Here is a 113224-nt window from a genome sequence, read left to right as displayed (position 1 = left end):
GGTCTGGACACTGGCTCCGAGCGCACCGCCAAGAATGCGCCGAAGCGAGGCACTGCGCGCCGCGCCGCCCGTCAACCGGATGCGGCCCGGAAGCGGCCCCATCTCGGCGTAGCAATCGCGGGCGGCCATGGCGAGCCCGTCGAACACCGCCTTCACCATGTCGCCGAAGCCGTGGGTAATCGAAAGCCCGACGAAGGAGGCGCGCGCTGAGGCGTCGACGAAAGGTCCTCGCTCGCCCGCGTCCGAGATATAGGGCTGGAACAGCAGCGAGGTTTCCTTGGCCTCGGCCAGCCAACCGTCGACATGCGACAAGAGCTCGCCCTTGGTCTTCTCGACGCCCATGCCCTTCAGGAGGCCGCCGGCAACCGACAGGATCCAGTCGATGTTGAGCGTTGCCGCCATGTTCGACTGCATCTGCGCGTAGGTGTCCGTGATCGGCATGCACATGGTGTAGCCGGTGAGATCACGATTGAGCCGCACGTCGTCGGCGCTGGTCGCAAGGCGCATATGCATGCCGGTCGAGCCGATGATCGAGCAGCCGGTGTCCGTGCCCGGATCGTAGAGCCCGGCGCCAAGGGCCGTGCAGACCACGTCGACATAACCGAGCACGACCGGCGTGCCGGTGGGAAGACCGGTTGCTGCGGCAGCGTCGGCCGAAAGCTGGTGATGCGATGTCGCCCCGTCGACGATTTCCGGCAGGAAATGCTTGAGCTTTTGCAGGCCGAGAAAGCGGATGACGTCATCGTTATAGCTGCGGGTGCGGAAGTCACCGAAGGTGAAGTTGGCTTCGGAGGGGTCCGTCGCACGCATCTGCGTCAGCTTGAAATAGAGCCAGTCCTTGCAGTGAAATGTGGTTGCGACGCCCGACAGCATTTCCGGCGCGTTATCGCTCATCCAGCGAAGCTGCGGCCCCTGCTGGCAGGCGGCCAGTCCAGAGCCGGTGCTTTCGAAGCGCGCGACGTCGCCGCTGTCGCCGCGCAGGCGCTCGACCGTCTCGCCGGCGCGCGCATCAAGCCAGAGCCAGCCCTTGCCGATGGGATCGCCCGCCCTGTCGATCATCCAGGTGCCATCGCCCTGACCGGTCACCGCGATCGCGGCAACACGGCGAGAGAGGTTCTCGATCCTGTCCGAAAGCTCGGTCAGGGTAGCAACCGTATCGGCCCAGGTGCGGTTGAGATCCTGCACGCTGCCGGTCCTGCCGACGGCTTCATAGGAGTTCGGCACCGCGGCAATCGCGAGCTGTCGCCCGCCAAGGTCGAAGGCCACCGACTTGATGACCGACGTTCCCGCATCGATACCGATGAGGATGTCCCGCATCAGGCAAGCTCCTCGCCGTGGCTGATCGCCTTGCCGCTGTCGCCGTCGAACACGTGCAGGCTCGACGGGTCGAGGCGGATGCCGATCGGTTGGCCGACGGCAAGTTCCGTTCGGTCGTGCTCGACGAGCACCATGGTGCCGCCGGCGAAATCCGCAGCGATATGCGTCTGGTCGCCGAGCCACTGGTTGACGGCCACCCGGCCGGCCACCCCGTCGGTGCTGCGGCGCACGGAGTAAGGCCGGATGCCGAGCACCACCTTCTGCCGCTTCATCAGCGCATCGCGCACGGCGTGGGAGAAGTCCGACGCCGGATATTCCAGCCGCACGCCGTCTTTGAGGCCAAACGAGACCTTGGCGTCCGAACCGGTGACACTCGCCTCGAACACGTTCATCGGCGGCTCGCCGACAAAGGTGCCGGTGAAGAGGTTCGCCGGACGCTCCTTGATCTTCTGCGGCGTATCGAACTGCTGCAGCACGCCGCCTTCCATGACCGCGATGCGGTCGGCGAGCGCGTTGGCTTCCGTCTGGTCGTGGGTCACGAGGATCGCCGTCAGCCCGCGTTCCTTGATGTAGTGCTTGATGCGGCCGCGCAACACAGCGCGCAGCTGCGGCTCGAGCTGCCCCATCGGCTCGTCGAGCAGGTGCAGGTTGGCGTCGCGGATCAGCGCCCGCCCCAGCGAGGCGCGCTGCTGCTGGCCGCCGGAGATCGAGCTTGGGTAACGGCCGAGAATGTCCTCGATTTCGAGCAGCTTGGCGATACCAGCCACCTTGTCGTCGACGACGCTCTGCGACAGCTTGGAGGCCTTGAGCGCAAAGGCAATGTTTTCGCGCACGGTCAGCGGCGGATAGAGCGAATAGCCCTCGAAGGCCATGGCGACGTTGCGGCGCACCGGAGCAAAGGTCTGCACCTCACGTCCGCTAAGCGAGATCGTGCCGCGCGATACCGCCTCGAAACCGGCGATCATGCGCAGGGTCGAGGTCTTGCCGCAACCGGACGAGCCCAACAGTGCGATGATCTCGCCCTTCTTGACGTCCATGTTGAGCTTCTTGACGGCGTGAACGCCGTAGTCGATCGGACCGTAGAACTTGTCGACGTCCTTGATCAAAAGAGCGGTGTCGTTCATGCCGCTTCTCCATTGCGCTTGGATGCGATGTCGGCGCGCGGCAAAAGCCGGCCGCTCGCCTTGTCGAAGAGAAAGGCCTGGGCACCATTGACGGCGATATGCGCGGGTCCCGCCACCGGCCCCGGCGTTCCGGCCGGGCGCGACACGAGAATTTCGCGGCCGCGCGCGGTCATCGCCAGCGTCACGGTCTTCTCGTTGAGCGGCGTTTCCGCCTCGACTGTGACGGGAATAGCCCCCGGCGACGATGCGTCGGTGAAGACGATGGTTTCCGGGCGAAGGCCGAGAACACAAGGCTTGCCCGAGACATCGCCGTCATAGTCGGCGAGCCGAACCCGGACGTTGGAGAGCTCGACGAAGACGCCCTCGCCGCCACGCTGCGGCACGACATCGAGCAGGTTGATCGTCGGATCGCCGAAGAGCCGCGCGATCTCGATATCGGCAGGCGCGTTGTAGATCTCCTGCGGCGTGCCGATCTGGCGGATACGCCCCTGCGACATCACGGCGATCCGGTCGCCGAGCGCCATCGCCTCCTTGTAGTCCTGGGTGACGTAGACGACCGTCGCGCCTTCGGCCGCCAAGAGGCGCGGCAGTTCCAGCCGCATCTCGAAGCGGAGCTTGGCGTCGACATTGCGCAAGGGATCGTCGAGCAGCAGCAGCGGCGGCGAGCCGACGAGCGCGCGCGCCAGTGCCGTGCGCTGCTTCTGGCCGTTGGAAAGCGCCTTGGGGTGGTGGCTCAGCACATGGTCGATCTTCAGCAGCTTCGCGACCTTCTGCACGCCGTCGGCAATCGCGTCCTTCGACGACCTCGTCGCCGTCAGCGGGCTGGCGATATTGTCGAAGGCGCTCATGTGCGGAAAGAGCGCGAAGTTCTGGAAGGCCATGCCGACGCCGCGGTGTTCGGCATCGACGTCCGTCATGTCCTCTCCGCCGATCAGCACCCTGCCCTCGTCCGGCTCGATGACGCCGGCGACCAGGCGCAGAAGCACTGTCTTGCCGGCGCCGGACGGGCCGAAGAGCACCAGGCGTTCGCCATTGGCGACGTCGAGCGAGAGGTCGTCGAGAACCGTCTGGCTCTTGTAGCGCTTGACGATGTTTTTTAAGTGAAGCGTCGTCATGTCTTACCCTTTCACCGCGCCAAGCGACAGGCCTTCGACCAGATAGCGCTGAGCGTAGAGTGCGAGCGCCAGCGTCGGCGTGACCGAGAGAACGATGGCCGAGGCAATCTGCCCGTATTGGATGCCTGAGGAGGTGACGAAGGCAAGCGCGCCCACGGTCACCGGCTGCTTGTCGGCTGACGCCAGCACCAGCGCGAAGACGAAATTGTTCCAGGCGAAGATGAAGGCAAGCAGGCCGGCAGCGGCAATGCCCGGTCCGGCCAGCGGCAGGGCGATCTTGCGGAAGGTCGCAAACCAGGAATGGCCAGCGATGCGGTAGGCATATTCGACGTCAGCCGAGATATCCTCGAAGTAGCCGCGCACGATCCACAGGATGAGCGGCAGGCAGATGAGCTGGTAGACCCAGATCAGGCCGAAATAGGTGTTGGAAAGGCCGAGCCACTGGAAATACTGGGTCAGCGGCAGCAGCACCAGGAGCGGCGGCGCAAAGCGGAAGGAGAGCAGCGTGAACGCGATGTCTTCCGAGCCCTTGAATTTGTGACGGGCAAAGGCATAGGCCGCGGGAACCCCGAGCACCAGCGCCACGGCAACGGACGCGACCGACAGGAAGATCGAGTTGCCGAGGTTGCGCATGAAGGCGATGTCGAGCGTGCCGGCCGCCGTCTGGAGTTTGCCGGTGATCAGCGCCGCATAGTTCGACAGCGTCGGCGAAAACACGATCGAGGGCGGTATGGCCAGGATGGTCTCGTTCGTCTGGAACGACATCAGAAAGATCCAGAAGATCGGGAACATGAAGAAGACAACGACGAGCGTCAGGGCGACAGCGCGCAGGACCCGTTCGACAGGAGACATGGTTTCCATTTCAACCTCCTTACGCTTCGCCGCGGGCGCGTTCACGCAGGCGCAGCCAGTTTTTGATGAAGACGTTGGAGAGCGTGTAGGTGATCGCCCACAGGATGATCAGCAGCGCTGCCGAACGGCCGACATTGGTCGACTGGAAGAAGTTGAGATAGGCCTCGACCTGGAAGACGGTGAGCGTATTGCCCGGCCCACCTTGGGTCATGGCATAGATGATGTCGAACTGCTGGATGCTGTCCAGCAACCGGAACAGGGTCGCCGTCAGGATATAGGGCGTCAGCATCGGCAACGTGATGCGAAAGAAGACGAAGCTTCTCGGCACGCCGTCAAGGGCTGCCGCCTCGAACGGCTGGGTCGGCAGCGACCGGAGGCCGGCCAGAAGCAGGATCATGATGAAGGGCGTATAGACCCAGATATCGACCAGAACCACGGTCAGAAGTGCGGTATCCGGCGACGAGGCCCAGCGGAAATCATGCAGGCCGATGAGGCTTGCGAGATAGCTGAGGATACCGAAGCTCGGATTGGTCATCAGCTTCCACATTAGCGCGGCCAGCGCCGGCGCGATCATCAGCGGCAGAAGCAGCATGATCGAGATGAAGTTGTTGATGGTGGAGCGGCGCTGCAAAAGCAGCGCGATGCCGAGGCCGAGCAGCAGTTCCAGCGTCACGGTGATGCCGGCATAGAGCAGCGACACCTTCAGCGTGTTCCAGAAGGCCGGATCGGTGACGAAGTTCAGGTAGTTTTCGCCCCAGTTGAACTGGCGCGCCCAGGGCTGGCTCAGCCGGTAACGCTGGAACGAATAGATCACCGCCGTGAAGAAGGGGATGAGAATGCCGATGCACACCAGCAGCGCCGGCAGGCTCAGCACATAGGGAAGCATCTTCCTGCTGATCCTGAAACCTGACGCCGGTTTGCGGAGGGTTGCTGTTGAAGCCATATCGAGCTCCGTTCTCTAACTCTTGAAGAAAGCACGCGGCACGCGAGGCGTTTTCGCGCCCGCGCCGGTCCATCGGCATCTCAGGTTGGTTTGGGCGGCCACCGGCCGGTCGCGGGACGCCCGACGCTCAAGTGCCGTTATGCGTTCATTTGAAAGCGCGGCTCTCAAGTCGCCGGGCATCGCTTGGGAGGCGTATCAGCCGAGACCAGCTTCCTTCAGCTGGCGATCGATGCTTTCGACGAGCTGGTCGAGACCTTCATCGACCGGCACCTGCTTGGCGACCATCTTCTGCAGCGTCGCCGCCCACTCGGTGGTGACGTCGAAGAACAACGGCTGCGCGGTGAAGTGGATCTTCGCGCCCGGTGCCGAAATGTCGTGCATCTCCACATAGCCCGGATAGCTCTTGTTCAGTCGCTCGCGGAATATCTCGTCCTTCCAGACCGATGCGCGAACCGGGTTGACGAAGTCCATCGTGGTCGCGCCGAAGATGGCATGCTCAAGACCGGTGGCCCATTGCAGGAAGTACCAGGTCGCGTCCTTGTCCTTGGCGAAATTGGACATGGCAAGCGACCAGATCCAGATGTTCGGCGTCGGCGCAGAGGCGGCGGGATTGGCGGCGAACGGCGCGTATGCCAGCTTGCCCGCCATCTTGTTGTCGCCGCCATTCATGAAATAGCCGAGAATGTCGGCATCGTAGATCATGGCGGAGGCGCCAGCGCCGAGATCGGTCCCGACCTGGTACCAGGTATAGGTCGACCAATCCTTCGGACCACTTTCCTGGATCATCTGCACCCATTTGGTGTGGAAGGCCTTGGATTCGGCTGTATTCATCGCAGCGGTAAGCTTGCCATCGGCCGAAACATTCAGGTCCTTCTGGCCGAAGTTGGCGTAGCCCGACAGGAAGCCCGGATGGATCGTCGCCCAGGAGCGCGAGCCGCGCACGCCGATGCCGTAGACACCGCCACCGACATCCTTGGTGAGCTTCGCCGCGGTGGTCGCGAGTTCGTCGAGGTTTTTCGGGACGCTGACGCCCACTTTGTCGAGCATTTCCTGGTTGAACGAGAGATTGTTCTGTTCGTAGCCCCACGGAATGCACCATTGCTTGGCGTCTTCCGAACCGAGCGCGCCGCCCGGCTGGCCGTTCCAGGCGCAGGAGTTCTTGACGCCCGGCAGGAAGTCGTCCCAGGCATATTGCGGGTTGGTCTTGGTCGGATCCTTGATCCATTCGTTGAGGTCGGCGATCCAGCCGGCCGGACCATAGGTCCAGGTCATGTAGGCGCCGGTCATGAAGGCGTCGTATTCGGTCGAGCCCGAGGAAAGCGCTGCCGTCACCTTGTCGAAATAGACGTCTTCCGGGAATACGTCATAGGTGACTTCGATACCGGTCAGATCCTTGAAGGCCTGAAGGTTGGCAATCATCGCGTCGGCATAGGGATGCTTGTTCAACAGCAGCTTCAGCGACTTTCCCGAATGCGCCTTCCAGTCGAAGTCGGCGGCGAGCGCCTGGGTCGACATCATGTTGAAGAGCGTGCCGGCCGTGCCGGCCGCAATCCCGGCGGCGCCGAGACCCTTGAGCATGCCGCGACGATCTACCTCTCCGCGCAGAAACGCGCTGATGAGGTCTTTCTCCTTCTCGTACATAAGTCTTCTCCTCCGTTGCGGGTATGATTGCTTCATGCGATCACCGGCTACCCGACCGGTATTCCTCCCCTTGAGACCTTAGAGCGACACCTCCTCGCCCTCGCCTCTCGACTTTGTCAGACACTCCTCATTTGCCGTCGGCGGCGAGCGCCCGGGCCGTCTTCTCGTCGGTGATGAGACCGCTCAACAGACCACTTGCGAGCACAGCGCGAATGGCGGGCGTCTTGATCTTGCCACCGGCGACGGCAACCGTGCGACGGTCCTTCAGATCGTCGCGGCTGAGCGTGAAGGTGCGGTTCGACAGCGTCGTCTCGATCGGGCGACCGTCCTCGTCGAAAAAGTGGCCGAGCAACTCGCCCTTGCCCCCGCCCTTCTGGATCTCCTCGATCTCGCTCATCTCGATCATGCCTGTCGAAACCAGCGACGCCTCGCGCTCTGCGGTGCCGATGCCGACCATCAGCAGGTCGGCGGTCTTGGCGAGATCGAAGACCTCGCGCACGCCGCGCTGGCTGAAGAGCACGTCGCGGTCCTCGACGGTGTTGGCGAAGAACGGCACGGGCATGACATAGGCCTCCGCGCCGGTGCGCTCGGCCAGCCGGTGGATCACATCATGCGGGTTTGCCGAGAACTTGCGGGTGAGCCCGCCGAGCAGCGAGACGAAGCGAGTGTTATTGCTGGTGGTGCGCGGCAGATACTCGACGCAGGCGGCGAGCGTTCGGCCGTGACCGACGCCGACCAATGCGGTTTCGCCGCGCTCGATCTCGCGTTTCAGGAACTGCGCGCCAGAAATGCCGAGCGCCTTCAGCGGCAGGTCGTCGGCATCGAAATCGGGAACGACCTCGCAATAATCGAGGCCGTAGCGCGCCGAGAGCTTCTGCTCCAGCTCGACGCATTCCGACACTTCGCCATCGATGTAGACCTTCACCAGGCCTTCCTGGTTGGCCTTCATGATCAGCCGGTGGGCTTTGAGCGACGTCAGCCCCAGCCGCTTGGCAACCTCGGCCTGCGTCAGGCCGCCGGCATAGTGCAGCCACGCGGCACGCGTGGCCATGCTGGTTTCATCGTCGCGAAGGTTTGCGCCACCGATGATTGTCATCGTCTCCACCCTGATCCGTTATGCTGCAATGCGTGATATTTTTCGCATTGCATGATATTTTTATCTCGTTGATGAAAGAAATTTCATGTCGTGAAAAAAATGTCAAGCGAGAACATGAGAGACTCGATCACGGTTTGTGGATCGCCGCGCATGACGAGGAGTAAGGACGGGCCTGATGCGAGTGCCATTGGCCGAAAACCGTTGCCGAGCGCAGGCGGTGATCGGCAAAAACCGTACCGGTCAGAGTACTGATAACGACGGCTTGAACTTGGCGTTTCTCTCGGAAAGCCGAGGATGCCCCAAACCCTCCTCATTCCTGTGCCTGTCACAGGAATCCAGTCACCCCAAGTCCTTGGGCTGGAAGGTCTTTTGACCCGACAGACGTCGGGTCGCTGGATCCCCGCCACAAGGGCGAGGGTGACGGAGAATGGGATGTGCCTCTCGTCAAACAGGCATTCTCAGGGGTTTGTCAGCAGTCTTATCCGCCGAAAGGCCGGCATGCCGTAGTGACCTTACTGGCCGAGATTGCGCAGATAGAGGGAAAGAAGCTGCGTCTGCGAGGAGATGCCGAGCTTGCGGTAGACGTTGCGGCGATGAACCTTGACCGTGCCGGTCGAGATTCCGAGCTTCAGGCCGATCGATTCCGAGGAATGCCCCTGCAGCACCAGTTCAATGATCGAGGCTTCGCGTTCGGTGAGATTGAGATGCTGCCAGACGCCATCCGCCGGTGGATGCACCGATTTCCTGCGGCTGCGCCCGGTCTTTGCCAGCGCTGCATCGAAGCGGCGCCCGAGATCGGCCCAATGGTGGCGTACCAGTGCCGAGACCAGCGGCTCGACCTTCTTCAACAGCGCGAATTCCGCAGCGCTGAAGGACCCTGTCGCCTCGCGCCGCATCAGCGACAGGACGACGGTGATCTGCTCGCTGATCGGCACGAAGAAGCCGACCTCCTCTGCGAGCCCCGTCTGCACATAATAGGTCCGGTAGTATTCGCTGGAGAAGAACCGGTCCGGCGCCCGCTCGCGCATGCGCCAGACGCCCGGCTTGCCCTCGCAGGCCGCATGGTAGAACGGGTCGAGCAGATAGGGGCCGGCCTGGTAAAGGCTGACGAACAGCACGTGGTCCTTGGCATTGAAGGTGCTGTAGAGGTCGATCGGCCGTTCCTTGCCGCGATAGGCGAAAACCACCACGTAATCGAACGTCATCAGCGTCGACATCAATTGCCGATAAGCCGAGCCCACGGCCTCGTCGTCCATCGCCGCCCCGTCGACCATGGGCGCCAAGACCTGAAATAATCCCTCGAGATCGATGCCCAAACCGCTCTCCCGCCGATCCGGCCCTGTTCCGGGGTATACTCCTCCCACAAGCCAATTCACGTTGAAATACCTCTCTCGGGGTATATACCGGCACCGGGCGCTTTGACTAGGCTGCCTGTCAATGACGGTGGAGCGTCAGGGCATCAGAGCCTTGGCGGTATCCGACAACAACCGCAGGGAACAGACGTGACATCCGCTTCGACGAACGACATCGAGTTCCGTTCGGTGGTCAAACGCTATGGCAGCGTGACCGCCGTTTCGGACATCAACTTCGCGGTGCCGAAGGGCGCCTTCATGGCGCTGCTCGGCCCTTCCGGCTGCGGCAAGACCACCTGCCTGCGCATGATCGGCGGCTTCGAGCAGCCGAGCGAAGGCACTGTTTATATCAGCGGCGAACCGATGAACGGCGTTGCCGCCTATCGCCGCCCGGTCAACATGGTGTTCCAGCAGTATGCGCTGTTTCCCCATCTCGACGTCGAGCAGAACGTTTCCTACGGGCTCCGGCAGATGCGGCCGCGCATCTCAGGCGCCGAGATTTCGCGCCGCGCCCAGGAGGCGCTGGAGATGGTCCGGCTCGGCGGCTTCGGCAAGCGCCGGATCCATGAAATGTCCGGTGGCCAGCAGCAGCGCGTGGCGCTTGCCCGCGCCATCGTCAACAAGCCGAAGGTGCTTCTGCTCGACGAGCCGTTGGCTGCCCTCGACAAGAAGCTGCGCACCGCCATGCAGATCGAGCTGCAGACGCTGCAGCGCGAACTCGGCATCACCTTCGTGCTCGTGACCCACGACCAGGAAGAAGCGCTGTCGATGAGCGACTTCGTCTGCGTCATGAATGCCGGTCGCATCGTCCAGGTCGGGCCGCCGCAGGACATCTATGATCGTCCGGCAAGCTTGTTCGTCGCCGATTTCGTGGGGAAGACCAACCGGATCACCGCAACCGTCGACACCGGCGGCGCCTCGATCCTTTTTGCCAACGGTGCGCGGTTTGCAGCGCCTGCCGCCGCTACGCCGAGCGCCGGCGCTGCCATGGTTGCGCTGCGGCCCGAGGCGATCAGCCTGAAGCGCAACGGCGCGGCCGGCACCGCCGCTCTCTCCGGCACCGTCACGCACCGCATCTTCCTCGGCTCATCAGTCGAGTATTCCGTCGACGTCGATGGCCTCGGCGACTTCCTCGTCACCGCCGACCGACGGGCGCTTGACGACAGCGATCTCGTCGAGCCCGGCGACAAGGTCGGCCTCGCCTTCGATCCGAATGCGCTCCACATCTTTCCGGCCTGAAATGTCTTTCCGGCCGATCTGGCCGGCCCCTGCTGCCTTGCATGAACGTCAACGATAAAGGGAACAGCGTCATGACCAAATGGTACAGAGAAAATGCCCCGATCACCGCCGAGCAGCTGGCCGACGAGCTGATGCGCCTGAAGCGCGGCTCGGTCACCCGCCGCCACTTCCTCGGCGTCACCGGCCTCGGACTTGCGACGGCGGTGCTGGCGCGCCAGCCCGGCCTGTTCAATTCGCCGGCCTTTGCCGGCGATCGCGGCACTCAGATGTCGATCGCAACCTGGCCGAACAACCATGATCCCGCCACTTTCGAGGCGTTCCAGGCCGCAACCGGCGTTGCCGTCGAGGTCAACGTCTTCGGCTCGAACGAGGAAATGCTGGCCAAACTCCAGGCCGGCGGCACCGGCTGGGACCTGTTCGTGCCAACCAACTACACGATCTCCACCTATGTGAAGCTCGGCCTCATCGACGAACTCGATCTCTCCAAGCTGCCGAACTACGACGCCTCGACCGAGACCGCGCGCTTCACCAATGAAGGCGTCGTCGACGGCAAGACCTATGCCGTGCCGAAGAACTGGGGCACCACCGGCATCGCGCTTAACTCCACCAAGATCAAGACCCCGGTCACCAGCTGGAAGGACTTCTTCGAGGTCGCCATGACCGAGGCCGACGGCCGCGCCATGGTCCACGACTACCAGCTGACCACTATCGGCAACGCGCTGGTCTCGCTCGGCTACTCCTTCAATTCGACCAAGCCGGACGAGCTCGCCAAGGCCGAGGAGCTGCTGATCAAGGTGAAGCCGCATCTCTACGCCATCAACAGCGACTACCAGCCGTCGATGCGCGCGACCGATGCCTGGATGACCATGTGCTGGACCAATGACGGCGCGCAGCTCAACCGCGACATGCCGGAAATCCAGTTCGTGCTCGGCAAGGACGGCGGCGAAATCTGGTCGGATTTCTACGCGATCCCCAAGAGTGCGGCCAACAAGGCGGCCGGCTACGCCCTGCTCAACTACCTGATGGCGCCTGAAAACGCCGTCAAGGAGCATATCGCCAACGGTGCACCGACCACCGACAGCCGCGTCATGAAGCTGCTGCCGGCCGATGTTACCGGCAACAAGATCGTCTATCCCGACGAGGCCTCGCTGACGCCGCTCGAATTCGGCGCCGCCGTGACGCTGACGGATCCGGGCCGCGCCGAGCTGATGGCGCGATTCAAGTCGGCTTGAGCAGGACTGTTATGTGAATGCCCCTCATCCCGCTGCCGCGACCTTCTCCCCGTTCTTACGGGGAGAAGGGACAGGCGGCAAGCTCCCCGCTCCCCATCGCACCAGTTGGTCAGGGGAACAGAACGGGCGCCGCGAGTCCCCTTCGCCCCGCAAGCGGGGAGAAGGTGGCCGGCAGGCCGGATGAGGGGCGGAAATTCGAAATCGACTTTAACGGATTCATCCTTATGCCCGCGGCAACGAACACGAAGAGAAACCTGGTGACGGCAGCGCTGGTGGCGCCGGCGGCGGCATGGCTGATGATCTTTCTCGTGCTGCCGTTCATCGCCATGCTGGTCTTCGCCTTCGGCGAGCGGGCGCCGGAAGGCGGCTATCAGGCGGCCTTCACCTTCGCCCAGTTCGCGAGGCTGCCGACGCGGGCGGCCGCCTTCTGGAATACGATGGTGCTAGCGCCGGTCGGTGCGCTCCTCTGCCTGCTGGTCGCCTATCCCGTCGCCTACTACCTCGCCGTCAAGGCCGATCCACGCTACCGCCTGATCCTCGTGTCGCTGGTCGTGGTGCCCTTCTGGACGAGCCTGCTCGTGCGCACCTATGCCTGGATGTATATCCTCGGCTCGCGCGGCATCCCGAACCTGTTGTCGATGATCGGTTTTGAGGATGTGCGCCTCTTGAATACGCCGGGCGCCGTGCTGCTCGGCATCGTCTATGGCTACCTGCCGCTGATGATCATGCCGATCTATGTCAGCCTCGAAAAGCTCGATCGGCGCTTGCTCGAAGCCTCGGCCGACCTCGGCGCCAGGCCGGTCTCGACCTTCTTCGGCGTCACACTGCCGCTGTCGCTGCCGGGCGTGATGACCGGCGTGGCGCTCGTCACCATCCTGCTGCTTGGCGAATACCTGATCCCGCAGCTGCTTGGCGGCGGCAAGGTGTTCTTCATCGGCAACGCGCTGGTCGATCTCTTCCTGCAATCTCGAAACTGGCCCTTCGGCTCGGCGATCGCCGTGACGCTGGTGGCCGTGGTCGTGGTTATCCTGATGGTGGCGATGCGCATCGCCTTTAGGGTCGCCGGCACAAGACAGGTGGATCTCGTCTGATGCGCGCCTTCATCTCCTCGGTCTATCTCTTCCTCTACGCGCCGATCGCGCTCGTCGTATTGTTCTCGTTCAACGCGGGGCGCAGCGCCAGCGAGTTCACCGGCTTTTCGACCGCCTGGTACGGCAAGGCGCTCGGCAATACCTTCCTGGTCTCGGCGCTGCAGAACAGCCTGATGATCGCCTTTACCAGCGCCACCCTTGCCGCGGTCTTCGGCACCATGGCAGCACTCGGCATGGAGCGGCTCGCCCCGCGCAACCGGGCGATCTTCGACGCGCTCTTTGCCGCGGCGATCGTCGTTCCCGGCGTCGTCATCGGCATCGCCACGCTTGTTGCGCTTGTTGCCGTCTTCTCCTTCGTCAATCCGGCGCTATCGGCGATCTGGCCGGGCGACCAGCCGCCGCAGCTCGGGCTCGGCTACGGTTCGATCATCGCCGCCCACGGCCTGTTCTCGATGGCGCTCGTCACCATGATCGTGAAAGCCCGCATCGCCAGCCTCGGGCGCGATATCGTCGAGGCATCGAGCGATCTCTATGCGACGCCGCTCACCACCTTCCGGCTGATCGTCCTGCCGCAGATCCTGCCGTCTATCCTTGCGGGCTTCCTGCTGGCCTTCACCTTCTCCTTCGACGATTTCATCATCGCCTTCTTCGTCGCCGGCTCGAAGACGACGTTGCCGATCTACGTCTTCGCCTCGATCCGCCGCGGCGTGACGCCGGAGATCAACGCGATCGCGACGCTGGTGCTCGTCGCCTCGCTGCTTCTGATCCTGACTGCCCGCATCCTGATGCGGGAAAAGAAAACAAAATCCGGGGAGTGAACAGATGATCCTGAAAGACCGGGTCGCGATCGTGACCGGAGCGGGCTCCGGGATCGGTCAGGCGGGCGCAGCCATCATGGCGCGCGAGGGCGCCCATGTCGTCATCGTCGACCGCAGCCCCGAAGCGGGCAGCCTGACCGTCGACACCATTCGCGCCACGGGCGGCAAGGCCGAAGCCGTCGCCTTCGACGTCACCGACGACGCAGCGCTTGCAGACGGCATCGCCGATATCCTCTATCGCCACGGCCGCATCGATATCCTGCACAACCACGCCGGCGCACAAGTTGCCGGCGATCTCGAAGGGGTCGAAGTCTCCGGCTTCGACCGTTCGTGGAACCTCAACGTGCGCGCCCATTTCATGGCCGCCCGCCTGGTCATGCCGTCGATGAGGGCAGCCCGCCGCGGCGTCATCGTCAATACCTCCTCATCTTCCGGCGTGCTCTACGACCGCGAGATGATCGCCTATACGACGACGAAACATGCGGTCATTGCCATGACCAAGCAGATGGCCGGCGACTACGCCCAGCATGGCATCCGCGTCAACGCGCTGTGCCCCGGCTGGGTCGATACGCCCTTCAACGAGCCCTTCATCGCCCAGATGGGCGGCCGCGGCGCGATCGAGGCCTATATCCGCGAAAAGGTGCCGCTCGGCCGCTGGGCAAGCGTCGACGAAATCGCCGAGTCGATCCTGTTCCTCGTCTCGGATCGCTCGTCCTACATGACCGGCCAGATCCTGGTGGTCGATGGCGGCGAGACGGTGGTGTGACCGTCAGACATTTAGGTCGCAGTGGACCCTGCCTCCCCACGACTGGAGGTACGGCAACGGCTCACTCCCCTCATTTCTGTGCTTGTCACAGAAATCCAGCCACGGCGCGTCCGCGCCGTGAATAACTCTGACCGAGCCGGGCAAGAGAGCGAGTCCCTGGCGCCGCCGACGCGGCGCCTCTGGATCCCTGTGACAAGCACAGGGATGAGGTCGGCGTGCGCAAAGACCTTACGCTCTCACGCCAAGCCTCTCACACCTTCACATGCCCAATGCCCTTGGCGGCGATCTCCTCGAAGCTCTCGTCGTAGCCGGCATCGGCATAACGGATGACGCCGAGGGACGTGTCGTTGGTGAGCGCATGGTCGAGCCGTTCGTCGGCATCAGGCGTGCCGTCGGCAACCACGGTGACGCCGCAGCTCGTCATGTAGCCGGCATAGCCGCCGCCGCCCGAATGCACGACGACGAGGTCGGCCATCGACGAGCAGAGCAGCATGGCATCGAGCAGCGGCCAGTCGGCGATGGCGTCGGATCCGTCCTTCATCCGCTCGGTCATGATGTTGGGATGCGCCATGGCGCCGGCATCGAGATGGTCGCGCGAAAAGGCGACCGGTCCCCTGAGCTCGCCTGAAGCGACCAGCTGGTTGACGCGCCGAGCGAGCGCCGTCCGCTCACCGTGCCCCAGCCAGGCAATGCGCGCCGGCAGGCCCTCGAACGGGATGTGCTCACGCGCAAGCCTGATCCAGTTGGTGACGATCCGGTTGTCCGGGAACATGTCGAGCAGCAGATCGTCGATACGGGCGATATCGCTCTCCTCGCCGGAAAGCGCCATCCAGCGGAAGGGGCCGATGGCCCGGGCAAAGAGCGGGCGCAGATAGGCCTCGGTGAAGATCGGAATGTCGAAGGCGTTGGCCACGCCGCCCTCACGCGCCTGGGTGCGAATGAGGTTGCCGTTGTCGAAGACTTCCGCGCCTTGTCTCTGGAAGTCGAGCATTGCCGTCACATGTTCGACGATCGACGCGCGGCTTGCCGCCATCAACTGTCCCTGGCCGTCGTCGCGCAGCGATTTTACTTGGTCGATACTCATGCCTTTCGGCACATAGCCGTAGACGAGGTCGTGCGCCGAGGTCTGGTCGGTCACCACATCGGGCACGATGCCGCGCCGGGCGATCTCAGGATAGATCTCGGCCGCATTGCCGACGAGACCGACGGAAAGCGCGCGCTTGTCTTTGACCGCCGCATCGATCATCGCAAGCGCCGCGTCGAGATCGGGCGCGATCTCCTGGAGATAGCCGACCTGCTTGCGCGTCTTCGCCCGTTCGGGATCGATGTCAATGCAGAGGATCGCGGCCCCCGCCATCCGGCCGGCGAGCGGCTGCGCGCCGCCCATGCCGCCGAGCCCGGCGGTCAGCACGAAGCGGCCGGAGAGGTCGCCGCCGAACCGCCGCTCGGCAATGCGCATGAAGATCTCGTAAGTGCCCTGGATCACCCCCTGGCTGCCGATATATTGCCAGGCGCCGGCCGTCAGCCCGCCCCAGCAGATCAGCCCCTTGCGCTGCAGCTCGTAGAAGACTTCGGCCTTCGCCCATTGGCCGACGATGTTGCAATTGGCCATGATCACCAGCGGCGCCTTGGCATGGGTCTTCAAGAGCCCGACCGGCTTGCCCGACTGGATGATCAGCGTCTGGTCCTCGTCCATCTCGATCAGCGCCTTGACGATGGCGCGGTGCGCCGGCCAGTTGCGCGCCGCCTTGCCAAGCGCCGCATAGACGATGAGATTGTCCGGGTCCTCGCCGACGGAAAGCACGTTTTCCAACAGCCGCAGCAAGGCTTCCTGCCGCCAGCCCTTGGCGCGCAGCTCCGGTCCGCCGGGGATGGGGAAGTCAGGATGACGGGGGTTGGCCTTGGGCATTGTCTCGTTCCTTGTGCTTGTATCGGCGGTAGCTAACTGCCCCTCTCCTCGGGTTAAACTCGAGGAGAGGGGCAAAGCCACTTCGCTCATTCACTTCGGCGGCAACGTTTCGACGAAGGCGATCGCCGCATCGATGAGCCGCTTGCGCAAGGCATCGTCGCCATAGGCGTCCGCCCCGGCCCGCACCCAGCCATGCATCGCACGCCCGTTCATCACCATCAGCTCGATGCTGGGCAGTGCCAGCGCCCAGCCGTCATTGCCCTTGCCAAGCCGCACCAGCATCGACCCTTCGCGCGCACCGCAGAGCAGATTGCCGTTGAGCAGAAACGCCCAGCCGCCGAACATCGCCTTTTCCGACAGCCCCGACCGGCCGGCGATCTCGTCCTTGATCAGTTCCTCAAGTCCCGCACCGCCCCCCATGGCTCTCCCCCCGCCGTTACTTCCCCGACAACGCGTATCGGGCGAGCTCGATACCCATCGCCTTCTCCACCGAGGGGTAAACGGTAGGGTCGAGCACGCTGGAGGCAAGCGGGATCACCGTTTTCGGCACATGCAATACGAAGATCTTCATGCCCATCTGCAATTGGCCGACGCTCAAAGGTTCGCCCTCCGGCGACAGCGTGGTGATGACGTCGGGGAAGGTGGCAAGCCTCCGGCCTTCCGCAGAGTCAACCGCCATGTATTCGTTCATCACGTGCAATACCTTGGAGTCAGCGCCCTTCCCCAGCGTCACGGTGCCGATATCGAAGGCCTCCTTGGTGTAGACCACCGACTTGTCGGTGATCACGCCTTCGGCCAACAGAGCGCCGCTCGTCGTCTTGACGATCGCATCGATGATGGCGCTGCCGCCCTTGGCTTCGGCAGCGATGATCGCCTCGCCGAGCGCGAGCGCCAGCGAGATGCCGCCGAGCGCCGCATTGGCCTTGACATAGGATGCACGCACCGGATTGCGGCACGAGGCGATGAAGCCACCGGACATGTCGGAGGCGGTGCGCAGGATCGGCGACACCTTGGCGGTCGCTCCGCGGACCACCAGCTCGATATAGCGGTTTTCATCGCGATTGCCGCCGACAGCGGTCTGGATCATCTGCTCGGGCGAGCCGGCAAGGCCGATCGAGCCCATGTCGCCGGTCGGGTGCGCCCGGATGTCGCCGACCGCATCGACCACCTTGGTGCCGAGGATCGCCGATGGCAGCCAGCCATTGAGCGTCGAGGACTTGCCGTTTTGGCCGATGATCAGGCCCGAGAGCTTCTCGCCGAGCGCCTCCTGCAACAGCTGCACCGCCTTGACGTAGTCGACGCCGCGCATCTCCCACGGTGTGGTCGAGGCCGGTGCGCCGATGGCGGCAGCCGTCGCCACCCAGTCGTTAGCATCAAGCTCATCGACCGACACCAGCTCGGGCTTGCCGATCGAGACCGCGGCATAGCCGAGCATACGGCCGTGATCGGCCCAGCCGCCGCCGCCGGCGGCATAGACGGAGCCGCCCTTGACCGCTGCCTCGACATCCTTTTCCGTCAGTATCCGGCCCATCTCACACCTTCTCCTGCAATCGTTTATCGAGCCTCTTCACCGCATCGAAGAGAACGGCCGCGCCAAGCGCGATATCATCGTTTTCCGCCCATTCTTCCGGTGCATGCGAGCGTCCGCCGAGGCACGGGATGAAGATCATCGCCGAGCGGGTGATACGGCCCATCCAGGCGGTGTCGTGGCCGGCGCCGGAGGCCATGCGCCGATGTTTCGCGCCGATCTCGGCGCAGCTTTCTTCGAGCGTCGAAAGCAACAGCGCGTCGCCCGGAGTCGGATGGTTGTCGGAAAGCACATTGGCAGGCGCGATCGTCACGCCCGCTTCGCCGGCGACGCGCTCGGCAAGCGCACCCAGCTCGACGATGAACCGCTCCATCTGCGGCCGCAGCTCGGCACGGGCATCGATCAGCAACCGCGCCCGCGACGGCACGACATTGGCCGCGTTCGGTTCGATCGAGAACTCGCCGACCGTTGCCGTGAAATGCCCCTCGCCTTTGGAAAATTCCGTCGCCAGCGTCTCGATCGCCAGCACCAGCCGCGAGGCGGCGACCAGCGCATCGCGCCGATGGCCCATCGGTGTTGTGCCGGCATGGTCCGCCTGGCCTTCGACGATGATCTCGATGCGGGTGATGCCGGAGATGGCCGTGACGACGCCGATATCCAGCCGCCCGGTCTCCAGCACCGGCCCCTGCTCGATATGTAATTCCAGAAACGCCTTGATGTCGGAGCGCTTGAGCACTGACAGCCGCGAGGGATCGCCGCCAACCTCGACGATACCCTGCCGCAGGCTGAGATCGCCCTGCACCCGGCTCAGCCAGCCATCCGGCAGGATGCCGGCCATGCCGCGGCTGCCGACGCAGGACACGCCGAAGATCGACACTTCCTCGGCCAGGAAGTCGACGATCTCCAGGTCGTGATCGAGTTCGATGCCGGCGTCGGAAAGCGCGCGCGCCACCTCAAGTGCGGCGGCGACGCCGGCAATGCCGTCGAAGCGGCCGCCCTCCGGCACCGTGTCGGAATGCGAACCCAGCATCAGCGTGCCCAGCGCCGATTTCCGCCCCTTGCGACGGCCGATGAGATTGCCGGCCGCATCGATCCGGGTTTCCAGCCCCGCCGCCCGGAAGCGGCGATCGAGGAACGCCCGGCCTTCCAGGAACAGCGGCGTGAAGGCGCGCCTGGTATACGGCCGGTCCGGCTCGGTGATGCCTGCAAGCCCGTTGACGATGCCGGCAATCCGGCTCGCATCCACGGGCAGATTGGTCTTGACGCTCGTGCTCATCGGGCCTCCTGCAACGGCAAGGTCTGAAGTGGGCGAACAAAGGCACCGGTGCCAGGCCTTGCCACGACAGCGCGCCCGTCAAAGGCAAGCGCTCCGCGCAGATAGGTGGCAGACACCCGCCAGGGCAGCCTGATGCCGTTATAGGGCGACCATCCCACGACATTGTTGCCGCTTTCGGCCGCGTCATAGATGTAGGGCTCGGGCGTCATGACGATAATGTCGGCGTCCTTGCCGGCCTCCAGCGCGCCCTTTTGATGGTCGAGCCGGAAATGCCGCGCCGGGTTCAGCGTCATCAGCTCGGCCGCCCGTGTCAGGGACACGCCGCGCTCGAGCGCGCCTTTGACGAACAGCGGCACCATGACTTCGAGGCCCGGCACACCAGAAGCATTGGCCAGCATATCAGGGTTGGTCTTGCGATCCTCCGACCAGCTGACGTGATCGGTGGAAACCATCGTTACCGTGCCGTCGGCCACATGCCGCCAGAGCTTTTCCACCTCGGCGCGCGGCCGGATCGGCGGATTGATCTTGGCCTTGCCGCCAAGCCGGCGAACGTCGCTCTCCTCGTCGAGCGTCAGGTAGTGGATGCAGCACTCGATCGTCGCCGCATGGCCCTGGGCGCGATAGGCGGCGGCGATCTCGTAGCCGCGCCCGAGCGAGCAATGCACCACATGCGCTGGGCATCCCGTCGCCGCACCCGTCTCGTAGATCTGATTGGTCGCCAAAAGCTCCGTCAGCGGCGGACGGGAAAGGCCATGGGCACGATAGTCGGTGATCCCGGCGGCCTTGACCCTTTCAATCGCGCCGCGCACCGCCTCGTCGTCCTCGTTGTGGACCCCGGCGCTAAGCCCCGTCGGCGCAATCGCGCGAAAGCAATCCTCGAGCAACGCTGCGGGAATGCGCGGAAAGCGCTTGGGGTCGGTGCCGAACGTGGAGAACTTGAAGGCAGCGACCCCGGCCTCGACCATTTCGAGGATGCGGGCCGGTCCCTCCTCGGGATCGACCGTGCCGTAGAGCGCGAAGTCGACGCGCGCCTGCGGGCTCGCATGGGCGACCTTGCGTCCGACTGCCTCGGCCGAGCAGACGAGATTGCCCTCGTCATAGGGCATGTCGACGATGGTGGTGACGCCGCCGGCCGCGGCCGAGCGGGTCGACCAGACGAAATCCTCCTGGTTCTTCTGCGACAGCGAATGCACCTGGGCGTCAATGGCGCCGGGAAGGATCATTGCGTTTCCGAGATCGTGGCGTTCACGGGCGGATGGTGCTGTCCCCTGGCCGACATGCACGACCTTGCCGTCGCGCACGGCCACATGCCCGCCCTCGACGATCCTGTGCGGGAGAACAACGGTGCCTTTCAGGACAAGATCGAAATCGGACATCGTGTTCTCCCCCCGGATCAGTGTTGTTGGATCAGTCTTGGATCACTTGCTCAGCGCAAAGAAGTCGTCGAACTCCGGCATCGGCGCCATGGTGACGAAAGTGCGCAGCAGCTCATGGCAGGTAAACGCGTCCTGCAGCGCCTCGATCTCCTTCGAAAGCGGCCGGTCCTTGACATACATCGGGCTGATCGAACGGGTACGCTCATGCGCAAGCTTGACGATCCCCTGCGGCGCGTCGCCGACGAGATCGATCGCCTGCGACGACAGGATCGCCTCGATCGCCGCCAGTTGCCTGAGATCGCGCACCTGCGTTTCCATGCGCTCGACGATCAAGGGCAGGAAGGTCGCCTCTTCCTCCAGCCCGCCGGCAACGACGATCGACTGGGCCGAAAGCGGCACCGCCATCGACTGCACGCGCATGTAAAGCTCGACCGCAAGCTTCATCAGCGGGCCGAGGCCGGTGGCGATTTCGCCCGGCGCTACCAGATTGACCGGCAGGTTGCGACGTCCGCCGTTCGACAGAAGGATACAGCGATTGAGCACGTTGCGCGCCACATGGGAAAAGGCGATCTGCGCCGTCTCGACATAGAGCGTCGTCGTCAAGGGCAGCGACGCGCCCGACGCATGCACCTGGCCGCCGAGCACCACCGGATTATCATCCGAAAGATAGGTCGCCTCGACCAGCCGGCCGGCGGCCACCAGCAACGTATCGACAACGGCGCCGAACACCTGGGCGGTCATGCGCAGGCTCAAGGGGTCGTGGATCGCCGTCGGCAAGGGCCAGTCGGCAACGCCGGACTGGCCGTAGAGCCAAGAGCCGACCAGCGCTTCGCCGCGCGTCGACAGCGTCGCCGCCACCCGCCACGGGTCGGCCGACGCGCCAAGCGCCTGCGACGACATCACGCCGGTGACGAGCAGCACGCGGATTGCCGCCGCCGCCTCGCGCAGCACATCGGCGGCCGCCGAATAGGCAATCGCATTGACGCTGAGCGCGGCAAGTGCGTCGCGCGGCTGCATCTTCAACGGTTTCAGCCCGGCATCGGCGAGCGCCGTTTCAGCCGGCACCAGCCGGCCGCGATGATAGGCTTCGCCGACCCCGGTCAGGACAGCCGCGATCTGTCCCATCAGGCCGATATCGGCGCAGCCCATCGAGCCATGGCGGCGCACCGCCGGAATGATGTCGTGCTCGACCAGCGCCAGGAAGGCAGTGATCAGCTCGGGGCTGCAGCCGGTGTGCCCGCGCATCGCGGTGTTGCAGCGGATGGCGATCGCCTTGCGCACGATCGGCACCGTGAAGAATTCGCCGGTGCCGAAATGATGGGCGCGCACCAGCGAGGTGTTGAACTCGGCCAGATCATCCGCGGTCCAGAGCCGGTCCTTCATCGAACCGACACCGGTGTTGGAGCCGTAGACCGGCAGGCCGAGCGCGATGCGATCGGCGATCACCTTGTGCGCTGCGGCGACCCGCTCCATGCCGCCCTCGTCCGCGACCGGCCGCGCCGCGCCCGAGCCGATTTCCTCGAGCGTCGCGAAGTCGAGCGGTTTCCCGCAGAGAACGATAGACTTGATCTGTTGCAGCATGCCGAAAATACCTTACCACGCGACGCGCCTCGATGCCGAAACGATGCGTGGATGCAAAGACTTGATGCGCTCCCACCTCTTCGGATGAAGGGTCGTCTGCCCGCATGCTATGCGTTTTGTTCACTGTCGTGATATATCCCAAATCCGGAACGGCCGATGCCTAAAGCCGAACATGGTTCCGGCGATGGTGCCGGCGGAGAATTTGCGGAATGGATATCGCCACGATCCTGCTCGTCGAGGCCGTCATGCGCGAAGGCGGCATCAGGCGCGCCGCCACCTCAAGCGGGCGCGCGCCGTCGAGCGTCAGCGCCGCCGTTCGCCGCTTCGAGCAGGCCGTTTCCATTCCCCTCTTCCGCCGCGACGGCGGCCTCATGGTCCTGACCCTGGAGGCGCGCGCGCGACAGGCCGATGTGACCGAAGCAAGCGCCACGATCCGGGCGCTGCTCGCCACCGCCTATGCGGAGCCACCGAGCGCGATCCCGCCCGTCGGCCTCGCCGCGGTCCCACCCGTCGGCCTCGCCGCGGTCCCACCCGTCGGCCTCGTCGCGCTCGATCGTTTCGTGCGGATCGCCCGGGCCGGCAGCATCCGGGCCGCCGCCCGCACGCTGGGCCTCGGTCAGCCGCAACTGACGCGGCAGATCGCCGATCTCGAACGTCATCTCCAATGCCGATTGCTTGAGCGCTCCCACGGTGGCATCGCCTGCACGCCGGCCGGCCTCGACATCATCCCTGAAGTCGAACGCCTGCTCGACATCTGGATGCGGCTGACGCGCGCCTCGGCCGACCGGTTCCGTCGCGACGTCACCACCTGGCGCCTCGGCGCCGTCATGCCGCTTGGGCCGGAAAGCGAGATCGCCCGCATGCTGGCGGCGCTGACGGCCACCTGGCACCGCTCCCGTCCGCGACAATCGCTCTTTATTTCCAGCACCACTGCCGATGAGCTTCTGGCCGGTCTCAAGAGCCGGCGCTTCGACGCCGCCCTGCTCGATGTCGCCGGTATTCCGCCTGACTTCGACGGCCGTCTCGTGTCCGAAACGCCGCTGGTGCTGGCCGGTCCGGCGCCAGCATTGTCCGAAATGGGCGGCGATCTCCCACGGCTGCTCGCCACCTGCCCGATCGCCGTGCCGAGCGCGCGCAGCGGCCTGCGCCGTGAGGTCGCCCGCTTTCTCGAAGACACGCTCAGTGAGGCGGAACGTCGCCGCGTGACGCTGGTCGAGGTCGATTCCATTCCCGTCATCATCAACCTGGTCAGCCATCACGGCTACCTCTCGGTGCTGCCGGAAACCTCGCTGTCACGCGTCCAGCGACCACCCGCCATGATCCGGCTGGGGCCGCTCTACCGCCAGTCGCTGACGCTCGTCTGGCCGCGCGGCGCCTTTTCCAGCGAGGTCGGCGACCTGATGATCGGCATGATGAAAGCAGGCCCGCAGGCAACGACAACCTTGCCGGGATGATCGCGACCAGCGGAATCGCTTCCTCATCATTCGCCGCCAAAGGCCTGAAACGACTCGGCAATATCGTGTCGTTGAATCAACCCGTGAGGTTGTTGAATCAGTGCCTCCAAACCTGCGTTTCCCAGCGCGCAAATTAGGTATGTCCAGTCGACTCGGCCTTGCCGATGGCATTTTCCGAGCCGCGGCTGCGCTCCTCGGCACCATGGCCGAGCTTCAGCCGCCGCCGTGTCTCGCTCGGGCTCTCGCGGTAGTGCGCGCGGTAGCTGCGTGAAAACGACGACGACGAATTGAAGCCGGAGATCGCGGCGATGTCGGCGAATTCCATGCGCGTCTCGATCACCTTGCGCCGCGCCGCGTTGAGGCGCAGCGCCAGGTAATGTTCGTGCGGCCCGACCCCCATCGTATCGCGAAACAGGTCCTGCAGGTGCCGAACGCTGACGCCGATGCGGCGGGCGAGACGCGCAAGCGTCAGCGGTGCCTCGACGGTTTCCTCCATCAGCTTGACCGCAGCACCCACACGGGGGTCAAGGATGCGCATATTGCCGATCGCCGGCATCTGCAAGAGGTCGCCGCGGGTGCGCTCCTGCTCGTAGATGAACAGCCGCGATACTTCGAGCGCCAGCGAATAGCCGTGCGCCCGGCGGATCAGCTCCAGCATCAGGTCGAGAGTCGGCAGCGAACCGCCGGTGGTGATGCGCTTGCCGTCGATGACGAACCGCTCGCGCACCATCGTCACCTGCGGATAGGTGGTGGTGAAGTCCTCGAAATCCTCCCAGTGGGTCGTTGCCTTGGAATTGTCGAGCAGGCTCGTTTCAGCAAGCAGCCAGGAGCCGGACTCGATACCCGCCATCAGCTCGCGATGCCGGGCCGTCTGCGACAGCATCATCTTCAGCTGCGAGGTCGCGCTCCTCTGCCAGTTGTAGCTCGACAGGATGAAGAGCGGCGCCGTCTCGCGCTGCGGCCGGAAGGCGCCGGAGACCGGGATGGGAATGCCGCTCTTGGTTTCGATCGGCGCGCCGTCCGGGCTGTAGAGCGTCCAGCTGTAGAGCGGCCGGCCGGCGATGCGGTTGGCGGCGCGCATCGGCTCGATCACCGAGGCAACGAGGATCAGATTGGTCTCCGGCAACACCAGGATGTCGGCGTGCTGCACCTGCGAAACGTTTTGATCCATGTGCAAACTTCTCCGCCTCGTTGCCGATAATGTAAAGGACAGAACCGATTATGAAAAGCAGCGCCGTCGTTCTTGGCTCGTAATGGCCTCAATAAAAAGGGAGACAGCAATGCCGCTCAGCATGAACCGCGAGGTATTCATCACCTGTGCCGTTACCGGCGCCGGCGACACCGTTTCAAAGTCCAGCCACGTCCCGATCACGCCGAAGCAGATTGCCGACGCCGCCATCGAAGCCGCCAAGGCGGGTGCTGCCGTGGCCCACTGCCACGTCCGCGATCCGGAGACCGGCGCGCCGGCCCGCAGGCTCGACCTCTACCGCGAAGTCACCGACCGCATTCGCTCCGCCGATGTCGACGTCGTGCTCAATCTGACGGCTGGCATGGGCGGGGACCTCGTTTTCGGCAACGTCGAAAGCCCCTTCCCGGTCAATGAAAAAGGCACCGACATGGCGGGCGCCACCGAGCGCGTCGCCCATGTCGCCGACTGTCTGCCGGAGATCTGCACGCTCGACTGCGGCACGATGAACTTCTCGCTCGGCGACTATGTCATGACCAACACGCCGTCGATGCTGCGTGAAATGGCCCGCCAGATGACGGCGCTCGGCGTGCGCCCCGAGATCGAGGCCTTCGACACCGGCCATCTCTGGTTCGCCAAGCAGCTCGCCGAGGAAGGCCTGATCGAGGATCCGGTGCTGATCCAGCTCTGCATGGGCATTCCGTGGGGCGCGCCGGACGATCTCAACACCTTCATGGCCATGGTCAACAACGTGCCTGATAACTGGACCTTCTCGGCCTTCTCCATCGGCCGCAACGCGCTCGCCTACCCGGCAGCGGCCATCCTTGCCGGCGGCAACGTCCGCGTCGGCCTCGAAGACAACCTCTATATCGGCAAGGGCCAGCTCGCGACCAACGGCCAGCTCGTCGAAAAGGCAGTCGGCGTCATCGAAGGCATGGGCGCCAAGATCATCGGACCCAAAGAGGTCCGCGAGAAACTGAAGCTGACGAAGCGCTGAGCCCGTCGCGCCGCGGCCCCTCATCCGCGCGGTGAGGGAAGCGCCCCTCATCCGCCTGCCGGCGCCTTCTCCCCGCAAGACGGGGAGAAGGCAGCAAGCCTGGGGCATTCAGTCCCCTCTCCCCGCATGCGGGGAGAGGGTTAGTCCTCGGGTTAAACCCGAGGAGAGGGGCAGTTTGCAATTCAAGAAGTCGAGGTGAGGAATGACCGAAATCAAGAATGCAGCCTGTGTCGGCGGCGGCGTCATCGGCGGCGCCTGGGTCGCACGCTTCGCGCTCGCCGGCATCGATGTGAAGATCTTCGATCCGCATCCGGAAGCCGAGCGCATCATCGGCGAAGTCATGGCCAATGCCGAGCGCGCCTATGCCATGCTGACCATGGCGCCGCTGCCGCCGAAGGGAAAACTCACCTTCTGCAAAAGCATCGAGGAAACGGTCAAGGACGCTGATTGGATTCAGGAAAGCGTGCCGGAACGGCTGGAGCTGAAGCGCGGCGTCATCACTGAGATCGACGCAGCCGCAAGGCCCGATGCCCTGATCGGCTCGTCAACCTCAGGCCTGCTGCCATCCGACCTGCAGGCCGAGATGCGCCATCCCGAGCGCATGTTCGTGGCGCATCCCTATAATCCGGTCTACCTCTTGCCACTCGTCGAACTGGTCGGCGGCAAGGAGACGACGAAGCAAACGATCGAACGCGCCATGCAGGGCGTCGAGCAGATCGGCATGAAGGGCGTCGTCATCGCCAAGGAAATCGAGGCCTTCGTCGGCGACCGCCTGCTGGAAGCGCTCTGGCGCGAGGCGCTCTGGCTGATCCAGGACGACATCTGCGATACCGAGACGCTCGACAACGTCATGCGTTACTCCTTCGGCATGCGCTGGGCGCAGATGGGCCTGTTCGAGACCTACCGCATCGCCGGCGGCGAAGCCGGCATGCGCCACTTCCTCGCCCAGTTCGGCCCCTGCCTCAAATGGCCCTGGACGAAGTTCACCGACGTCGTCGATCTCGACGATGCGCTGGTCGAAAAGATCGGCGCCCAGTCGGACGCGCAGGCCGCCGGCCGCTCGATCCGCGAGCTCGAGCGCATCCGCGACGAAAACCTCGTCGGCATCATGCACGCGCTGAAATCAGGCAATGGCGGCGAAGGCTGGGGTGCCGGCAAGCTGCTTGCCGACTTCGAGGCGAAACTCTGGGCCAATGCCAAGAAGCCGGAAGCCGATCTCGGCGAAGTCAAACCGCTGCACATTCTCGACACCAAGGTCAGCGGCGCCTGGGTCGACTATAACGGCCACATGACCGAGCACCGCTACCTCCAGGTATTCGGCGACACCTCCGACGGCCTGCTGCGCCTCATCGGCGTCGACCTAGACTATGTCCGCGACGGCCACAGCTACTATACGGTCGAGACCCATATCCGCAATCTCGGCGAGGCCAAGCTCGGCGATGCGCTCTATTCGACCTGCCAGCTTCTGTCCTCGGACGAAAAGCGCCTGCACCTCTTCTCGACGATCTACAATGCCGAGACGAAGGAAGCGGTCGCCACCGCCGAGCAGATGATGCTGCATGTCGACAGCAAGGCCGGCAAGTCCGTGCCTGCGCCGAAACACGTGCTGAGCAAACTGAGCGCCATCGCCGAAGAGCATGCGAAGCTACCGGCACCGGAAGGTGTCGGGCGCTTCGTCGGCCAGAAGCGCTGAGGACCGCTTCTTCGGCTTGCGAAGGAACGCGGGCAATGTCGGGCGAACGCCCCTCATCCCGCTGCCGCGACCTTCTCCCCGTGCACGGGGAGAAGGGAAATGCCGCAGCCGCTCGCCGCTGACTTAGGCCGTGGGGGAGCAAGCCGTAAAAGCGTCCCCTCTCCCCGTCTGCGGGGAGAGGGCTAGTCCTCGGGTTAAACCCGAGGAGAGGGGCAGGCAACCACACATGCCAGCGGGCCGATGGGGAGATCGGCCACCGGCAGGCAGATAGAATTGCGAGGGAGAACACATGAATTTCGCACTGACCGAAGAACAGCAGATGATCGTCGACACGGTCCGCAGCTTCGTCGAGACCGAAATCTATCCGCATGAGGACGAGGTCGAGCGCACCGGCATCGTGCCGCGCGAACTCGGCCAGGAGATCGCCCGCAAATGCAAGGAGATCGGTTTCTTCGGCTGCAATTTCCCCGAGGAAGTCGGCGGCGCTGGCCTTGATCACACCTCCTTCACGCTGGTCGAGCGCGAACTCGGCCGCGGCTCGATGGGCCTTACCGTCTTCTTCGGCCGGCCCTCGGGCATCCTGATGGCCTGCAACGACGAGCAGCGTGAAAGATACCTGTTGCCGGCGGTCAGGGGCGACAAGTTCGACGCGCTGGCCATGACCGAGCCGGATGCCGGCTCGGACGTGCGCGGCATGAAGTGCCTTGCCCGCAAGGACGGCGACGACTGGATCGTCAACGGCACCAAACATTTCATCAGCCATGCCGACATCGCCGATTTCGTCATCGTCTTCATCGCCACCGGTGAGGAAGAGACACCGCGCGGACCGAAGAAGAAGATCACCTGCTTCCTTGTCGACCGCGGCACCCCCGGCTTCGAGATCCGCAAGGGATACAGCTCCGTCTCCCATCGCGGCTACAACAACTGCATCCTGACCTTCGACGATTGCCGCCTGCCCTCCGCCCAGATCCTCGGCGAAGTGCACAAGGGCTTCGACGTCGCCAACGACTGGCTGTTCGCCACGCGGCTGACGGTGGCGGCGACCTCGGTCGGCCGGGCGCGGCGCGCCTTCGATTATGCGCTCAACTATGCCGCCGAGCGCAAGCAGTTCGGCAAGCCGATCGGCGCCAACCAGGGCGTTTCCTTCAAGCTCGCCGACATGATCACCGAGATCGACGCTGCCGATCTCCTGACGCTGTCGGCCGCCTGGCGCCTCGACCAGGGGCTGCCCTCCAACCGCGAGATCGCCTCGGCCAAGGTCTTCGCCACCGAAATGCTCGCCCGCGTCACCGACGAGGCGATCCAGATCTTCGGCGGCATGGGGCTGATGGACGACCTGCCGCTCGCCCGCTTCTGGCGCGACGCCCGCGTCGAGCGCATCTGGGACGGCACCTCCGAAATCCAGCGCCATATCATCAGCCGCGATCTGCTGCGACCGCTGGGAGCGTGAGGGAATGATTGAGCACACCTCCTCTCCCTCCTTCATTCCCGTGCTCGTCACGGGAATCCAGCAGCGGCACGTCCGTGCCGCGCTTGACCCTTCGAGCACCGCATCTGAGACAGAGAACCGCTTCACCGGCTTGCAGACGCAAGCCGGCTGGATTCCTGTGACGAGCACAGGAATGAGGGGGTCAGAAGCAGCATGACCATCCGCTCGCTCGACCGCTTGATCCGACCAAAATCCATTGCCGTCTTCGGCGGCAAGGAGGCGCGGCGGGTCATCGAACAATGCGACAAGATGGGCTTTGCCGGCGATATCTGGCCGGTGCACCCGCGGGAGGTTCAGATCCTCGGCCGCAAGTGCTACCGCTCGGTCGCCGACCTTCCGGGGGCACCGGACGCCTCCTTCGTCGGCGTCAACCGCCAGCTGACCATCGACATCATTGCGGCACTTTCGGCACGCGGTGCCGGCGGCGCCGTCTGCTATGCCTCCGGCTTTCGCGAGGCGGCAAGCGAACTCGATGACGGCAACGACATGCAGGAGGCGTTGGTTGCCGCTGCCGGCGACATGCCGATCGTCGGCCCCAATTGCTACGGCTTCATCAACATGCTCGACGGCGCCCTGCTCTGGCCCGACCAGCACGGCATGCAGCGCGTCGAAAAAGGCGTCGCCGTCCTGACGCAATCCTCCAACATCGCCTGCAACATCTCGATGCAGACGCGCGGCCTGCCGCTCGCCTATCTCATGACCGCCGGCAACCAGGCGCAAACCGGCCTGTCCGACATTGCCTGCGCTGTGCTCGAAGATCCGCGCGTCACCGCCGTCGGCCTGCATATCGAGGGCTTCGACAGCATCGCCGCACTCGAGCGGCTGGCAACCCGCGCCCGCGAACTCGGCAAGCCGGTGGTGACGCTGAAGGTCGGCAAGTCGGAGGCAGCGCAGCTTGCCACGGTCTCGCACACGGCCTCGCTTGCCGGAAACGACCGGGTTTCCTCGGCGCTGCTCGCCCGTCTCGGCATCGGCCGCGTCGATACGCTGCCGGCGCTGCTCGAAACGCTGAAGCTGCTACATGTCGCCGGCCCGCTCGAAAGCAACGAGATCTCCTCGATGAGCTGCTCCGGCGGCGAGGCCTCGCTGATGGCTGATGCTGGCGTGCGCTATCGCGTCAACTTCCGGGCACTCAGAGAGGAACAGCGGCGGCCCCTGAAGGAAAGTCTTGGCGAGATGGTGACCATCGCCAACCCGCTCGACTACCACACCTTCGTCTGGGGCCATCGCGAGAAACAGACGACCGCCTTCAGCGCCATGATGAAGGGCGATTATGCGCTCAACCTCATCGTGCTCGACTTTCCTCGCCAGGACCGCTGCGACGCCGCGGACTGGGTGACGACCTGCGATGCGGTGATCGACGCGGCGAAAGCGACCGGCGCACGCGCCGGCATCGTCGCCAGCCTCGGCGAAAACATGCCGGAACAGACGGCGCTGTCGCTGATGGCGGCCGGTGTCATCCCCTTCTTCGGCATCGACGAGGCCTTAGCGGCCGTGGAGACCGCGGCCGGCATCGGTGCAGCCTGGGCAAGGCCCGCCCCACCAAAGCTCTTGAACGGCGGCGTTTCCGGCGGCGGCAATGCCATCACGCTCAGCGAGCATGAAGCAAAGACCGAGCTTTCCGCCTCCGGCCTCAGGATCCCAAAGGGCAAGCCCGCATCGACACCGCAGGAGGCCGCCAGCGCTGCCGAAAGCCTCGGCTTCCCCGTCGTCCTCAAGGGCCTGGGCGTCGCCCACAAGACCGAGGCGGGTGCCGTCAAGCTGAACCTGACAAGCAGCGCGGAGGTGCTTGATGCGGCGGAAGCCATGGCTTCGGTCGCCTCCGGTTATCTGGTCGAGAAGATGGTGGCAAAGCCCGTCGCCGAATTGATCATCGGCGCGATGCGTGATCCGGTCGCCGGTCCGGTGCTGACCATCGGCGCCGGCGGTATCCTCGTGGAACTCTTGGATGATTCCGCAATCCTGACGCTGCCGACGACGCCGGATCTGATCCGCGAGGCGATCGACGGCCTGAAGATCCGCAAGCTGCTCGACGGCTATCGCGGCGGACCGAAGGGCGATTTCGCAGCCCTTGCCGACGCTGTCGCCGCTGCGGCATCCTATGTCGTTTCAAACGCTTCAAAGCTCGAAGAACTCGATATCAATCCTTTAATGGTGTTACCGGAAGGCCATGGAGCCATCGCCGCCGACGCCCTGATCCGCCGGAGGAACTGACGCCATGACCGGACCGATCCTTACCCGCCGCGAAGGCAGCATTCTCGAAGTCACGATTGACCGGCCGAAGGCGAATGCCATCGACCTGAAAACCAGCCGGGTGATGGGCGAGATCTTCCGCGACTTTCGCGACGACGACACGCTGCGCGTCGCCATCATCACCGGAGCTGGCGAAAAATTCTTCTGTCCTGGGTGGGACCTGAAGGCAGCCGCTGACGGCGACGCGGTCGACGGCGACTACGGCATCGGCGGTTTCGGCGGCATGCAGGAACTGCGCGACCTCAACAAGCCTGTGATATCAGCCGTCAACGGCATCTGCTGTGGCGGCGGTCTCGAAATCGCGCTCTCGACCGACCTCATTCTCGCCGCCGAACACGCGACCTTTGCATTGCCGGAAATCCGCTCGGGCACCGTGGCTGACGCCGCCTCGATCAAGCTGCCGAAGCGCATCCCCTATCACATCGCCATGGACATGCTCCTGACCGGCCGTTGGCTCGACGTCGTCGAAGCCAACCGCTGGGGCTTCGTCAACGAGATCCTGCCTGCCGACAAGCTGATGGCGCGCGCCTGGGAGCTGGCTCGACTGCTCGAAAGCGGACCGCCGCTCGTCTATGCCGCCATCAAGGAAGTGGTGCGCTCAGCCGAGGGCGAGACCTTCCAGACGACGATGAACAAGATCACCCGCCGGCAGTTCAAGACCGTCGACATTCTCTATTCGAGCGAGGACCAGCTGGAAGGCGCCAAGGCGTTTGCCGAGAAGCGCGACCCGGTCTGGAAGGGCCGCTGACAGACGCTGCCACGGGCGGCGCAGGACTGACAACGGGCCGGTGAACCGGCGCAACGACGTCATGGAACGCGCGGGGGTTCCCGCGCGCCGCCGGAGGCTTATTCATAAATGCAGCTTATGGAAATGAATTATAATTTAGGACGTTACAAGGTTCATCCAAGCGATTAGGCTTATTGATCTGAACCCGCAGCGTCCGCCCGAGAAAGGAGCAACGAGGCAATCGAAGACAAACAATGGCCCAAACGGCCGATCCGAAAGCCATCCACAAGGTGGCGGTACGCAGCAATCTCTACCAACCACAACGAACGGCGAATGCCGACACAGAAGGGAACAGGGGAATGAGCGATTACAAGGATTACCTCACACGACAGGTCATGCTCGGCAAGATGAACCGGCGTGAATTTCTCGGACGCGCGGCTGCAGCCGGCATCCTCGCATCGACCGCCGGCACGCTGTTTGCCACCAGCGCCGCGGCCCAGGAGCCGAAGCGCGGCGGCCATCTGAAACTCGGCCTCGAAGGCGCTGCCGCGACCGACTCGAAGGACCCGGCCAAGGCACTGTCGCAGTTCATGTTCGTCGTCGGCAGAAACTGGGGCGACATGCTGGTCGAAAGCCATCCGACCACCGGCGCACCCGTGCCGGCACTCGCCGAATCCTGGGAGCCATCGGCCGACGCCTCGACCTGGACCTTCGCCATCCGCAAGGGCGTGAAGTTCCATGACGGCAAGGAACTGACAGTCGACGACGTGATCAAGACCCTGCTGCGTCACACCGATGACAAGTCGGAATCGGGCGCACTCGGCGTGATGAAGTCGATCAAGGAAATCAAGGCCGACGGCGACAAGCTGGTGCTGGCACTGACGGAAGGCAACGCCGACCTGCCACTGCTGCTTTCCGACTACCACCTCATCATTCAGCCGAACGGCGGCTTGGACAATCCCGACGCCATGATCGGCACCGGGCCTTACAAGGTGGCCAGCTTCGAACCGGGCGTGCGCGCCACCTTCGAAAAGAATGCCGATGACTGGCGCACGGACCGCGGCTACGTGGATACGATCGAAATCATCGCCATAAACGATGCGACGGCGCGTATCGCCGCGCTTTCCTCCGGCCAGGTGCACTTCATCAACCGTGTTGATCCGAAGACGGTCAACCTGTTGAAGAAGGCGCCCACTGTCGAGATCCTGAACACGTCAGGCCGCGGCCACTACGTATTCATCATGCATTGCAACACCGCACCGTTCGACAACAACGACCTGCGCCTGGCGCTGAAATACGCAATGGATCGCGAGACCATGGTCGAACGCATCCTCGGCGGCTACGGCAAGGTCGGCAACGACTTCCCGATCAACGACACCTATGCCCTCTTCCCCGAGGGCATCGAACAGCGCGCCTACGACCCGGACAAGGCGGCCTTCCACTACAAGAAGTCGGGCCACAGCGGCTCGGTGCTGCTGCGCACCTCCGACGTCGCCTTCCCGGGCGCGGTGGACGCGGCGGTTCTCTACCAGGAAAGCGCCAAGAAGGCCGGCATCGAGATCGAGGTCAAGCGCGAACCGGGCGACGGCTACTGGACCAACGTCTGGAACGTCCAGCCCTTCTCGACCTCCTACTGGGGCGGGCGGCCGACCCAGGACCAGATGTACTCGACCGCCTACCACTCTGGTGCCGACTGGAACGACACGCGCTTCCAGCGCGAGGATTTCGACAAGATCCTGCTCGAAGCCCGCTCCGAGCTGGACGAGGCCAAGCGCAAGGACATGTATCGTACCATGGCGATGATGGTGCGCGACGAAGGCGGCCTGATCCTGCCGATGTTCAACGACTTCGTGAACGCCTCCACCAAGCAGGTGAAGGGCTACGTCCACGACATCGGCAACGACATGTCGAACGGCTACGTCGCAACCCGCGTCTGGCTCGACGCCTGATGATGGAAAGCGGACCGATGACTGGTCCGGTTCCGACGGATGGGACCGCGGATGGAGCACATCCGCGGTCTGCCGATCTTTCCGGTGTACCAGCAAAACCCAACCCCGCCGACGCCCAGGGCGAACTCGGCGGCACCTTCTGGCGGCGCTTCATCTTTCGCCGCCCTCTCGCGGCGCTGATCCTTCAGCGCCTCGGCTTAAGCGTCGGCCTGCTCTTTGCCGTGTCGCTGATGATCTTCGGCGGCATCGAAGCGCTGCCCGGCGACTTCGCCACCACCTATCTCGGCCAGTCGGCAACGCCGCAGGCCGTGGAGAACATCCGCAAGGATCTCGGCCTCGACCGCCCCTGGAGCGAGCGTTATCTTTCCTGGCTCGGCGGCGCCGTGCAAGGCGACTTCGGCACCTCCTGGGCCAGCAAGAACTCGGTCGGCGAACAGATCGCCAAGCGTCTCGGCAATTCGCTGTTCCTGGCGTTCTTCGCCGCGATCGTCTCGGTGCCGCTCGCCGTCGGCCTCGGCATGCTGGCGGTGCAGTTCCGCAACCGCCTGCCGGACAAGATCATCAACGTCGTCTCGCTCGCGGCCATCTCCCTGCCCGAGTTTTTCGTCGGCTATCTCCTGATCATGTTCTTCGCGGTCAAATTCGGCGTCGCGACCTTCCCCGCGACCGTCTATGACAGCATGAGCTTCACCGAGCGGCTTTCGGCGATCGCACTTCCGGTCGCAACCCTCGTGCTCGTCGTTCTCGCCCACATGATGCGCATGACCAGGGCGGCGATCCTCAACGTCATGTCGTCGGCCTATGTCGAGACTGCCGAGCTCAAGGGCCTCGGCATGTTCCGCATCATCGCCCGCCACGCCGCGCCCAATGCCGTGGCACCCGTCATCAACGTCATCGCGCTCAACCTTGCCTATCTCGTCGTCGGCGTCGTCGTGGTCGAGGTGGTCTTCGTCTATCCCGGCATGGGGCAATACATGGTGGATGCCGTGACCGTGCGCGACATGCCGGTCGTGCAGGCCTGCGGCCTGATCTTCGCGGCCTTCTACATCTTCCTCAACATGGCGGCCGACATTCTCGCCATTCTCGCCAACCCGAGACTGAGGCACCCGCGATGAACTTGAGAGCCATTCCCTTCAGCGCCTGGATCGGCATCGCCGGCATCGCCATCGCGATCTTCTGCGCCCTGTTCGCACCTGTGATCGCCCCCTTCGGCGAACGTGATGTCGTTGGCGACATTTGGCTGCCCGCCGGCGGCGATTTCCTGCTCGGCACCGACAACCTCGGGCGCGACCTGCTTTCGCGCTTGATCTATGGCGCCCGCACCACGATCTTCGTGGCGCTGGCGGCAACCGTGCTGTCCTTCTCGCTCGGCATGATCCTCTCGTTCACCGCTGCGGTCATGGGCGGGTTCGTCGACCAGTTCTTCTCTCGCTTCAACGATCTGATGATGGCGATCCCGACACTGATCTTCGCCCTCGTCGTGCTGGCGGTGCTGCCGCAGCATCTGTGGATCCTGATCCTGGTCATGGCGGTGCTCGATTCCACCCGCGTCTTCCGCATCGGCCGTGCCGTGGCGCTCGACGTCGCGGTCATGGAATTCGTCGAGGCGGCACGGCTGCGCGGCGAAGGCAGCACCTGGATCATCTTCCGCGAGATCCTGCCGAACACGCTGTCGCCGCTCTTGGCCGAATTCGGCCTGCGCTTTGCCTTTTCCATCCTGTTTCTCTCCACCCTCTCCTTCCTCGGTCTCGGCATCCAGCCGCCGGCCGCCGACTGGGGCGGCATGGTCAAGGACAACAAGGACGGGATCATCTTCGGCATTTCCGCAGCGCTGATCCCGGGGGCTGCGATCGCGACGTTGGCGATCTGCGTCAACCTCGTGGTCGACTGGCTGATGAAACGAACCTCCAGCCTGAAAGGAGGGCGTGGCGATGCCTGAGTCTTCATCTGCAAAGAACGCGCTTCTTTCCGTCAAGAACCTGAAAATCGAGGCGACCAGCTATCCCCCTGGCGAACCGCCGAAAACCGTGACCCTGGTCGAAGGCGTGTCCTTCGACCTCCAAAAGGGCAAGGTGCTTGGGCTGATCGGCGAATCCGGCGCCGGCAAGTCGACCATCGGCCTGTCGGCGCTCGCCTATGGCCGCGGCGGCGTGCGCATCACAGGGGGCCAAGTGCTGCTCGACGGCAAGGACATCCTGACGCTTGACAAGAACGGCATCCGCTCGATCCGCGGCGCACGCGTCTGCTACGTCGCTCAATCGGCGGCCGCCGCCTTCAACCCGGCGCACCGGCTCGGCGATCAGGTGATCGAGGCCTCCCTTCGCCACGGCATCATGAGCCGTGAGGAGGCGAAGAAACGCGCGCTTTATCTCTTCCAGGTGCTCGGCCTACCGAACCCGGAAAGCTTCGGCGAACGTTATCCCCACCAGGTTTCGGGCGGCCAGCTGCAGCGGGCGATGACCGCGATGGCGCTCTGCCCCAACCCGGAGCTGATCGTTTTTGACGAACCGACGACGGCGCTCGACGTCACCACGCAGATCGACGTGCTTGCGGCGATCAAGCACGCGATCGAGGAAACTCATACCGCAGCGCTCTACATCACCCATGATCTGGCCGTCGTCGCCCAGATCTCCGACGACATCATGGTGCTGCGCCACGGCAAGACGGTGGAATACGGCACGACCAAGCAAGTGATCGAGGCGCCGCGGGAGGACTACACCCGGGCACTCGTCAGCGTGCGCCAGACCAAACGCGACGAGGCGCCGGACCAGACCGGCACGCAATTGAAGATCGAGCATGTCAGCGCCGGCTATGGCAATGGCTTCAAGGTTCTGCACGATGTTTCCATGCATCTGCCCAAGGGCCAAACGCTGGCGATCGTCGGCGAAAGCGGCTCAGGCAAGTCGACGCTGGCGCGCGTCATAACCGGCCTGCTGCCGCCGACCGAAGGGCGCATCACCTTCGAAGGCAAGGAACTGCCGCGCGCCTTGAAGGGCCGCAGCACTGACGAGCTGCGCCGTATCCAGATGATCTACCAGATGGCCGATACGGCGATGAACCCGCGCCAGACGGTGCGCGACATCGTCGGTCGCCCGCTGTCCTTCTACTTCGGCATGCACGGCGCCAAGAAGACGGCGCGGGTCAAGGAACTGCTCGACCAGATCGAGATGGGAACGCGTTTCCTCGATCGTTATCCGGCCGAGCTTTCCGGCGGGCAGAAGCAGCGTGTCGCCATCGCCCGGGCGCTTGCCGCAGAGCCGGAGCTGATCCTCTGCGACGAACCGACCTCGGCCCTCGATCCGCTGGTCGCCGAAGGCATCCTGAATCTGCTTCTGAAGCTTCAGGAGGAAACCGCTGTTTCCTATGTCTTTATCACCCACGACATCGCCATCGTGCGGGCGATCGCCGACAGCGTCGCGGTCATGCATCGCGGCCGACTGGTGCGCTTCGGGCCGAAGTCCAAGGTGCTGGCGCCACCCTTCGACGACTATACCGATCTGCTGTTGAAGTCGGTTCCCGAGATGGAGATCGGCTGGCTGGAACGGGTGCTGGCCACCCGGCGCATGGAAAGCGCCGGCAACTGACGACAATACGGCCGCCACATGGCGGCCGTATTACTCGCCGGGCTCCAGACCCTAGAGCGCTTCATCTTTAAACAGAAGCATTCTGCCGGAAGGAATTTCGGCCAGGACCAAGGCGGCTGGCGAAGAGCGCAGCAGAAGCTGCGGTCGAGACGGCCGTCGCCGGTAATGGCCGAAATTCATCCGGCCCTTCGGGTTGGCTGAAAACGGCCGCCCACTGTGTCGGATGGCTTGCCCGATGGATCCGCATCGCCCTGCGCCATCCTTCGTGTGGAACGGCCGTTTTGAGCCAACAGAATCGCTTCCGTTTAAAGATGAAGCGCTCTAGCGCTGCCAGAAGGGCTTGCGCGTTTCCCTGTCGACCTGTGCTCTCGTCAGCCCGACATCATCGAGCAATTCTGGATTGTTCTTGGCCATCAGCTCGAGCTGCTGGCGAAAGCGAATGCGCTCCTCCCAGACGGCGAGCAGACGGAAAGGATCATAGCGGCCAGCGCCGTCGCCCGAGTGTTTCGCCGGCTGGCGGGTATCGAGCCAGACGGCGTTGTAGAATTCGGACATGCCTGTCAGGAGATTGCTCATCGCCGGTTCCCTCATCTGCCGTGCCCCTCGGGGCGTTGAAGCGATACCGGAACTCTAGGCTCGTCCCCCGAAAGCGACATCGCGCAGCTGCTGTGTTTCCTCTCCTGCATTTGTAGTATTTTGCTCCAGCCTTGGTTGAATCCAACCGGCGCGGATGGCAGGGAGCAGGCATGAACCGCATCCCAAGTTCTGAGTTCGCCCCTGAGGCATTGTCCGACCGAGAACGGGCGGTGGCCGAGCGTTTCGCCGCCGGCCTTACCTATCGCGAGATCGGCCAAGCGCTGTTCATCGCGCCCTCGACCGTGCGCACCCATCTCGCCACGATCTATGGCAAGCTTGGCGTGCGCAACAAGATCGAGCTGGCAAGCCACGTCACCGGCTCCGCCGGCGCGCGGTCGGCCGCTGCTCCAGACGTCCAGCAGGCACCGCCGGTTCTCGCCGTCTTCCCGATCGAAAGCCTCAACGCGGAAGAGCGCTGGCACCGTTTCGCCGATGGGCTTTCCTCGGATATCTGCGTCGATCTCGCCCGCTACGCGGACCTGCCTGTTATCGCCTTCCACACGATGAAGCTGCTCGGCAACCGCCCCGAAAGCTTCAACGACCATGTCCAGGCGATCGGCGCCACCTATGCCGTCACCGGGCAACTGCGCGCCGACGACCACCGCGTTCGCCTGACGATCCAGCTTTTGGAACCCCGTTCGGGCCAATTGCTCTGGAGCGAGCGCTACGATCGGCCGATGGAGGATATCCTGACACTGCAGGACAGTCTGACCGAGAGCGTCATCAACGTTCTGGCAGGATGCTACGGCACGCTCGCCACCCTCGGCCGCAAGGCGAGCCGGCACAAGGCGCCGGGAAACCTGCAATCCTATGATTGCTATCTGCTCGCCGTCGAGCAGCACAACCGATTCAGCCAGGAGGGCAATGTCGAGGCGATCAAGTTATTCAAGCGCTCGCTGGAGCTTGAGCCCACCCGCGCAAGAGCCTGGAGCGAGCTTGCCTATGCCTATGCCGTTCAAGCCTGCAGCGGCTTTGACAGCGATCTCGATACGGCCCTCGACAATTGGGGCGCAGCATTGGAGCAGGCTCTGCGGCTCGATCCGACCGATCCCGCGGCCTACACCTGCCTGGGCGATCTCCGGGCCTGCCGCGGCGACATGCCGGGTGCCGTCGAGGCGCATGCCCGCGCCTACCAATACGGCCGGAACCACGCCGATACGCTGGCGCTTCTCGCCGGCGCCAAGGCGCTGATCACAGGCGATCCCGAAGAGGCGGTCTCGCTCATCGACCGTGCACTTTATCTCAACCCGCTGGGGCCGCCCTGGTATTTCGGCATGCGCGCCCGCATCCTCTATGTCGTCGGCCGCGACCGCGAATGCCTCTCCGCCCTCGACAGAAGCTCGCAGGAATCGCCGAGCACCCTGATCTTCAAGGCCATGGCTCACGCCCGGCTCGGGGAAGCCATGCAGGCGGCCGACAGCGCACGTCGGCTCAAGGCGGAGTTTCCCTTGTCATCGGCCGAGCGCTTCATCAAGGGATATCCGGTCACCAATCCGCGGGCTCTCGCCGCTATGCGCGACGGCGCACGGCTGGCGATGATCGATTAGCACCAAAAAGGCTCACTTCTGCCGGCAGGCCACATCGCCCAGTCGCTGCGCTGCCTCGCCTTCGAAGGTCACCGACGATTCCGCCTTGGCTGTGCAGTCTCCCGTAGCTCCACTGCCGGAGCGGAAATGCACCACCGGCTGTCCCTCGATCATGATGCTCGGCACCACCTCGTAAAGTTCCGGCGGGCAGTTCGCGACGTCGGAAAGCCGGAGCGCAGGCTGGCCGCCGATCATGACGCTGGTGGAGCCGGAAAGCGCGCAAGCCGGGATTGGCGGGCGCGCGTCTTCGGCCGCAGACGGCATCGCCGAGACACCGAGCAGAAACCCTGACACGGCGACAACAGCAGATTTCATCGACTTCCCCTTCAACGATGCGGTCGCTAGCACAAGGCGCAATCTAGGGCGGCAACGCTAAGGCCGCCACCTCAATAATCGGTCGGCACCGTCAAAATGTTGGCCTCGGGCGTCTCGAAAAAGGCCCTGACCGTCGACGGCATCTGCCGCGAGCCTGTGGCCAGCACGCCGCAGCGCGACAGCATCTGCCGGATATCCGGCTCCTGGCCGAGAGTGCGCCAGATCATCCGCGAGGCATAAGGCAGGTTTTCCTTGCGCCAGGAAACGCCCATGGTGGTGCCGCGCAGATAGACGCGCTGATGCACCTCGAACGGCATCAGGATCGTCTGCGACAGCATCGGCTGGCGCCCGACGCTGCGCTCGGCGATGAAGATGCGGTTACGCCAGAAGGTGACGAGGCCGACATATTTCGAAAACTGCTGGATCTCGTTGGCGGCGTCCCGGATGCGCTCGATCGATTTCACACGGATCGAGCCGCTCTCCTCATGGATCCTGGCGCAGGAGCAGACGACGCGGCCGGGCCACGACGGCGAGAGGTGATAGGTCTGGTAGTAGCCGATATGGCGGCGAAGCCCGGCAAGATCGCCGGGAAACCCTTCGAGCAGCAACCCGGCTTCCGACCGGTCGCGATCGGGCCGGGTCATTCGGGCTTCGAACAGCTTCGGCGACAACGAAAAGTCCTGCGCCTGCAGCCCGAAGAAGCTGGCGATGCGGGCGACATTATGCGCCGACGGCCGCGCTTCGCCGCTGATGTAGCGGTTGAATTGCTGGCGGTTGATGCCGATCTCGCGGCAGATCTGCGAGATCGAGCGCCTTGTGGCGCAGGCGAAACGAAGATTGGCGGCGAATAGGTCGGCGTCGTGCAACACTGCTCTCCCGAAGCATGAACCTAGATAGCGTAAAGTCGCGTAAATCCGCGTCAAGTCGCGAAATTGTGCGACCTGTGGCAGCCGCTAGGTTTTCCCTAGCAACAAAACATCAGAGGGAACCTGCATATGAGCGAATTCACCAAGCGTCCCGACGGCCTGATCGTGCCGGCCGGCATCAACCGCCGCGGCTTTCTGGCGGGCACGGCGGCCCTGGGTCTGGCCGCAGGCTTTGGCGGCACGATGGTGGCGGGCGATGCGCGCGCCGACGAGCCCAAGCGCGGCGGTCACCTGAAACTGGGCCTCAAGGGCGGCGCCACCACCGATACGCTCGACCCCGCCGGCTATAGCGGCTCGGTCTTGTTCGTCATCGGTCATCTCTGGGGCGATACGCTGGTCGAATCCGACCCGAAGACCGGCGCGCCGCTGCCGGCGCTGGCCGAATCCTGGGAGCCCTCGGCGGACGCGTCGCAATGGACTTTCAAGATCCGCAACGACGTCAGCTTCCATGACGGTAGCAAGATGACCATCGCCGACGTCATCGCCACGCTGAAGCGCCACTCGGACGAAGGTTCTAAGTCGGGCGCGCTCGGACTGATGCGCTCGATCAAGACGATCGAGGAAAAGGCCGGCGCGCTGGTCCTGACGCTGACCGAAGGCAATGCCGATCTGCCACTGCTTCTGACCGACTACCACCTGATCATCCAGCCGCGCGGCGGCGTCGACAATCCCGCCTCGCCCATCGGCACCGGCCCTTACAAGCTTGCGAGCTATGAAGCGGGCCTGCGCTCGACCTTCGAGAAGAACACCAATGACTGGCGCCAGGATCGCGGCTTCGTCGACAGCGTCGAAATCATCGTGATGAACGATACGACGGCGCGTATCGCCGCACTCTCCTCCGGCCAGGTGCATTTCATCAACAACATCGACCCGAAGACCGTGCCGCTTCTGAAGCGTGCGCCGCGCGTCGAGATTCTCCGGACCGCCGGCAAGGGCTTCTACAGCTTCCTGATGCATTGCGACACGGCGCCCTTCGACAACGGCGACCTGAGGCTGGCGCTGAAATACGCGATCGACCGGCAGGCGATCCTCGACCGGGTCGTCGGCGGCTTCGGCACGCTCGGCAATGATTACCCGGTCAACGAGAACTATGCGCTGGCGCCTGATGGTATCGAGCAGCGCGCCTACGATCCTGACAAGGCCGCCTTCCACTTCAAGAAATCCGGCCACGACCGGCCGATCCTGCTGCGCACCTCGGATGCCGCCTTCCCCGGCGCAATCGACGCTGCGGTTCTGTTCCAGGAAAGCGCCAAGAAGGCCGGCATCGAACTTGAGGTTCGTCGCGAGCCGGAGGATGGCTACTGGACCAATGTCTGGAACGTCCAGCCCTTCTGCGCTTCCTATTGGGGCGGCCGGCCGACCCAGGATTCGCGCTACTCCACCTCCTATCTCTCCAGCGCCGAATGGAACGACACCCGCTTCAAGCGCGAAGACTTCGACAAGCTCCTGCTCCAGGCCCGTTCGGAACTTGACGAGACCAAGCGCAAGGAAATGTACCGCACGATGGCGATGACGGTGCGCGACGAAGGCGGCCTGATTCTTCCCGTTTTCAACGACTATGTGAACGCGGCTTCCGCATCGCTGAAGGGCTTCGTTCACGACATCGGCAACGACCTTTCGAACGGCTACGTCGCCAGCCGCGTCTGGTTCGATAGTTAGGAACACGGTTTCGCGTCCGGAATGGCGTAAAAACAATGAGATAGAGCGTTTCCAGCAAAAGTGTGTAGCGGTTTTGCGTCAGGAAATGCGCAAAAACAAAGAGAGTGAGCGGAACAACCGATATGTCAGACCGTGAATTCACCCTGATCGAGAACGAATGGATCCGATTGAAGGACGGCACCCAGCTTGCCGCCCGCATTTGGATGCCCGCCGGCACGGATGCCGAGCCGGTGCCGGCCGTGCTCGAATACCTGCCCTACCGCAAGCGCGGCGGCACCAGCCTGCGCGATGAATCGACCTATCCGGTCTTTGCCGCCGCCGGCATTGCCGGCGTGCGTGTCGACATTCGCGGTTCAGGCGAAAGCGATGGCGTCATCGACGGCGAATATACGCCGCGCGAACTTGCCGACGGCTGCGAGATCATCGAATGGATCGCCGCGCAGCCCTGGTCGAACGGCAAGGTCGGCATGATGGGCATCTCCTGGGGCGGCTTCAACTGCCTGCAGGTCGCAGCGCTGAAACCGCCGGCACTGAAAGCGGTGATCTCCATCGCCTCGACCGTCGACCGCTACAACGACGACATCCATTACAAGAACGGTTGCCACCTCTCCGCGCAGCTTTCCTGGGCCGCGACCATGCTCGCCTACCAGTCCCGCTCGCCCGACCCGGCGATTGTCGGCGATCGCTGGAAGGAGATGTGGCTGGAGCGCCTGGAGAACGAGCCTTACTTCATGGAGGAGTGGCTCGAACATCAGCGTCGCGATGCCTTCTGGCAGCACGGCTCGATCTGCGAGGATTTCGATGGCTTCGACGTTCCCGCGCTCGTCATCGCCGGCTGGGCCGACGGCTACCGCAACACGCCGTTGAAAGCCGTCGAAGGCCTCGGCGCAAAAGCCAAGGCGCTGATCGGCCCCTGGGTGCACAAATATCCGCATTTCGCCTGGCCGAAGCCGCGCGCCGATTTCCATGGCGAGGCGATCCGCTGGTGGAACCGCTGGCTGCGCGACGAAAAGAACGGCGCCGAGGGCGGGCCGCAGGTGCGCGCCTATATCCTCGACGGCCCACGCCCGGCCGTCCGGCGCGACAACGATCCCGGCCGCTGGGTCGCCAAGGACGTCTGGCAGAAACCCGAGATGCAGCTTCTCGGCGTCACGCTCGACGGCAGGCTTGCCGTCGACGCGAGAGCCAAGGGCATCGGCGAGGTCTACCTGAAATCGCCGCTCGATAGCGGCACGGCCTCCGGCGAATACTTCACCCTGAAGCCTGACGCCGAGATGGCCGGCGACCAGCGGATCGACGATGCCGGCGCGCTGACCTTCGAAACCCAGCCGCTGCTGGAGGCTGTAGATTATCTCGGCCAGCCCAGCCTCTCTGTTGACGTCACCTGTGCCGCCGACACGGCCAATCTGGTCGCGCGCATCGTCGACGTGCACACGGATGGCACCGCCACGCGCATCGCCTTCGGCGTGCTCAACCTGGCGCATCGCGACGGCAATGCCGAACCGAGGGCGATGGAAAAGGGCCGCCGGACCCGGATCACGCTGGTGCTCGACGCGTGCGGCTACCGCGTCCGTGCCGGCCACCGCATCCGCCTGTCTTTGTCGACCTCCTACTGGCCGATGATCCTGCCGCCGCCAAGCGATCCGGGTCTCACCATCGACACATCGAGCCTGGCGCTCGCCCTTCCCCTGCTCGGCCAGCACAGCGAGGTCGTCGTACCGGAGCCGGAAAATCCCGATCCGCTGCCGAAATACATCGAGCACACGGCGGGCAGCACCAGCCGCACCGTCGAGCGCGACATGACCCACGGCATGACCCATTATCGGATTTATGAGGACACCGGCCTCAGCGAGCATCCCGACACAGGGCTTGCGACGCAGGACATTCGCGACGAAACCTGGTCCATCTCGCCTGACGACCCGCAATCGATGATCGGCACGTCGACATGGACCTGCATCGCCAAGCGTGACGGCTGGTCGGTGCGCACGGTCTCGACGTCGACGCTTTCCTGCACCGACAGCGAATGGATCACAGAGGCCGAGATCATCGCCTATGAAAACGACGCTGCGATCTTCGAGAAGAGCTTTGCCAAGCGGGTTGCACGCGACCTGATGTGACGCCGCCTTGACTCCATAAGCGCAGGATTGTACCAATCGGTAAACAATTTACTGATCGGTACAGTCATGCGCCATTTCTTCTTTCGTCACCAGCCTCCCATTCATATCAGCCGTGGCCTGGTTGCCGGCATCGGCGGCGTTGTCGCCATTGCCACCGTCGGGGCGCTTACCAACATCGTTGGCGAACCGCTGCTGATGGCGCCCTTCGGCGCCAGTTGCGTGCTGATCTTCTCGGTCGCCGGCAGCCCGCTTTCCCAGCCTGCAAATGTCGTCGGCGGGCATTTCATCGCGACGCTGGTCGGCCTCATCATGCGCGCAATCTTCCCCAATGAGTGGTGGGCGGTCGGCCTCGCCGTCGGCGCTGCCATCGCGCTGATGGCGGCGCTGCGCATCACCCATCCGCCGGCCGGCGCCAATCCGCTGGTGGTCTTTGCCAGCGATCCCGGCTTCGAATTCCTGCTCTTCCCCGTTTTCACCGGCTCGCTGGTGCTGGTTGGGGTGGGAACGCTGTTCCATCGGTTCGGTAAGGTTGAATATCCGCTGCTAAGGAAACCCGCATGAGCCGCGTCGTCGCCGAACGCCAGGATGTCATCGCCATGCTTGCCGAGGTCTTTCGCGAGCACGGCTATGACGGTGCGAGCCTCAGCCTGATCACCGAGAAGACCGGGCTCGGCAAGGGCAGCCTCTATCACTTCTTTCCCGGCGGGAAGGAGGAGATGGCCGAGGCGGTGCTGGGCGACATCGCCTCATGGTTCCAGACCAACATCTTTAACCGGCTGCGCAACAGCGAGCCGCCGGCGGCGGCGATCGACGACATGCTTGCTTCCGTCGACAGCTACTTTCGCCAGGGCCGCCGCCTGTGCCTGATGGGCGTCATTGCCACCAGCGGTGCCCATGATCGCTTTGCAGCCGAGCTCAACCGCTATTTCGCCGATTGGCGGACCGCTCTGGCCGAGGCGTTCGGCCGCCAAGGCATCGCGGAGGACGAACGAAAGGCGCTGGCCGAAGAGGTGATCGGCGGCATCCAGGGCGCCCTCATCCTTGCCCGCAGCCTCGATGATCCCCAGGCTTTCGGCCGGGTGCTCGCCCGCCTCAAGGCACGCTGCGTCCCGTCGTAAAACTGACAAAAATCAGATCCCGCAGTAGCTCCTCCTTGACAATTCCCTGTGCGCCCGGTTATTAACCGATAAGTTAAATAACTTTCGAGTTAAAGAACGGCCACGCCTGACGACTGCGCTGGCCGCGGGAGGAGTCGTTATGGCAATGACCAGTGAAAACGCATCGCTCGAACACAGACTGAGCCTCGAGATCACCAGGGTCTTCGACGCGCCGCGCAGCTTGGTGTTCAGGGTATGGTCGACGCCCGAGCACGCCTTACGCTGGTGGGGCCCACGCGATTTCACCCCACATTCGATGAAGATGGATTTCCGCCCCGGCGGCGCCTGGCGCGGTTGCATCCGTTCGCCGGAAGGGCGCGACTATTGGATGGGCGGGGTCTATCGCGAGGTGATCGAGCCGGAGAAACTCATCTTCACTTTCGCCTGGGACGAGGAAGGCGAGCCGGGGGCCGACACGCTGGTCACGGTTTCCTTCGTCGATGTCGGCGGCAAGACGCGCCTGACCTTCCACCAGACCCCGTTCGACAGCGTCGACGAGCGCGACTCGCACCAGGAAGGCTGGGGCGAGTGCCTCGAAAGGCTGCAGGAGTATCTTTCCCATGTCTGAGACAATCGACACAGAAAGCAACGCCCCCGGCCCAAAGGCGACGCGGCGGGAATGGATTGGCCTTGCCGTCCTTGCCCTGCCCTGCATGCTCTACTCGATGGACCTGACGGTCCTCAACTTGGCGGTGCCGCAACTGACCGAGCAGCTGAAGCCCACGGCCTCGCAGCTTCTGTGGATCGTCGACATCTACGGCTTCATGGTGGCGGGTTCGTTGATCACCATGGGCACGCTCGGCGACCGCATCGGCCGGCGCCGGTTGTTGATGATCGGCTCCATCGCCTTCGGCATCGCCTCGGTGCTGGCCGCCTTCGCCTGGAGTGCGGAAACACTGATCCTCGCCCGCGCCATCCTCGGCGTCGCCGCAGCGACTTTGGCGCCCTCGACGCTATCGCTGATCCGCAACATGTTCCTCGATGACAGGCAGCGCACGCTCGCCATCGGTATCTGGATCGCCAGTTTCTCCGCCGGCGGCGCGATCGGCCCCGTCGTCGGCGGGCTGATGCTGTCGCAGTTCTGGTGGGGCTCGGTCTTCCTGCTGGCCGTCCCCGTGATGATCCTGCTGCTGATCCTCGGCCCCATGCTGCTGCCGGAGTTCCGCGACCCCAATGCCGGCCGGCTCGATCTCATCAGCGCCGGACAGTCGCTCGTCGCCGTACTGTCGATGATCTATGGCATGAAGCGCATCGCCGAGGACGGTCTCGACGTCACCGCCGTGTTCTTCATCCTGCTCGGGCTGACGGTCGCCATTCTGTTTGCCCGGCGCCAGAGCCGGCTGGCCGATCCGCTGATCGACCTCGCGCTGTTCAGGACCCCGGCTTTCAGCGCAGCGCTCGGCGTCAACATCCTTGGCCTGTTCGTCGGCTTCGGCGCCTTCCTGTTCGTGGCGCAGTATCTGCAGCTCGTGCTCGGCCTTTCGCCCTTCGTCGCCGGCCTGTGGTCGGTGCCGACGGGGGTTGCCATGGTGCTTGGATCGATCCTCGTGCCGTCACTTGCCGCCCGTTATGCCGCCTCCAACCTGATCGCCGCCGGCTTCGTGCTGACCGCCATCGGCTTTGCCATCTGCACCCAGGTCGAAACGACGAGCAGCCCGCTGCTCGTCACCATCGGCCTCGTCGTGCTCTGCCTCGGCTTTGCGCCGGTCGGCACGCTGACGACGGACCTGATCGTCGGTTCCGCCCCGCCGGAGCGCGCCGGTGCGGCATCGGCGATCTCGGAAACCAGCTTCGAATTCGGCGGCGCCCTCGGCATCGCCGTGCTCGGCAGCATGCTGACGGCTGCCTATCGCAGCCGCATGGACGCGGTGATCGTGACCGGCCTTCCCACAGAGACCGTCGAGGCCGCACGCCAGACGCTGGGCGGCGCCGTCGCCATTGCCGAGCAGCTTCCGGGCGACCAGTCCGAACGGCTGCTGTTTGCCGCCCACGACGTATTCACCAACTCGTTTGCCTTCACGGCATCGATCTGCGTGGCCCTGTCGCTGCTGACTGCGCTGATTGCTTTCCTGCTGTTGCGCAAGGCAACCGGCGACGGCGCCGACACCGATCCGGCAATCGCAGACGAGGCGGAAGCCTCCGTCAAAGCCGGCTAGTGACTGGCGTCCGCGCGACGGACGCCAGTCCACCTACGCAGCAACGTTCGCCTCGGCAGCGTCATTTCCCCGGTCGAAAGACCGGGGACAGGCGACGTCTGGCCAAAGACAGGAGCCCGTCCGATGAAAAAGCTCTATCACGGCAGCTGCCATTGCGGCGCTGTGCAGTTCGAGTGCCAGCTTGATCTGGCCGAAGGCATTCGCCGCTGCAACTGCAGCTTCTGCGCCAAGACGCGCATGCAGAAATCCTTCGCGCTTCGCGACGAGTTCGCAATCACCAAGGGCAAGGAGGCGTTGAGGAGTTACCGGGCAGAGCCGTCGAACTGGCGGGAGGGCGACGTCGACCACTACTTCTGCAGCCGCTGCGGCGTCCGGCCGTTTTCACGCGGTTACCTCGAGGACTTCCTCGGCCATTTCTACGCCGTCAACGTCGCCTGCCTCGATGGCGTCAGCGACGAAGAACTGGGCACAGCGCCGATTGTCTACGAGAACGGCCGCGACGACGACTATGAAAACCCGCCGCGCGACACCCGCTTCATGTGATTTTCGTCGGAACCAGAGCATTTCCAGGAAAAGTGTGAAGCGGTTTTCCGTCAGGAAATGCGACTGCATAATTCCTTAAATCGGAATCGATTTAGGGACAAAATTATGCAGCAGATCAAAGGGATACAGCGACCTTTGCGCGCCTGAACGGGCGCGCGGCGCTGTAAGCGGGAATGCGTCAGGCGGGGCTCAGCGCCCGCAACGCCTTAAGCGCGCGTTCGGCATCCGCCTCCGGCACGAAGATATGGTCGTGATAATAGGCGGCCACGACATTGGCGCTGATGCCCTCCCGAGTCAGCACTGTTGCCACCGCCGCCGTCAGTCCGACGGCTTCAAGCGCCGAATATACGTTGAGTGTGATGCGCCGAAGTAGCGGGCCATAGGAAAGGTTGGCGGCATCAGCGGCGCTCCGCTCCAGGATCAGCGTCAGCCCTTCGTCCTCACGGTAGGTGGCAAGCGGCTCCAGCGGCGCGTAGCGCTGCGCCTCGTCATGAGGCACGGTGCAATAGACATAGGTTTGCGGAAACAACACCGGCGCCATCGTCGCCAGCAGCTTCGTCAGATCCGTTTCCCCAGCCATCACCCCTCCTCCGAACCTCCCACGATCCTCATCCTGCAAGATCGCGGCGCCACCGCAGTGGTAGCGGATCGTCACATTGCCGTGAAGCACGCTCTTGCGATTTGCTTTCGGCCGGGCGCACGAAAAACATGGGCCAGCACACGGCCGCCGCCCGACCGCGGCAGAGGAAACACCCCATGGCTTCGACACGCGACATTCCGCCGTCCTCTGCGACGATCGGCCATCATCTGCGGCTGATCGTTCCGGCACTGGCCCTCTGCGCCGCACTTTCCATCGGGTCCGCAGCCCGAGCCGCCGAACCGGCCGTGTCCATTCCGCCGCCATCGCTCGATGAGAAGGCCGCAAGTGGGCCGGAGACGGCGGTGTTTGCCGGCGGCTGCTTCTGGGGCGTCCAGGGCGTGTTCCAGCATGTGAAGGGCGTGACCAACGCTGTCTCGGGCTATGCCGGCGGCAGCCGTGACACAGCTTCATACGAGGCCGTCAGCAATGGCGACACCGGCCATGCGGAATCGGTGGAAGTGACCTACGATCCGAGCCAGGTTACTTACGGAAAGCTGCTGCAGATCTTCTTTTCCGTCGGCCACAACCCGACGCAGCTGAACTATCAGGGACCCGATCACGGCACGCAGTATCGCTCGGCGCTGTTCGTCTCCACACCGGAGCAGAAAAAGATCGCCGAGGCCTATATCGCTGAACTCGGGAAATCAGGCGTCTTCCCGGCCGAGATCGTCACCGAGGTGGCGGCCTTGAAAGGCTTCTATGTCGCCGAGGGCTACCATCAGGATTTTCTGACGCGCAACCCGACCTATCCCTACATCGTCTATAACGACATGCCGAAGATCGAGAGCCTGCGCAAACTGTTCCCGCAGAGCTTCCGCGCCAACCCGGTGCTGGTGTTCAAGGCGAAGAGCTAGCGCTGTTCCAGAAGGAAACGTTTTTCCATCCGGAACTGCGCTGCGGTTAAAACCGAAGCGCTCAGCCGGTTCCGACAAACACCGCAATGCCCTCGACCAGACGGCGAAAGCCTTCGCGCGCGCCTTCGCTCATGTGCCGGGCCCGCAGCCAGGCATGGATCAGCTGCGGCTCTTCGCGAAAGGTAACATTGACGCCGGCGGTTGCGAGCCGGGCAGCATAGACCCGCGCGTCATCACGCAAGGGATCGAAATAGGCGCCGGTGATATAGGTGGGCGGCAAGCCCGAGAGGTCCTTTTCCGCCAAGGGCGTCGCAAACGGATTGTCGGCCGGTGCCTGCAGGATTTTTCGGTAGTAGCTGGTGTCGGCGGTTGTCAGCCCCGGCGCCTCGGACATTTCCAGATAGGAACCGGAAACCAGGTCGCCGCCAAGGCCGGGATAGATCAGCGCTTGCCCGACGATGCCCGACAGGCCGTCCGCCCGCGCCTTCAGGACGATGCCTGCCGTCAGGTTTCCGCCGGCGCTGTCGCCGACCACCACCACCGGCCGGCTATCGCCGAGGAGAAAATTCAGCACCTCATAGCAATCCTCGAAGGCCGCCGGCCAGACATGTTCGGGCGCTAGCCGATAGTCGACCGACACGAGTTCCGCCCTGGCGAAATCGGCAAGCTCGGCGCAGATCGCATCATGACTGTCGAGCGAGCCGACGACGAAGCCACCGCCGTGAATGTAGTAGATGCGTGTCTCGGTCGCGACGTTCGCTGGCCGATAGCGCCGGATCGGAATGCGACCGTCGACAAGTCCGTCCTCGCGCACAAGCCCTGCCGGCGACGGCGCGTCGAATTCGGTGCAGAGCGCATCATACCATTTGCGTTGCTGCTCGATCGACGCATCGACGGCATCCGCGGGATAGAAGGCTTCGCAGCGCTGGTGAAACGCGAGAATGCCCTCCTCCGTCGGCATCGGTTTCGACACAACCTGATCCAAAGTCCGCCTCCCTGATTTCTCCGGCAGAAGTCTAGCATCGGTCCGCTCGCCTTCTATCCGGAAACCGACATACCCAGGGAAATCCCGCCGCAGTTGCGTTGTCGGGGGCGATCTCTCGCCTGCGCTTGCAAGCGCGCCACGACCGCGATTAACTGCACGGATGGCGTTCACCTTCAGACAGTTGCAGTATTTCGTCGCCGTCGCCGAGCAGGGCTCGATCACCCGCGCGGCACAGAACCTCTCGATCTCGCAATCCTCGATCACCGAGGCGATCAAGGAGCTTGAAGGCGACCTCGGCGTCGAGCTGTTCGACCGGCATCCGCGCGGCCTTTCGATCACCCATAACGGCCATCAGTTCCTGCGGCATGCGACCAAGATCCTCTCCGACGTCTCCGACGCGAGGCGCAGCTTTTCCGACAGCCGCGAGGAAACCGGCGGCAAACTCAATCTCGGCGTCACCTCGCTGGTAGCCGGTTACGTGCTCTCGGACCTGCTCGCCCGCTATCGCCGCGCCTGCCCCGGCGTCGACGTCAGTGCCATCGAGGACAACGGCTCCTATCTCGAACATCTGCTGATCGGCGGCGAACTCGACGTCGCCGTCATGGTCATCTCCAACCTGCGCGACCGCATGGCGCTGCAGGCCGAGATCCTGGAAACCTCGCCCTATCGCCTGTGGCTGCCGATCGGCCATCCGCTCGTCAGTGCCGACATCATCTCGATCAGTGATATCGCCAAGGAACCGCTGATCATGCTGACGGTCGATGAAATCGAGGAGAACACCGGCAAGCTCCTGTCGGCCCTCGGCGCCCGGCCGCATGTCGCCTTTCGCACCCGCTCGGTCGAAGCGGTGCGCAGCCTGGTGGCGACAGGGGCGGGCGTCGCGCTTCTGCCCGACCTCGTCTACCGCCCCTGGTCGCTTGAAGGCGACCGCATCGAAAGCCGCGACGTCTCCGGCGCCCTGCCCGTCGTCCAGGTCGGCATGGTCTGGCGCAAGGGCTCCAGCCTGCCGCAATCGGCACGCGATTTCGTCGGCATTGCCGAAGCTCTGCGCAGTGCCCGCCCGCGCTGACGCTCGAACACCTTTCTGAACGCAGAACGTTTGCGGGAACGCGCTATGCCTTTGTTTAACGCAATTCCGGACGCAAAACCGCTGCGCACTTTTGCTGGAATTGCTTTAGATATCGGTAAAACCGATAGCGGCATTCTGATTAATGAATTTGCGAATACGGAGAAATCAAGGCACGCTTCAACCTGGGAACGAAGCCGTAAAATGCGGCTCAAAACTGGGAGAATTCAGATGAAGCAGATCCTGAAATCCTGCACCGCGCTGACGCTGTCGCTCGGCCTCGTGGCGCCCGCCTTCGCGCAGGAACCGCTGAAGGAACTGGGCAAGGGCGAAGGCGAATTGTCGATCGTCGCCTGGGCCGGCTATATCGAGCGCGGCGAGACCGACAAGAATTACGACTGGGTCACCGATTTCGAAAAACAGACCGGCTGCAAGGTCAGCGTCAAGACCGCCGCCACCTCGGACGAAATGGTGGCGCTGATGAACGAAGGCGGCTTCGACCTCGTCACCGCCTCGGGCGATGCCTCGCTGCGCCTCGTCGCCGGCAAGCGCGTTCAGCCGATCAATACCGACCTCATCCCCAGCTGGAAGACCATCGACGAGCGCATGCAAAGCGCGCCCTGGCACACCGTCAACGGCGTTCACTACGGCACCCCCTATGTCTGGGGGCCGAACGTGCTGATGTACAACAAGGACGCCTTCAAGGGCGAAGCACCGAAGAGCTGGAACGTCGTCTTCGAGGAAATGAACCTGCCGGATGGCAAGTCCAACAAGGGCCGCGTCCAGGCCTATGACGGCCCGATCCACGTCGCCGACGCCGCCAACTACCTGATGACCCACAAACCCGAGCTCGGCATCAAGAACCCTTACGAACTCAACGAAGATCAATACAAGGCAGCGCTCGATCTGCTACGCACCCAGCGCACCCTCGTCGGCCGCTACTGGCACGATGCGATGATCCAGATCGACGACTTCAAGAACGAAGGTGTCGTCGCCTCCGGCTCCTGGCCGTTCCAGGTCAACCTGATGGAAGCCGAAAAGCTGCCGATCGCCTCGACCATTCCTGAAGAAGGCGTCACCGGATGGGCCGACACCACCATGCTGCACGCCGAAAGCCAGCATCCGAACTGCGCCTATATGTGGATGGAGCATTCGCTCTCCTCCAAGGTCCAGGGTGACGTCTCCGCCTGGTTCGGCGCCAACCCGTCGGTCGGTGCTGCCTGCAAAGGCAACGAACTTCTGACCGATGCCGGCTGCAAGACCAACGGCTACGAGGACTTCGAAAAGGTCAAGTTCTGGAAGACGCCGGTTTCGAAATGCAAAAGCCAGGGCGAATGCGTGCCCTATCACCGGTGGGTCTCCGACTATATCGGCGTTATTGGCGGGCGATAAGCCGCAGCCGCATCGCAAGCATTCTGCCCCTCACCCTAGCCCTCTCCCCGCAAGCGGGGAGAGGGAACGATCCTGGCAAATCTATCGCCGGGTCCTTTAGGTGAGATGCCAGCCGCGAACCTCCTTCGCCCCGCCTGCGGGGAGAAGGTGCCCGGCAGGCGGATGAGGGGCCAAACTTTCCGGAGCATTCCTATGACCGCCGTGCTTTTCGACAATGTTTCCCGCCACTTCGGCGCCGTGCGCGCCGTCGATGGTGTGAACCTCGAGATCGCCGAGGGCGAATTCTTCGCCATGCTCGGCCCCTCCGGCTCGGGCAAGACCACTTGCCTGAGACTGATGGCCGGCTTCGAACAGCCAACCGGCGGCCATATCGAAATCTTCGGCGAGACGGCAGAAGGCGTGCCGCCCTATCGCCGCAGCGTCAACACCGTCTTTCAGGACTATGCCCTGTTCCCGCATCTCTCGATCCTCGACAACGTCGCCTACGGGCTGATGGTCAAGGGCGTCGGTCGCGAGGAACGCCGCAGGGCCGCCGAGGACGCACTCGCCATGGTCAAGCTGCCGGGCTATGGCAGCCGCCGCCCCGGCCAGCTCTCAGGCGGCCAACGCCAGCGCGTGGCGCTCGCCCGCGCGCTCGTCAACAAGCCGAAGGTGCTGCTGCTCGACGAGCCGCTTGGCGCGCTCGACCTCAAACTGCGCGAGCAGATGCAGGAGGAACTGAAGATCCTGCAGAAATCGCTCGGCATCACCTTCGTCTTCGTCACCCATGACCAGGGCGAAGCGCTGTCGATGGCCGACCGCATCGCCGTCTTCAACGATGGCCGCATCCAGCAGCTCGGCAGCCCCGAAGAAGTCTACAAGCAGCCGAAGACGCGCTTCGTCGCCGATTTCGTCGGCTCGTCCAACGTCCTGCCGGCAAAGCTGTGCCAAAGGCTGGGGGTCACATCCTCCTTTGCCAGCCTCCGGCCCGAGGCGATCGTGCTGTCGGCACCGGGCGACGGCGCGCTCAGCCTCAGCGGCACCGTGTCGGCCCATAGTTTCCTCGGCGCGGTCACCCGCGTCGTCGTTGACGTCGACGGTTCGCGCATCTCGGTCGCGACCCCCGCCTCGCTCGTCGTGCCCAAGGTCGGCAGCCCCGTCACCATCAGCTTTGCCGCCGACGAGCTGCACCCGATGGAGGATGCATGACCGCCGTCGCTGAAAAACTCATGCTTCCGGAGCCTCGCGGCCCGGCCGGCCGGCTCTCAGACTTCTTCTGGAAGCACCCGCACGTGCTGCTGACGGTCCTGCTGGCACCGCCGCTGCTGTGGCTGGGCGTCGTCTATATCGGCTCGCTCTTTGCCCTTTTGCTGCAGAGCTTCTTCTCGATCGACGACTTCTCGGGCCTGATCAATTACGAGTTCACGTTTGCGACCTATCGCCAGCTTCTGAGCGAGACCAATCTCGACATCATCCTGCGCACCGTGTCGATGGCCGCAACCGTGACGGTCGCCTCGGCGCTCATCGCCTTCCCGATCGCCTATTACGCGGCGCGTTACGCCCAGGGAAAATGGAAGGTGCTGTTCTATCTCGGCGTCATGCTGCCGCTCTGGTCGAGCTACCTGGTCAAGATCTACGCCTGGAAGCTGATCCTTGCCAAGGAAGGCATTCTCACCTGGCTGTTCGAGAAGCTGCATCTGCTGTGGCTGCTCGATGCCTGGCTCTCGCTTCCCGTGGTCGGCGGCAACTCGCTCTCGGTCAGCTACACCGGCACCTTCATCGTCTTCGTCTATGTCTGGATGCCGTTCATGATCCTGCCGATCCAGGCGGCGCTCGAGCGCGTGCCGACCAACCTGATCGAGGCCTCGTCAGATCTCGGCGGCACGCCGGCCCAGACCTTCCGCCACGTGCTTTTCCCGCTGGCGCTGCCCGGCATCGTCGCCGGCTCGATCTTCACCTTCTCGCTGACGCTCGGCGATTACATCATTCCGCAGATCATCGGCTCCTCCAGGCTGTTCATCGGCCAGGCGGTCTATGCCCAGCAGGGCACGGCCGGCAACATCCCGCTTGCCGCCGCCTTCACCGTCGTGCCGATCGTCATCATGGGCGCCTATCTCTGGATGGCCAAACGCATGGGGGCCTTCGATGCGCTCTGATCGCCTCAACCGCTCACCCCTCGGCCTGAAGATCGCCGCTGCCGCCGGCCTCGCCTTCATGCATGTGCCGATCCTGCTGATCTTCCTCTATGCCTTCACCACCGAGGAGAAGAGCTACCAGTTCCCGCCGCCGGGGCTGACAACGCAATGGCTCGCTGTTGCCTGGAACCGGCCGGACGTCTGGGCGGCGCTGACGCTCTCGGTCAAGGTCGCCTCGATCGCGACAACGGTCGCCCTGGTGCTCGGCACGCTTTGCGCCGCCGCCGTCAGCCAGACGCGCTTCTTCGGCCGCGAGACGATCTCGCTGCTGGTCATCCTGCCGATCGCGCTGCCCGGCATCATCACCGGCATCGCGCTGCGCTCAGCCTTCTCCATGGCGGAGATCCCGTTTTCCTTCTGGACGATCGTGCTCGGCCACGCGACCTTCTGCATCGTCGTCGTCTACAACAATGCGGTCGCCCGCTTCCGCCGCATCTCGGGCTCGCTGATCGAAGCCTCGATGGATCTCGGCGCCGACGGTTTCCAGACCTTCCGCTACATCATCCTGCCCAACATCGGCACGGCGCTTCTGGCCGGCGGCATGCTCGCCTTTGCGCTGTCCTTCGACGAGGTGATCGTCACCACCTTTACCGCCGGCCAGCAGTCGACTCTGCCGATCTGGATGCTCGAAGAACTCATCCGTCCGCGCCAGCGACCGGTGACCAATGTGGTCGCCATGATCGTGGTGCTGGTCACTTTCCTGCCGATCCTCGGCGCGTATTACCTGACCCGCGACGGCGACCAGATCGCCGGCGCCGGCAAATGAACTCGACTTTCAAGGGAGAACAGACATGGACACCCAGCTTTTGATCGGATCGCGCTTCGAGGCCGGAACCGAGGCCGAGGAGCATATCCTGAACCCGCGCACCGGCGCAAAGATCATCGACCTCGCCGAAGCCTCGCACATGCAGGTCGAAGCGGCGGTGGATGCCGCGGAACGCGCCTTCGTCTCCTGGTCGATGACGACGCCGGGCGAACGCTCCGGCTACCTGCTCAGGATCGCCGACGCGATCGAGAAAAACGCCGACGATTTTGCAGCCCTTGAAGCGCTCAACTGCGGCAAGCCGATCAACGCGGTGAAGAACGACGAACTGCCTGCCATCATCGACTGCTGGCGCTTCTTTGCCGGCGCCATCCGCAATCTGCATGCGCCGACATCAGGCGAATATCTGCCCGGGCATACCTCCATGGTCCGCCGCGATCCTGTCGGTATCGTCGGCTCGATCGCGCCCTGGAACTATCCTTTGATGATGATGGCCTGGAAGCTGGCGCCGGCGATTGCCGGCGGCAACACCGTCGTCTTCAAACCCTCCGAGCAGACGCCGCTGACGGCGCTGAAGCTCGCCCGGCTGCTCGCCGACATCCTGCCGGAAGGCGTCGTCAACGTCGTCGCCGGCCGTGGCGAAACCGTCGGCAATGCGCTGATCAACCACCCGAAGATCTCGATGGTCTCGATCACCGGCGACATCGCCACCGGCAAGAAGGTGCTGGCGGCCGCCGCCAAGACGGTGAAGCGCACGCATCTGGAACTCGGCGGCAAGGCCCCGGTCATCGTCTATGACGATGCCGACCTCGAAGCCGTCGTCAACGGCATCCGCACCTTCGGCTACTACAATGCCGGCCAGGATTGCACCGCCGCCTGCCGCATCTATGCCGAAGCCGGCATCTACGAAAAGCTCGTCGCCGACCTGAGCTCCGCCGTTTCCACCATCCGCTACAATCTTGCCGACGACACCGAAAACGAGATCGGCCCGCTGATCTCGCGGCGCCAGCGCGATCGGGTGGCAAGCTTCGTCGAGCGTGCCGCCGACCAGAAGCACATCGAGATCACCACCGGCGGTGGTGCCGGCAGCGCCGACGGTTTCTTCTTCCAGCCGACGGTGATTGCCGGCGCGACCCAGGAAGACGAGATCGTTCGGCGCGAAGTGTTCGGGCCGGTGGTTTCAGTCACCCGCTTCACCGGCAACGACGATGCCATCGCCTGGGCGAACGACAGCGACTACGGCCTCGCCTCCTCCGTCTGGACGAAGGATATTTCCAAGGCGATGAAGGCGGCGTCGCGCCTGCGATACGGCTGCACCTGGATCAACACGCATTTCATGCTGACCAACGAGATGCCGCATGGCGGCGTCAAGCAGTCGGGCTATGGCAAGGACATGTCGGTCTACGCGCTCGAAGACTACACCGCCGTGCGCCACATCATGATCAACCACGGCTGAGGCGGAACGTCCCGAGCCGGATAAATCACCGCAGACATCCGGAGGCGCAGGGTCATTCCCTGCGCCTCTTTGCTGTTTGTCATTCGTCCACAGATCGCAAACATGACCGGTGAACTCATAAAATGACTTGCGCCTGAGGAAAACATGAGTAACACGATCACCTTATGAGTTTCTGACCAGAGTTCAGAAGGTGTATCGCATGCTTGCAAGAAGGTTCGCTGCCTCCCGCTCGCGCCATGTGGGGCAAAGCGTATCTCGACTGGACGCCTGCTCATGGCAGGTGGCGCGATGACTGCTGCCGCGTCCGAAGCGATCATGGAGACGGGCGGCCCAAAGGCGCTCTCATCCGCCTTTTCCGGCCCGCACGCCTGGTGCAACGAGAAGATGGTGCTGTCTGACGATCTCTCCGACGGCATGGCCCTGCCCGAATTCTTCGCCTCCGGCGCCTTCGACCGGGCGCTTGACACCTACGCCGAAAAGTCCGGGGGCACCGATCGCCGTGCGGTCGCGTCCATGTGGTCGCTCTATTACTTCTCGGCCTTGACCATTCCCTACCTCGTTGCGCGCGTGCTCGACCATCAGGTATTGCCGGTCTCGTTCGCCCGCATGAAGGTGGCGCTCGCCGAGGACGGCCTGCCGCGCGCCTTTGGTGTCGCCGATGCTGGCGACTGGCAGGAAGGCGATGACGACGACGTCTTTGCCACCCTGGCACCGCTGATGGGCGAACACCTGCGTGAAGTCGTCGGCTATCTCAAGTCGACCGGCGGCATCGCCCCGAAACTCGCCTGGAACAACGCGCTGGTCTACATCGACTATGCCCTGCGCGCCGCCGGCGTCGAGCCGCTTCATGCTCAGGCCGAGGCTCTCATCGGCAGCAGATCTCTGCCCGACGGTTCGCCCAACCCGTTCTTCGATTGCCTGCGCCACGAGGAAGAGGACGGCGCGCGGGTCTGCCGGCGCAAGATCTGCTGCCTGCGCTACCTCTTACCCGGGGTGCGCAGCTGCGGCAGCCTCTGCGCCCTTCCCAGCCAGCGCAAACAATAGTCTTGCTTCTTCTCGCGAGACGGTCCGCGGTCCGGGTATTGCTGGCCTCCTCGTCGCGCTTTTCGGCACGGCAGCCAGACCGAGAGCAGATGGCCGATGACAGTGAATGCCGACCTTGCAATCCTCGCAAAATGGCAGGCCGATACGGCTCGCTCGACGGGCACCGCAGGGGCCGAAGGAAACGTTTCCGGTGCAGGCAAGCAAACCTAGGGTAAGGACCTTCGACCGCGCCGCGACGATGTTGCCACCCGCCCCTCACCCTATATAAGAGTGATTGAGGAGGAGCTTCATGCTTTGGTTGGTAGCGTTGGTCGGTGTGGCGATCGTGTATCTGGCGGCGCGTTACAGCCGCTTCCGCAAATGGGCAGAACCCATCCTCTCCGTCGCGGTGGCAATCGCCCTGCTCTCTGCCTTCATCATCTGGATCAGCGACAATGGTGAGCGCAAAGCGCCCGCACCCGAGCCGGTGACGAAAGCCCCCGCGGTTCCGGCCACCGAAAACATCAGCCTCGACGGCATGACATTCGAACAGAGCCAGCCGGAACGAAGCTTCCGCCTGCGCGGCACGGTCACAAACAACGGCCAGACGCCGCTCGAATATTTCCGGCTTTCAGTGACGCTCGAAGACTGCCCGCAAGAGACCTGCGAGAAGATCGGCGACGACACCGCCCTGGTTCTCGCCCGCGTACCCGTCGGCCAGGCGAAACCCTTTGAAACCTTCCTCACCTTCCCGAGCCGCGAGGGCGAGAGCCTGACGGCACCGAAATGGACCTACCAGGTGCTGGAAGTCCGCGGCGCCGCCAGCCGATAGGCCACTGCATCACTCCTCAATTGGCATCGACTTGAGGAGAAGATGATGTGGCGGGTTGCAAGCTTTCCAGCGCCCTTACGCCGCCGAAGCCGGCCGCAGGGCTGAAACGATGGCGGCTGTCGTCGTCACCTCGGCGAATTCCGCCCGCAACGTCGCGACATGGGCACGATGGATTTCCCGCGCCGGGATCACGGCGCCATAACCGTCCGGCTGGTCGAAGCAGTCGCAGGCATCTTCCACCAGGATCACCCGATAACCGAGATTGGCCCCGACCCGCACGGACGTCGAGACGCACATATCCGTCGAGATACCGAAGAGCACGATCGTATCAACGCCAAGCCGGCGCAGGCGAAGGTCGAGGTCGGTGCCGATGAAGGCGGCATTGACGCTCTTGCTGACCAGCGGCTCGTCGCCGGCGGGTTCGAAGCCCGGTCGCGGTGCGTTGCCGGGAGCACCCGGACCGAGGGTGGAGCCCGGTGCAACGCTGTCGTGCCGAACATGGATGATCGGCCGGCCGGTTGCGCGCCAGGCGGCCAGCAAGGCGCGCCCGTTGTCGTCGACCTTACCATTCCAGCGTGGCGGCCAAGGAGCGGCATCAAATGCCTGCTGCATATCGATCGGGATGAGGACGGCATTGTCGGGAAGTCTCGGAATGGTCATGGCTAACGCTCCTTGGTTGCTTCAGGAAGCTAGCCGTCCTATCGTCCGGTTTCACTGGACATGATGGTGGGACGCCGGACATTTGTCCGGCTGGATGACCAGAAGGGCGACAGATTGACAGAACTCGATGAAAAGGACCGGCTGCTGGTGGCCGCCTTGCGGCAGGATTCGCGCCAGAGCCTTGTGGCGCTTGCCCGCCATGCCGGCCTGTCGCGCAGCGCCGCTCATGAGCGTCTGCGCCGGCTTGAAACGAAGGGCGTCATCGCCGGTTATACGATCCGCATCGGCATCGAGGACAAGGCGCCGGTGGTGCGCGCCCTGATCGCCGTCTCCTTCCAGCCGGGCAAAAACTGCGACCACATCGTGCCGCATCTCGCCGGCATGCCACCGGTGGTCAGTTGCTGGTCGCTCGCCGGCGAGACCGACCTGATGCTGCTGATCGAATGCGCCTCGAACGGCGATCTCGACACGATCCGCCGACAGATCTCGCTGATATCGGGCGTGGCGACGGTGCAGACGCATGTGGCGCTGCGCACCCATTTCGACCGACGGGATTGATCGCGCGGCGCCGCTGCACGACGCCAAACGTTGTATCCTTCGGCCTTCGGGCCACCACCGCGCCACAGATACCCACTTCATCCCTGTGCCTGTCACAGGGATCCAGCGACGGCGCGTCTGCGCCGTCAGTGACATTTCGTCAGATCAGGAGTTCAACGTCCCTTCACACCGCCGTTGCGGCACTGCTCGTCCCCTGTGGCAGAGCCACCGATGAAGCGATGGTCGGCCGACTGATCTCGTCGAGATACCAGTTGATGTAGCGCAGCTCGTTCTGCTCCATCGGCGCGATTGGCCCGGGCACGAAATAGTGCGAGCGCACGCCACGCGAGGTGTGTTCGATGATCGCCTTGTCCTCGTCGGTCGTTACCGTCCACAGCCAGGTGAGCTTTTCGAGGTCGTAGTCCTGCCCCTCCTCGGCCTTGCCGTCGACGAGCCAGATCAGTTCCATCTCGCAGGTACCCGCCGTCTTCGGAATGAAGCGGTAGATCATGCCGTGGTCGGGATAGCAGACGAGGAATGTCGTACCGCCGAGATGGATGGAGGTGACGCCGCCGTCGAAATCGCTGAACCGGCCCATCAGGGTGCTGAGCGGCTGGCCGTCCTTGCTGCCGGTCTTGACGCCGTCATAGAGCGCGTAGCGGAAGGCGTGGACGGTCTCCTTGCCGCCGGCCGAGCTCTGCCAATGGTCGCCGGAACCGACCTCGATGCCGAGCGCGCAGGTGCGCGCCTCCATCTTGGCGTTCAGCTCCTCGATCATGTGCAGCGGCTGTTCGAGCGCGTGCGTCTCGGAATATTCCGGATGCGCCGGACCGCAATGATAGCACTCGACATAGTTCTCGACCGCGAGCTTCCAGTTGGCATCAACAGGATAGGACTGCCGGTGCGCGACCTTGGCCCCAGCCCAGCCATATTGGCCGCAGGTGGCGTGCAGGAGGTTCTCGACCTCGGTGAAATCGAGCGGCTGTTCGGCAAAGCAGATGAAGATCAGCCCCTCGACCACGCGGACGTGCAGCTTCTTCAGCCCATGATCCTCGCGCTTGAAATCCTTCGGCATCAGCCGCGCCGCCTTCAGCGCGCCGTCATTGCCATAGGTCCAGGCGTGATAGGGACAGACGAAGGCGCGGGCATTGCCCTTGTCCTTGGTGCAGACCTCGGCGCCGCGATGGCGGCAGACATTCAGCATCGCATGGATCGCGCCGGTGGCGGTGCGGGTGACGATCACTTGCTCGGAGGCCATGCGAAAGACTTCGAAATCATTGGGGTTCGGGATCACGCTTTCATGCGCGACGCAGTGCCAATGGCGGCGAAACACCCGGTCGAGATCGCGCTCGTAGATGTCCTCGTCGTGGTAGAAGGCCCGGACCAGCCCATGGCCCGGCCGATGCATCGCGACCAGTTGATCGATGCGGTCGCCCGCGACAGTCGTATTGGAAAGGTCCGATGCGAACATGGCCCTGAACTCCCGAAAGAAGAACCGGAAGAACCGCGTTCCGGCGCGCGCATGCTATTTCGCGTCTGTCTGAGGCGGCGCCCCTCACCCTGACCCTCTCCCCGCACGCGGGGAGAGGGAAAGCCAGCCGCCGCGCGCTGCCTCACCCAAGGAAGTAGTCCGCCGAGAGCGCCACACGTCTCCTTCTCCCCGTCAAACGGGGAGAAGGTGGCCGGCAGGCCGGATGAGGGGCACCCTCCAAAACGTCGCTCGCTACATCCTCACCCGCTCGGAACGTGGATCGTACATCGCCTTCAGCGACGCCTCCGCCTTCACCCGCGTGCCGGCGATCTCGATCTCGAAGCTTGAGCCGAGCACGTCGGCGTCGCTCTCGCCTTCCGACGGAACGTAGCCAAGGCCGATGGCGCCGCCGAGATGGTGGCCGTAATTGCCTGAGGTGATGGTGCCGACGATCTTGCCGTCGCGCACGATCGCCTCGTTGTGGAAGATGAGCGGCTCCGGATCGGCCAGTCGGAATTGTACCAGCCGGCGCGAAAGCCCGCGATTGTGCTTGGCGAGCACCGCCTCGCGGCCGATGAAATCGCCCTTGTCGGGTTTGACCGCAAAGCCGAGCCCGGCTTCGAGCACATGGTCCTCGTCGGTGATATCGTGGCCGAAATGGCGGAAGGCCTTTTCGATGCGGCAGCTGTCGAGCGTGTGCATGCCGCAGAGCTTCAACCCGACATCCTGGCCCGCCGCCTCCAGCGCCTCGAACACATGCGCCGCCTGATCGGTCGAGACATAGAGCTCCCAGCCGAGTTCACCGACATAGGTGACACGGTGGGCACGGGCGAGCCCCATGCCGATTTCGATTTCACGCGCTGTGCCGAAGGGATGCGCCGCATTCGAAAAATCGTTTGGGCTTACCTTCTGCATCAGGTCGCGCGCCTTCGGCCCCATGACGCAGAGCACGCTTTCGCCGGCGCCGACGTCGGTGATGACGACGAACTCATCGCGCACATGCTTGCGCAGCCAGGCAAGGTCGCGTTGAAGCGTGGCGCCCGGCACCACCAGCAGGAACGCGGTTTCCGAAAGTCGCGTGACCGTCAGGTCGCTTTCGATGCCGCCGCGGCCGTTGAGCATCTGGGTGTAGACGATACGCCCAGCCTCGACATTCATCTCGTTGGCGCAAAGCCGCTGCAGGAAGGCAAGCGCATCGCGCCCCTCCACCCGGATCTTGCCGAAGGAGGTCATGTCGAACAGGCCGACGCCGTTTCGCACCGCCAGGTGCTCGGCCTTCTGGTTCTCGAACCAGTTCTGCCGTTTCCAGGAATAGCGGTATTCGCGCTCCTGGCCGTCATTCGCAAACCAGTTGGCGCGCTCCCAGCCGGCGACTTCGCCGAAGACCGCCCCGCGCGCTTTCAGGTGTTCGTGCAGCGGCGAGCGGCGGACGCCGCGGGCCGTTGCCATCTGGCGATAGGGAAAGTGGTCGGCATAAAGCAGGCCGAGCGTTTCGGAGACACGGTCCTTGAGGTAGGCGCGGTTCTTCTGGAACGGTTGCGCCCGACGGATATCGACCTCCCAGAGATCGAAGGGCGGCTCGCCGTCGTTCATCCACTGCGCCAGCGCCATGCCGGCGCCGCCGGAAGAGACGATGCCGATCGAGTTGTAGCCGGCGGCGACCCAATAGCCCTTCACCTCCGGCGCCTCGCCGAGATAATAGCGGTCGTCGGGCGTAAAGCTCTCCGGTCCGTTGAAGAAGGTATGGATGCCCGCCGTCTCCAGCATCGGCATGCGATTAACAGCCATCTCGAGGATCGGCGAGAAATGGTCGAAATCGTCGGGCAACTGGTCGAAGCAGAAATCCTCGCGGATGCCGTCCATGCCCCAGGGCTTGGCCCTGAGCTCGAAGGCGCCGACCAGCATCTTGCCGGCATCCTCCTTGTAGTAGGTGCATTCATCCGGCACGCGCAGCACCGGCAGGCGGGTCAATCCCGGGATCGCCTCGGTGACAATGTAGAAATGCTCGCAGGCGTGCAGCGGAACGGTGACCCCGGTCTGGCGCGCGAACTCCCTGCCCCACATGCCGGCGCAGTTGACGACATTGTCGGTCTCGATCGTATAGCTCTCGCCGTTCTGCTCGCAGGTCACGCCCATCACCCGGCCGTCCTTCTTCAGAACCGAGGTCACCTTGACGCCTTCGATGATCGTCGCGCCGTTCTGGCGGGCACCCTTGGCAAGCGCCATCGCGATGTTGGCCGGGTCGCACTGGCCGTCGAGCGGCAGATGCACCGCCGCCTTAACATCCGAGGTGTTGAGGTGCGGATACATCGCCTTGACCTCGTCGGGCGTGATCTCACGCACATCGACGTTGAAGGCACGCGCCAGCGATGCCTGGCGGTAGATTTCCTCCTTGCGCTCCTCCGTCAGCGCCACGGTGATTGAACCGTTCTGGCGCATGCCGGTCGAGATGCCGGTTTCAGCCTCCAGCTTGACGTAGAGGTCGGCCGAGTATTTCGCGAGCCGCGTCATGTTCTGCGAGGCGCGCAACTGGCCGATCAGGCCGGCGGCATGCCAGGTCGTGCCCGATGTCAGTTGCTTGCGTTCGAGCAGCACCACGTCGGTCCAGCCGAGCTTGGCGAGGTGATAGGCGACCGAACAGCCGGAGACGCCACCGCCGATGATGACTGCCCGGGCTTTCGAGGGGATCGGCTTCGTCATGCGCGCAGTCTTTCATTGGAGGGATCCCAGAGCGGCTGGTCGGCCTCGACGGTCGCCTTGAAGCGATCGCCGAAAATCTCGACCTCGATCTCGTTGCCGGGCACGGCAAGGTCAGCACGCAGCATGCCGAGCGCGATCGACTTGCCGACGCGATAACCCCAGTTGCCCGACGTCGTTTCGCCCACCACCTGGCCATCCGACCAGAGCGTCGACATGTAGGGCGCGTCGCAGCCGTCGGCGGCGACCGTCAGGGTGACGAAACGCTTGCTGACGCCCTGCTGTTTCTCGCGCTCCAGCGCCGCCTTGCCCTTGAAGCCCGGCTTCGCCCAGTCGACGAAGCGCTCCAGCCCGCCCTGCAGGACGGTGTAGTCGGTCGAAAGATCGCCCTTCCAGGCGCGGTAGCCCTTCTCGATGCGCAGGCTGTCGAGCGCCTCCATGCCGAAGGGTTTGAGGCCATGTTTCTCACCGGCAGCCCAGACTGCGTCGAAGATGACGGCGGTATCGTCCACCTTGGTATGGATCTCCCAGCCGAGTTCGCCGGCAAAGGAGACGCGCACCAGCTGGCAATAGCGTCCGGCGATTTGCGCCGTCTGGTGGGTGAGCCAGCCCTTGGCGAGATCGGCATCGCTGACCTCGGCGAGGATGGCGCGCGATTTCGGCCCGGTGAGGATCTGGCAGGCAAACTGGGTCGTCACGTCGTCAAGCGTGAAGGCGGCGTCGTCAGGCAGATGTTTGCGCAGCCATTCGAGATCGTGCCATTGCGCCGTTGCCGCCGTGATCAGGAAGAAGAAATCCTCGTCCAGCATCATGACGGACATTTCCGTGACGATGCGGCCCTTGTCGTCGGAGAAATAGGCAAGGCCGATGCGGCCGGGCTTCGGCACGCGGCCGGTGATCAGACCCGAGAGCCACTCGGTCGCCCCCTCGCCCTTCACCCGGAAGCGCGAGAAGCCCGGCAGGTCGAGAATGCCGGCGGCATCGCGCACGGCGAGGCATTCTTCCTCGATGCGCTTCGCCCAGGGCCCTGCCCGGCCCCAGGTCTGCGTTGCTTCTTCAGAGGTGTCGTCACCTGAATTGGCATACCACATCGCCCGTTCCCAGCCGTTATAGGGCTTGAACTGCGCGCCGAGTGCGGCGATCCGGTCGTGGATCGGCGACAGCTTCTTACCGCGGCCGGCCGCCCAATAGTGCTTCGGGAAATGCATCGCATATTCGTGGCCGTAGATCTCCATGCCCTTGGCGATGCAATAGTCCTGGTCCGTATAGTCGGTGTAGCGGCGCGGATCGCAGGACCACATGTCCCATTCCGTCTGGCCCTCGGTGATCCATTCGGCCAGCACCTTGCCGGCGCCGCCGGCCTGGCAGATGCCGAAGGTGAAGACGCAGGCCTCGAAGGCATTCGGCACGCCCGGCATCGGCCCGATCAGCGGATTGCCATCCGGCGCATAGGGGATCGGGCCGTTGATGATCCGCGACAGCCCCGCCGTTCCGAGGATCGGCACGCGCTCGACGGCGTCGTTCAGGTACCATTCCAGCCGATCGAGATCATCGGGAAAGAGCTGGAACGAAAAGTCCTCGGGCATCGGGTCGTCGGGCGTCGTCCAATGCGCCCGGCAGTTGCGCTCATAGGGCCCGAGGTTCATGCCGTTCTTCTCCTGGCGGAGATAGTAGGAGCTGTCGACATCGCGCAGCAGCGGCAGCTTGTGGCCGACCTCCTTCGACCAGGCGGCCAGCTCCGGGATTTCGTCGAACAGGATATATTGATGACTCATCACCATCATCGGCACGTCACGGCCGAACATCTTGCCGACCTCGCGGGCATAATAGCCGGCGGCATTGACGACGTATTCGCAGCGGATTTCGCCCTGCGGCGTCGAGATCACCCATTCGTCGTTTTCGCGGCGCGCCGCCGTGACGGGACAGAAGCGGATGATTTTAGCGCCCATATCACGCGCGCCCTTGGCCAGCGCCTGCGTCAGCTGCGCCGGGTCGATGTCGCCGTCATAGGGATCGTAAAGCGCGCCGGTGAGCTCATGGGTTTCGAGAAACGGATAGCGGCTGCGCATCTCGTCGGGCGACAGGATGTCGAGATCCATGCCCTGGTAGCGGCCCATGCCGACGACGCGCTTGAACTCCTGCAGCCGCTCCTTGGAGTGGCCGAGCCGGATAGAGCCGGTGACGTGGTAGTTCATGGGATAATCGACGAGCGCACCGAGGTCGCGGTAAAGCGATGCGGAGTAGCGCTGCATGTTCATGATCGACCAGGACGACGAAAACGTCGGCACGTTGCCGGCCGCATGCCAGGTCGATCCCGCCGTCAGCTCGTTCTTTTCCAGAAGCACGCAGTCGGTCCAGCCGGCCTTGGCAAGATGGTAGAGCGAAGAAGCGCCGATCGCTCCCCCACCGATGATCACGACTCGCGCGTGAGACGGCAAATTCGACATGCACTGTTCCCTCGTTTTGCCGGAATTCTTGCCGTTGAAACGGAGCGCCATCAAGCGATGGAAACAGGCTTTATTGATCGATGAATTCGATTAGATTGAAGGAACATGCGAAACCGGATGGGAAGCCGATGCAAGTGGATCTGATCGAGACGTTCCTGGACCTGATGGAGACGCGCTCCTTCAACCGCACCGCCGAGCGGCTGAACATCACCCAATCCACCGTTTCCCACCGGGTCAAGGCGCTGGAGGCACAGTTCAACCGCAAACTCTTTACCCGCAACAAGGGTGGGACGGTGCCGACAGCGGCCGGGCTGCGGTTTCTGGATTATGCAAAAGCGCTGCAAAACCAGTGGCATGAGGCAACCCGCGCCGTCACCAACGCCGGCGCGCTGGAGCGCTCGATGCGGCTTGGCATCCAGCACGACCTGGCCGAAGCCTTTGCCGGCGAATGGCTCTCCGCTATCCGCAGCGAGCTGCCGACGACCGAGTTCTACATGGAGGCCGACTATTCCAACCAGATGAACCGGGATCTCAGCGCCGGCGAACTCGACCTCGCCATGCTCTATACTCCGCATTATCTGCCCGATCTGCACTATGAAAGGATCGGCGATCTGCATTACACGATGGTGAGCACGGGTGCCGCCGCCTTGTCAGATATCAGGATCGAGACCTATATCCAGGCGATCTATTCGCCCGCCTTCGATCGCGCCCACCGGCTGGCCTTGCCGCATCTCTCCGCGGCACCGGTGGCAACCGGCCAGAACCTGGCGATCACCATGCTGCTGCATTCGCTCGGTGGTGCCGCCTATGTCACCACGGCAACGGCGAGGCGGCTGACGCAATCCGGCCGCGCCGCCCTTGTCGCCGACGCGCCGGTGATCGCACAGACGGTCTATGCCGCCACCAGCCTGCGCACCCGCCACGCCCACCAGCACCGCAAGATCATCGGCGCGATGCAGGCGCTGCTTTCCGCAGATGAGGAAGGCGCTGGCTGACGCGACCAATGCATGTCGCCCGAAAGTGTGCAGCGGTTTCGGGACAACGACATGCATAGGAATAAGAGCCTAAAGCAAGTCGCTTACGAGCGACTTGCCTAGGCCATGCGGCGCTGGATCAGCCGCTGCAGGAACATCAGGATGGAGACGATCGCGAGATAGTAGACGAGCGCTGCCGAATACCATTCGACGAAACGAAAGCTCGACGCAATCGCGTCGTTGACGACGGCCATGATCTCGCGCATCGAAATCACATAGGCAAGCGACGTCAGCTTGATCAGGTTGATGAACTCGTTGACGAGCACCGGCATGACGATGCGCAGCGCCTGCGGCAGGATCACGAGAAAGAAAGTCTGCAGCCGGTTGAGCCCGAGCGCGCGGGCGGCATCCGTCTGTCCCTGGCCGATCGCCGCCAGCGCCCCGCGCATCGCTTCGGCCATGTAGGCGGTCGTGACCAGCGTGAAAGCGATGAAGGCGGCGGCAAAGGGTGTGTACCAGGGCGCCCGCGTCAGGCCTGGAAAGAGCTGCGGCGCGCCGTTCCAAACGATCAGCAGCACGAGGATCAGCGGCGCCGAGCGAAACAGCCAGACATAGATCTGGGCCGCCGTGCGGCGCACCGTCGCCATCGAGTTCAAGGCGACGGCAAGCGGCAGGCAGAGCAGGAACGAGGCGATCTGGACCAGGATGGACAGCAGGACGGCGATGGCCGCGCCCTGCAGCATGACCGGCATACTCAGGGCATCCAGAAACAGTTTCGTATCGAAGTTCATGCCCTGCCCACTTCCCTAGATTAAGTTAGAGCGGGATGCGGGCGGAAAACCGCACACACTTTTCCTCATCCCGCTCTCAAGCATCAACGGTCGTAATCGACGTCGAACAGCGCCGGATCGAGGCCGTACTTCTTGGCGAGCCCACCAAAGAAACCCTGTTCCTTCAAGGTGTTCAGCCCCGCCTTGACCGCGGCGGCATCGCTGCCTTGGCGGCGACTGTAGATTCCGTAGGTGAAGTCCGACGCCCAGGTGTAGGGAAGCTGCAGTTCTCCGTCGGAGCGCGAGGCGCGGTAGGCGCCTTCGGCCTCTTCGGTCACCGTCGCATCGACGCGACCGACGAGGACCTGCTGGTAGGCCGCCTGCTGGGTCGGATATTCCTGCACCTCGACCGGCGGCAGGCCCTTTGCGATCAACGCCTTGTTCAGGGGCTCGATCCGCTCCTCCTTGTAGTAGGCGCCGGCTTCAAGCGCGATCACCTTGCCGCTCAGATCCTCCGGCGCCTTGATCGTGTCGCTGCCGGCCTTGGTTACCATCGCGGTGGCCGATTTCATGTAGGACACGCCGTCATAGGTCTCGCGGCGCTTGGCGTTAATGTAGATGCCGCTGACGATCATGTCGCAGCGCCCGGCACCGAGCGTCGGCAAGAGGCCGGCAAACTCCGTGACGGTATAATTGACCTTGGCATTCCAGAGACCGGCGAGCGCCTCCACGATCTCGATATCGATGCCGGTCGGGGTCGCATCGGCCGGGCTTTCCTTGAACGTGAGCGGCGGAAAGGCCGCGGTGGTGCACACGCCGATGTCGCCATCGTTAGCGAATGCCGGCGGTTCGGCGTGAGCAAATCCCGCCGACAGCAGGATGGTCCCGAGAAGGGTTGCATGCGATGCCAGTCTGATCATCTCTATTCCCCTCATTGAGTTGGTGAAACGCGCACGACGATGTCGCCATAGGTCTGGCTGTCGAAGGCGGGAAGGATAAGCGAGTCCACGAACCCGTCGCGCCGTGCCGTCAGCACGTATTGCATCATCGACGCGTTGTCCGGCATCTCGAAAACCTGGACGAAATCATAGGTTCCGAGCGTGGCGTAGAAGGCGACCGAGCGGCCGCCGAGTGAGGAGACGCGGTCTTCGCTCACCTTGCGCCGCGCGCCGCTGTCGGCAAGTTCGGCCAGTCCCTTGGCCGTCAGTTTCATCAGCGAGATATATCTTTGCATGGGGCATCATTCCGTTGAAACGGTTGGCATAAGAACCGGCGGTGTAGTGGTGGTGTCGGTGTTAGCGGCTGGCTTTTGCCAGGCCGGCGATGACGGCGTCGCTGGTCGAGACGGTGCCGAAGACGCCGTTCTCGATCGAGATCATGTTGATCGCCGCCTCATGCGCCCATTGCTCGCCGCTGGCGCAGCAATCCGAAATCGTCAGGCACTGGAAATTGCGGTCGCAAGCCTCGCGCAGCGTCGTGTGCACGCAGACGTCGGTGGTGCAGCCGGTAAACAGCATATGGGTGATGCCCTGCGCCCTCAGCACATGCTCGAGATCCGTATAGGTGAATGAGCTGTTGCAGGTCTTGTCGATGATGACGTCAGTGTCAGCGACATCGAGTTCGGGCAGCAGCTGAAAGCCGGGGCTCGAGCGCAGCAGAACTTGGGTATTTTCCAGGCCTGAGCGCTTGCGGCGCCATTTCTCGTAGGGCGTCATGTCGGCGAGGTCGGCGCGGTAGCCCTGGCGAGTATGGATGATCAGGCATCCGGCTTGCCGTGCGGCTGATATGACGCGGTTGACCGCAGGCACGATGGCTGCGAGCGGCGCCGGATCATAGCCCATCGAAGCGAAGTAGCCGTTGGGCGAGCAGAAGTCGATCTGAAGGTCGATCACCATCAGCGCGGTCTGTGACGGAACCAGATTGCCGTCATAAGGAAAATCAAATGGTTGCGCTGCGATCATGGTGTATCTCCCTCTCTCCGACCCGATTCATAGGAGCAAAGATCGATTGGGAATAGCGATTTTTTGTGCTTGATATTGTCTAGTTTGGCTAAACGATTGCAGTTCCAACCCCAACGCAATCAGCGGCAGGTCAGGCTCGGAGGTAGAATGAAGGCGCTGCATTTCCTGCCCTATCTGAGGGCTTTCGAAGCCGTCGCCCGGATCGGGTCGGTGCGCCAGGCAGCCGACGAGCTCGGCCTCAGCCCGGGTGCCGTATCGCTGCAACTGCGCCGGCTTTCTGAGACGACAGGGCTGACGCTTCTGGAAAAGTCGGGCCGCAACATCCGCCTGACCGCAGCCGGGCGCGACTTCGCCCAGACCGTCTCCCATGCCATCGGCAATCTCGCCGTTGCAGTCGAGAACGGTGCCGAGCGGCAGCTCGAAAACCACCGGAAAAAGCTGACGGTCGCTCTGCCGCCGGCGCTGGCGATCGCCTGGATGGCCGGCCTCCTGGTGCAGTTCGCCGATACGCGCGGTCTCACCGATCTCACCATGCGCAGTTGTATCCGCGCAAGCGACGTGCTCTGGGACGATGTCGATCTGGCCATCGTCTACGACAATCCGCCCTTCGACCGCCTGTGGTGGCAGGTGGTCAGCGACGTCAAGCTCAGGACCATATGCTCGCCGCTCCTGTTCCCGCGGCTGGAAGGCTCGCACCGTGACAGGAAGCTGCGCGACGTCACATTGCTGCACGAGGATGACGGCCGGGAATGGACACGCTGGTCGGCCGCCGCGCGCATTTCGCTCGAAGGCAGCCGCAGCGTCCGGGTGCCCTCGGTCGCCGTCGCCGTGGCATCGGCCCTGCAGGGACAGGGCATCGCGCTCGTCTCGGATGTGCTGACCCGCTCCTACCTGCAGGAGGGCCGGCTGATCCAGCCGTTCCCGACGGCCATACCGGCATCAGCGGGATACTATCTCCTCTGCCCGACGGAAAAGGCCGAGGAGCCGCTGATCCAGGCGCTGGCCCATCAGATCGCCGTCCATCTGCGCGGCGACTGACGCGGCCATTTCCGATCAGTAGCGCCCCTTGAGCAGCGCCTTCAGCCGGGCGGCATCGTCCGCCGTCACGCCGGGCGGGTCGACCACCTGCATCCACGCGTCGATATAGTGCTCGGGCGCATAGACATGGCCGTAGCCGATCGGTGTCGTCGTGCCCATCGCCATGTCGGCCAGCAGCTGGAACATCGTCACCACGGGGAACCAGGTAAGGTCGGGTGAAACGTCGTGACCGCGCGGCGCCTTCATCCAGTCCGGCTCGCGGAAGAAGGAGTGCGCATCGAAGAAGGTGATCGGGTCGCTGGCATATTGCAGGTAGACGATACGGACATTGCCCCATTCTGCACCCGGGATATCAAGCGCATTCTCCTGGCCGGTGAAGCGGATGACAGAGCCGTCGCGATAGAGCGGGCGCCATTCCGGCGAACCCGGATTGCGGTTGCGGGTGATCTGCAGCCATGTCTTGGTCGGGAACGGCGAGCCGACCCAGAGCGCGCCCTGGAACGGATCGCTGATGATGTCGAACGGGTCGACCGAACCTTGCGAATTCATCGAGCCCAGGCTGAGGCCGTAGAGATAGAGCTTGGGCCTCTTGTCCCGGGGCAGTGTCGTCCAGTACCCATAGACCGCGTCGAACAGCGCATCGGCGGTCTCGGCGCCATATTCCGGCTCGACCAGCAGCGACAGCCAACTCGTCAGGTAGGAATACTGCACCGCGACGCTGGCGACGTCGCCCTTCAGCAGGTATTCGAGGGAGTCGATACCCGGCGGATCGATCCAGCCGGTGCCGGTCGGCACGATGATCATCAGATTGGTTCGCTCGAACCCGCCGACACGCTTCAACTCTTCGAGCGCGAGTCTGGCCCGCTCCTTGGCTGTCTCGGCCGAATTGAGCCCGGCATAGACGCGAAGCGGTTCCTTCGCCTCGCCGCTGAAGAAGGCGCCGATATCCTTGGCGCTCGGCCCTGAGGCGATGAACTGGCGTCCCTGCCTGCCGAGTTCGTCCCAGGTCATCAGCGACGTGCTGCTGCCGGTTTTCGTCGGGTCGGTCGGCGGCGCCACGTCCGGGTCGATCAGCGCGTCGAGCCGTTGGAACGAGCTGTCGGCCGCATGCAGAGCGTAGCGGAAGATCACCCCGTCAACAGCCGACCAGAAGAGAGCGATGGCCGCGGCAATGGCTGCGAGCTTTGCCAGCGGCCGCGTCAACACATATTCGAAGCGTCGGGCGAGAAAGCGGAACGTCAGCCGGAACAGGCGCGCCAACAGGACGATGACGATGAAAACGACAGCGGCAATGAGGCCAAGCTTGAAGGGCTCGGCGCTCTCGACGCGATCGAGCCCCATGATCGTGCGCACCGTGTTTTGCCATTCGGCAGTGCGCCAAAGGAAGGTGAGCACGACAAGGCTGCAGCCGAGCGCGGCAAGCAGCTTCACGATCAGGCCTGTCCTCTCCCGCACATCCGGCAGCTCGAGATAGGACCACAGCCACCGCAAGAACACGCCGATGGCATAGCCCGCAGACAGCGATAGCCCTGAAATGACCGCCTGGATGACATAGGGGCGCGGGATGAGGCTCGGCGTCAGCGATGCGGCGAAGAACAGCACCCCGACGATCAGGCCCGTCGTCGAAAACGACGCCCAAAGCCCGGACACGAACTGAGGAACGGGCCACTTCGCCCTGCGCAGACCCGTCTCTTGAAGGTGATCCACTGGCTGGCTCCTTGTTCACGGTCGTTCGTCGGGCGCGCCCTCTTCAATTGGGGCGTGTCCCGCTTGATAGCCGCCCGTCACCCCGGCGGCAACCTGGCATTGGCCGTGCAGCTGCCCCGCGGCGGAACCCGTTGCAAGTGGCGGGCGCGGATCAGCTCTTCTGGAAGGCCAGATGAACGCCCAGCCCGACGAGCCCACCCCCGCCGACCCGTTGCATGGCGCGCTGCGCCATGCTCGAACGCCTGAGCCGGGCGATCAGCACGCCCGCCAGGATGACGCAGGCAATATCGGCCGAAGAAAACATCAGATTGACGATCGTGCCGAGGATGACGAACTGCAGCCAGACCGGAAACGCCGCGGATGCATCGATGAACTGCGGCAGGAAGGCCACGAAAAAGATTGCCGTCTTGGGGTTCAGCACTTCGACGGTGATGCTTTCGAAGAAGGCGCGCCGGCCGGATTTCGCCTCGATTCCGGGCAAGTCGCCCGTCCCTTGCGCCTTGGCGCGAAACAGCGAAATCCCGAGCCAGACGAGATAGGCGGCACCGGCGAACTTGACGATCATGTAGAGCACCGGCACCGCATGAAACAGCACGGAGAGCCCGGCAGCGGCCGCAAAAACATGCACATAACCGCCGAGGTGGATGCCGAGCGTCGCCATCAATCCGGACCAGCGGCCACGCGCCATCGTCTGCGCCGCCGCATAGAGCATCGCGGGGCCGGGGATATAGGCGAAGATCACCGTGGTCGCGAGGAAGGCCAACAGCAGTTCCATAGACGGCATCGATGTGCTCCCAAGGGGTCGGATGGTGCGGAATAGAGAGCAATAGACAATGCCTGCGCTTTCTTGGCAAGGCGAGATCGGCTCCTACCCACACGCGGACATTGCGGGCCGGCCCTGTCACGCCCACCTGGAATGCGGGGCGTCTCCCAGTCGAGGGCGACCGACGCGCGGGCCGCCACGTCGCCTCCCATAGTTGTCCCGTCACTTGTTGCAAGCCGAAGACGTGCAGCGCCGGGCGGTTCATCGTCCTCCATACCACCCGCCTAGCTGCGTTCCGCTTCACGCGCGGGTCACCTCGACAGGTGTCTTCATGATGATTTCACGGTGCGGGAACGGGATCGAAATGCCAGCCGCCTTGAACGCATCCCATAGGGCCATGAGCACTTGACCGCGAATATTCGTCAGCCCGTTGCTCGGATCGGAAATCCAGAACCTCAATTTGAAATCGAGCGATGATGCACCGAAACCGGTCATCCAGCAGACCGGCCGGGCATAGGTGCTGGCAACCCGCGGTATAGATGCGGCGGTCTCGATGGCGATGCGCGCGACCTCGTGCGGATCGCTGTCATAGGACGTTCCGAAGTTGATCTCGATGCGAACATAGTCGCTGGAAAACGACCAGTTCACGACCTGTTGCGAAATGAAGTCCTCGTTTGGGATGAGGTACTCCTTGCCGTCTCTCGTGATCACCGAGACGAACCGGGAACGCAGGTCGCGGACCGAGCCGAAGGTATCGCCGAGCGTAATCGTGTCGCCCGGTTTGATGGATTTGTCGAGCAGGATGATGATCCCCGAGATGAAATTGGAGACCACCTTCTGCAGGCCAAAGCCGATACCGACGCCGACGGCACCCGAAAAAATCGTCAATGCGGTCAAGTCGACGCCGGTCGCGTTCAGGGCGATAACGCCCGCGAAGCCGATCAGTCCGATCTTGACCAATTTGCTGATGAGAACCTTGAAGGACGGCGTGAGATCCGCGGATCTCTGTATCCAATGCGCCGAGACGTTGCCGACCAGAACGGCCAGCCAGATCAGCGCAAAGGAAAGGATGATGGCCTTCAAGACAAGCAACAGCGAAAGGCGAACCGCGCCGAGATTAAACGCTACACCATCAAGCGTCGTCAGGATCACACGATCCAGCCCAACCGCATAGGCAGCAAAGTAGGTCCAACCAGTGACGGCAACAACACGCGCCAGCGTCTGATTTCTGATGATGCGCGTGAGGACCGAGATGACGAACCACGCCGCTGCAAGCGTAAGCGCGGTGGCCACCAGCCATCGGTACGAAGGCCACCCAAAGCGCAACAGCATCGCATCGGCGATCCATAGCCATACAATCAGGAACAGCCACCGCAGCCGCCGCATGAAAGCGATGATGACGCGTAGCAGGTCCGGATTGCCCTTGATCGTGCGTGCGCGGGCTTCGACTACCGGCTCTATCCGTCTTGCCAGAAGGCCGCAAAGCACGTAGCCGGCGACAATCAGGGCAAGTTGAAAGAACGTCCACTCGTTGAGAAGGACGGTCCGCATCCAGGAACCGACGGCGTCGAACGCTTCTACGAAATCCATCGCCTTTCTCCGCGAGCGCCACGCGTCCATCTGAGCGCACGAGAGCGGGATGCGGAAACGTGGGTTTCCGCCCGCATCCCGCCTTGACGCATTAGAATCGATCACGTTTATAATCTTGGTCGATCGACCGAGAATCATTGTGATTAGGGACGCTCTCTTTGAATCTAGAGCATCCTTTGCACTTTCAAAGCCGCCGCCCGAAACCCTGATGCCGTAGCGTCGGAATCCATTGATTTCAGGCGTCGCGCGAGACGGATTTCATCTCCCCAAAAGCGGATCATGACAGAAAATACGAAATGCCTTCAAAGCTTTAGGACACCGGCAAAGGCGACCTCCGCCATATAGATCAGTCCGCTAGATCCGCCGCTCCTTGATCGTGTTCATGACGAAGCTCGTCTCGATCGAGGCCACGCATTTGAGCCGGGCGATCTTCTCCTTGATGAAACGCTCGTATTGCTCGAGCCCGGCACTCATCACCTTCAGCACGTAATCGCGCGAGCCGGTGACGAGGTGGCATTCGAGCACTTCGTCCCAGCCGCGGATCGCCTGCTCGAACATGACGATCTCGTCCTCGTGCTGGCGACTGAGCCGGACGGTCGCGATCGCCGTCATCGTCCAGCCCTCCACCGCCGGGTCGATCAGCGCGGTATAGCCGCGGATGACGCCGGTTTCCTCCAGCCGCCGCAGCCGCCGCAGGCAGGGCGAAGCCGACAGCCCGACGCGCTCTGCCAGGTCGTTGTTGGTGATGCGCGCGTCGGCCAGCAATTCCTTCAGAATTCGGCGGTCTGTTTCGTCGGCAATTTTCTGCGTCATATTTTCCTGATCCCGGCAATTCTTTGCGCAACTCAAGGGCATGTGATCGCAAATAGCAAGGATCGGTCCAAGCATCTGATATAATTTGCCTGTCAGCCGCACCCGTTTCGCTTCAGGAGAAAAGCCATGACCGCGCCGCACCCCTCCAAGACCCATATCGGAAACCACAAGCTGCATCCCGAAACCCTGATGCTGAACTATGGCTACGATCCAGAACTGTCGGAGGGGGCCGTCAAGCCGCCGGTATTCCTGACCTCCACCTTCGTATTTCGCTCGGCGGAAGAAGGCCGTGACTTCTTCGATTTCGTCTCCGGCCGCCGCGAGCCGCCGGCAGGTGTGGGCGCCGGCCTCGTCTATTCGCGCTTCAACCACCCGAACAGCGAGATCGTCGAGGATCGCCTCGCCGTCTATGAGCGCACGGAAAGCTGCGTGCTGTTTTCCTCCGGCATGTCGGCGATCGCAACGACGCTGCTCGCCTTCGTGAAGCCCGGCGACGCGGTGCTGCATAGCCAGCCGCTCTATGGCGGCACGGAGACGCTGCTGGCGAAAACCTTCCTCAATCTCGGCGTCTCGGCCGTCGGCTTTGCCGATGGCGTCAACGAGGCCGCGGTGACCGCTGCCGCCGAAGAGGCGATGGCCAAGGGCCGCGTCTCGGTGATCCTTATCGAAACGCCGGCCAATCCGACCAACAGCCTCGTCGACGTCGCCATGATCCGCCGCGTCGCCGACGCAATCGGCGCCAGGCAGGGGCATACGCCGGTGATCGCCTGCGACAACACCCTGCTCGGCCCGGTCTTCCAGCGACCGATCGAGCACGGCGCCGATATCTCGCTCTATTCGCTGACCAAATATGTCGGCGGCCACTCCGACCTGATCGCCGGCGCCGCACTCGGCTCGAAGGCGGTGATGAAGCAGGTGAAGGCGCTGCGCGGCGCCATCGGCACGCAGCTCGACCCGCATTCGTGCTGGATGCTCGGCCGTTCGCTCGAAACCCTATCGGTGCGTATGAACAAGGCCAACGACAATGCCCGCATCGTCGCCGAGTTCCTGCGCGACCATCCCAAGGTCGAGCGCATCCATTACCTGCCCTTCCACGACGAAGCCTCACCGCTCGGCAAGGCCTATGCGGCACAGTGCACCGGCGCCGGCTCGACCTTCTCGTTCGACATCACCGGCGGCCAGGAGGCGGCCTTCCGCTTCCTGAACGCGCTGCAGATCTTCAAGCTCGCCGTCAGCCTTGGCGGCACGGAATCGCTGGCTAGCCACCCGGCGGCGATGACCCATTCCGGCGTGCCGATTGATGTGCGCCGCCGCATCGGCGTTCTCGACACGACGATCCGGCTTTCGATCGGCATCGAACATCCGGACGATCTGGTCGCCGACCTCACCAACGCGCTGACGCTGGCCTAATACTAGAAGATTGGCCGCCGATCCCTTCGGCGGCCGGTCTTTTCAATGGGACAGGATATTGATCACATTGCCGAACGGGTCGCGCAGATAGAAACGCCGGACGCCCCAGGGCTCGTCGGTGATGTCATAGACGATCGTCACGCCCCTTGCCCGGGCTTGGGCATAGACCGCGTCGGCATCGTCCACCTCGATCGAAAGCACCGGCACCGGCGTGTCGGACCCGCCTTGGCTCGCCACGCTGACCTGCGGCATCGCCGCCTGCCCCTCCGCCGCAAACGTCAGGATCCAGCCGTGATCCATCACCACCTGGAGCCCGAGCAGATCGGCGTAAAAGGCGTGCGCGGCTCGCGGATCTGGCGCGTATAGATTGGACACGATGCGTTTGACTGCCATGTCGTCCTCCCGGTTTTCTTGGGATGCAATCTGTATCGCGGCACCGATTTTGCCAAGAGTGCTGGCGCCTATGCAGACCGGGGCGGCCCGGTCCGGATCGCCGTTTCAACGAGGTACTGAAGCCTGCGATTTCCGGCCACCGCTGCTGCTGGCGCGAAGTCTCCGGAAAAGCCGTGACGTCCTCCCCCGTAGCAAGCGGGCCAAACAGACAGACGAGCCGGTCAGTTGCAGTTGGGTCCGGTCGACGAGACTGCGGCCGTCGCGATCGCCCCGACCGAGATGACGTCATCGACGTCGCCCTGCGGAAGCTCGGTCGCGTAGGAGCAGCGCTCCAGCCTATGGCCGGCATGGTCCTGCATCACCACCGAGTGACGGCAGTCCTGACAGCAGAAATCCGCGGTCAGCGGGCAACCGCCGCCACACGAACCAGCGTCGCTGCCGCCTTGCCCGCGCTCTCCATGTAGCTTGCATCCCGGTGCAGAAGGACGACCGCAAAACTGCCGTCGAGCAGCAGCAGCATCTGGCGCGCCAGTTCGCCTGCATCATCGATGCCTGCCTCGGAGAACACCTGCATCAACCAGGCTTCGAATTTCTTCTTGTGCGCAGCCCCGATGCGGATCGCCGGATGGCCGGGCATGTTGGCAAGCTCGGCCGAGGTGCGCAGGAAACCACAGCCCTTCCACTTGGGATGCCGGGCAGCGCGGGCGAGATTGACGAAGATCGCCTCGACCTTCGCGGCAAGATCGCCGTCTGCCGCATCGAACCATTTGCGAAAGAGCGTCAGGTTCGGCTGGTCACGACCTTCAAGATAGGCGGCGATCAGCTCGTCCTTGCTTTCGAAGTGATAGTAGAGCGTGCGCTTCGTCACGCCGGCAGCTTCCGCCACCGCATCGACGCTGACGGCGCGAATGCCCTCGGCATAGAAGAGTTTCGAAGCGGCATCGATAATGCCTTCCCGGGTGGTGCGCTCAGGTTTCGCCATCTCTATGTATACCGCCTAGTGAATATACATCGAACCTTCTCTCACCTAGCCTCGCCCCGTCAATGCCTCGCTCGAAGTGACGAAGGGAGACCACCATGTCCGACACCGTATTGCTGCAGATTTCCGATGGCATCGCGCTTCTGACGCTGAACCGGCCGGCCAGGCTCAATGCGCTCAGCTACGAACTGATCGATTGGTTCTTAAGCCTGCTCGACATGCTCGAGGTGAACGACAATGTCGGCGCCGTGATCATCACCGGAGCCGGCGAACGGGCTTTTTCCGCCGGCGGCGACATCCACGAGTTTTCCGGGAGCGTTGCCAAGGGCGCAAACACCGCCGTGCGCGATTTTGTCCGCCGCGGCCAGCGCCTGACCGCAAGGCTGGAGGCGTTTCCAAAGCCTGTGATCGCCGCCGTCAATGGTCTCGCCTATGGCGGTGGCTGCGAAATCACCGAGGCCATGCATCTTGCCGTGGCCAGCGATCGCGCCCGCTTTGCCAAACCCGAAATCAAGCTCGGCATGCCGCCGACCTTTGGCGGCACGCAGCGCCTGCCCCGGCTCGCCGGCCGCAAACGCGCGCTGGAACTGCTTCTGACCGGCGACGACTTTTCGGCCGAACACGCGCTCCAGCTGGGACTGGTCAACAGCGTCGTTGCCCATGAAGAACTCATGCCCGCCGCCCGCGCGCTTGCCAAACGCATCCTGCGCCATTCGCCGCTTGCGACGCAGACCATCATCACCGCCGTCACCCGCGGCCTCAACATGTCGATCGCCGAGGGGCTTCTGCTGGAAGGCGAACAATTCGCCCGCATGGTGCCGACCCCGGACTTGGCTGAAGCGCTGGAAGCCTGGAAGGAGCGGCACCGGACAGAACAGGCGGTTAAGGCCGTCACCGGTTGACGCCAGAACATTCAACCGATCGGTTGACAATAGCGGCGCCATAGGCGATATTCAACGACATGGTTGAATATATGAACGATCGGCTCGACGCCGTATTCCATGCGCTGTCCGACCCGACGCGGCGGGCGATGCTGCAGGATCTGTCAGGGGGTGAGCGACTGGTGGGCGAGCTTGCCGCCCCCTTCTCCATTTCGCTTGCCGCCGCATCGAAACACATCAAGGTGCTCGAAGGTGCCGGCCTCGTGCGGCGCGAGGTGCGCGGCCGGGCGCATGTCTGCCGGCTCGACGCCGAACCGATGCATGCCGGCATGGAATGGATGCGCCACTACGAGGCCTTCTGGCGTCAGCGCATCGACGTGCTGGAGGCGCTGCTTCTGGCCGAAGACGCCGCCAAGGGCGCTGAGGAGCGGACCACGACGCGGCCGGAAACGGAGAAGAAGCGATGACTGCGTCAACCGGCACCGACGACGGATATGCCCGGATCGTCGCGCCGGATGCGGCACGCATCGAGCGGTTGCTGCCGGGACCGATCGAGCGCATCTGGGCCTATCTGACCGAGGAGGACAAGCGCCGCCTGTGGATGGCCTCGGGAACCATTGGCGCTGTGGCCGAAGCGGCGGTCGAACACATCTTCCGCCATGAGGAACTCGGCACGGATGGCGGCCAACCGCCAGCCAAATATGCGGCCCTTGCCGGCGTAAGCCGCATCCATGGCCGCATCATCGCCTGCGAGCCGCCGCATCTGCTGGCCTATAGCTGGGGCGAAGGCACGCCGACGCCATCGCAGGTGCGTTTCGATCTGGAAGCAAGAGGCGCCAAGGTGCTGCTGGTGGTCACCCATTCGCGCATCGCGAAAGAGGAGATGATGGCAAGCGTGGCGGCCGGCTGGCACACCCATCTCGACATTCTCGCCGACGTGGTTTCCGGCCGCACATCGCACGGATTCTGGAACAAGCACACCCGGCTCGAGCAGGAATATGCGCAGCGGATATCGCTGCGCTAGCACACCTTAACGCATCAGACTTGCTGCATGATTTTCTCCTTGGGATCGGTGCGATCCAGGGCCTCATGCCGCATGCCCATTCACCCGGAGAGGAAAAAGGGAGGCTGCAATGTTGCTTCACAGTAAGGTGGCGATTGTCTATGGCGGCAGCGGCGCGATCGGCGGTGCTGCGGCGCGTGCCTTTGCCCGCGAAGGCGCGAGCGTCTTCCTGGTCGGGCGCACGGCCGAAACCTTGAGCCGCACGGCCGAGACAATTCGGGCAGCGGGTGGAAAGGCGGAGTTCGACGTCGTCGATGTCCTGGATCAGGCCGCCGTCGAGCGGCATGCGCAATCGGTCGTGGAGCGCGCCGACCGGATCGACGTGGTCCTGACTGCCGTCGGCTTTGCCCATATTCAGGGCCCGCCGCTTTCGGAGCTGACGCTGGAACAGTTCGAGCGCCCGATCGCAACCTATACCCGCGCCAACTTCATCACCGCAAAGGCGGCCGCGACACACATGGAAAGAAACGGCAGCGGCGTCATCCTGACGCTTTCGACGCCGGGCGCGCACATGTCCGGCTCGGGCTTCCTCGGCTATGGCACCACCTGCGGCGCCATCGAGACCTTCTCGCGCATTCTCGCTGGCGAGCTCGGCAGCCATGGCATCCGCGTCATCTGCCTGCGCCCGGATGCCATTCCCGAGGCACTGCCGGTTTCGCATGCGCGCGCCGTCTTTCAAGGCTTTGCCGACCGCTTCGATACCACCGTTGAGGAGATGCTCGACGGCCGGGCGAAAACCGGCACATTGCTCGGGCGCTTCCCAAGACTCGAGGAGGTCGCCGACTATGCCGCCTTCGTCGCCTCGGATCGGGCGAGCGCCATGACGGGCGCGATCGCCAATCTCACCTGCGGTTCGCTGGTCGACTGATGGAGATAGCCGGCGGATCATAAGAAAATCCGCCGGCCGGCAGTTTTCAGCTGCGCGCAAAACCCAGAATGAACAAGGCCAGCGCCCCGATCGAAGACACCGTGCGTACATGGTTCCACCAGACCCAGTCGGTCAGGTAGCGCTGCTGCCAGATTTCGGTGGCGGCCTGCCCGGGCGTGGCCGCCGCCAGCGCATCGTTCATCGGTACGTTGAAGACGATGGTGACGATCAGCACGCCGACGACGTAAACGATGCCGCCGGCTGCCAGCAGCACACTGCCATTACCGCCCCAGATGAAGGCCGCAATCACCAGAGCGAGCCCCAGAAGCGCCGTGCCCATGAAGGCGCTGAGGAACAGCGGATTCTGGATCACCACATTGATGGTGTTCATTGCCGCGATCCCCTGCTCTGCCGGCAGCCGCGACAAGGCCTGCATGATGCAGACCGAGAAGATGAAGAACAGTCCAGCCATCAGGCCGGAACCGATCGCGGCGGAAAACGCCAGAGCGGGGATCAGCGGGATCATGCGGCAATACTCCAGACACCTGTTGCAGCGGTCTCCCGGGCGTAGTCGGCGAAATCGCGCGGCCTGCGCCCAAGCACACGCTCGACATCGGACGTCAGTTGAGAATTGCGTCCGTCGAGCACCGACGTGAAGAGATAGCGGATGAGTTCGACGTAGTCATCAGGCAAACCGTCGGCCTGCAACTGCGCGGCGAAATCGGCAACCGGCACGGACTGGTAAGCGATCCGGCGGTTGGCAGCCGCGGCGATCTCGGCCACCGCCTCAGCAAACGTCATCAATCGCGGGCCGGTCAGCTCGTAGATATTGCCGACATGCCCCTCGTCCAACAGCGCGGCAACCGCGACGTCGGCAATGTCGTCGCTGCCGATGAAAGGCTCGGTGATCTCATCCGGCGGCAGGAAGACCGAGCCGCTGGAAACGGCACCGGCCAGAAAATCTTCGCTGAAATTCTCGAAGAACCAGCTGGCCCGGATGATCGTCCAGTCGGCGCCGGAGGCCTGCAGTTCGCGCTCGGCCGCTTCCGCCTCGTCCTCGCCGCGCCCCGACAGAAGCACCAGCCGCTTGATGCCCGAGCGAACGGCAAGGCCCGAGAATTTGCGGATGGTCTCGACGGCGCCCGGCACCGCCAGATCCGGCTGGTAGCTGACATAGATGCGCTCGACGTTCTCAAGGACTGCCGGCCAGGTCGCCTCGTCGGTCCAGTCGAAGGAAGGCGACGCCGAACGGGCGCCGATGCGCACCGAAATGCCACGCTCCTGAAGGCGGGCAGCGACCCGCCGCCCCGTCTTGCCGGTACCGCCCAAAACCAGTGTGAGTTTGTCCGTCATCGCTTCCTCCTGAGGTTCATTCACAAACATGAGTATCTCTCACATTTGCAAATGTGATAAATCCTCGTATTTTAGGAGTCAAGTCAAAATGTGAGCATCACTCATGATTCCAGAAATAGGCCCTACCGCGGTTCCCGCCGACGACGAGACCGCGCTGCGCCGAACGCCGAGCCAGAAACGCAGCCGCGAGCGCGTCGAGCAAATCCTTGCCTGCGCTACGGCGATCATCCAGGAGAAGGGCAGCGACGCCATGCGCATGAGCGAAGTCGCTGAAAAGGCTGGAATTTCGATCGGCTCGCTCTACCAGTATTTCCCCGACAAGGCGGCGATCGTGCGCACGCTGGCCGAGCGCTACAATGCGGTCTGTCGCGAATGCATCGAGGCCGAGCTTGCCAAGGTCACGTCGATCGCGGAACTGCGTGACGCCTTCTCCGTGCTGTTCGACATCTATTACGATATGTTCTTGGCCGAGCCTGTGATGCGCGACATCTGGTCGGCGATGCAGGCCGACAAGGCGCTGCGCGAGATCGACCTTTTGCAAAGCCGCGCCGGCGGCCAGCTTCTTGCCGACGTCTGGGCGCGGTTTGCGCCCGACACGCCGCGCGAGACGATCGACAGCGCCGCTTTTTTGATCATGCATCTCGGCGATTGCACGATGCGGCTTGCGGTCTCCGTCGACCGGGCAGAGGGCGACCAGATCGTCGAAGCCTATAAACGCATGATCCTTCGGGATTTTGTCGCGGATGGGCCGGGCGGCGGCGCAAGTCTAATTGACATCTCCGGGGTGCGATCCTAATCATCGTGGATCGATTGGTTCTCGCAACGCGAACGCGTTTCGGGAGTAAACGGGAACGTGACGGATGGACCCATGCTGGGCATTCAAATCACGGCCGACCCCGCGACTGTAGAGCGACGTGAATGCGCCGTTCCGGAGCGATCCGGAAGAAGCCACTGGAGACGAGACCGCGAGAGGGCGGCCCCTGATCTGGGAAGGCGAGGCAAATCCAGGGTGATCTCACCCGACGTCCTGAGCCAGGAAACCTGCCAGTCGATACGGGCATAGGGCCCAAACCGGGAAATATCCCGACGCCATCACGGAGGTTGTCATGGCTACATCTACAGTTTCGAGCATTCCGCTCTCCCTCAGCGACCGTCTGACCGCAGGTATCGTCGCGCTCCTCATCGGCGGCTTCCTCGTCTTCGGCGCAGGCCTGGCGAATTCGGCCGTGCTGCACGACACCGCGCACGACACCCGCCACTCCTATGGCTTCCCCTGCCACTAAGCGATGCTGAGGGACGCGACATGCGTTCCGCATCGACATAGCTGCGGACAAAAACGCTTCCGGCTGCTGCATCATTCCTTCAATCGGAATCGCAGCGCTGGACGCGTTTATTTGCGTCTGATGCAGATTGAAGATCTGCCGGGCGGAGCCGTTCGCATATTTGCCAATGGGACACGGCGCTGCCTGCCAAATGCATGGCGCGCCGATATCGAGGGATATCGAAAATGATTGTCAGAACGCTTCTGGCCGCGATCGTGGCTGGATTGATTGCCGGTGTCTTCATGACCGGCGCCCAGGAACTGCGTGTCGTACCGCTCATCCTGCACGCGGAAGAATTCGAAGGCGAGGCCCCGGCCGCCGGTGAGCAGCCCGCCGCCGTACAGCCTGGAACGGCCGATCCGGCCGCGGCAAACCACGACCAGCATTCGTCGCTGAAGGCGGTTTCGCCGATTGACGCGCTGCTCGACGCACTGTCGCCGATCACGCCCGCCTACGCCCATGAGGGCGAACACGAGGAAGGCGGCATCATGTTCGGCATGAGCCGCTTCTCCGGCACGCTGATCGCCAATCTGGTGACCGGCTCCGGCTTCGCGCTGCTGCTCGCCGGCGTCAGCCTCGTCATCGGTTATCCGATCACGCTTAGGAACGGCGCACTCTGGGGCGCCTGCGGCTGGCTAGCCGTACACATGCTGCCGGCCATCGGCCTGCCGCCGGAACTGCCGGGCTTCCCGGCCGCCGAACTCGGCGACCGCCAGGTCTGGTGGCTGGCGACTGTCGCCCTCTCGGCCGCCGGCCTCTATCTCCTGGTCCTGCGGGAAGAGATCGCCGCCAAAATCATCGGCCTCGTGCTGATCGCGGCACCCCATGTCTATGGCGCGCCGCAGCCATCCGACATCTCCAGCAATGTTCCGGCCGTGCTCGGCGCCGAATTCGCGGTGGCGGCCCTTGCCACCACGCTTGCCTTCTGGATCGTTCTCGGCGTCGTGTCGGGCTTCATCAACGATCGTTTCGCCAAGGCGTAACGAATGGGCCCTGCCGGCCGAAGGCTGTCAGGACCTAGCGACGAGTACCGGGCCCCTGATATCATCGATATCAGGGGCTTTGTCGTTACGATGCCTCAGCGCGCCTGCGATGCCAGCAGATGCGCCCGCAACCGCTCGCGGCGGTCGTCCGGCGCCAGCAGCACGCAGCTGTCGCAGAAGCTGCCGCCTTGGGTTCGATAATAGAGACAGCAGCCGCCGCGCAGGCGATAGACGCGCGACAGCGCATCATGGCCGGCACCCTCGCCGATCTCGACCGCGATATCCTCGTAACAGAGCTTGTCGGAAAACAGCGGCGTGCCCGCGCGCTTGACGATTGCCAGCGCCCTGGACATCGCCGTCGCCTCGTCGCCGAGTGCGCGGCCGATCTCCAGGAAGCCGCCGGCAAGCGAATCCGCTGCAAGCCGCCATTGCGCGCCCGAGGACAGGCCCGTGCGACGCTTCAGCGTGGCGATGATCGGCGCCAGATGCGCAGCAAAGGTTTCACCGAAGACGTCCGTATTCGCTAGGGCATTCTTCCCGGCTGCGGGTAAGGCAAGGCTGAAATGAAAGCGCTTGGCCGTCACCAGTCGTTCGCTATAGGACCGCGAAAACGCTTCGAAGCGAAAGCCCTGAACCGCGACCACGATGCCCGCACCGAGATAGAGGCTGCCAAGCGCCAGGGCGAGCTGGTTGCTGTAAAAGGCGATCAGATGGGCGGCGCGGATCTTGTCGTCCATGCCCTCGGCAAAGCGATCCTGATAGGCAAGGCCGGCTTCGAACCCGACGCCCTCCTCCGACCAGAACCGCGCCTCGGAAAGAAAGTCGTCGCCGGCGGCCTCGAGCGAAAAGCCGACTTCGGGAAAGGACGGCTGCAGGCGCGCGATGGCGCCAACGGCGCTTCGGCGCAGCACTTCGCCCGCCTCGCCCTCCGCCGGGCGCTCTTCCTGCCGCTCGTGGCTGAAGCTCATGCCGTCTCCATGGTCGCAAGCCAACCGCCGCGAAAATCCGCCCGCTGCAATCCACGTCGAAAGGCCGGAATGCCGCGCGTCAATTCCCAGACGAAACCGTTTCTGGCATTCTCGATCATCATCACGACGAGCCCCTGGTCAAGCCCGACGACGCGGTCGTCGACCCAGCCCTCCGGACCTGCGCCGGGCAGGCTCGGGTTGAACCCGCCGGGAAGCCGGCCCTCGCACAGGAGGTCGGGATAACGGCTCTCCAGCGCGACCAGCGCCGACCGCGACGCATCGGCGACGAAAGGCAGGCAGGCGATCGGCGCCCACGGCACCAGCGTGCCATCGTCAGGACCACCGGGAGCCCCACGTGCCGCATGGCCGAGCATCCGCTGCCGTCGCCCATTGACAAGCCGCTGCTGCCCCGTCGGTCCATGACAGGCGCTGAGGCCCCACATATCGCTGCCGTAGCCGGAGAAACCACCGGGATTGCGCTCTGCATACTGGCGCTGCAGCGCGATCGCCCGGCCGGTATTGTCGAAATAGTCCGTCGTCTTGTCGCGCATCGGTGCATCGCGGAGAGCGCGAAGGTCGATCCAGGCCTGTGGAAAGAGATGGATGAACAGCGGAGCGGCCCGCAGGTGCGGCACGTCATCGACCGTGGTCCAGTCATAGGCGGCGGTGAAGGCGCGGTAGTGCTCCGGGCCGATCGCGTGGTGCGGCGCGCCGAGCGCCAGCACATAGAGAAGCAGCGCCTCGCTATAGCCCTGCCAGCGATACTTCAGAAATCGCCCCGGCGGCCGCCAGCCCATCGTCAGCGTCTCGCCACGGGCAAGCGCCCAGCGCCAGTCCACTCGCGCATAGAGCGTCTCCGAAAGCGTGCGGATCTCCGTCTCCGTCGCGTCCTCGCCGGTGAAATAGGCCGCTGCGGTCAAAACGCCGGCAATCAGCAGCGCGGTATCGATGGTGGAGAGCTCGCTCTGCCACACCCGCTCGCCGGTCTTCATGTGGAGGAAATGATAGTAGAAGCCGCGATAGCCGGTGGCGAGCGCATCGCGCCCCTGCCAGCTTTGCGCCAGAAACCGCAACGTGGTCAGTACCCGGCCGGCCGCTTCGCCGCGCCCGATCCAGCCGCGCTCGACGCCGATCGGGTAGCAGGAAAGCCCGAAACCGGTGGCAGCGATGCTCGAAGGCGCGTCGGGAAGCGACGTATCGGCGACAAGCCCGGTGCCGGGGTCGCTATATCTAAGGAAATAGTCGAAGGCGGCGGACTGCAGTCTATCGACCTGAAAACATTCCGTATTCCGTGTCTGTTGAAGCATATCCTCGGCTCATGCGGGCTCGTAGGCACAGGATTGATCGGCTGTCACCTGTGTCGATATCACCTTTTATTGAAGCTCAGCTAACCCCAAACAGTCGCCGAAAGCCAATCCTGTGCTACAGTTCCCGAGATGACGCGGCTCGCAATGACGGGTTGAAGCTATGTTAAGCATGCTGGCGTTGATCCTTTCCCTGACTGGTGGCCCGACCCAAACGGCGGCCGCGCCTGTTGCTGTCGACGTCGAATTGGTACTGGCCGTCGACATGTCCGGCTCGATGGATCTGGACGAAGCCCGCGTCCAGCGCGCCGGCTATGTGCAGGCGCTGCGCCATGCGGACTTTCTCAACGCTGTCGCCAGCGGGCGCTACGGCCGCATCGCCATCGGCTATTACGAGTGGGCCGGCACCGTCAACGAATCCTCCGTCGTCGCCTGGCAGGTGATCGCAAATGCCGCCGATGCCGCGGCCTTTGCCGCGATGATCGAAGCGCGGCCGGTCGGCACAAGGCGCGGCACCTCGATTTCCAACGCGATCACCTACGGTACGGCGCTGATCGATTCCAACGCCTTTGCCGGCATGCGCCGCATCATCGACGTCTCCGGCGACGGGCCCAACAATATCGGTCCGCCGGTCATTCCCGCCCGCGACATAGCGATCGCGCGCGGCATCATCATCAACGGGCTGGCGATCCTGATCCGCCCCTCGGTCTCCACGGGGCCACTTGACCAGTATTATGCCGAGTGCGTCATCGGCGGCCCCGGCTCCTTCGTGCTGCCGGTGCACGAGCCCGAGGATTTCGCCATCGCCATCCGTCAGAAGCTGATCCTGGAGGTGAGCGGCCTGCCGCCACCGCCAAGCGTCCGCCTCGTCGATGCCCTGCCCGCGCCCGACTGCCTGATCGGCGAAAAGCTGCGGCCGGGCTTCCTCGACCGCATCTACCCCGAGCTCGACAAGTAGCCGGCGCGCACGAGGAGCGGCCGGCTGTGCGGCGGCAACGCTCTGCCATGCCAGATTGTCGTTTCCCTTCAACGCGCGCGACGATAAGATGCCGCATTCATTCGCGGATCGATTTCCTTCATGTCCCTGACCACCAATCCTGCGCCGGCCGACGCGTCCACCGACACCAGCACCCGGCAGATCCGCGACAAGCTGCGCGATGCGATCGTCGAACGGCGGCTTGCGCCGGGAACCAAGCTGTCGGAAAGCGATGTCGGCGATCTGTTCAACGTCAGCCGCACGCTGGTGCGCGCCGCCCTGCAGGCGCTCGCCTATGAGGGGCTGGTCAGTGTCGAGAAGAACCGAGGCGCCTTCGTCGCCCATCCCTCGCCGGATGAAGCCCGCCAGATCTTCGCCACCCGCCGGCTGATCGAGCCCGGGCTCCTGCGAACGGCCGCGGCCCGGATCGGCCCCGCCGAAATCGATGACCTGCGCCGCCTGCTGGCCACCGAACAGCGACTGACGGCGCAGCGCGGCCAATCGGCACGCCGCGCCGAGATCAAGGCTTCCGGCGATTTTCACCTGGCGCTCGCCGATCTCACCGGCAACGCCATCCTCAGGCGCTTCATGGATGAGCTGGTCGCCCGCTCCTCGCTCGTCATCGCGCTTTACGGACAATCGAGCGTGTCGAGCTGCGGCCATAACGAGCATGACGACATCATCACCGCGATCGAAGCCGGCGACATCGAGACCGCCTGCGCGCTGATGATCCGCCATATCGATCACATCGAGGCCGACCTCGACCTTAGGGTACGCAAGCCGACCGACCTCAGGGCCGCACTCCAGCTCTGATGCGTGTCGCCCGTGAGCGTGTCCCCGGTTTTCGGCCACGGCATAAGACCGAGAGCCGGAAGCAGGTTATGGGAATTCGTTCGCACGCAGCTTGCTGTCACCGCCGCATCGGCCCGTCCAATACCCAATAATCGCAAAATTTTCTGCAAAGATTGTCGCGGCGGAAATTCCGTCTGCGGCCGTTCGAAAAGCCCGCCATTCCAGGGTTTCCGCCCGGGCATCCCGTATCGATCGCATCGGGCCGCCATCGTCATGGTTAAAAAAGTGCATCCGCCAAGGGAACCATTCGCGATTCACCGCGTTGGCCTCGCGCTCAAAAGACTATGAATGAGGAATGCAAGATGAGCGAAAAAACCTTCGCAACGCCGATCCACCTGAAACTGTCGTCCAAGCGGCAGACCGTCGTCAGGACGGTCTGGGAGGCGCATGAACTGCTGCGGCAATGGCCGGGCAGACGTGGACGGGAATATCGCGCCGCCCTTCAGCGCTGCCTGGATGCGCTCGACGGGCTGACCAGCGTCAATAGGGCAAGTCGCTGCTTTGCCGCAGCCGCCCGCGAATCGGGCCTTCTGCTCGCCTGAGAAAAACTCCAGTTTCCGAAATTGACTCACCGGCTGAACGGCCGGAGCGTCCACCGCCCCTACAGCGCCGCGCGTCTTATCAGACGCACAAAGGTCGCTGTAGCACTTTGAATTGCTGCATGTTTTTATCCTTAAACCGGATACGATTTAAGGAAACATGCAGTAGGCGCTATTGCGTCGGCCGGCCGGTGAGGCCGGCCTTGTCGGAAACGAGCGCGGCGAGCGAGGCCTTGTCCAGCCGCCAATCCGGCGAGCCATAGCCGAGCGGCCACTTGTAGGGCTCCTTGTCGTTGAAGAACACCACGGCCGTCAGCAGCGGAAACCGATCACGATAGGTCTTTCGATCCAAGATTTCCGCATACCAGGCGCGCTTGTAGTCGGCTGAACCGGAAACGCCGAGTTCGGCAACCATCACGGGCTTTCCGAACCGCGCGACCCGCTGGTATTTTTCGCCAAGCGTTTCGCCAAAGCTGCGCTCGCGGCCCCAATAGTCCACATCCATCTTCTGCAGCCCCCAAACGGGAATGCCGATGGCGTCGACCACGTCGTCGCCGGGATAGTAGCCGGCAAGGTTGCGATGCCCCTTGGGCGACCAGACGAAGCGCACGTCGGGCGCAAGCTCCCGGCAGCTTTCGACGAAATAGCGAAACGCCTTCTTGTAGCCGCCCGTGTCGCGCCGCGCCCAGGGATAGCGACCATCCGGGTCTTCCATCTCGTGGCCCCAGCGCATGTAGACGGGGGCTGCGACCTCTCCGGCGCGCCGGCAGATATCGCGGATCTCGCGGTCGAAACGGCCGCGGCCGATATCGGCAAACAGCCGCTCGCCGCCCGCCCGCCAGTCGCTCGCATGGGTATAGGGCTCGACCGAGATCATCAGCGCCCGCCCTTGGCCCTCGGCAATGGCGATCTTGCGCTTCAGCATCGCCTTGTCGAGCGCCTGCCAATAGATGAAGACATGTTCGATCGTGAGCGCATCGCTGCTCGCCACCGCGTCATGCGGATCGTAGACGCCGATCGCAATCTCGCCGCGCGGCTTGCCTGCAGCCATCCCGGCCGCACCGATCGAGGCGGTCGTCAGCACGCGATCGACCGTGCCGCCGAGATCGGCAGCCGCCGCACGCGAGGCGCCCGCCACAGGCAAAAGCGCCATGAGGCCAGCCGCAAGCACCGATCTGAACATCGCAATCGACAAGAGCAGTCTCCGACGGAAGGTCTGGAGCATTTCCAGGAAAAAGCGTGAAGCGCCTTCGCCAAACAAATGCGTGGACATCAAGGAGCTAGATTGTTTCCGTAACTCAAATCCTGAAGCGGAAACGCTCTAACGATACCGTATCGAAGCGAAGCGTCTTGAGCGCTTCGCCCTATGGGAATGGCTTTACAGCGAACTTCTGAGGAAGCAGCGCGACCTGTGGCCGAAGCCGCTCGGCGAGCAGATATAGGGCGCGCGGCCGAGATAGGCGGTGACGCGCTTTCTTGCCGGCAGCGGCTCGACGATATCGCCCGCACCCGCACCCCTGATCAGCTTGCCCCCTCCCGGGGCCACGCTCGGCGTGCTCACTGCTGCCTCCGAGCCGGCAGACGAGAACAGCGGACTTTCAGCCATCCCCGCCGACGAACAGCCGGAGGAGACGAGCAGAAGACCGAGAAGCGAGGCAGGTACGAGATACTTGAAACCCGAAACGGTGGTGCGGCGTGCGCCGCCCAAGGCGGTTAGGCTTCGCATAAGCATCCTTTCGAACGAGCGGAAAGCGCCGCTTGGCAACTTCCCTGGCGGGAATCGACCGTGAAGTTCACCCCCCACCTCTTATTATTGACAGCCAAAATTAAGAGTTTCTTTCTGGGCACCGCCTTTTCCGCCCTCAGGGCCCGCCGCCGACCCGGGCCGACAGCACCGGCCCCCGCCCCGCCAACCGCTTCCAAGCCGAGGCGAGATGCGCGACCGCGACGAAGAAACGCCCTGAGGTCAGTAGGTGGGCAGCCAAACCGTGCGTCGAATTCAATCGTCAGCCGGCTGCGGACCTATCTTCCTTCCCTTCACGGCGCACGCCACGTCATCAGCCGTCGCCGCCCTGCACGCCGACCACCTGTCAGGCCGGAACAGACGTTCTTCCGCGGGCCGCTCGCCCAGCACCGGCTGCGACCAAAGTCCCCCTCATTTCTGGCCGCCGGCTGTTTACACAGTGTTGACGTCTGTGACGCACCTTGGCTTCCAGGCGCAACATGTTTGAGCGTATGCGCCCACTCCAAAACTGCCCGCCCCGGCGGGCATTCTTTTTGGTGCACCTCCGGAACCGACGCCCGCCGTCGAGGCCCTCACAGGTTTGATCCCGGTGATCATCGCAATGCGAGAGATTTTCATCCGTTGAAGATTACGTCAGCATTCCTCCGGCGGCTTTAGCCGCCGGAACTGCATCAGCAATAGAACATCGTAGAGAATCTTTAATGCACCGCAGATGAGCAGCGGCCATGCTCGGAACGAGGCGGCGAAAAGAGCGCCCGCCAGGACGGGGCTGGCCGAGGCGGCAAGACTGCGTGGCACTGACGTGAAGCTTGCAGCGGCGGCCCGCTCTGCCTCCGTGACGACGGCCATCACGTAGGACGACCGCGTCGGCACGTCCATCTGCGACAGTGCGGCCCGAACAAGCAAAAAGAAAAGTGCGAGGGCCAGTGTGGGCGCAAGTGCCGCCAGCATCAGAGCGAGGCTGGATGGAATGTGTGTGAACACCATCGTGTTGATCAGTCCGATGCGTCGGGATAGCCATGCGGCGACAGGGAACGAGAGCGCCGACAGCACACCCGACCAGAAGAAGAAAACACCTGCCTCTGAAAGAGAAAGGCCAAATCGCTCGAAAAGCCAAAGGGCGAGCAGTGATTGCACGACGAAACCGCCGGCGAAGGCATCGAGACTGAATAGGGCGGCCAGCTTGAAAACGATATGGCGCGACGGGCCGAGGGCAGCCGCTGCGCCCGTATCCAGCGCCGGGCGGCGGGGGATGCGCGCGTAGAGCAAGCCGCCGAGCAGACCCAGAAGCGCGTAAAGGACGAACATGGCCCTTATGCCGCCAAGCCGATCCAGGCCAACCGAGGCCAGAAGATCAGGTACTGCTGCAGCGAGTCCGCCGGTAGCTCCCGCGAACGCGCCCACGAGGCTGTAGCGCGCGAACATCCTGGTTCGATCTCGCGCCGAGACCTCGCGTGCGAGCACGGCGTGCTCCAGTGGTACGAACACGCTGACGCTGCCGGCGGAGGGATTGATCGTGCCGGCAAACGCGATGACCAGCAGCAGCGCGTAATCGTGGACAACGGCAAAGGCGACACCCGTCGCAATCATCAAGCTCGCTCCTGCCAGCAGAAGCTGGCGATGATCGTGGCGGACCCCGAGGAATCCGACACATATCGTCAGCAGCACGGAACCGAGGAGCGATACGGTCGCGATGACACCGACCTCGAGCGGAGTGAACCCGAAGGCGAGCAGATAGATCGGCAACAGAACGGCCACGAAGCCGTCGCCAATGTCGCGCAGCGCGCGCGCAGCGAAGAGGAAAGTCGCCGGGTGAAACCGCAGCACCGGTCTGGTCTCTCGTTTGTTGGTCGCTTGCATCGGCCTTCTTGGGCAGCCTCTATGCACAACTCAGGTCGAGCTATGATGCCGAAATGGAGCGTCGGTTGCCACTAGCCGGAGGATCATTTCAGCCTTCCGCTCCAACCGCGTCATCGAACTCTGCAAACGCAATTACGAGATATATCCAGAAGGGATTAGGTCTCGGCATTCCCTTGAGTCGAGCCGCTTGACAGCGCCGAACAAAGAGCGGAACACACCACGCATGGGGTTGCGATCACCCCACGAGGCGACAGCCGACGAAGCGCAGGTATCGGTCTTGCTTCGCGATGCCCTCAATCTCGGCTGCAAGAGCGGTCAGACTCGCGGAAAGGATCTGATGAAAATTAACAAGCAATTTCAATTGCTTATAGAACTGGTGGGCCCGGAGGGACTCGAACCCCCAACCAAGCGGTTATGAGCCGCCGGCTCTAACCATTGAGCTACAGGCCCACGCCGGATCGAAGATCCGGGACTCAGCGAACCAATGGCAGTTCGTGATCGGCAATGGCTCTAGCCGAAAACCTTTTTGACGACAAGTCATTGCCGCAATGCCCACACAATCGCTAAGCATGAAGAGGGACAGAAACAACCGGAGAGACACGAACCATGGTTTCCACACGCACTGCCCGCACGCTTTCCATCGCTGCCTTTGCCGCCGCCTTTGCGGGTATTGCCGCTGCCGGCGCACACGCGCAGGATGCCGCCAAGGAGCGCGAAGCCATCATCACCGTTGCCGGTGAAGGCCGCTCGTCGATCGCCCCCGACATGGCGATCCTGCAGTTGAGCGTCGTCAAGGACGCCAAGACCGCCCGCGAAGCGCTCGACGCCAACAACAAGACGATGGCCGAGGTTCTGGAGGCACTCAAGGCCGGCGGCATTGCCGAGCGCGACCTGCAGACGAGCGGCTTTTCGGTCAACCCGCAATACAACTACCCGACCAACAATGACGGCGGCAACCGCCCGCCGGAGCTGATCGGCTACCAGGTGGCCAACGGCGTCAGCGTGCGCGTACGCGACCTCGCCAAGCTCGGCGAAATCGTCGACAAGTCGGTAACGCTCGGCGTCAACCAGGGCGGCGGCATCCAGTTCACCAACGACAAGCCGGAAGGCGCGATCACCGAAGCGCGCAAGGCCGCCGTTGCCGATGCCATCGAGAAGGCCAAGGTTCTGGCCGAAGCTGCCGGCGTCTCGCTCGGCAACATCGTCAACATCACCGAGCAGGGTTTCCGTCCGGAGCCGGTTCCGATGATGCGCGCCGGCATGGCCAAGGAATATGCAGCCGACTCCGTGCCTGTGGCAACGGGCGAAAACAGCTACAACGTCACGGTCAACGTTACCTTCGCGATCAAGCAGTAACCGCTTGTGCGCGCCTGCCTGCGGACATCGTGGGCGGGTTTTGCCGCACCGGACCTGCCTGACACTGCACTCGGCCCAGACAGGCATTGGACGAACAAAAAAAGCCCCGCGCGGTTGCAACCACGCGGGGCTCTTTTGTGTCTGGCTTAAAGCGCCCTTAGCGCGTCAAATATGACGCGCTAAGGGCGCTTTAAAACTTTAAATTTGCTGCATAATTTTCGCCTTAAATCGATTCCGATTTAAGGAATTATGCAGTGGAGGCGACCAACCGCACGGCCGCCCCTTCCCCGCGTCGCGCCATCTCTTGATGCATGAGACCCGCAGTGTTCAGCGACGTCCGCGCAACCGCATGCGGGATGAGGACGTCAGCGAGCCGCCAGATCCGTTCCTGCCCGGCATGCTTCAGGCAACAAAAAGCCCCTCACGCCTGGGGCGTGAGGGGCGCATTTCCGCCGGCCGGGGGAGACAGGACGGAAAAGGCTTGGATTACCAGCGGCCGATAACCGGGCAACCGCGAACGTTGGCAAAGGCGATCGTCTGGTGGTAGCCGCGGCGGCTGCCTTCGACGACGATGCGGCGGCGCGAGACGTCGGCGACATAGGCGCGGCGCAGGCCATGGTCACGGGCCTTGTCGACGGCCATCCAGGGGGCGCAGCGGCTGCGGCGGCCACCATCCCAGTGGCGATCACGACCGCGGCGGTCACGACCCCAGTCGCCCTCGTCGCCGTAATCGCGATCGTAGTCGCGATACTGGACATCGACGCCGCCGCGCGGGCCAAAGCCGAATTCGATCGTTTCTGCCGAAGCGGTGGAGGCGGCACCGACGAGGCCGGTCAAACCGATGACGACGGCGGCGGCGGTGTTGATGAGGATATTCTTCATGGTCATTCTCCGAGGGCTTGAAGGGGTCAATCTGCAATCACCGTCCCAAGCGATTGATCGGACAATAGCGGCGCGAAACTGAACGCTAGCGGAACTGCACATTCATGCAGGGTTCAGGTTGCGGGCACCTGACGAAAACGGGCGCGAAGCAAAAGATTCGTTCGACTTTTGAGCGAGGCGCAGCGGCGCGCGGCCGGCAAGCGCAATGCCAACATTCGACAGCAATATCAGTGAACTAGCGGATCGGATGGACCGCAGGATTGCGACTCCGCGCGACAAGCGACGTAAGAACCAACGCTATTCCTTGGGGCGGCCTTGGTGCGTCGATGTCGCTCAGCCGGCAAGTTCGGCTTCGAAAGCGCGCATGTTGCGATAGTGGCTGATGCGGGTGATCGACTGATCCTCGATCTCGATCACGAAGACGCTCGGGATCGAATAGCTCTGGCCGGAGGCAGCGGGGAAACCTTCCATCGTCTCGCGGTAAGTGCCGCGCGCCGTCAGATCGACAGCGATCCGCTGGCCGAAATTGTCGCGCATCAGCACGACATCGCCGTAGGTTTCGTCGAAATGCCTGAGATAGGTCATGGCGCTTGCCCGCAACGGCCCGACGCCGACGGTGCGCTGGCCGGTAACCGAATCAAGCGCCACATCCTCATCGACGAGCCGCGCCAGTGCGTCGAAATCGCGGTCGTTCAATGCGTCGATAAAGCGGCTGGCAATGGTCTGCGCGTCGGTCATATCTGCCTCAGATGCTGATTGCGGGTTCGGCCATGCCCTTTCGGACGAAGGGCCGGGAAACAATGTTAGATGGACGCGCGGGCAAATTCGCTTCCGCGCACCCTCCCCTAACGAATATGGAAGGCAGACTGCGCCCTTCAAGGCGCGGCCGGGATCAAGAGCACAATCGATAGATGTCAGGGGCCAACGTGCAGCACGACCTCGCGGCGGTGCGGCCGATCGCGGTGTTCGAAGAGATAGAGCCCTTGCCAGGTGCCGAGCGCCATTTGGCCCGCATTGACCGGGATGCCGATCGACACCTGCGTCAGCGCCGCCTTGATATGGGCCGGCATGTCGTCCGGCCCTTCCTGGGTGTGCACCACCCAGCGCATCGACGGGTCGGAGGATGGCGGCACCAGCCGACCGAAGAATTCGCTGAGGTCCCGTTTCACATCGGGGTCGGCATTTTCCTGGATTATCAGCGAGCAGGAGGTGTGGCGGACGAACACGGTCAAAAGCCCCTCGCCCGTGCCGTTGGCGCGGACGAACTCGGCTGCCTCGTCGGTGAACTCGTAGAGCCCCTGTCCGCGGGTGGAAATGACGATCGTCGTCTGCGGCATCGGCGTCCTATCTCCTCGGCTGGCGGCGGCAAAACGCGCACCTCCGCCCCAACGGGTTCGGCAAAAGCCGCCGCCAAGTCAAGCCCGGGCCTTCTGTCAGGTCTATTTCTCGAGAAAGGCCTCGAAGCCGCCATAGATCATGCGCTTGCCGTCGAACACATTCTTCCAGGCATCGCCCTGCAGCCGCGGGTCCGCCATCACCTTGGCGACGATCGCGTCGCGGTCGGCGCGCGACTTGTAGGTGATCCAGGAAAAGACCACGGTCTCGTCTTCCTTGGCCTGCACAGCGCGGGGAAAGGACGTCACCTCGCCATAGGGCACGTCGTCGCCGAGGCATTCGGCATAGGAGAGCGCGCCATGCTCCATCCATACGTCGCCCGCCTCTCTCGCCATGTCCTTGTAGGCCTCGATATTGGCCTTGGGCACGGCAACGATGAAACCATCCACGTAACTCATGTCGATATCCTCCTCGGTTGCTTCAACCACCAAAGGACGAACGGGATGGAAAGGTTCCGACAGGGACTGCGAATTTTCCGGATGATGAGTGTTGTGGTGCCCTCGCCGCCGTTCCCGGACGGCCCGTCGCGGCAAAAGAGCGCCGCTTCGCACGCCTTTGCGAAAAAATTCTGACCGCCTGTCGGCAAGCCCGCCTTCCGTTCGTCCTTGGGACTGGCCATCACCCAAGGGAGAAACCGTCATGCAGAAGATCACGCCCTTTCTCTGGTTCGACAACCAACTCGAAGACGCCATCCGGTTCTACACTTCCATCTTCCGCAATGCCCGCGTCACCGACATCAAGAAGGGGCCGGACGGCAAAGCCTTCACCGCCTCGTTCGAGCTTGAGGGACAGGCGTTCATGGGGCTCAACGGCGGGCCGCATTTCAAATTTTCCGAAGCCGTTTCGTTCTTCGTGCGCTGCGCCGATCAGGCGGAGGTCGATTATTACTGGGAACGGCTGCTCGACGGCGGCACGCCGCAGCATTGCGGCTGGCTGAAGGACCGTTTCGGCCTTGCCTGGCAGATCATCCCCGATGCGCTGATGCGCCACCTGAGCGATCCCGATCCGGCGCGCGCCGGCCGCGCCCAGCAGGCGATGATGGGCATGGTCAAGATCGACGTCGCCGGGCTTGAAAAGGCAGCCGCCGGCTGAGCCTCATACCAACCTGCGCTGATATTACATCAGCTGCCGCAGCCGTTGAGCTGGCGGCTGTAGAGCGATGCCATGCCGGCGGCGCGTTTGGCGCCGTTCTTGGCCGTGTCGCTCCAGTTGCCGCGGGCATAGCCGGCTTGGCCGTGATAGTAGGCGACGTAGAGCCGATACGTGTCGTTGAGCGCGATGCCGTTACGCTGGCCGCTTTCGCGGTGATACCAGGCGATGAAGCGGATGGCGTCGCCGAAGTCGGAACGCCGCGCTGTCCAGCGGCCGGTTTCGCTCTGGTAGCGCGCCCAGGTGCCGTCGAGCGCCTGCGAATAGCCATAGGCCGACGACACGCGCGTCCAGGGAATGAAGCCGAACAGTTTTGTGCGCGGCGGCTTGGCATTATGGCGGAAGCCGGATTCCGTATAGATCGTCGCCATCAGCACCGGAACGGGCACGCCATATTCGCGCTCCGCCTGATAGGCGGCGCGGCGCCAATTGTTGAAAAGGCCATCTCGCTGCTCGAAAACCGCGCATGCGTTCCGGGTGTCTCTCGGCACCGTTGCGCAACCGGCCAGCAACAGGAGGACGACGACAAAAACGCAACGCATCTTCGAACCTCTCGTTTCCGAGAGATTGATAAAACGTAAACGTTAAGGATCGGTTTTGAATCGAATGCGAGTGATCGCGGGCGGGGCGTGCATCTCCCAAGATTCCGCTATCTGAAGTTTCAGGATTGACCTATTCTCGGCGCGCTGGGGCACGGCGGCAGGCGAGCCGGCCGGTATTCCGCAGGTTTTCGAAAGTCACGCGCGAGACGAGGAGAGCGAAGAGATGCGATTTCCTGCCTTGATATTTGCAACCTTTGTCGGGCTGACGGGCTTGGCGCCGGCCGCATGGGCCGAGGATTGTGCCAATGCCAGCGACCAGGCGACGATGAACGAATGCGCCGACAAGGCGTTCAAGGCCTCCGACACCGAACTCAACGCCCTTTACAAGCAGATCGAGGCACGCCTGAAGGACGACCAGGACAAGACAAAGCTGCTCGTCTCGGCACAGAAAGCCTGGATCGCCTTCCGCGATGCCGAGTGCGATTTTTCCGCCACGGGTGTCGCGGGAGGCTCTGTCTATCCGATGATCGTTCTACAATGCCGGGATGGCCTGACGCAGAACCGCGTCAAGGACTTCAAGAACTATCTGAGCTGCGAGGAAGGCGACCTCAGTTGCCCCGTGCCGTCAGCCAACTGAAGCCCGCCATACGCAAAATGGCGAGGGCATTCGCCATCGCGCTTGCCGGTGCCTGGCCCGGCGATGCGGTGATCGCGGCCGACATATCGAGGTTCTACACCAGCGATGCGATCGTTACCGGCACGGGCCAGGAGAACAGGCAGATCGGCTTTCGCGAGTGCCTTGGCGAAGTTCTGGTCAAACTATCTGGCGATGCGACGATCATCGACAACCCGGCCTTTGCACCACTCCAGGCCGAGGCCGGAAAATTCGTCTCCGCCTTCTCCTATCGCGACCGGCTTGAAGGCATCCCGATCCATGACGAGCAGGGAACGCATGATCGCCCGCACAACCTCACTTGCCGTTTCGAGCCGGCGACGATCGACCCGCTGCTGGCAAGACTTGGCGGAAAGCCATGGCTGAGCCCCCGCCCGGTGATCGCGGTGTTCCTGGCCGTCCACGATCAGAAGCGCCGCTTCGTGCTGACGCAGGATGGCGACGAGCGCCCCTACATGGTGGACTCGCTTTTCGCTGCAGCCGTCCCGCTAGCGCTTTCAGCCGTGTTGCCCGATGCGGCGGCCATGGCCGATCGAGGCATCGACTTCGCCACCCTTCAGCACGCAGACCCTGCGAAACTCACCGAGCAGGCAGCGCGCTTCAAGGGTGATGTTGCGCTTACGGGCACGCTTGTCTGGTCCGATGCCGCCCGTGGCTGGATCGCCAAATGGCGAATGGCGGCAAGCGGCAAGATCTATGCGTGGCAGGTGAGCGGCGTCAGCTTCGATGACGCCTTTCGCCACGCCATACGCGGTTCCGCCCGCATCCTCTCAGGCAACGGGGCGCCATAAGCGGCAGCATGCCTGCCGCTTCATCGCGACAGGCAGTGCATAGAGCCGCGATTGCGTAGCGGCCAGGATCAATCAGAAGGGTGCCGGCCCTACCCGAGCGAGGCGATCAGTTCGCGATAGGCCGCCTCCGGAAATGCCTTCAGCGTTCTCGTGCGCACATTGCCGGCCATGCCGAGCGTCAACGCGAAACGCGCAGCAACCGCATCATCGGGCGCCTCGCAGATGGCCACCATGTCGTATTCGCCCATGGTCAAAAAGAAATGCTTGAAGGAGCCGCCCATGTCGGAAAGCACCTGCTTTGCCGCGTCGAGCCTTTTCGGAGACTCGCGCACATTCTTCACGCCCTGCTCTGTCCAATTGAGGAGCACGACATAAGTGGTCATCTCACACCTCCAAAAGGGCACGTATCACGCCCGCGGTGCGACTGCGCCCGCGTTTTGAACGGGGTGCCCCAATTGCTCAGAAAGCGCGAGTATAGTCCCGGGCGGAGCGTCTCACAAATCACATGGAGCAAGCGCAAATAAAAAGCCGGGCTGAGTGCCCGGCTTTTTTGACGGTTCGATCTTCGACCGCTTAGCTGTCGAGGAAGCTGCGCAGCTTGCGCGAGCGGCTCGGGTGCTTGAGCTTGCGCAGCGCCTTCGCCTCGATCTGACGGATACGTTCGCGGGTAACCGAGAACTGCTGGCCGACTTCTTCGAGCGTATGGTCGGTGTTCATGCCGATGCCGAAGCGCATGCGCAGGACGCGCTCTTCGCGCGGCGTCAGCGAGGCGAGAACACGGGTGGTCGTCTCGCGCAGGTTCGCCTGGATGGCGGCGTCGATCGGCAGCAGCGCGTTCTTGTCCTCGATGAAATCGCCGAGATGCGAATCCTCTTCGTCGCCCACCGGGGTTTCGAGCGAGATCGGCTCCTTGGCGATCTTGAGGACCTTGCGGACCTTTTCGAGCGGCATGGCGAGCTTCTCGGCCAGTTCTTCCGGTGTCGGTTCGCGACCGATTTCATGCAGCATCTGGCGCGACGTGCGGACGATCTTGTTGATCGTTTCGATCATGTGCACCGGAATGCGGATCGTGCGGGCCTGGTCGGCGATCGAGCGGGTGATCGCCTGACGGATCCACCAGGTCGCATAGGTCGAGAACTTGTAGCCGCGCCGGTATTCGAACTTGTCGACCGCCTTCATCAGGCCGATATTGCCTTCCTGGATGAGATCGAGGAACTGCAGGCCGCGGTTGGTGTACTTCTTGGCGATGGAGATGACGAGGCGCAGGTTGGCTTCGACCATTTCCTTCTTGGCGATGCGCGCTTCGCGCTCGCCCTTCTGTACCATCGAGACGATACGGCGGAACTCGGCGATCGAGATGCCGGTTTCGGTCGCAAGGTTCTGGATCTCCTGGCGGATGTCGCGGATCGTCTGGTTTTCGCTCTTGGCGAATTCCTTCCAGCCCTTGCCGGCCAGGTTGCTGATCGACTTCATCCAGTTCGGATCGAGCTCGGCGCCGGAATACTGCTCGAGGAACGAGTCGCGCTTGACGCCGTAGGATTCGGCAAGGCGCAACAGGCGACCCTCGTTCTGCATCAGGCGCTTGGAGATGTCGTAGAGCTGCTCGACGAGGCTGTCGACGCGGTTCTGGTTGAGCGACAGCGACTTGACCGCCTTGATCAGCTCGTCCTTGAGCTCCTTGTAGCGGCGCTCCTGGGCGGGCGACAGCGTGCCGGTGGCAGCGAGGCGGGCTTCCACCTGCTGGTCCTGCAGCTTGCGCAGCTTCTTGTAGGTCTCGGCGATGATGTCGAGGGTTTCCATGACCTGCGGGCGCAGTTCCGCTTCCATGGCGGCGAGCGAGAGGTTCGACTCGTCGTCGTCTTCCTCTTCCTCCTCGGCCGGCATGACGTCGCCGCCGACATTGGTGATGTCGTCGTCGTTGGCGGCGCGAACCTTGCGGGTCTTTTCCTTTTCCTCGGCGGCCTTGCGGTCGGCCTCGATCTTTTCCGGGCTCTGGAACTGCGGAGCAGCCTTTGCTTCGGGACCGGAATAGGTGGTTTCGAGATCGATGATCTCGCGCAGCAGCGTCTGGCCTTCGTTGAGTTCGTCGCGCCAGATGATCAGCGCCTGGAACGTCAACGGGCTCTCACAGAGGCCGGCGATCATCGTCTCGCGGCCAGCCTCGATGCGCTTGGCAATCGCGATTTCGCCTTCGCGCGACAGAAGCTCGACCGAACCCATTTCGCGCAGATACATGCGCACCGGGTCGTCGGTCCTGTCGGTCGGCTCCTTCTTCTTCGTCGCCGCAAGCGCCGTGCCGCCGGAGGTGGCCAGTTCGCCGCCTTCGCCGTCGTTGTCGTCGTCGCTGCTTTCGTCGTCGCTGCTGCCGCCGGCGGCTTCCTCAGCTTCCTCGTCTTCGATGACGTTGATGCCCATGTCGGAGAGCATCGCCATCGTGTCTTCGATCTGCTCGGAGGTGACTTCTTCGGACGGCAGGACGGAGTTCAACTCGTCCATCGTCACATAGCCGCGCTTCTTGGCGGCCTTGATCATCTTCTTGACAGCGTCATCGGAAAGATCGAGAAGCGGGCCGTCCGGAGCGCCTTCGCGTTCAACGTCAGCTTCTTCGTTTTCTTTGACTTTGGTTGCCATTTAGTTCGTCGCTTTCCTTGTCGCAACCGGCGTGAGCCCGGTGCAAATGCCGCTCGAAGGTCCGGGTGCGCCGCGCACCCGCCACCGAATCATTTCCCCTGACGTAACGGGATGATGTTTAATTCCTGATTAACCACGATAGCGATCGTGGCAAAGCGGGCAAGCTTCGACAGTCCTGCCACTGAAGCACTACTGGCATGATATCCTAACCGCCGTGTCATTTCGCCATTTCTTGCTTGGAAATGGTGATTCCCAGAATTTTCGATCCCGTCAAGCATTTCCGCTGAAAAACCGCCCGATTCGACAAAAATCGCCTCAGTTCACGTTTTTTGGTGTTTATCAGCTTCCGCTGAACATGTAGGCGCTGCCCGTAGAAAGACAAGGGTCGATACTGTTTATCGGCAAGGCCAAATTGCGCCATCGCTGCCGGCGCAACCATGGCTCTACCCTTACCCCCAGTTACACCGAAAGCCCGTCGTATTTGACGATCTTCACCGCCTCGATGTCGAACTCCGGCAGGCAGCGCAGGTTGACGGCCGCCATCGGCCCGTTCGGGCCGTCCCCCTCGCCGAAGGGCGCGATGCCGCAATGGTCGCAAAAGTGATGCTTGATGACATGCCTGTTGAATTCATAGGTCGAAAGGTCGGCTTTCGGTGTCTTGAGGCTCAGGCTGTCGCGCGCAACGAAGGCCAGCAATCCGCCGCGCCGGCGGCACATCGAACAATTGCAATCGATCGCCTCGGCGAAGTCTCCCTCGACCTCGAAAGCAATTTTCCCACAATGGCAACTTCCCTCGTAACGCATGCATTGGCTCCTTTGGCCGCCACAACCCTCGATCGCAACCATCGCGACTGTCGGCAAAGATAGTGCGTGGAAGTCGACGAACAAGCTGGATCAGACGCGCCGCGCCAAGACGCAAAACAATTCCTCAAATGCCGGACTTCTCCTTGGAGTTCGCAACATTATTCCGGTTTTCCGCTTGCCCGCGACCCAATCTCGAATGACCTTCCGCGCAAGGAAATGGAGGCCCGAATGAACATCAAGGAAACTGACGCCATGCGCGTCATCGGCATTGCGCGCAGGATCACCATTCCGGACGTCAGACACGCAAGCGCCGAGCTTGCCCCGGTGATCGACGCGGAGATCGCCCGGGCGGGGCTGAAACCCGCAGGGCCATGGATCTTCATCGCGCAGAACCTGCCGAAGAATGCCAAGACCGTGTTTGACTGGCGTATCTGCCGACCCGTGGAAGGCGGCGAAGACTATCGCGGCGCGCTGGATATGATCGAGCTCGAGCCGATCATGGTGGCCTCAGCCCTGCACCAGGGGCCAATGCGCAGCCTCTTCACCCAGGGCTATGCGCCGCTGGTGGAAAGGATCGAGATGAGCAGGCACAATTTCTCCGGCGAGAGCCGCGAGATCTATCACCGCTGGGAAGGTCCGGGCGCTCGCTACCACCAGATCGAGATCCAGTTCGGCCTGGCCAACTGACGAAAAATCCGCGCATCGATGACGATGCGCGGCTTTGCGGAATTCGACACGGCGCCGAAGCGCCCGGTCTTACCAGTCCATCACGACCTTGCCGGAGTTGCCGGAGCGCATGGCCTCGAAGCCGTCGCGGAACTCGTCGATGCCGATGCGGTGGGTGATGACGGGCGAAAGATCGAGCCCGCCCTGAACGAAGGCGATCATCTTGTACCAGGTCTCGAACATCTCGCGGCCGTAAATGCCCTTGAGGTTGAGCATCTTGAAGATGACCTTGTTCCAGTCGATCTCGAAGCCGGCCGGCGCGATGCCGAGAATGGCGATCTTGCCGCCATTGTTCATCTTGTCGATCATGTCGCGGAAGGCGGGTGCTGCACCCGACATTTCCAGGCCGACATCGAAGCCCTCGGTCATACCGATTGTTTTCATCACGTCGGCGAGGTTTTCCTTCGACGCATCGACGACATGGTCGATGCCGACCTTGCGGGCAAGAGCCAGCCGCGTCGGATTGATGTCGGTGATCACGACCTTGCGGGCGCCCGAGCGCTTGGCAACGAGCGCGCCCATGATGCCGATCGGTCCGGCGCCGGTCACCAGCACATCCTCGCCGACGAGGTCGAAGGAGAGTGCGGTGTGCACGGCATTGCCGAAGGGATCGAAGATCGCAGCGATCTCGTCCGGTACGTCCTGCGGGATCGGCACGACGTTGTATTCCGGCAGGCAGACGAATTCGCCGAACGAGCCAGGCCGGTTGACGCCGACGCCGAGCGTGTTGCGGCAAAGGTGGCCGCGGCCGGCGCGACAATTGCGGCATTTGCCGCAGACGATGTGGCCTTCGCCGGAGACGCGCTCGCCGACGTGATACTTGGTGACGGCCGAGCCGACCTCGGCGATCTCGCCCATGAATTCATGGCCAACGACCATCGGCACCGGAATGGTCTTTTGGGCCCATTGGTCCCAGTTCCAGATGTGCACGTCGGTGCCGCAGATCGCCGACTTCTTCACCTTGATCAGAACGTCGTTCGGTCCGACCTCCGGCACCGGCACCCGCTCCATCCAAAGCCCAACCTCGGGCTTCGTCTTGACCAGCGCCTTCATCATGTTCGTCATTTTGTTGCCTCCATCAAACGTCCGCTAGGGCTTTGCCCCTCATCCGGCTGCCGCCACCTTCTCCCCGTCGTGACAGGGAGAAGGGATATGCCGCAAACTCCGCGTCCTTCTCCAACCGCCTACGGGGCAGGTCCCCTCTCCCCGCCTGCGGGGAGAGGGCTAGGGTGAGGGGCAGAGCCCCAAGCTCCCTCAGATCACGCCGAGCTCGCGGCCGACCTCTTCGAATGCGGCGATCGCGCGGCGCACGTCCTCATCGCTATGGGCAGCCGACATCTGCGTGCGGATGCGCGCCTGCCCCTTCGGCACCACCGGGAAGGAGAAGCCGATGACGTAGACGCCCTTCTTGAGCATGCGTGCCGCCATCTCCTGCGCCAGCGCCGCATCGCCCAGCATCACGGGGATGATCGGGTGGCCTTCGCCGGCAAGCGTGAAGCCGAGCTTCGACATCTCTGTGCGAAACAGCGTCGCATTGGCGGACAGTCGCGCCCGCAGCGCATCGCCGTTCTCGATCAGGTCGAACACCTTGAGCGAGGCAGCCGCAATCACCGGCGCCAGCGTGTTGGAGAACAGGTAGGGGCGCGAGCGCTGGCGCAGCCAGTCGACGACCTCGGCCTTGCCAGAGGTGTAACCGCCCGAGGCGCCGCCGAGCGCCTTGCCCAGCGTGCCGGTGATGATGTCGACGCGGCCTTCGACACCGCAATGTTCGGCCGAACCACGGCCATTTTTGCCGACAAAGCCGACGGCATGGCTGTCATCGACCATGACCATGGCGCCATATTTCTCGGCGAGATCGCAAACCCCTCGCAGATTGGCGATGATGCCGTCCATCGAGAAGACGCCGTCGGTGGCGATCAGCTTGAAGCGGCTGCCTTCGGCCTTCTTCAGTTCCTCCTCGAGCGCCGCCATGTCGTTGTTGGCGTAACGGAAGCGCTTGGCCTTGGAGAGGCGAACGCCGTCGATGATCGAGGCATGGTTCAGCGCATCGGAGATGATCGCGTCCTCTTCGCTAAGCAGCGTCTCGAACAGGCCGCCATTGGCATCGAAACAGGAGGAATAGAGGATCGTGTCTTCCATACCGAGGAAGGAGGAGATGCGCGCCTCGAGTTGCTTGTGCTCTTCCTGGGTGCCGCAGATGAAGCGCACCGACGCCATGCCATAGCCGTAACGGTCGAGCGCCTTTTTGCCGGCCTCGGCCAGTTCCTCGTTGTCGGCAAGGCCGAGATAGTTGTTGGCGCAGAAGTTCAGCACCCGCTCGCCGGAGGCGACCTGGATTTCGCCCGCCTGTTTCGAGGTGATCACCCGCTCCGACTTGTAGAGCCCGGCCGTCTTCAGGCCGTCGAGTTCGGTGCGAAGGTGGGAAAGAAAGGCTGAGGTCATGGCGGGCCGCTTTCGCTGTGAAAAGGACGTTTCGTGCCAGACGAGTACCACGACAGCTTTCCCGTTGCAGCAAATTCCAGCGGCTTGAGGGGGCTTGGCGACGATCACAAGGGAAAACGACAGGGCATTGCACGGCAAGACCGCTCGCTCGACATTTTATGTCGTGGCCTTGGCCGTGCGAGACAGATTGCTTCGATCGCAGCTACGTTTGAGTGGCCGGCGATCGAACCTGACACCCTTGTCCCCGTCAGGACCATCTGTTGCGCCGCGTCGGCGGCGCGATAGACTAACTCTTCTGAGAACGAACACGCATCAAAGGACAGCGCCTTTGTCGTGCAGACTCACCTCTCCAGATACCCGTCGATCACGGCCAGGAATGCCTCACCATACCGCTCGCGTTTGCTTTCGCCGATGCCGGGAATGTCGAGCAGCTCATCGAAGCCGCGCGGGCGCTCCTTGGCAAGCGCGATCAGCGTCGCGTCCGGGAAGACCACGTAGGGCGGCACGTTCAGGTCCTTGGCGATGGTGAAGCGCTCGGCGCGCAGCAGCTCGAACAGTTCGAGATCGGAGCCGGCGAGGTCGGCGCGCTCGCGCTGACTGCCGGATTTTGCCTGCCGCGCCGCCTTGCCCGTCTGCGGGCGGTCCTTGCGAAACAGCACCTGGCGCTCGCGCTTGAACACGGCGCGGGCCTCCGGCTCGAGTTTGATTGCGCCGAAGGCCGTATGATCGACGCTGACGAGACCGGCGGCAAGCAACTGCCGGAAGACCGATTGCCAGGTACGAACAGGCAGATCCTTGCCGGCGCCGAAAACAGGCATGTCGACATGGCCGAAACGCTCGGTCTTTTCGTTGACAGTCCCCATCAGCACGTCGACGACATGGCCGGCGCCGAAGCGCTCGCCGGTGCGGTAGACGGCGGCAAGCGCCTTGATCGCAGCCTCGGTTCCGTCCCAGGTCTCGACGGGCTTCAGGCAGGTATCGCAATGGCCGCAACGGCCGGGATGCGCCTCGCCGAAATGCGCGAGAATCGCCTGGCGGCGGCAACCGGCCGTCTCGCAGATCGCCAAAAGCGCATTGAGCTTGCCGCGCTCGATGCGCTTGATCTCATCCGCCGCCCCACCCTCGTCGATCATCCGGCGGCGCTGCAGCACATCGGCCATGCCATAGGCCATCCAGACCTCGGACGGCTGACCGTCACGGCCGGCACGGCCGGTCTCCTGGTAATAGGCCTCGACCGATCCCGGCAGATCGAGATGGGCGACATAGCGCACATCCGGCTTGTCGATGCCCATGCCGAAGGCGACGGTTGCGACCAGGCAAAGGCTCTCCTCTTTCAGGAAGGCGTCCTGATGAGTGTCGCGCAACGTCCGGTCCATGCCGGCGTGATAGGGCAGCGCGCGAATGCCCTGCCCGTTCAGCCATTCCGCCGTGTCCTCGACCTTGGCACGCGACAGGCAATAGACGATGCCGGAGGAACCGCGAAAACGGGAGAGGAAGCGCAGCAACTGCTGGCGCGGCTGGTCGCGCTCGACGATTTCATAGGCGATGTTCGGGCGGTCGAAGCTTGTCGTGAAGACTTCGGCGTCCTGTAGCGACAACCGCTCGATGATATCCTCGCGGGTATGCGGATCGGCCGTCGCCGTCAACGCGATGCGCGGCACGCCGGGATAACGCTCGGCAAGCAGGCCGAGGGTGCGATACTCCGGTCGGAAATCATGCCCCCACTGCGAGACGCAATGGGCCTCGTCGATGGCGAAAAGCGCAATGCGGGCATTGCCGATAAGGTCGGCGAAGCCATCGGTGACGATGCGCTCGGGCGTGACATAGAGCAGATCAAGCGTGCCGTCAGAAATCTGTCGGCGCACTGCAATCGCCTCTTCACGCGTCAGCGACGAATTGAGGGCGGCAGCATTGACGCCGAGTTGCTTCAACGCCTCGACCTGATCGCGCATCAGCGCAATCAGCGGCGAAACGACGACCCCGAGACCGGAACGGCAGAGTGCCGGAATCTGGAAGCAGAGCGATTTGCCGGCGCCGGTCGGAAACAGGACGACGGCGTCACCGCCGGCGGCCACATGCTCGACCACTTCCTGCTGCCGGCCGCGAAAAGCGGAATAGCCGTAGACGCGCTTGAGCACATCCAGAGGTGCTGGCGCGGCACCGTCGAAGAGATGGCCGGCGACGCCTTTGGCGCGTTGCGCCCTTTGCCCAATCTCCATCACATCTCCTTCGCGGGAATCACCTGATCATCATCGCCCATAGCGACCGCAATGCCATAGCCTTCCAGTCAACGGAATAGAGCAAGGCAAATCGCGCCCGCTGGACGCGCGGCTTCGGACCTGTTAGCTGAACTCGCCGCCGATCCGACCCTTCCGGTCACCGGCAATCTCGTGGATTGAAAAAACTGGAAAGCAACGATGTCTAGCATTCTGGCGGCAAGCGGCGGCGTCAAGCAGTTGATTTGCATCAACTGGGGGACCAAATACGGCGCGCCCTTCATCAACCGCCTCTATGCCATGGTGGCGCGCAACATCACCCCGCCCTTCACCTTCACCTGTTTCACCGACAATCGCGAGGACCTGCGTCCGGAAATTCTCTGTGAGGATCTGCCGCCGCTGGACATAGGGAAAATGCCCGAGAAGACGCCGGGCATCTGGAACAAATCTCGGCTGTGGGGCGCCAAGCTGGGCAACCTCAGCGGACCGGTGGTGTTTCTGGACCTCGATATCGTCATCGTCGGGTCGCTCGATGCCTTCTTCGAGGTCGGAGAGCCCGACGATGTGATCCTGGCGCGCAACCAGACGACGCCGTTCGAACGGCTCGGCCAGACCTCGCTGTTTCGCTTCCCGGTCGGCAAGCTGGTGCCGCTGCAGAAGAAGTTCCTGGCCGATCCGCAGGGCGTTGCGAATGAATACCGCTTCGAGCAACGTTTCGTGACGCGCAACGCGCCGGGCGGCGTAAAACTTTTCCCAAGACGCTGGGTGCTGCATTTCCGGCAGGACTGCCACTGGCCGCTCCCCCTGAACTACTTTTTCGCGCCGCGCCTGCCGACCGATGCGCGGGTGGTGCTTTTCCCTCGCAGCCTGCTGCCGCAGCATGCGATCGACGGACAATATGGCTATCGCGGCCGCGCGGACACGCCGCTTGGGCATATCCGGCGCCTGTTTTCCGGCGACCGGCGTGAAAAGAATCCGATCCGCTACCTGCGCCACTATATCCGTCCCGCCCCATGGGTGGCCGAGCACTGGCGGGAATAGACTGGCGACGGGCAAACGCGGCGGCGAACGGGCGGGAGCCGCCGGTCGGTGCCGCGGCGATCAGCGCGCGGCCGGCCCTTTGACCCGCCCCGAAAGCACGCCGAAGCCTTCGATGATCGCTTCCTGGTTTTCAAGCCGCGTCACTTCGAACTGAACCTCCTGCAGCGTGCGCAGCAGTTGCGGCACGGCTTCGAGGTCGCCCTCTTCGGTGGCGTGCGCAAGTTCCCGCTCCAGTTCGCGCCGCTGCCAATGCAGCGCCTTGGAGCGCTGGTGCAGCGCCAACGCCTGCAGATAGCTCTCGCGGGCATCCTCCGGTGCCGCCACCGCGGTCGCCGTCCACAGGCGGGCATAGCGGATCTGCTGGTCGATTGCCGCGATCAAGTGAGCAAAACCTTCAGCCTCCAGCTGTTCGACGAGCCCTTCGCGCGTCAGGCGCGGACCGTTGGCGGCGGCGGCATTGAGCACAGCCGCCCAGCAGCGCTGCAGGTCGCGATGGTCGAACTCGATGGTCGAGATCTCGTCGTATTCGTCAAACAGCAACTGCGGATGATTGACGATGGTAAGCGCCAGCACGCTTTCGCGCAGCGACGGCACCGTCTGCTGATCACTGACCAGCGACGAACGCGCCAGCCGGTCCGAGATCGCCGTTGGGCCTGAGGTGTTCGGCTGGCGTGCACCGGGCCCACCGCGTTGCCCGCCGCCCTGGCGGCCGCCACGCTCGAATTGCCGCCGCTCGCCGCCGCGACCGGGGCTGGCGGCCTGCAGGAAGGCGTGCAGCCGGTCGCGCATGTCCTGGCCATAGTGGCGCCGGACACTCTCGTCAGCGATGACGGAAGTGACCTGTTTCAGCCTGGCTTCGAGCTCGGCCCGTTTTTCCGGCGTGTCGAACGAGCCGCCCTGAACCTCGCGTTGCCAGACCATCTCGGCCAGCGACCGGGCATTGGCAAGCACCTGGTCGAAGGGTGCCCGCCCCTCCTGACGGACGAGATCGTCCGGGTCCTTGCCATCGGGCAGCATGGCGAACCGCACCGAGCGGCCGGGCTTCAGATGCGGCAGCGCCAGATCGACGCCACGGTTGGCGGCGCGAATGCCGGCGCCGTCGCCATCGAAGCAGAGCACCGGTTGCGACGTCATCTTCCACAGCAGATCGAGCTGATTTTCGGTGAGCGCGGTTCCAAGCGGCGCCACCGCATTCTCGACACCCGCCTGATGCAGCGCGATCACATCCATATAACCTTCGACCGCGATGATCGTGGAAGCGCCAGTTTCGTTTTGCCCGGTGTCGCCGGCGCGGCCGGCACCGGACATCGCGCGCCGCGCCCGGGCAAAATTGTAGAGCACGTTGCCCTTGTGGAAGAGCTCGGTCTCATTGGAATTGAGATATTTGGCCGGCGCGTCCGGCGACATGGCGCGGCCGCCAAACGCGATGACCTTTTCGCGCGACGACAGGATCGGAAACATGATGCGATCGCGGAAGCGATCGTAGGAAACCGGCACTTCCGCGCCGTGCACGACCAGGCCGCAGGCTTCGATCTGCTCCTTGCCGATGCCTTTGCCTGCCAAAAATTCCTTCAGCGCATTGCGGCTGTCGGGCGCAAAGCCCAGACGGAAGGTCTCGATGGTACGCCCCGTCAGCCCGCGCTCGCGCAGATAGGCGCGCGCCTTGGCGCCATTGGCCGTCTGCAGCTGATCCTCGAAGAACTGGGTCGCCAGCTCCATCACGTCGAGCAGGCTGGTGCGTTCCTTCTCGCGCTTCTCGGCTTGCGGGTCCGGCTGCGGCATGGC

General features: G+C 63.4%; 107 protein-coding genes, 1 tRNA gene and 1 riboswitch (1 of these 109 cut by a window edge). Of the genes, 52 read left to right on the top strand and 56 right to left on the bottom strand.

From position 1 onward, the window contains the following. The 8 genes from AC244_RS08740 to AC244_RS08705 form a co-directional block, all read right to left on the bottom strand. The coding region (locus AC244_RS08740; RefSeq protein ID WP_053248354.1) for an FGGY-family carbohydrate kinase at window positions 1-1317 on the bottom strand (1317 nt) is incomplete at its 3' end. Next, window positions 1317-2441, bottom strand: coding sequence for an ABC transporter ATP-binding protein (locus tag AC244_RS08735; RefSeq protein ID WP_053248353.1), 1125 nt, complete (start codon window positions 2439-2441; stop codon window positions 1317-1319). The genes AC244_RS08740 and AC244_RS08735, both read right to left, overlap by 1 nt. Further along, on the bottom strand, window positions 2438-3556 hold the full coding sequence (locus AC244_RS08730) for an ABC transporter ATP-binding protein (protein WP_053248352.1): 1119 nt from the start codon (window positions 3554-3556) through the stop codon (window positions 2438-2440). The genes AC244_RS08735 and AC244_RS08730 overlap by 4 nt, the downstream gene beginning before the upstream one ends. Window positions 3557-3559: 3 nt before the next feature. Continuing rightward, a complete protein-coding gene (locus tag AC244_RS08725; protein ID WP_053248351.1) occupies window positions 3560-4417 on the bottom strand; it encodes a carbohydrate ABC transporter permease in 858 nt (285 codons plus the stop codon). Window positions 4418-4427: 10 nt separating this feature from the next. Beyond that, on the bottom strand, window positions 4428-5351 hold the full coding sequence (locus AC244_RS08720; RefSeq protein ID WP_053248350.1) for a carbohydrate ABC transporter permease: 924 nt from the start codon (window positions 5349-5351) through the stop codon (window positions 4428-4430). Between the two features lie 195 nt (window positions 5352-5546). Further along, a complete protein-coding gene (locus tag AC244_RS08715; RefSeq protein ID WP_053248349.1) occupies window positions 5547-6992 on the bottom strand; it encodes an ABC transporter substrate-binding protein in 1446 nt (481 codons plus the stop codon). Window positions 6993-7119: 127 nt separating this feature from the next. Continuing rightward, the gene (locus AC244_RS08710) at window positions 7120-8088 is read right to left on the bottom strand and encodes a sugar-binding transcriptional regulator (RefSeq protein ID WP_053248348.1); all 969 of its coding nucleotides are present in this window, start codon (window positions 8086-8088) and stop codon (window positions 7120-7122) included. 512 nt (window positions 8089-8600) lie between these two features. Further along, on the bottom strand, window positions 8601-9404 hold the full coding sequence (locus AC244_RS08705) for a helix-turn-helix transcriptional regulator (RefSeq protein ID WP_082366776.1): 804 nt from the start codon (window positions 9402-9404) through the stop codon (window positions 8601-8603). 186 nt (window positions 9405-9590) lie between these two features. Between AC244_RS08705 and AC244_RS08700 the strand changes: the two genes are divergently transcribed. From AC244_RS08700 to AC244_RS08680, 5 genes are all read left to right on the top strand, one after another. Continuing rightward, window positions 9591-10679, top strand: coding sequence for an ABC transporter ATP-binding protein (locus AC244_RS08700; RefSeq protein WP_053248347.1), 1089 nt, complete (start codon window positions 9591-9593; stop codon window positions 10677-10679). Between the two features lie 71 nt (window positions 10680-10750). Next, entirely contained in the window at window positions 10751-11911 is a 1161-nt protein-coding gene (locus AC244_RS08695; RefSeq protein ID WP_053248346.1) for a spermidine/putrescine ABC transporter substrate-binding protein, read from the top strand. A 224-nt stretch (window positions 11912-12135) separates the two neighbouring features. Then, window positions 12136-13002, top strand: coding sequence for an ABC transporter permease (locus AC244_RS08690; RefSeq protein ID WP_053248450.1), 867 nt, complete (start codon window positions 12136-12138; stop codon window positions 13000-13002). Beyond that, entirely contained in the window at window positions 13002-13820 is an 819-nt protein-coding gene (locus tag AC244_RS08685) for an ABC transporter permease (protein WP_053248345.1), read from the top strand. The genes AC244_RS08690 and AC244_RS08685 overlap by 1 nt, the downstream gene beginning before the upstream one ends. A gap of 4 nt (window positions 13821-13824) precedes the next feature. Continuing rightward, complete coding sequence (locus tag AC244_RS08680; protein WP_053248344.1) at window positions 13825-14586, top strand: SDR family NAD(P)-dependent oxidoreductase; 762 nt, start codon at window positions 13825-13827, stop codon at window positions 14584-14586. 250 nt (window positions 14587-14836) lie between these two features. On the opposite strand, the gene AC244_RS08675 is transcribed toward AC244_RS08680, so the two are convergent. The 6 genes from AC244_RS08675 to AC244_RS08650 all read right to left on the bottom strand — a co-directional run bounded on the left by AC244_RS08675 (window position 14837) and on the right by AC244_RS08650 (window position 22256). Beyond that, complete coding sequence (locus AC244_RS08675) at window positions 14837-16495, bottom strand: urocanate hydratase (RefSeq protein ID WP_053248343.1); 1659 nt, start codon at window positions 16493-16495, stop codon at window positions 14837-14839. Window positions 16496-16585: 90 nt separating this feature from the next. Then, the gene (locus AC244_RS08670; protein ID WP_053248342.1) at window positions 16586-16915 is read right to left on the bottom strand and encodes a TfoX/Sxy family protein; all 330 of its coding nucleotides are present in this window, start codon (window positions 16913-16915) and stop codon (window positions 16586-16588) included. Window positions 16916-16931: 16 nt separating this feature from the next. Then, a complete protein-coding gene (locus AC244_RS08665) occupies window positions 16932-18026 on the bottom strand; it encodes a DUF917 domain-containing protein (RefSeq protein ID WP_053248341.1) in 1095 nt (364 codons plus the stop codon). 1 nt (window position 18027) lies between these two features. Beyond that, window positions 18028-19299, bottom strand: a complete 1272-nt coding sequence (locus tag AC244_RS08660; protein WP_053248340.1) for a Zn-dependent hydrolase — start codon at window positions 19297-19299, stop codon at window positions 18028-18030. Continuing rightward, a complete protein-coding gene (locus AC244_RS08655; RefSeq protein WP_053248339.1) occupies window positions 19296-20675 on the bottom strand; it encodes a dihydroorotase in 1380 nt (459 codons plus the stop codon). The genes AC244_RS08660 and AC244_RS08655 overlap by 4 nt, the downstream gene beginning before the upstream one ends. Before the next feature lie 42 nt (window positions 20676-20717). Continuing rightward, window positions 20718-22256, bottom strand: a complete 1539-nt coding sequence (locus AC244_RS08650; protein WP_053248338.1) for an aromatic amino acid lyase — start codon at window positions 22254-22256, stop codon at window positions 20718-20720. Between the two features lie 209 nt (window positions 22257-22465). On the opposite strand from AC244_RS08650, the gene AC244_RS08645 reads away from it, so the two are divergent. Beyond that, complete coding sequence (locus AC244_RS08645) at window positions 22466-23710, top strand: LysR family transcriptional regulator (protein WP_053248337.1); 1245 nt, start codon at window positions 22466-22468, stop codon at window positions 23708-23710. A gap of 133 nt (window positions 23711-23843) precedes the next feature. Here AC244_RS08645 and AC244_RS38755 read toward each other — a convergent pair whose 3' ends face one another. Then, window positions 23844-24881: a GlxA family transcriptional regulator gene (locus tag AC244_RS38755; protein WP_414735886.1), complete on the bottom strand. Its 1038-nt coding sequence runs from the start codon at window positions 24879-24881 to the stop codon at window positions 23844-23846. A gap of 109 nt (window positions 24882-24990) precedes the next feature. On the opposite strand from AC244_RS38755, the gene AC244_RS08635 reads away from it, so the two are divergent. The 9 genes from AC244_RS08635 (at window position 24991) to AC244_RS08595 (ending at window position 37588) form a co-directional block, all read left to right on the top strand. Continuing rightward, entirely contained in the window at window positions 24991-25893 is a 903-nt protein-coding gene (locus tag AC244_RS08635) for a 3-keto-5-aminohexanoate cleavage protein (protein ID WP_053248336.1), read from the top strand. Window positions 25894-26095: 202 nt separating this feature from the next. Continuing rightward, window positions 26096-27586 carry a carnitine 3-dehydrogenase gene (locus tag AC244_RS08630; protein ID WP_053248335.1) on the top strand — a complete coding sequence of 497 codons (1491 nt, stop codon included), beginning with the start codon at window positions 26096-26098 and terminating at the stop codon, window positions 27584-27586. 289 nt (window positions 27587-27875) lie between these two features. Further along, window positions 27876-29036: an acyl-CoA dehydrogenase family protein gene (locus AC244_RS08625; protein WP_053248334.1), complete on the top strand. Its 1161-nt coding sequence runs from the start codon at window positions 27876-27878 to the stop codon at window positions 29034-29036. A gap of 192 nt (window positions 29037-29228) precedes the next feature. Beyond that, entirely contained in the window at window positions 29229-31289 is a 2061-nt protein-coding gene (locus AC244_RS08620; protein WP_053248333.1) for an acetate--CoA ligase family protein, read from the top strand. A 4-nt stretch (window positions 31290-31293) separates the two neighbouring features. Then, a complete protein-coding gene (locus tag AC244_RS08615) occupies window positions 31294-32076 on the top strand; it encodes a carnitinyl-CoA dehydratase (protein ID WP_053248332.1) in 783 nt (260 codons plus the stop codon). A gap of 338 nt (window positions 32077-32414) precedes the next feature. Beyond that, window positions 32415-34004 (top strand): ABC transporter substrate-binding protein, encoded by a 1590-nt coding sequence (locus AC244_RS08610; RefSeq protein WP_053248331.1) that lies wholly within the window; start codon window positions 32415-32417, stop codon window positions 34002-34004. After that, on the top strand, window positions 34004-35119 hold the full coding sequence (locus AC244_RS08605) for an ABC transporter permease (protein WP_053248330.1): 1116 nt from the start codon (window positions 34004-34006) through the stop codon (window positions 35117-35119). Before AC244_RS08610 ends, AC244_RS08605 begins: the two co-directional genes overlap by 1 nt. Beyond that, window positions 35116-35943, top strand: coding sequence for an ABC transporter permease (locus AC244_RS08600; protein ID WP_053248329.1), 828 nt, complete (start codon window positions 35116-35118; stop codon window positions 35941-35943). Before AC244_RS08605 ends, AC244_RS08600 begins: the two co-directional genes overlap by 4 nt. After that, window positions 35936-37588: an ABC transporter ATP-binding protein gene (locus AC244_RS08595; protein ID WP_053248449.1), complete on the top strand. Its 1653-nt coding sequence runs from the start codon at window positions 35936-35938 to the stop codon at window positions 37586-37588. The genes AC244_RS08600 and AC244_RS08595 overlap by 8 nt, the downstream gene beginning before the upstream one ends. 321 nt (window positions 37589-37909) lie before the next feature. Here the strand turns inward: AC244_RS08595 and AC244_RS37470 are convergent, their stop codons facing one another. Continuing rightward, a complete protein-coding gene (locus AC244_RS37470) occupies window positions 37910-38164 on the bottom strand; it encodes a DUF1127 domain-containing protein (protein WP_053248327.1) in 255 nt (84 codons plus the stop codon). Between the two features lie 170 nt (window positions 38165-38334). Here AC244_RS37470 and AC244_RS08580 point away from each other — a divergent pair, with 170 nt between their 5' ends. Then, window positions 38335-39771, top strand: a complete 1437-nt coding sequence (locus AC244_RS08580) for a LuxR C-terminal-related transcriptional regulator (protein WP_053248326.1) — start codon at window positions 38335-38337, stop codon at window positions 39769-39771. Window positions 39772-39783: 12 nt separating this feature from the next. Here AC244_RS08580 and AC244_RS08575 read toward each other — a convergent pair whose 3' ends face one another. After that, a complete protein-coding gene (locus AC244_RS08575) occupies window positions 39784-40125 on the bottom strand; it encodes a PAAR domain-containing protein (protein ID WP_053248325.1) in 342 nt (113 codons plus the stop codon). Between the two features lie 71 nt (window positions 40126-40196). Then, on the bottom strand, window positions 40197-40991 hold the full coding sequence (locus AC244_RS08570; RefSeq protein ID WP_053248324.1) for a helix-turn-helix domain-containing protein: 795 nt from the start codon (window positions 40989-40991) through the stop codon (window positions 40197-40199). 129 nt (window positions 40992-41120) lie between these two features. Here AC244_RS08570 and AC244_RS08565 point away from each other — a divergent pair, with 129 nt between their 5' ends. The 7 genes from AC244_RS08565 to AC244_RS08535 all read left to right on the top strand — a co-directional run bounded on the left by AC244_RS08565 (window position 41121) and on the right by AC244_RS08535 (window position 48683). Further along, on the top strand, window positions 41121-42710 hold the full coding sequence (locus tag AC244_RS08565) for an ABC transporter substrate-binding protein (protein WP_053248323.1): 1590 nt from the start codon (window positions 41121-41123) through the stop codon (window positions 42708-42710). 122 nt (window positions 42711-42832) lie between these two features. After that, window positions 42833-44827, top strand: a complete 1995-nt coding sequence (locus AC244_RS08560; RefSeq protein WP_053248322.1) for a CocE/NonD family hydrolase — start codon at window positions 42833-42835, stop codon at window positions 44825-44827. A 66-nt stretch (window positions 44828-44893) separates the two neighbouring features. Then, window positions 44894-45388 carry an HPP family protein gene (locus AC244_RS08555; protein ID WP_053248321.1) on the top strand — a complete coding sequence of 165 codons (495 nt, stop codon included), beginning with the start codon at window positions 44894-44896 and terminating at the stop codon, window positions 45386-45388. Further along, window positions 45385-45945, top strand: coding sequence for a TetR/AcrR family transcriptional regulator (locus tag AC244_RS08550; RefSeq protein ID WP_053248320.1), 561 nt, complete (start codon window positions 45385-45387; stop codon window positions 45943-45945). The genes AC244_RS08555 and AC244_RS08550 overlap by 4 nt, the downstream gene beginning before the upstream one ends. 139 nt (window positions 45946-46084) lie before the next feature. Continuing rightward, complete coding sequence (locus AC244_RS08545) at window positions 46085-46552, top strand: SRPBCC domain-containing protein (protein ID WP_053248319.1); 468 nt, start codon at window positions 46085-46087, stop codon at window positions 46550-46552. Next, complete coding sequence (locus AC244_RS08540) at window positions 46545-48140, top strand: MFS transporter (RefSeq protein WP_053248318.1); 1596 nt, start codon at window positions 46545-46547, stop codon at window positions 48138-48140. Before AC244_RS08545 ends, AC244_RS08540 begins: the two co-directional genes overlap by 8 nt. 123 nt (window positions 48141-48263) lie before the next feature. After that, entirely contained in the window at window positions 48264-48683 is a 420-nt protein-coding gene (locus tag AC244_RS08535) for a GFA family protein (RefSeq protein WP_053248317.1), read from the top strand. Between the two features lie 178 nt (window positions 48684-48861). On the opposite strand, the gene AC244_RS08530 is transcribed toward AC244_RS08535, so the two are convergent. Next, complete coding sequence (locus AC244_RS08530) at window positions 48862-49263, bottom strand: ACT domain-containing protein (RefSeq protein WP_053248316.1); 402 nt, start codon at window positions 49261-49263, stop codon at window positions 48862-48864. A gap of 176 nt (window positions 49264-49439) precedes the next feature. On the opposite strand from AC244_RS08530, the gene msrA reads away from it, so the two are divergent. Continuing rightward, window positions 49440-50177, top strand: a complete 738-nt coding sequence (msrA, locus tag AC244_RS08525; protein WP_082366775.1) for a peptide-methionine (S)-S-oxide reductase MsrA — start codon at window positions 49440-49442, stop codon at window positions 50175-50177. Between the two features lie 61 nt (window positions 50178-50238). Here the strand turns inward: msrA and AC244_RS08520 are convergent, their stop codons facing one another. Beyond that, window positions 50239-51138 (bottom strand): alpha/beta hydrolase, encoded by a 900-nt coding sequence (locus AC244_RS08520; protein WP_053248447.1) that lies wholly within the window; start codon window positions 51136-51138, stop codon window positions 50239-50241. A gap of 184 nt (window positions 51139-51322) precedes the next feature. Between AC244_RS08520 and AC244_RS08515 the strand changes: the two genes are divergently transcribed. The 8 genes from AC244_RS08515 (at window position 51323) to AC244_RS08480 (ending at window position 59868) form a co-directional block, all read left to right on the top strand. Further along, window positions 51323-52231 (top strand): LysR family transcriptional regulator, encoded by a 909-nt coding sequence (locus AC244_RS08515; RefSeq protein ID WP_053248315.1) that lies wholly within the window; start codon window positions 51323-51325, stop codon window positions 52229-52231. Between the two features lie 228 nt (window positions 52232-52459). Beyond that, on the top strand, window positions 52460-53620 hold the full coding sequence (locus AC244_RS08510; RefSeq protein ID WP_053248314.1) for an ABC transporter substrate-binding protein: 1161 nt from the start codon (window positions 52460-52462) through the stop codon (window positions 53618-53620). Between the two features lie 192 nt (window positions 53621-53812). Next, a complete protein-coding gene (locus AC244_RS08505) occupies window positions 53813-54808 on the top strand; it encodes an ABC transporter ATP-binding protein (RefSeq protein WP_152975879.1) in 996 nt (331 codons plus the stop codon). Next, the gene (locus tag AC244_RS08500) at window positions 54805-55755 is read left to right on the top strand and encodes an ABC transporter permease (RefSeq protein ID WP_053248312.1); all 951 of its coding nucleotides are present in this window, start codon (window positions 54805-54807) and stop codon (window positions 55753-55755) included. Before AC244_RS08505 ends, AC244_RS08500 begins: the two co-directional genes overlap by 4 nt. Next, the gene (locus AC244_RS08495; protein ID WP_053248311.1) at window positions 55745-56560 is read left to right on the top strand and encodes an ABC transporter permease; all 816 of its coding nucleotides are present in this window, start codon (window positions 55745-55747) and stop codon (window positions 56558-56560) included. The genes AC244_RS08500 and AC244_RS08495 overlap by 11 nt, the downstream gene beginning before the upstream one ends. Window positions 56561-56585: 25 nt before the next feature. Next, window positions 56586-58013 (top strand): gamma-aminobutyraldehyde dehydrogenase, encoded by a 1428-nt coding sequence (locus AC244_RS08490; RefSeq protein WP_053248310.1) that lies wholly within the window; start codon window positions 56586-56588, stop codon window positions 58011-58013. A gap of 288 nt (window positions 58014-58301) precedes the next feature. After that, window positions 58302-59057, top strand: a complete 756-nt coding sequence (gene fhuF / locus AC244_RS08485; RefSeq protein ID WP_053248446.1) for a siderophore-iron reductase FhuF — start codon at window positions 58302-58304, stop codon at window positions 59055-59057. 289 nt (window positions 59058-59346) lie between these two features. Next, the gene (locus AC244_RS08480) at window positions 59347-59868 is read left to right on the top strand and encodes a hypothetical protein (RefSeq protein WP_053248309.1); all 522 of its coding nucleotides are present in this window, start codon (window positions 59347-59349) and stop codon (window positions 59866-59868) included. Window positions 59869-59943: 75 nt separating this feature from the next. Here the strand turns inward: AC244_RS08480 and AC244_RS08475 are convergent, their stop codons facing one another. After that, window positions 59944-60528, bottom strand: coding sequence for a cysteine hydrolase family protein (locus tag AC244_RS08475; RefSeq protein WP_053248308.1), 585 nt, complete (start codon window positions 60526-60528; stop codon window positions 59944-59946). Window positions 60529-60642: 114 nt separating this feature from the next. Here AC244_RS08475 and AC244_RS08470 point away from each other — a divergent pair, with 114 nt between their 5' ends. Next, on the top strand, window positions 60643-61086 hold the full coding sequence (locus AC244_RS08470; protein WP_234716870.1) for an Lrp/AsnC family transcriptional regulator: 444 nt from the start codon (window positions 60643-60645) through the stop codon (window positions 61084-61086). 163 nt (window positions 61087-61249) lie between these two features. On the opposite strand, the gene AC244_RS08465 is transcribed toward AC244_RS08470, so the two are convergent. The 3 genes from AC244_RS08465 to AC244_RS08455 form a co-directional block, all read right to left on the bottom strand. Then, window positions 61250-62536, bottom strand: coding sequence for an aromatic ring-hydroxylating oxygenase subunit alpha (locus AC244_RS08465; RefSeq protein WP_053248307.1), 1287 nt, complete (start codon window positions 62534-62536; stop codon window positions 61250-61252). 252 nt (window positions 62537-62788) lie between these two features. Continuing rightward, complete coding sequence (locus tag AC244_RS08460; protein ID WP_053248306.1) at window positions 62789-65236, bottom strand: GcvT family protein; 2448 nt, start codon at window positions 65234-65236, stop codon at window positions 62789-62791. Further along, on the bottom strand, window positions 65233-67680 hold the full coding sequence (locus AC244_RS08455; protein ID WP_053248305.1) for a GcvT family protein: 2448 nt from the start codon (window positions 67678-67680) through the stop codon (window positions 65233-65235). Before AC244_RS08455 ends, AC244_RS08460 begins: the two co-directional genes overlap by 4 nt. A 128-nt stretch (window positions 67681-67808) precedes the next feature. Between AC244_RS08455 and AC244_RS08450 the strand changes: the two genes are divergently transcribed. Next, entirely contained in the window at window positions 67809-68675 is an 867-nt protein-coding gene (locus AC244_RS08450; RefSeq protein ID WP_053248444.1) for a LysR family transcriptional regulator, read from the top strand. A 98-nt stretch (window positions 68676-68773) separates the two neighbouring features. Here the strand turns inward: AC244_RS08450 and AC244_RS08445 are convergent, their stop codons facing one another. From AC244_RS08445 to AC244_RS08430, 4 genes are all read right to left on the bottom strand, one after another. Beyond that, window positions 68774-69445, bottom strand: coding sequence for an amino acid ABC transporter permease (locus AC244_RS08445; protein ID WP_082366773.1), 672 nt, complete (start codon window positions 69443-69445; stop codon window positions 68774-68776). 83 nt (window positions 69446-69528) lie between these two features. After that, window positions 69529-70344, bottom strand: coding sequence for a transporter substrate-binding domain-containing protein (locus tag AC244_RS08440; protein WP_053248304.1), 816 nt, complete (start codon window positions 70342-70344; stop codon window positions 69529-69531). Between the two features lie 11 nt (window positions 70345-70355). Further along, window positions 70356-70658, bottom strand: a complete 303-nt coding sequence (locus AC244_RS08435) for a GYD domain-containing protein (RefSeq protein ID WP_053248303.1) — start codon at window positions 70656-70658, stop codon at window positions 70356-70358. A 61-nt stretch (window positions 70659-70719) separates the two neighbouring features. Further along, entirely contained in the window at window positions 70720-71385 is a 666-nt protein-coding gene (locus AC244_RS08430) for a cysteine hydrolase family protein (protein ID WP_053248302.1), read from the bottom strand. Window positions 71386-71532: 147 nt separating this feature from the next. On the opposite strand from AC244_RS08430, the gene AC244_RS08425 reads away from it, so the two are divergent. Further along, the gene (locus AC244_RS08425) at window positions 71533-72423 is read left to right on the top strand and encodes a LysR substrate-binding domain-containing protein (RefSeq protein ID WP_053248301.1); all 891 of its coding nucleotides are present in this window, start codon (window positions 71533-71535) and stop codon (window positions 72421-72423) included. A 15-nt stretch (window positions 72424-72438) separates the two neighbouring features. Here the strand turns inward: AC244_RS08425 and AC244_RS08420 are convergent, their stop codons facing one another. The 4 genes from AC244_RS08420 to AC244_RS08405 all read right to left on the bottom strand — a co-directional run bounded on the left by AC244_RS08420 (window position 72439) and on the right by AC244_RS08405 (window position 77296). Further along, window positions 72439-74130: an alpha/beta hydrolase gene (locus AC244_RS08420; RefSeq protein WP_053248300.1), complete on the bottom strand. Its 1692-nt coding sequence runs from the start codon at window positions 74128-74130 to the stop codon at window positions 72439-72441. Window positions 74131-74281: 151 nt separating this feature from the next. Next, a complete protein-coding gene (locus AC244_RS08415; RefSeq protein ID WP_053248299.1) occupies window positions 74282-74914 on the bottom strand; it encodes a LysE family translocator in 633 nt (210 codons plus the stop codon). A 279-nt stretch (window positions 74915-75193) separates the two neighbouring features. Next, window positions 75194-76483 carry a mechanosensitive ion channel family protein gene (locus AC244_RS08410; protein WP_053248298.1) on the bottom strand — a complete coding sequence of 430 codons (1290 nt, stop codon included), beginning with the start codon at window positions 76481-76483 and terminating at the stop codon, window positions 75194-75196. 354 nt (window positions 76484-76837) lie between these two features. Next, window positions 76838-77296 carry an Lrp/AsnC family transcriptional regulator gene (locus AC244_RS08405; RefSeq protein ID WP_053248297.1) on the bottom strand — a complete coding sequence of 153 codons (459 nt, stop codon included), beginning with the start codon at window positions 77294-77296 and terminating at the stop codon, window positions 76838-76840. Window positions 77297-77422: 126 nt separating this feature from the next. On the opposite strand from AC244_RS08405, the gene AC244_RS08400 reads away from it, so the two are divergent. Further along, a complete protein-coding gene (locus AC244_RS08400; protein ID WP_053248296.1) occupies window positions 77423-78706 on the top strand; it encodes a cystathionine gamma-synthase family protein in 1284 nt (427 codons plus the stop codon). A 42-nt stretch (window positions 78707-78748) separates the two neighbouring features. On the opposite strand, the gene AC244_RS08395 is transcribed toward AC244_RS08400, so the two are convergent. From AC244_RS08395 to AC244_RS08390, 3 genes are all read right to left on the bottom strand, one after another. Beyond that, window positions 78749-79099: a VOC family protein gene (locus AC244_RS08395; protein ID WP_053248295.1), complete on the bottom strand. Its 351-nt coding sequence runs from the start codon at window positions 79097-79099 to the stop codon at window positions 78749-78751. A 221-nt stretch (window positions 79100-79320) separates the two neighbouring features. Then, window positions 79321-79464: a hypothetical protein gene (locus AC244_RS37110; protein WP_161807849.1), complete on the bottom strand. Its 144-nt coding sequence runs from the start codon at window positions 79462-79464 to the stop codon at window positions 79321-79323. A 35-nt stretch (window positions 79465-79499) separates the two neighbouring features. Next, on the bottom strand, window positions 79500-80081 hold the full coding sequence (locus AC244_RS08390; protein WP_053248294.1) for a TetR/AcrR family transcriptional regulator: 582 nt from the start codon (window positions 80079-80081) through the stop codon (window positions 79500-79502). Window positions 80082-80176: 95 nt separating this feature from the next. On the opposite strand from AC244_RS08390, the gene AC244_RS08385 reads away from it, so the two are divergent. The 4 genes from AC244_RS08385 to AC244_RS08370 all read left to right on the top strand — a co-directional run bounded on the left by AC244_RS08385 (window position 80177) and on the right by AC244_RS08370 (window position 82890). Then, window positions 80177-80980 (top strand): crotonase/enoyl-CoA hydratase family protein, encoded by an 804-nt coding sequence (locus AC244_RS08385; protein WP_053248293.1) that lies wholly within the window; start codon window positions 80177-80179, stop codon window positions 80978-80980. Between the two features lie 59 nt (window positions 80981-81039). Further along, window positions 81040-81426 (top strand): ArsR/SmtB family transcription factor, encoded by a 387-nt coding sequence (locus AC244_RS08380; RefSeq protein WP_053248292.1) that lies wholly within the window; start codon window positions 81040-81042, stop codon window positions 81424-81426. Then, complete coding sequence (locus AC244_RS08375) at window positions 81423-81983, top strand: SRPBCC family protein (protein WP_053248291.1); 561 nt, start codon at window positions 81423-81425, stop codon at window positions 81981-81983. The genes AC244_RS08380 and AC244_RS08375 overlap by 4 nt, the downstream gene beginning before the upstream one ends. A gap of 109 nt (window positions 81984-82092) precedes the next feature. Continuing rightward, on the top strand, window positions 82093-82890 hold the full coding sequence (locus AC244_RS08370) for an SDR family NAD(P)-dependent oxidoreductase (RefSeq protein ID WP_053248290.1): 798 nt from the start codon (window positions 82093-82095) through the stop codon (window positions 82888-82890). Window positions 82891-82936: 46 nt separating this feature from the next. On the opposite strand, the gene AC244_RS08365 is transcribed toward AC244_RS08370, so the two are convergent. Beyond that, entirely contained in the window at window positions 82937-83416 is a 480-nt protein-coding gene (locus AC244_RS08365; protein WP_053248289.1) for a DUF1772 domain-containing protein, read from the bottom strand. Continuing rightward, a complete protein-coding gene (locus tag AC244_RS08360) occupies window positions 83413-84243 on the bottom strand; it encodes an NAD(P)H-binding protein (protein WP_053248443.1) in 831 nt (276 codons plus the stop codon). Before AC244_RS08360 ends, AC244_RS08365 begins: the two co-directional genes overlap by 4 nt. 103 nt (window positions 84244-84346) lie before the next feature. Here AC244_RS08360 and AC244_RS08355 point away from each other — a divergent pair, with 103 nt between their 5' ends. The 3 genes from AC244_RS08355 (at window position 84347) to AC244_RS08345 (ending at window position 86548) form a co-directional block, all read left to right on the top strand. Beyond that, the gene (locus tag AC244_RS08355; protein WP_053248288.1) at window positions 84347-85039 is read left to right on the top strand and encodes a TetR/AcrR family transcriptional regulator; all 693 of its coding nucleotides are present in this window, start codon (window positions 84347-84349) and stop codon (window positions 85037-85039) included. Next, window positions 85038-85307: riboswitch (cobalamin riboswitch) on the top strand. Its footprint overlaps the gene before it by 2 nt. Before the next feature lie 42 nt (window positions 85308-85349). Beyond that, window positions 85350-85526 carry a CbtB domain-containing protein gene (locus tag AC244_RS08350; protein WP_053248287.1) on the top strand — a complete coding sequence of 59 codons (177 nt, stop codon included), beginning with the start codon at window positions 85350-85352 and terminating at the stop codon, window positions 85524-85526. A gap of 224 nt (window positions 85527-85750) precedes the next feature. Next, complete coding sequence (locus tag AC244_RS08345) at window positions 85751-86548, top strand: CbtA family protein (RefSeq protein ID WP_053248286.1); 798 nt, start codon at window positions 85751-85753, stop codon at window positions 86546-86548. Window positions 86549-86643: 95 nt separating this feature from the next. On the opposite strand, the gene AC244_RS08340 is transcribed toward AC244_RS08345, so the two are convergent. Further along, window positions 86644-87516: a (2Fe-2S)-binding protein gene (locus AC244_RS08340; protein WP_082366771.1), complete on the bottom strand. Its 873-nt coding sequence runs from the start codon at window positions 87514-87516 to the stop codon at window positions 86644-86646. Then, a complete protein-coding gene (locus AC244_RS08335) occupies window positions 87513-88823 on the bottom strand; it encodes a glucoamylase family protein (RefSeq protein WP_053248285.1) in 1311 nt (436 codons plus the stop codon). Before AC244_RS08335 ends, AC244_RS08340 begins: the two co-directional genes overlap by 4 nt. A 160-nt stretch (window positions 88824-88983) precedes the next feature. Here AC244_RS08335 and AC244_RS08330 point away from each other — a divergent pair, with 160 nt between their 5' ends. The 3 genes from AC244_RS08330 (at window position 88984) to AC244_RS08320 (ending at window position 91190) form a co-directional block, all read left to right on the top strand. Beyond that, window positions 88984-89778, top strand: coding sequence for a DUF1194 domain-containing protein (locus tag AC244_RS08330; RefSeq protein ID WP_053248284.1), 795 nt, complete (start codon window positions 88984-88986; stop codon window positions 89776-89778). A gap of 120 nt (window positions 89779-89898) precedes the next feature. Then, window positions 89899-90609 (top strand): GntR family transcriptional regulator, encoded by a 711-nt coding sequence (locus AC244_RS08325; RefSeq protein ID WP_053248283.1) that lies wholly within the window; start codon window positions 89899-89901, stop codon window positions 90607-90609. A 341-nt stretch (window positions 90610-90950) separates the two neighbouring features. After that, window positions 90951-91190: a DUF982 domain-containing protein gene (locus tag AC244_RS08320; protein WP_053248441.1), complete on the top strand. Its 240-nt coding sequence runs from the start codon at window positions 90951-90953 to the stop codon at window positions 91188-91190. Window positions 91191-91359: 169 nt separating this feature from the next. On the opposite strand, the gene AC244_RS08315 is transcribed toward AC244_RS08320, so the two are convergent. The 4 genes from AC244_RS08315 to AC244_RS08300 all read right to left on the bottom strand — a co-directional run bounded on the left by AC244_RS08315 (window position 91360) and on the right by AC244_RS08300 (window position 95241). Further along, entirely contained in the window at window positions 91360-92382 is a 1023-nt protein-coding gene (locus AC244_RS08315) for a glycoside hydrolase family 26 protein (protein ID WP_161807848.1), read from the bottom strand. Window positions 92383-92565: 183 nt separating this feature from the next. Next, on the bottom strand, window positions 92566-92913 hold the full coding sequence (locus tag AC244_RS37465) for a hypothetical protein (protein WP_053248281.1): 348 nt from the start codon (window positions 92911-92913) through the stop codon (window positions 92566-92568). A 651-nt stretch (window positions 92914-93564) separates the two neighbouring features. Next, window positions 93565-94791, bottom strand: coding sequence for an MFS transporter (locus tag AC244_RS08305; protein WP_053248280.1), 1227 nt, complete (start codon window positions 94789-94791; stop codon window positions 93565-93567). A 374-nt stretch (window positions 94792-95165) separates the two neighbouring features. Then, window positions 95166-95241, bottom strand: a tRNA-Ile gene (locus AC244_RS08300). Window positions 95242-95397: 156 nt separating this feature from the next. Here AC244_RS08300 and AC244_RS08295 point away from each other — a divergent pair. After that, entirely contained in the window at window positions 95398-96147 is a 750-nt protein-coding gene (locus AC244_RS08295) for an SIMPL domain-containing protein (RefSeq protein WP_053248279.1), read from the top strand. 486 nt (window positions 96148-96633) lie between these two features. Here the strand turns inward: AC244_RS08295 and AC244_RS08290 are convergent, their stop codons facing one another. From AC244_RS08290 to AC244_RS08275, 4 genes are all read right to left on the bottom strand, one after another. Next, entirely contained in the window at window positions 96634-97029 is a 396-nt protein-coding gene (locus tag AC244_RS08290) for a hypothetical protein (RefSeq protein WP_053248278.1), read from the bottom strand. A 333-nt stretch (window positions 97030-97362) separates the two neighbouring features. After that, window positions 97363-97767 carry a ketosteroid isomerase-related protein gene (locus AC244_RS08285; RefSeq protein WP_053248277.1) on the bottom strand — a complete coding sequence of 135 codons (405 nt, stop codon included), beginning with the start codon at window positions 97765-97767 and terminating at the stop codon, window positions 97363-97365. A 176-nt stretch (window positions 97768-97943) separates the two neighbouring features. Next, window positions 97944-98366: a secondary thiamine-phosphate synthase enzyme YjbQ gene (locus AC244_RS08280; RefSeq protein ID WP_053248276.1), complete on the bottom strand. Its 423-nt coding sequence runs from the start codon at window positions 98364-98366 to the stop codon at window positions 97944-97946. Window positions 98367-98468: 102 nt separating this feature from the next. Continuing rightward, window positions 98469-98822, bottom strand: a complete 354-nt coding sequence (locus AC244_RS08275) for a DUF1428 domain-containing protein (RefSeq protein WP_053248440.1) — start codon at window positions 98820-98822, stop codon at window positions 98469-98471. 241 nt (window positions 98823-99063) lie between these two features. Between AC244_RS08275 and AC244_RS08270 the strand changes: the two genes are divergently transcribed. After that, window positions 99064-99516 carry a VOC family protein gene (locus AC244_RS08270; RefSeq protein ID WP_053248275.1) on the top strand — a complete coding sequence of 151 codons (453 nt, stop codon included), beginning with the start codon at window positions 99064-99066 and terminating at the stop codon, window positions 99514-99516. A 29-nt stretch (window positions 99517-99545) separates the two neighbouring features. Here the strand turns inward: AC244_RS08270 and AC244_RS08265 are convergent, their stop codons facing one another. Beyond that, window positions 99546-100115, bottom strand: a complete 570-nt coding sequence (locus AC244_RS08265; RefSeq protein ID WP_053248274.1) for a transglycosylase SLT domain-containing protein — start codon at window positions 100113-100115, stop codon at window positions 99546-99548. Window positions 100116-100338: 223 nt separating this feature from the next. Here AC244_RS08265 and AC244_RS08260 point away from each other — a divergent pair, with 223 nt between their 5' ends. Further along, a complete protein-coding gene (locus tag AC244_RS08260) occupies window positions 100339-100752 on the top strand; it encodes a lysozyme inhibitor LprI family protein (RefSeq protein WP_053248273.1) in 414 nt (137 codons plus the stop codon). After that, window positions 100728-101579, top strand: coding sequence for a DUF2066 domain-containing protein (locus AC244_RS08255; RefSeq protein WP_161807847.1), 852 nt, complete (start codon window positions 100728-100730; stop codon window positions 101577-101579). The genes AC244_RS08260 and AC244_RS08255 overlap by 25 nt, the downstream gene beginning before the upstream one ends. A gap of 89 nt (window positions 101580-101668) precedes the next feature. On the opposite strand, the gene AC244_RS08250 is transcribed toward AC244_RS08255, so the two are convergent. From AC244_RS08250 to AC244_RS08240, 4 genes are all read right to left on the bottom strand, one after another. Next, a complete protein-coding gene (locus AC244_RS08250) occupies window positions 101669-101962 on the bottom strand; it encodes a GYD domain-containing protein (RefSeq protein WP_053248271.1) in 294 nt (97 codons plus the stop codon). Between the two features lie 190 nt (window positions 101963-102152). Then, window positions 102153-104210 carry an RNA polymerase sigma factor RpoD gene (rpoD, locus tag AC244_RS08245; protein WP_053248270.1) on the bottom strand — a complete coding sequence of 686 codons (2058 nt, stop codon included), beginning with the start codon at window positions 104208-104210 and terminating at the stop codon, window positions 102153-102155. A 217-nt stretch (window positions 104211-104427) separates the two neighbouring features. Next, complete coding sequence (locus AC244_RS37105; protein ID WP_161807846.1) at window positions 104428-104649, bottom strand: hypothetical protein; 222 nt, start codon at window positions 104647-104649, stop codon at window positions 104428-104430. A gap of 20 nt (window positions 104650-104669) precedes the next feature. Further along, the gene (locus AC244_RS08240; protein ID WP_053248269.1) at window positions 104670-105014 is read right to left on the bottom strand and encodes a GFA family protein; all 345 of its coding nucleotides are present in this window, start codon (window positions 105012-105014) and stop codon (window positions 104670-104672) included. A gap of 228 nt (window positions 105015-105242) precedes the next feature. Here AC244_RS08240 and AC244_RS08230 point away from each other — a divergent pair, with 228 nt between their 5' ends. Beyond that, on the top strand, window positions 105243-105701 hold the full coding sequence (locus AC244_RS08230; protein ID WP_053248267.1) for a GyrI-like domain-containing protein: 459 nt from the start codon (window positions 105243-105245) through the stop codon (window positions 105699-105701). 69 nt (window positions 105702-105770) lie between these two features. Here AC244_RS08230 and tdh read toward each other — a convergent pair whose 3' ends face one another. The 3 genes from tdh to recQ all read right to left on the bottom strand — a co-directional run bounded on the left by tdh (window position 105771) and on the right by recQ (window position 110401). Then, window positions 105771-106805 (bottom strand): L-threonine 3-dehydrogenase, encoded by a 1035-nt coding sequence (tdh, locus tag AC244_RS08225; RefSeq protein WP_053248266.1) that lies wholly within the window; start codon window positions 106803-106805, stop codon window positions 105771-105773. A 189-nt stretch (window positions 106806-106994) separates the two neighbouring features. Continuing rightward, window positions 106995-108182 carry a glycine C-acetyltransferase gene (locus tag AC244_RS08220; RefSeq protein WP_053248439.1) on the bottom strand — a complete coding sequence of 396 codons (1188 nt, stop codon included), beginning with the start codon at window positions 108180-108182 and terminating at the stop codon, window positions 106995-106997. Window positions 108183-108523: 341 nt separating this feature from the next. Continuing rightward, window positions 108524-110401, bottom strand: a complete 1878-nt coding sequence (recQ, locus tag AC244_RS08215) for a DNA helicase RecQ (protein WP_053248265.1) — start codon at window positions 110399-110401, stop codon at window positions 108524-108526. A gap of 198 nt (window positions 110402-110599) precedes the next feature. On the opposite strand from recQ, the gene AC244_RS08210 reads away from it, so the two are divergent. After that, the gene (locus AC244_RS08210) at window positions 110600-111439 is read left to right on the top strand and encodes a hypothetical protein (protein WP_053248264.1); all 840 of its coding nucleotides are present in this window, start codon (window positions 110600-110602) and stop codon (window positions 111437-111439) included. Window positions 111440-111499: 60 nt separating this feature from the next. Here AC244_RS08210 and dnaG read toward each other — a convergent pair whose 3' ends face one another. Next, window positions 111500-113224, bottom strand: partial view of a DNA primase gene (gene dnaG / locus AC244_RS08205; protein ID WP_053248263.1) — the 3' portion only. 294 nt of this gene lie beyond the right edge of the window; the window shows 1725 of its 2019 coding nt (coding positions 295-2019); its start codon lies off the right edge, out of view — the gene reads right to left on this strand; it ends in the stop codon at window positions 111500-111502.

Source organism: Ensifer adhaerens, assembly GCF_001270265.1.
In the GTDB taxonomy this organism is placed as follows: Bacteria; Pseudomonadota; Alphaproteobacteria; order Rhizobiales; family Rhizobiaceae; genus Ensifer; species Ensifer adhaerens_B.
The sequence above is the reverse complement of the archived record's forward strand: the minus strand, read 5'-3'. Positions and strand labels throughout refer to the sequence as shown.

Bases quoted from the DNA above. Each gene is read 5' to 3' on its own strand.
- AC244_RS08735 (WP_053248353.1), bottom strand. From the start codon at position 2,441: ATGAACGACACCGCTCTTTTGATCAAGGACGTCGACAAGTTCTACGGT.
- AC244_RS08730 (WP_053248352.1), bottom strand. From the start codon at position 3,556: ATGACGACGCTTCACTTAAAAAACATCGTCAAGCGCTACAAGAGCCAG.
- AC244_RS08725 (WP_053248351.1), bottom strand. From the start codon at position 4,417: ATGGAAACCATGTCTCCTGTCGAACGGGTCCTGCGCGCTGTCGCCCTG.
- AC244_RS08720 (WP_053248350.1), bottom strand. From the start codon at position 5,351: ATGGCTTCAACAGCAACCCTCCGCAAACCGGCGTCAGGTTTCAGGATC.
- AC244_RS08715 (WP_053248349.1), bottom strand. From the start codon at position 6,992: ATGTACGAGAAGGAGAAAGACCTCATCAGCGCGTTTCTGCGCGGAGAG.
- AC244_RS08710 (WP_053248348.1), bottom strand. From the start codon at position 8,088: ATGACAATCATCGGTGGCGCAAACCTTCGCGACGATGAAACCAGCATG.
- AC244_RS08695 (WP_053248346.1), top strand. From the start codon at position 10,751: ATGACCAAATGGTACAGAGAAAATGCCCCGATCACCGCCGAGCAGCTG.
- AC244_RS08690 (WP_053248450.1), top strand. From the start codon at position 12,136: ATGCCCGCGGCAACGAACACGAAGAGAAACCTGGTGACGGCAGCGCTG.
- AC244_RS08685 (WP_053248345.1), top strand. From the start codon at position 13,002: ATGCGCGCCTTCATCTCCTCGGTCTATCTCTTCCTCTACGCGCCGATC.
- AC244_RS08680 (WP_053248344.1), top strand. From the start codon at position 13,825: ATGATCCTGAAAGACCGGGTCGCGATCGTGACCGGAGCGGGCTCCGGG.
- AC244_RS08675 (WP_053248343.1), bottom strand. From the start codon at position 16,495: ATGCCCAAGGCCAACCCCCGTCATCCTGACTTCCCCATCCCCGGCGGA.
- AC244_RS08670 (WP_053248342.1), bottom strand. From the start codon at position 16,915: ATGGGGGGCGGTGCGGGACTTGAGGAACTGATCAAGGACGAGATCGCC.
- AC244_RS08665 (WP_053248341.1), bottom strand. From the start codon at position 18,026: ATGGGCCGGATACTGACGGAAAAGGATGTCGAGGCAGCGGTCAAGGGC.
- AC244_RS08660 (WP_053248340.1), bottom strand. From the start codon at position 19,299: ATGAGCACGAGCGTCAAGACCAATCTGCCCGTGGATGCGAGCCGGATT.
- AC244_RS08655 (WP_053248339.1), bottom strand. From the start codon at position 20,675: ATGTCCGATTTCGATCTTGTCCTGAAAGGCACCGTTGTTCTCCCGCAC.
- AC244_RS08650 (WP_053248338.1), bottom strand. From the start codon at position 22,256: ATGCTGCAACAGATCAAGTCTATCGTTCTCTGCGGGAAACCGCTCGAC.
- AC244_RS08645 (WP_053248337.1), top strand. From the start codon at position 22,466: ATGGATATCGCCACGATCCTGCTCGTCGAGGCCGTCATGCGCGAAGGC.
- AC244_RS38755 (WP_414735886.1), bottom strand. From the start codon at position 24,881: ATGGATCAAAACGTTTCGCAGGTGCAGCACGCCGACATCCTGGTGTTG.
- AC244_RS08635 (WP_053248336.1), top strand. From the start codon at position 24,991: ATGCCGCTCAGCATGAACCGCGAGGTATTCATCACCTGTGCCGTTACC.
- AC244_RS08630 (WP_053248335.1), top strand. From the start codon at position 26,096: ATGACCGAAATCAAGAATGCAGCCTGTGTCGGCGGCGGCGTCATCGGC.
- AC244_RS08625 (WP_053248334.1), top strand. From the start codon at position 27,876: ATGAATTTCGCACTGACCGAAGAACAGCAGATGATCGTCGACACGGTC.
- AC244_RS08620 (WP_053248333.1), top strand. From the start codon at position 29,229: ATGACCATCCGCTCGCTCGACCGCTTGATCCGACCAAAATCCATTGCC.
- AC244_RS08615 (WP_053248332.1), top strand. From the start codon at position 31,294: ATGACCGGACCGATCCTTACCCGCCGCGAAGGCAGCATTCTCGAAGTC.
- AC244_RS08610 (WP_053248331.1), top strand. From the start codon at position 32,415: ATGAGCGATTACAAGGATTACCTCACACGACAGGTCATGCTCGGCAAG.
- AC244_RS08605 (WP_053248330.1), top strand. From the start codon at position 34,004: ATGATGGAAAGCGGACCGATGACTGGTCCGGTTCCGACGGATGGGACC.
- AC244_RS08600 (WP_053248329.1), top strand. From the start codon at position 35,116: ATGAACTTGAGAGCCATTCCCTTCAGCGCCTGGATCGGCATCGCCGGC.
- AC244_RS08595 (WP_053248449.1), top strand. From the start codon at position 35,936: ATGCCTGAGTCTTCATCTGCAAAGAACGCGCTTCTTTCCGTCAAGAAC.
- AC244_RS37470 (WP_053248327.1), bottom strand. From the start codon at position 38,164: ATGAGCAATCTCCTGACAGGCATGTCCGAATTCTACAACGCCGTCTGG.
- AC244_RS08580 (WP_053248326.1), top strand. From the start codon at position 38,335: ATGAACCGCATCCCAAGTTCTGAGTTCGCCCCTGAGGCATTGTCCGAC.
- AC244_RS08575 (WP_053248325.1), bottom strand. From the start codon at position 40,125: ATGAAATCTGCTGTTGTCGCCGTGTCAGGGTTTCTGCTCGGTGTCTCG.
- AC244_RS08565 (WP_053248323.1), top strand. From the start codon at position 41,121: ATGAGCGAATTCACCAAGCGTCCCGACGGCCTGATCGTGCCGGCCGGC.
- AC244_RS08560 (WP_053248322.1), top strand. From the start codon at position 42,833: ATGTCAGACCGTGAATTCACCCTGATCGAGAACGAATGGATCCGATTG.
- AC244_RS08555 (WP_053248321.1), top strand. From the start codon at position 44,894: ATGCGCCATTTCTTCTTTCGTCACCAGCCTCCCATTCATATCAGCCGT.
- AC244_RS08550 (WP_053248320.1), top strand. From the start codon at position 45,385: ATGAGCCGCGTCGTCGCCGAACGCCAGGATGTCATCGCCATGCTTGCC.
- AC244_RS08545 (WP_053248319.1), top strand. From the start codon at position 46,085: ATGGCAATGACCAGTGAAAACGCATCGCTCGAACACAGACTGAGCCTC.
- AC244_RS08540 (WP_053248318.1), top strand. From the start codon at position 46,545: ATGTCTGAGACAATCGACACAGAAAGCAACGCCCCCGGCCCAAAGGCG.
- AC244_RS08535 (WP_053248317.1), top strand. From the start codon at position 48,264: ATGAAAAAGCTCTATCACGGCAGCTGCCATTGCGGCGCTGTGCAGTTC.
- AC244_RS08530 (WP_053248316.1), bottom strand. From the start codon at position 49,263: ATGGCTGGGGAAACGGATCTGACGAAGCTGCTGGCGACGATGGCGCCG.
- msrA (WP_082366775.1), top strand. From the start codon at position 49,440: ATGGCTTCGACACGCGACATTCCGCCGTCCTCTGCGACGATCGGCCAT.
- AC244_RS08520 (WP_053248447.1), bottom strand. From the start codon at position 51,138: ATGCCGACGGAGGAGGGCATTCTCGCGTTTCACCAGCGCTGCGAAGCC.
- AC244_RS08515 (WP_053248315.1), top strand. From the start codon at position 51,323: ATGGCGTTCACCTTCAGACAGTTGCAGTATTTCGTCGCCGTCGCCGAG.
- AC244_RS08510 (WP_053248314.1), top strand. From the start codon at position 52,460: ATGAAGCAGATCCTGAAATCCTGCACCGCGCTGACGCTGTCGCTCGGC.
- AC244_RS08505 (WP_152975879.1), top strand. From the start codon at position 53,813: ATGACCGCCGTGCTTTTCGACAATGTTTCCCGCCACTTCGGCGCCGTG.
- AC244_RS08500 (WP_053248312.1), top strand. From the start codon at position 54,805: ATGACCGCCGTCGCTGAAAAACTCATGCTTCCGGAGCCTCGCGGCCCG.
- AC244_RS08495 (WP_053248311.1), top strand. From the start codon at position 55,745: ATGCGCTCTGATCGCCTCAACCGCTCACCCCTCGGCCTGAAGATCGCC.
- AC244_RS08490 (WP_053248310.1), top strand. From the start codon at position 56,586: ATGGACACCCAGCTTTTGATCGGATCGCGCTTCGAGGCCGGAACCGAG.
- fhuF (WP_053248446.1), top strand. From the start codon at position 58,302: ATGACTGCTGCCGCGTCCGAAGCGATCATGGAGACGGGCGGCCCAAAG.
- AC244_RS08480 (WP_053248309.1), top strand. From the start codon at position 59,347: ATGCTTTGGTTGGTAGCGTTGGTCGGTGTGGCGATCGTGTATCTGGCG.
- AC244_RS08475 (WP_053248308.1), bottom strand. From the start codon at position 60,528: ATGACCATTCCGAGACTTCCCGACAATGCCGTCCTCATCCCGATCGAT.
- AC244_RS08465 (WP_053248307.1), bottom strand. From the start codon at position 62,536: ATGTTCGCATCGGACCTTTCCAATACGACTGTCGCGGGCGACCGCATC.
- AC244_RS08460 (WP_053248306.1), bottom strand. From the start codon at position 65,236: ATGACGAAGCCGATCCCCTCGAAAGCCCGGGCAGTCATCATCGGCGGT.
- AC244_RS08455 (WP_053248305.1), bottom strand. From the start codon at position 67,680: ATGTCGAATTTGCCGTCTCACGCGCGAGTCGTGATCATCGGTGGGGGA.
- AC244_RS08450 (WP_053248444.1), top strand. From the start codon at position 67,809: ATGCAAGTGGATCTGATCGAGACGTTCCTGGACCTGATGGAGACGCGC.
- AC244_RS08445 (WP_082366773.1), bottom strand. From the start codon at position 69,445: ATGAACTTCGATACGAAACTGTTTCTGGATGCCCTGAGTATGCCGGTC.
- AC244_RS08440 (WP_053248304.1), bottom strand. From the start codon at position 70,344: ATGATCAGACTGGCATCGCATGCAACCCTTCTCGGGACCATCCTGCTG.
- AC244_RS08435 (WP_053248303.1), bottom strand. From the start codon at position 70,658: ATGCAAAGATATATCTCGCTGATGAAACTGACGGCCAAGGGACTGGCC.
- AC244_RS08430 (WP_053248302.1), bottom strand. From the start codon at position 71,385: ATGATCGCAGCGCAACCATTTGATTTTCCTTATGACGGCAATCTGGTT.
- AC244_RS08425 (WP_053248301.1), top strand. From the start codon at position 71,533: ATGAAGGCGCTGCATTTCCTGCCCTATCTGAGGGCTTTCGAAGCCGTC.
- AC244_RS08415 (WP_053248299.1), bottom strand. From the start codon at position 74,914: ATGCCGTCTATGGAACTGCTGTTGGCCTTCCTCGCGACCACGGTGATC.
- AC244_RS08410 (WP_053248298.1), bottom strand. From the start codon at position 76,483: ATGGATTTCGTAGAAGCGTTCGACGCCGTCGGTTCCTGGATGCGGACC.
- AC244_RS08405 (WP_053248297.1), bottom strand. From the start codon at position 77,296: ATGACGCAGAAAATTGCCGACGAAACAGACCGCCGAATTCTGAAGGAA.
- AC244_RS08400 (WP_053248296.1), top strand. From the start codon at position 77,423: ATGACCGCGCCGCACCCCTCCAAGACCCATATCGGAAACCACAAGCTG.
- AC244_RS08395 (WP_053248295.1), bottom strand. From the start codon at position 79,099: ATGGCAGTCAAACGCATCGTGTCCAATCTATACGCGCCAGATCCGCGA.
- AC244_RS08390 (WP_053248294.1), bottom strand. From the start codon at position 80,081: ATGGCGAAACCTGAGCGCACCACCCGGGAAGGCATTATCGATGCCGCT.
- AC244_RS08385 (WP_053248293.1), top strand. From the start codon at position 80,177: ATGTCCGACACCGTATTGCTGCAGATTTCCGATGGCATCGCGCTTCTG.
- AC244_RS08380 (WP_053248292.1), top strand. From the start codon at position 81,040: ATGGTTGAATATATGAACGATCGGCTCGACGCCGTATTCCATGCGCTG.
- AC244_RS08375 (WP_053248291.1), top strand. From the start codon at position 81,423: ATGACTGCGTCAACCGGCACCGACGACGGATATGCCCGGATCGTCGCG.
- AC244_RS08370 (WP_053248290.1), top strand. From the start codon at position 82,093: ATGTTGCTTCACAGTAAGGTGGCGATTGTCTATGGCGGCAGCGGCGCG.
- AC244_RS08365 (WP_053248289.1), bottom strand. From the start codon at position 83,416: ATGATCCCGCTGATCCCCGCTCTGGCGTTTTCCGCCGCGATCGGTTCC.
- AC244_RS08360 (WP_053248443.1), bottom strand. From the start codon at position 84,243: ATGACGGACAAACTCACACTGGTTTTGGGCGGTACCGGCAAGACGGGG.
- AC244_RS08355 (WP_053248288.1), top strand. From the start codon at position 84,347: ATGATTCCAGAAATAGGCCCTACCGCGGTTCCCGCCGACGACGAGACC.
- AC244_RS08350 (WP_053248287.1), top strand. From the start codon at position 85,350: ATGGCTACATCTACAGTTTCGAGCATTCCGCTCTCCCTCAGCGACCGT.
- AC244_RS08345 (WP_053248286.1), top strand. From the start codon at position 85,751: ATGATTGTCAGAACGCTTCTGGCCGCGATCGTGGCTGGATTGATTGCC.
- AC244_RS08340 (WP_082366771.1), bottom strand. From the start codon at position 87,516: ATGAGCTTCAGCCACGAGCGGCAGGAAGAGCGCCCGGCGGAGGGCGAG.
- AC244_RS08335 (WP_053248285.1), bottom strand. From the start codon at position 88,823: ATGCTTCAACAGACACGGAATACGGAATGTTTTCAGGTCGATAGACTG.
- AC244_RS08330 (WP_053248284.1), top strand. From the start codon at position 88,984: ATGTTAAGCATGCTGGCGTTGATCCTTTCCCTGACTGGTGGCCCGACC.
- AC244_RS08325 (WP_053248283.1), top strand. From the start codon at position 89,899: ATGTCCCTGACCACCAATCCTGCGCCGGCCGACGCGTCCACCGACACC.
- AC244_RS08320 (WP_053248441.1), top strand. From the start codon at position 90,951: ATGAGCGAAAAAACCTTCGCAACGCCGATCCACCTGAAACTGTCGTCC.
- AC244_RS37465 (WP_053248281.1), bottom strand. From the start codon at position 92,913: ATGCGAAGCCTAACCGCCTTGGGCGGCGCACGCCGCACCACCGTTTCG.
- AC244_RS08305 (WP_053248280.1), bottom strand. From the start codon at position 94,791: ATGCAAGCGACCAACAAACGAGAGACCAGACCGGTGCTGCGGTTTCAC.
- AC244_RS08295 (WP_053248279.1), top strand. From the start codon at position 95,398: ATGGTTTCCACACGCACTGCCCGCACGCTTTCCATCGCTGCCTTTGCC.
- AC244_RS08290 (WP_053248278.1), bottom strand. From the start codon at position 97,029: ATGAAGAATATCCTCATCAACACCGCCGCCGCCGTCGTCATCGGTTTG.
- AC244_RS08285 (WP_053248277.1), bottom strand. From the start codon at position 97,767: ATGACCGACGCGCAGACCATTGCCAGCCGCTTTATCGACGCATTGAAC.
- AC244_RS08280 (WP_053248276.1), bottom strand. From the start codon at position 98,366: ATGCCGCAGACGACGATCGTCATTTCCACCCGCGGACAGGGGCTCTAC.
- AC244_RS08275 (WP_053248440.1), bottom strand. From the start codon at position 98,822: ATGAGTTACGTGGATGGTTTCATCGTTGCCGTGCCCAAGGCCAATATC.
- AC244_RS08270 (WP_053248275.1), top strand. From the start codon at position 99,064: ATGCAGAAGATCACGCCCTTTCTCTGGTTCGACAACCAACTCGAAGAC.
- AC244_RS08265 (WP_053248274.1), bottom strand. From the start codon at position 100,115: ATGCGTTGCGTTTTTGTCGTCGTCCTCCTGTTGCTGGCCGGTTGCGCA.
- AC244_RS08260 (WP_053248273.1), top strand. From the start codon at position 100,339: ATGCGATTTCCTGCCTTGATATTTGCAACCTTTGTCGGGCTGACGGGC.
- AC244_RS08250 (WP_053248271.1), bottom strand. From the start codon at position 101,962: ATGACCACTTATGTCGTGCTCCTCAATTGGACAGAGCAGGGCGTGAAG.
- rpoD (WP_053248270.1), bottom strand. From the start codon at position 104,210: ATGGCAACCAAAGTCAAAGAAAACGAAGAAGCTGACGTTGAACGCGAA.
- AC244_RS37105 (WP_161807846.1), bottom strand. From the start codon at position 104,649: ATGGTTGCGCCGGCAGCGATGGCGCAATTTGGCCTTGCCGATAAACAG.
- AC244_RS08240 (WP_053248269.1), bottom strand. From the start codon at position 105,014: ATGCGTTACGAGGGAAGTTGCCATTGTGGGAAAATTGCTTTCGAGGTC.
- AC244_RS08230 (WP_053248267.1), top strand. From the start codon at position 105,243: ATGAACATCAAGGAAACTGACGCCATGCGCGTCATCGGCATTGCGCGC.
- tdh (WP_053248266.1), bottom strand. From the start codon at position 106,805: ATGACGAACATGATGAAGGCGCTGGTCAAGACGAAGCCCGAGGTTGGG.
- AC244_RS08220 (WP_053248439.1), bottom strand. From the start codon at position 108,182: ATGACCTCAGCCTTTCTTTCCCACCTTCGCACCGAACTCGACGGCCTG.
- recQ (WP_053248265.1), bottom strand. From the start codon at position 110,401: ATGGAGATTGGGCAAAGGGCGCAACGCGCCAAAGGCGTCGCCGGCCAT.
- AC244_RS08210 (WP_053248264.1), top strand. From the start codon at position 110,600: ATGTCTAGCATTCTGGCGGCAAGCGGCGGCGTCAAGCAGTTGATTTGC.